A 115,343-nucleotide genomic window follows, 5' to 3' on the forward strand; every position below is an offset into this window, starting at 1 on the left:
AACGGCTGAGCCTTTCGCCCCGATTGGGGTGACCGCCGGCCGCCCGGGCAACCTCCGCCCGGGCGGCCGCGTCGTGCCGGATATGAGGGACGACCTGGTTTCCGCCCTGCGCCCGCTGCTCGTCGCGGAGGCCCGTGCCGAGGCACCCGCCTCCGGAGCGGAGCCGGGCGACCTGGAACAGGCGGTCTGGCTCCGCCTCCTGGAACGCCTCGACTCCGACGGCCCGCCCGCCGATCCGCACCGCTGGCTGCGCAGCGCCGTCCGCTTCGAGGCCCGCCGCAGCCGCCGTACGACGAGGCGCGAGCGGCCGTACGAGAACGAGCCCGCCGCCGACACCGATCGCCACGACCCCGAGCACCTCGCCCTGGCCGCCGCCCGGCACCGGGCGCTGCGCGACGCGGTCCGCCGGCTGCCCGGCCGTTGCCCCCGTCTCATGGAGGCGCTGCTCTCGCCGAACGACCTGACATACCGGGAAATCGCGGGGGAGTTGGGTATCTCACAGGGCAGTCTCGGCCCGGAACGTTCCAGATGCCTGGGATGTCTGCGCCGATTGCTCACGCCGGAGGTTGCGGCCCGCAGTGCGCGGGGATAGGAGTGGGGGACAACAGGCGATCAGGTGAGCGGGAGGCGTGCGCACATGGGCATGAGCGTGACCATCTCTGCGGCGACCGAGCAGGACGCGGAGCAGATCTTCAGGTTGCAGTACCTGTGCTTCCAGAGCGAAGCGGCGCTGTATGGCAACTACCGCATCGACCCGCTCGTCCAAACCCTGGACTCGGTCCGGGCCGAGGTGACCGGGGACTGCGTCTTCGTGGCACGGCTCGGTGAAGAGGTGGTCGGCTCGGTGCGCGGCAGTGTCACCGCGGACGGCGCCGCCGCCATCGGCAAGCTCTGCGTCCACCCCCGCCTCCAGGGCCACGGCATCGGCGCGAGGCTGCTGCGCGCGGCGGAGGCGGCCCTGACCGAGCAGCGCGGCGCCAAGAGGTTCCGCCTCGAGGCCGGCCACCGCAGCGAGGGCAACCTCCGCCTGTACCGCAAGGTCGGCTACGAGGCGGTGGGCACGTCCAAGGGCGCCGACGGGGTCCCGATGGTCGTCCTGGAGAAGCCGGCCGGCGCCTTCGTCGCTACGGCTTAGGGGTTCGCGCCCTGCGCAGCCAGTAGATGGCCGACAGCGGCAGCAGCACGGGGATGAACAGGTACCCCATGCCGTAGTCGGACCACACCGTCGCGTCGGGGAACGCCGAGGGCTCCACCAGGGTCCAGGTACCGACGATCAGCACGCCCGCGAGCTCGGCGGCGCAGCACACCAGCGCCGCCCTGCGGGCCTTTTCGCCACCCCTGACGAGCGTGTACGTGATGAACCCGTACACGATGCCCGCCAGCGCGGAGAGCGAGTAGGCGAGCGGCGCCCGGTCGAATTCCGTCGCGATCTGGTACGCCGACCGCGACACGGCCCCGACGACCATCACGCCGTACAGCCAGACCAGCAGCACCCCGGGCCCGCTGATCAGCCGCGTCGGCTTCTCCTCGGTCACGGCCACCTCAGCCTCCCCAGATGTCAAAGAGCCGTACTTCCAGCACGGCCAGCACCACACCGCCGGCGGCCACCGTCACCGAACCCCACTTGGACCGCTCGGCCAGCGACATGAAGCCGGCGGCCGGCACGCACGCGAACGACCCCAGCAGATACGCCACGAAGATCGTCGTGCCCTGCTCCGGCTTCTCGCCCCGCGCCAGCTGCACGATCCCGACCACCAGCTGCACCAGGGCCAGCAGCGTCACCACGGCCATCCCGATGAAGTGCCAGTCCTTGGTGGGCTGGTCACGGTAGGCCGCCCAGCCGCACCAGGCGGCGAGCAACAGCGCGGCGACCCCGGTCACCAGCGTCAGGGCATCAAACATGCGGCGAGCCTATTACGGCCCAAAAGACCTGATGCGGCCGCCCCCGGACGGCACCGTAGGGTCGGGGGCATGAAGATCCGTGCACATGCCCTCCTTTTCGACAACGACGGCACTCTCGTCTCCTCCCTCGCCTCCGTGGACCGCTGCTGGGCGCGGTGGGCCGAGGAGTACGGGATCACGGAGGAGTTCGGCAGGGTCGAGCTGCACGGACGTCCGGCCGTCGAGATAGTCGCCGAACTGCTGCCCGCCGACGTCGTACCGGAGGCTCTCGCACGCATCGAGGCGATGGAGGTCGAGGACGTGCCGAACGACGGGGTGCAACTGCTGCCCGGGACCAAGGCGTTCCTCGACTCGCTGCCCGCCGACCGCTGGGCCGTCGTCACCTCCGCCACCCGCCGCCTCGCCGAGGCCCGGCTCGACGCCGTCGGCATCCTCCCCAAGACGATGATCACCGCCGACGACATCACCCGCGGCAAGCCCGACCCCGAGCCCTACCTCCTCGCCGCCCGTGAACTGGGCGTCGATCCGGCCGACTGCGTCGTGTTCGAGGACGCCCCCGCCGGTCTCGCGGCCGGTCGCGCCGCCGGCATGACCACCGTGGCGTTGACCACAACCCACCAGGCCCACGAGGTCGACGCCGACCTCGTCGTGAAGGACCTGTCGGCCCTGTCCGCGCTGGTCAGCGACGGGCGAGTGGAGATCTCCGTCCGCGACTGAGGACTGTCCACCGCTGTCCGCAATGCGGACAGCGGTTCTTGGTCAACGCAATACGTCTGATTTACTGATCGCATGACCACGACGAGCTGCCGCACCACTGCGACCGAGGCGACCATGACGCCCGGTGCTCGTTGTATGTGTCGAATGCGCGCCTTCTAGAGGGCCCCCGCACCACTCCTGAGCCTCGCGCCCCGAAGCGAGCCGCCGTGGCACGTCCGTACGCCTGACGCCGTACGAGACCGAGTTGCCCGCGCATGACTTCCCTCCCGTACCAGGGCACACCCACGCCCGCGTACTCGACAGTGACGGAACCCCCTGTGATCACGACATCAGGCCTGACCAAGGTCTATCGCTCACGCGGCCGCGAGGTCACCGCCCTCGACGGCGTCGATCTGCACGTCCGCGAAGGCGAGGTGTACGGCGTCATCGGCCAGTCCGGCGCCGGCAAGTCCTCGCTCATCCGCTGCGTCAACCTGCTGGAGCGCCCCACCTCCGGCACGGTGACCGTCGCCGGACAGGACCTCACCGCCCTCGCCGGACGCGGCCCCCGGGCCGGCAAGGAGCTGCGGCAGGCGCGCAGCCGTATCGGCATGGTCTTCCAGCACTTCAACCTGCTGTCCTCGCGGACGGTCCAGGACAACGTCGAGCTGCCGCTCGAGATCCTCGGCAAGTCGGGCAAGGAGCGCTCCCGCAAGGCGCTCGAACTCCTCGACCTCGTGGGCCTCGCGGACAAGGCCGGGGCCTACCCCGCCCAGCTCTCCGGCGGTCAGAAGCAGCGCGTCGGCATCGCCCGCGCCCTCGCCGGCGATCCCAAGGTGCTGCTCTCCGACGAGGCCACCAGCGCCCTCGACCCGGAGACCACCCGCTCCATCCTCCAGCTGCTGCGCGACCTGAACCGGCAGCTGGGCCTGACCGTCCTGCTCATCACCCACGAGATGGACGTCGTGAAGTCGATCTGCGACTCGGCCGCGCTGATGGAGAACGGCCGCGTCCTCGAGTCCGGCACCGTCAGCGAGCTGCTCGCGACGCCCGGCTCCGAACTGGCCTCGGCGCTCTTCCCGGTCGCCGGCGAGGCCTCCGCGGACGACCGCACCGTCGTCGACGTCACCTTCCACGGCGAGGCCGCCACCCAGCCGGTCATCTCCCAGCTCGCGCGGACCTACAACATCGACATCTCCATCCTCGGCGCCGCCATCGACACCGTCGGCGGCCTCCAGGTCGGCCGGATGCGCATCGAACTGCCCGGCCGCTACGAGGACAACGTCGTGCCGATCGGCTTCCTGCGCGAACAGGGCCTCCAGATCGACGTACTGGGCCAGGAGCCCGTTCTGCTCAAGGAAGGTGCCCAGCTGTGACCTGGTCCGAAATGCAGCCCCTGCTGGAGCAGGCGTGTTGGGACACCCTCTACATGGTCGGCTGGTCCACCCTCATCGCCGTCGTCGGCGGCCTGCCGCTCGGCATCCTGCTGGTCCTCACCGACCGGGGCGGTCTGCTTCAGAACGTCCTCGCCAACAAGGTCATCGGGCAGATCGTGAACGTCGCCCGGTCGATGCCGTTCATCATCCTGATGGTCGCGCTGATGAGCTTCACGCGCTGGGTCACCGGGACGACCATCGGCCGTGAGGCCGCCATCGTGCCGCTCGCCATCGGCGCCATCCCGTTCTTCGCGCGCCTGGTCGAGACGGCCGTCCGCGAGGTGGACGGCGGGCTCGTCGAGGCCGTGCAGTCGATGGGCGGCAACACCTGGACCGTGGTGCGCAAGGTCCTCGTGCCCGAGTCACTGCCGTCCGTCATCGCCAGCACCACGACCACGATCGTCGCCCTCATCGGCTACTCCGCCATGGCGGGCACGGTCGGCGCGGGCGGCCTCGGCGACATCGCCATCCGCTACGGCTTCCAGCGCTTCGAGACCGAGCTGATGTGGATCACCGTCGCGATCCTCGCCGTCGTCATCTCCCTCATCCAGTCCGCCGGCGACTACGCGGCCCGCTCCCTGCACCGCCGCGGCGGCCAGTCGGGCCCGGCGCCGAAGCTGCGGCTGCTGAAGGCCTCCACGGCCACCAGCAAGACCGTCTGAACGCCCCCAGATCTCCCCGTACCACCACCACGGGGTCGCACCACCCATAAGGAAAGGCACTTTTCGTGCGTAACACCGCCAAGATCACCACTGCCGTCCTCGCCGCCGGAGCCCTCACCCTCGGGCTCAGCGCCTGCGGCTCGGACAAGGACTCCGGCTCCGACGCGAGCGCCCCGCTGAAGGTCGCCGCCACGCCCACCCCGCAGGGCGAGATCCTCACCTACATCAAGGACAACCTCGCGAAGAAGGCCGGCCTCGAACTCGAGGTCAAGGAGTTCACCGACTACGTGACGCCGAACACGGCCGTCCAGCAGGGTGAGGTCGACGCCAACTACTTCCAGCACCAGCCGTACCTGGACGACTTCAACAAGAAGAACGGCACCGACATCGTCGCCGTGCCGAACGCCACGGTGCACCTGGAGCCGCTCGGCGTGTACTCCCAGGGCGTCAAGAAGCTGACGGACCTGAAGAAGGGCGCCACCGTCGCCCTGCCGAACGACACCACCAACGAGGCCCGCGCGCTGAAGCTGCTCGAGGCCAACGGCCTGATCGAGCTCAAGGCCGGCGTCGGCTACGAGGCGACCCCGAAGGACATCGCCTCCAACCCGAAGAACCTTCAGTTCAAGGAACTGGAGGCGGCCCAGCTGCCGCGCTCCCTGAGCGACGTCGACGCCGCCGTCATCAACGGCAACTACGCGCTGGAGGCCGACCTCAGCCCGGCCGAGAACGCCCTCGTCGCCGAGTCGCCCAAGGACAACCCGTACGGCAACTTCCTCGCCGTGAAGAAGGGCAACGAGGACGACCCGCGCGTCGAGAAGCTCGCCAAGCTGCTGACCTCGCCCGAGGTGAAGAAGTTCATCGAGGACAAGTACGACGGTGCGGTCGTCGCGGCGTTCTAAGAGGTCAAGCGTTATCTGGCGGTGCGTTTACCGCGTATCGCCACGCACGGGGTCCACTCCTTCACTTGGTGTGGACCCCGTGGTGCAGTTCAGTGCTTTCATGCTGCATGCTGGGCAGTTCAGCAGGCCTTGAACGTTCGTCGAAGGTTACGGAGCGTCGCATGACTAGCACCTTCCCCAACATCTCCATCAGCACGGAGCGGTTGGTGCTGCGCCCCCTTGACGAGGACGACGTGCCCGCGCTGGCCGAGATGATGAACGACGAACAGGTCGGCGCCTGGACCGACGTCCCGCAGCCCTTCTCCGAGGAGGGCGCCCGCACCTGGATCGCCGATTACGCCCCGACGGAACGCGAGTCCGGCCGCGGACTCGACCTCGCCGTCACCGAGTTCCTCACCCAGCGCCTGGTCGGCGTCGTCCAGCTGACCAAGACGAACTGGCATGTGCGTGCCACCGAGTTGTCGTACATCGTCGCCCCCTGGGCCCGCGGCGAGGGGTACGCCTCCGAGGCCGCGCTCGCCACCGCCCAATGGCTGTTCACCGACCAGAAGTTCGAGCGCATCGAGCTGCGCACGGCCGCCGACAACACCGCCTCCCAGCAGGTCGCCCAGAAGATCGGCTGCATCAGCGAGGGAGTCCTGCGCAACGCGTGCATAGCGCACGTCCGCACGGACGACGGCACCTGGGCCGACGTACGCACCGACTTCATCGTGTGGAGCCTCCTGCCGGAGGACCTCGACGGCGCCGGTGAGCAACTTGCCGACAGCGGCGGCTTCACGTCGTTCGGCGAGTGGAACTGACGGAAAACGAACCCGTCGGCGGGGTCGGTGCCGAGCCGGTGACCAGGTACCCTCACGGAGCCTGCCCCTCGGGCTGCCCCGCAACGACCTGCGCAAACCCTGGAGACTGACGACGATGGCCGACCGCGTCACGGTGATCGGCTGGGACGGCTCGCCGCTGACCGCCGCGGCCCGCTCAGCCCTCGGCGCCGCCACGCTCGTGGCCGGTGCCGCCCACCACCTGGCGCTCCCCGAGGTGCCGCCCAACGCTGAGCGCATCCGCCTCGGCAGCGTCTCCCTCGCCGCCCGCCGCATCGCGGGCCACCGCGGCACCGCGGTCGTGCTGGCCGATGGCGACCCCGCCTTCTTCGGCGTCGTACGGACCTTGCGCGCGCCCGAGTTCGGCCTGGAGGTCGAGGTCGTCCCCGCCGTCTCCTCGGTCGCCGCCGCCTTCGCCCGCGCCGGCATGCCCTGGGACGACGCACAAGTGGTCGTCGCACACCGGCGCACCCTGCGACGCGCGGTGAATGTGTGCCGAGCCCACACCAAGGTCGCCGTCCTCACGTCACCCGGCGCCGGCCCCGCCGAACTCGGCCTGCTGCTGGAGGGCGTCCACCGCACCTTCGTGATCTGCGAGGAACTGGGCACCGAGCGGGAACAGGTCACCGTCGTCACCTCCGACAAGGCCGCCGACCACACCTGGCGCGATCCGAACGTCGTCATCGTCATCGGCGGCCACGCCGGCACCACGGAGGCCGGGGAGTGGATCGCCGGCCGGGACCCGAGCGCCGGTCCGCGCGGCTGGACACTGCCCGCCGAGTCCTACGGCGGACTCATGAGCGAGAGCGAACTCGAACCGCTGCGTGCCGCCCAACTCGCCCGCCTCGGCCCGCGCGTCGGCGACCTCGTGTGGGACATCGGCTGTGCCAGCGGCGCCTTCGCCACCGAGGCCGCCCGGGCCGGCGCCGCCGTCATCGCCGTCGACCGCGACCCGCAGGCGTGCACCCGCACCGAGGCCAACGCACGCGCGTTCGGGGTCCAGCTCCAGATCGTCCACGGCACCGCCCCGCACGTCCTGGAGAACCTCCCCGAGCCGGACGTCGTCCGTGTCGGGGGCGGGGGAGCGGCCGTCGTGTCGGCCGTCGCCGACCGGCGCCCGCAGCGCATCGTCACGCACGCCGCGACCCGCGACGACGCCGAACTCATCGGCCGCGGCCTCTCCGAACACGGCTACGACGTCGAGTGCTCCCTCCTCCAGTCCGTCGAACTCGACACCCGGGCCTGGACGGAGCGCGAGCGCAGCGTCGCCTTCCTGCTCACCGGGCAGTTGGGACCGCGCCCGACGTCTCGCTGAGCAACGCCGGTCGGGCGACGGGCGGGCACCGCCCGATCGCACGGTGTGACCGTCCACCCTCCCCGTGATCCTGTTGTCGTACCGCGCGCGGTAGGCTGGCCGATCGTTGTACCGCACTCGGTCGCCCGGCTATTCGTCGGTCAATGTCCGGAAAAACATGCCCCGTTTGGGGTGGGTGTGGTACGGCGAAACCGGAGGACGCGCAACGTGGCGCAGTCCACATCGGCCTGTCGCGGATCAAGCTGTCGCGACGGACGAATGACCACGACAATGCCACTGAATGGCTTTGTCGCCTTTTTGGGACGGGTCGTTCGTGCCGCTGGGCAAGCACGCTCGTTCTTCACTGCGGGGGCGGTCGGTGCGCCGTTCCCGGTGAGCTGGTCGTATAAGCACTAACCGATGGGCGAGGGGTACGCATGACCGACACCGGCCAGGTCCCGGGCGAGGGACTGCCGGAGAGCGCAGGCACGGTGGAGCAGCCGGGCGCCCCCGCGGCGCACGGTACGTACACCTACCTCTCCGAGACCACCGCCGAGGACGAGGACCTCCTGATGCCCGGCACCCAGGGTGCCTGGGGCAATGAGGTCGCCCCACCCATGCCGGAGCCGGTCGTCGAGGCACTGCACGAGCCGGGCGCGCACGAGATGTCCGGCCGCGATAGCGGCTCGGTCGACCTCAGCGCCGTCCGCCTCCCGGGCCCCACGGCTCCCACGTCGCCGATCCCGCCGATCACCCCGCGGCGCCCCCTGCACCTCGGCCCGCCCATCCCGGACGCCTCCGCGAGCCCGGTCCGCTCCCTCGCCGACCGCGGCGCCGTCGGCGCACCGGTCCGCCAGGCCGGCCCGGTCCCGGTGAGCCCCGAGTACCCGGACGCCACGGTCCCGCAGCCGGCGGCACCCTGGGGCGCCGCCGCCCAGATTCCGGCCCCCGGGCCGTCGAGCACGGAGGCGTTGGCTGCCGAAACGGTTATTCCCACGCAGCAGCCTGTCGGTGTGGCACAGGCGGCGGTGGCTCGGGCGGCCGGGTCCGCTCCGCAGGAGGGTGTGTACGCGGGGCAGGAGCCGGTTGCTGTTGCTGCTGCCGGTGTCGCGCCGGTTGCCGAGGCGATGCCCGGTCATGACGTTGCGCAGGGGCCGGTGGCCTCGGGCGCCGGGGAGGGCGACGGGGCTGTTTCCGGTGCCGAGGAGGGCGCGGGAGCCGTGCCCGTCGGCGCCGGTGACTCGGTCACTGGTGGGGGCGAGGCCGCTGACGCCGTGCCGACTGCTGGGCCCGTGCCCGGCGGGGACGGTGGCCAGGAGGTTCCGGGCGTCGGTGCGGCGTCGGAGGGTGACGCCGGGATCGGGCAGCGCCCGGTGGGTGCTGAGGGCACCGAGGTCGCTGGGGCTGTCGAGGCTCCGACGGTTGCCGAGCCGCTCGTGGCCGGAGAAGCGCCCGCCGGTGAGGCCGTTCCGGCCGCCGAGGTCGCGCAGGCTGCTGAGGGCTCGGTCCCTGAGGCTGCCCAGCCTTCCGAGGCACCCGCCGCCCAGGCCGACGACGTGATCGCCGACGCAGGCCAGGTGGCCGAAGGCGTCGCCGGGGATGTGGTTGCCGAAGCTGCCGCGCCTGACGCCGCCCAAGTTGCCGAGGCCAAAGCCGCTGAGGCCGGTCACATGGCCGACGCCCCCGCCTCGCAGGGCCAGCCGCTTCCCGAGGCCGCGGCCCCCGACGCCGCACAGCTCCCGGGTGCTCCCGCTCCCGGCGCCGCACAGGTTCCCGGTGCCCCCGAGGCCGCCCAGGCCCCCGACGCCGTAGTCCCCGCCTCCGCCGAGGCCCCCGCACAGATCGTCGAGCCCCACGCCCCGCAGGCCGTGCCCGCTCCCGAGGCGGTTCTGCCGCCCGAGGGAGCCCTGCCGCCCGAGGCCGCGCAGTTCCCGGAAGCCGCGCAGTTCCCCGAAGCCGCGCAGGCTCCCGAAGCGGCACAGCACCCCGAGGCCGCCCAGGCCCTCCCGGAAGCCTCTCAGGCCCCCCAGCTCGTGGACGTCGAGCACGCCGCTGCGGCCCCGCAGCCGGCCGACGCCGTCGCCGCGCCCACCGACGGCGCCCCCGCGGCCGTAGCCCCCGAAGCGACCCCGCAGCCCCAGGACGCGGATCAGCCCGTCCAGCAGGACGCCCCCGCCGTTCCGGCCGAGCTGCCCGCCCACGAGCCGCAGCAGGCACCGGCCCCCGAGGCCGTCCCGGACGCCGATCTCGTATCGGCCCCGGAGGCCGTCCCGGACGCCGGCCTCGCGCCGGCACCCGAGGTCCTCCCGGACGCCACCCCTGCACAGGGTCCCGGAGCCGTCCTCGCGCAGGCCCAGCAGAACCCCACGCAGGACGGAGTTCCGGTGAACGCCGACCCCGCCGCCCAGGCCACGGACGCGAGCGCGCCCGCCGCCGACGCGGAAGCCCCCGTAGCGGATCCCGCAGCCGAGGCCGACCCGACGGCCTTCGCGGCCCCGGCACCCGACGCCGCTCCGTCGGCCCCGCTTCCGGACGCCCCGCAGACACCGGACGGCGAACCGACCGGAGCCTCCCAGCCGGCCGCCGCGATGCCGCAGCCCCTCGCCGCCGCAACCGCCGGCCCGGGCATGACCGAGCACCCCGCGACCCCGGCCGAGACCTACGAGTCGTTCGTCGCCGAGCCCGCGGGCCCGCAGCTCCGGTCCCAGCCCCACCCCGCGCAACTCGCCGAGGACCCGGCCCGACCGGGCGTCGAGTCCGCGGCGTCCGGCGAGGCCGAGCCCGTCGCCGTGCTGCCGAGCGGCATCCCGCAGGAGTCCGCGCCCGGACAGCCGCTGGGCCAGTTCGTGCCGGTGGAGGGCTCGGTGCCGACCACCCCGCACCTCGCCCCGACCCCGCCGCAGCCGATCGTGCTGCCGGTGACGGAGGGGACCGGCCCCGCCGCCACGGTGCCCGCGCCCCGGGACGGCGACCCCGAACTCGTACAGCACGCCGACGACCTGGACACCCGGGCCGCCGATCAGGAAGACCAGGAAGAGCAGGCGGAAGAGAGCACGGCCGTGGTCGAGGAAACACGACAGTCCACCGGTCCGGCGGCGCCCGCCTACGACGACGCCGAACGCGCGGCCGTCCTCAAGGTCATGCGCGAGCGCCGCGACATCCGCAACGGCTTCCGCAGCGACCCGATCCCGCACGAGGTCCTGCTCCGGGTCCTGGAGGCCGCCCACACCGCGCCCTCCGTCGGCCACTCCCAGCCCTGGGACTTCGTCGTCATCCGCTCCGCTGACACCCGGCGCACCATGCACGAGCTGGCGTCGCGTCAGCGCGAGGCTTACGCCAAGTCCCTCCCCAAGGGCCGCGCGAAGCAGTTCAAGGAACTGAAGATCGAGGCCATCCTCGACACCCCGGTGAACATCGTCGTCACCGCCGACCCGACCCGCGGCGGCCGCCACACCCTCGGCCGGCACACCCAGCCGCAGATGGCCCCGTACTCCGCGGCTCTCGCCGTCGAGAACCTGTGGCTCGCCGCGCGCGCCGAGGGCCTCGGCGTCGGCTGGGTCAGCTTCTTCGACGAGCGCGAGATGGTCCGCGCGCTGGGGCTGCCCGAGCACCTGGAGGTCATCGCCTACCTGTGCGTCGGGTACGTCGACGAGTTCCCGGACGAGCCCGAGCTGATGCAGGCCGGCTGGTCCAAGCGCCGCCCGCTCTCCTGGGTCGTCCACGAGGAGACGTACGGCCGTCGTGCCCTGCCCGGCGAGGAGCCGCACGACCTGCTCGCCGAGACCGTCGCCCAGATCCGCCCGCTGGACGCCAAGGCGCTCGGCGAGGCCTGGGAGCGGCAGAAGCGGATGACGAAGCCGGCCGGCGCGCTCGGCATGCTGGAGATCATCTCCGCTCAGCTGTCCGGGCTCTCGCGCCAGTGCCCGCCGCCCATCCCGGAGCCCGCGGCCGTCGCGATCTTCGCCGGTGACCACGGCGTGCACGCCCAGGGCGTCACGCCGTGGCCCCAGGAGGTGACGGCCCAGATGGTCGCCAACTTCCTCGGCGGCGGCGCGGTCTGCAACGCCTTCGCAGGGCAGGTGGGCGCCGAGGTGTGCGTCGTCGACGTCGGCGTCGCGGCCGACCTCCCGGCCACCCCCGGCCTCCTGCCCCGCAAGGTCCGCGCGGGCACCTCGGACATGACGACCGGCCCCGCGATGACCCGCGAGGAGGCCAAGCAGGCCATCGAGGTCGGCATCGAGACCGCCCGCGACCTGGTGGCGGCCGGCAACAAGGCGCTGCTGACCGGCGAGATGGGCATCGCCAACACGACCGCGTCGGCCGCCCTGATCTCCGTCTTCACGGGCGCTGACGCCGCCGAGGTCACCGGCCGCGGCACCGGCATCAACGACGAGACGCTGGCCCGCAAGACCGAGGTCGTGCGCCGCGCGATCGAGGTCCACCAGCCCGACCCGGCCGACCCCATCGGCGTCCTCGCCGCGATCGGCGGTTTCGAGCACGCCGCGCTCGTCGGGCTCCTGCTGGGCGGCGCGTCGCTGCGTACGCCGGTGATCCTCGACGGCGTCAGCGCCGGTGCCGCCGCCCTGGTGGCGCGCGCGATCGCCCCCGAGGTGCTCGCCGCCTGCATCGCGGGCCACCGCAGCGCCGAGCCGGGCCATGTGGCCGCCCTCAACAAGCTGGGCCTGCGCCCGCTGGTCGACCTCGACCTCCGCCTCGGCGAGGGCACGGGCGCCCTCCTCGCCCTCCCGCTGGTGCAGAGCACGGCGCGGGCGATGCACGAGGTGGCGACGTTCGACTCGGCCGGGGTCACCGAGAAGTAGCCGGGCGACTGGGGACCCGGGGACGTGCACCCCGGGTCCTCAGTCACGTCACTGCGACTCGGGGAAGCGCGATCCCGGGTCCCCAGTCATATCGCTGCGGTCGCCCAGCCACCGGACACTTGAACCGCCGAAACCGCCCGCAGCATAAAATCCGCACGTCAGGGCATCGCACCGCCGCCGCAAAAGGGAGCCGCACCCTCATGGCCGAAAATCCCGCCTACCCCGTAGGCCTCCGCCTCACCGGCCGCCGGGTCGTCGTCCTCGGCGGCGGCCAGGTGGCCCAGCGCCGCCTCCCGGCCCTCGTCGCGGCGGGCGCCGACGTCCTCCTGGTGTCCCCCGAGGCGACCCCGTCGGTCGAGGCGATGGTGGACGCGGGCGAGGTCACCTGGCACCGGCGCCGTTACGAGGACGGCGACCTCGCCGACGCCTGGTACGCCCTGATCGCCACCAGCGACCACGAGGCCAACACCGCCGCCTCCGCCGAGGCCGAGCGCCACCGCGTGTGGTGCGTCCGCTCCGACGACGCCGACGCGGCCACCGCCTGGACCCCGGCCACCGGCCACAGCGAGGGCGTCACGGTCGCCGTCCTCACCACCGACGCACGCGGCCGCGACCCCCGCCACACCGCCGCCATCCGCGACGCGGTCGTCGAGGGCCTGCGCGACGGCACTCTCGTCGCCCCGCACCACCGCACCCGCACGCCCGGCGTCGCCCTCGTCGGCGGCGGCCCCGGCGACCCGGACCTGATCACCGTGCGCGGCCGCCGTCTGCTCGCCGAGGCCGACGTGGTCATCACCGACCACCTGGGCCCGCGCGACCTGCTCGCCGAACTGCCGCCGAGCGTCGAGGTGATCGACGCGGCGAAGCTGCCGTACGGCCGTTTCATGGCCCAGGAGGCCATCAACAACGCGCTGATCGAGCACGCCAAGCAGGGCAAGTCGGTGGTCCGCCTCAAGGGCGGCGACCCCTTCGTCTACGGCCGTGGCATGGAGGAGGTCAACGCGCTCGCCGAGGCCGGCGTCCCGTGCACGGTCGTGCCCGGCATCTCCAGCTCCATCTCGGTCCCGGGTGCCGCCGGCATCCCGGTCACCCACCGGGGCGTCGCCCATGAGTTCACCGTGGTCAGCGGCCACATCGCCCCCGATGACGAGCGCTCCCTCGTCGACTGGCCGTCGCTCGCCAAGCTCACCGGCACCCTGGTCGTCCTCATGGGCGTCGGCACCATCGGGAAGGTCGCCGAGACCCTCGTCGCGCACGGCAAGTCCCCCGACACCCCCGTCGCCCTGGTCCAGGAGGGCACGACGGCGGCCCAGCGCCGGGTCGACGCGACCCTCGCCACGGCGAGCCAGGCGGTGCTCGACCACGAAGTGAAGCCGCCGGCGGTCATCGTCATCGGCGAGGTCGTGAAGGTCGGACCGACCCCTTCCGCGTAACCGCGGGTAACCCAACCCGTCCCGAACCGTTGGCACCGCACCCAGGACAAGGCAGTATCACTCTGTGGCCGATCTCATCACCGTCGATGACCCCACCGACCCGCGCCTGCGCGACTACACGGGCCTGACCGACGTCGAACTGCGCCGCAAGCGCGAACCGGCCGAGGGCCTGTTCATCGCCGAGGGCGAGAAGGTCATCAGACGGGCCAAGGAAGCCGGCTACGAGATGCGGTCGATGCTGCTGTCGGCCAAGTGGGTCGACGTCATGCGCGACGTCATCGACGAACTCCCGGCCCCGGTGTACGCGGTCAGCCCGGAGCTCGCCGAGCAGGTCACCGGCTATCACGTGCACCGCGGAGCGCTCGCCTCCATGCAGCGCAAGCCGCTGCCGACGGCGACCGAGCTGCTCCAGACGGCCCGCCGCGTGGTGGTCATGGAGTCGGTCAACGACCACACCAACATCGGTGCCATCTTCCGCTCCGCCGCCGCCCTCGGCATGGACGCGGTCCTGCTCTCACCGGACTGCGCCGACCCGCTGTACCGCCGCAGCGTCAAGGTCTCCATGGGCGCGGTCTTCTCCGTGCCGTACGCCCGTCTCGACACCTGGCCCAAGGGCCTCGAATCCGTCCGCGAGGCCGGCTTCACCCTCCTCGCCCTCACCCCCGACGAGAAGGCCAAGACCCTCGACGAGGCCGCCCCGCACCGCATGGACCGGGTCGCGCTGATGCTCGGCGCCGAGGGCGACGGCCTCTCCACCCAGGCTCTTGTCGCCGCCGACGAATGGGTCCGCATCCCGATGGCCCACGGAGTCGACTCCCTCAACGTCGGCGCGGCCGCCGCGGTCGCCTTCTACGCGGTGGCCACCGGCCGCCCCCGGCTTTAGGGCCTGCGCACATGAGCCGGGGTGAGGCGATCGTCGCGGTCCTGCTGCGCGCCGACCGCGTCCTGGCGATCCGCCGCGGCCCGTCCGTCGCACGCCCCGGCTACTGGCAGCCCGTCAGCGGCAGGATCGAGCCCGGGGAGTCCCAGCGCGACGCCGTCGCCCGGGAGGTCCACGAGGAGGTCGGCCTCACCGTCGTACCCCTGGCCAAGGTCTGGGAGTCGGAGACCGACGACGGCAGCTTCCGCCTGCACTGGTGGACGGCGCGGGCAGAGTCGGGCGACGTGGTGCCCGACCCGGACGAGGTCGCCGAGGCCCGCTGGGTCACACCGGGGGAGTTCCTGTCCCTGACCCCGGTCTTCGAGGGCGACCGGGAGTTCTTCGAACGGATCCTGCCCCCGCTCCTCTGACCCCGCGCACCCCCGGGAAAGACCCCCGGCGGGCTCCTACTCCGGAATCTCGAACGTCGACTCGTACCGCTCGGACATCGTTTCCTGGTCCAGCGGCTCGAAGTCCGAGTCCACCTGCTCCTGCTTCGGACGTACGACATCCCCGTCGCCGTCCCCGCCGAGCCCGCGGTCCGGCCCCTGGCAGCCCTGGGCCGCCGCGATGCCGAGCGCCACGAGCAGCGTCACCACGACGAACACGAACAGCCGCTGCCGTAGCAGCTGAGGGTTGGCAGGCCGCAGCCCCGTCCCGGTGTTCCGGGGAGCCGGCCGTCCGTTGCCACCGCGCGGGGCGGGCCGGTTGCCGTTGGGGGAGCGGGGCGAGGTACGCGGACCGGGCATCGGACGGCCCCCGGGGCGGCCCGACGCCGTACCGCTCTGCGGACCGCCGGCACCGCGCTGCGGCGGAGCCGTGTCACGGGCGGGACCGGGGACACGCGGGCCGCCGTTGCCCCGCGGCATACCGGTGCCGCGCGTCGGGGGAGTGCCCTGCGCGCGCCGCTGGGCACGCTGCTGATCGGCGTAGGTGTCGGCGAGCCGCCCCGTCGGCCGGTCCGACTCGGGGGAACGCTGGGCAGGCGGGCGCACGTCCGCGAACCCCTGCGCCTCCCGGGCCGCGATCTCCTTCAGCCGCAGCGACAGCTGAAGGGTGCTCGGCCGGTCCTCCGGATCCTTCGCCAGACAGGCCCGCACCAGCGGGGCCAGCGCGTCCGGCACGCCGTGCAGCTGCGCCTCCTCGTGGACGACGCGGTACAGCATCACCTCGGAACTGCCGTGCCCGAAGGGCGAGTCCCCCATCGACGCGTACGCGAGCGTGGCGCCCAGCGAGAACACGTCCGTGGCCGGGGTGACGGCGGCGCCGCGCACCTGCTCGGGGGCGAGGAAGCCCGGCGAGCCGACCGCCGTGCCGACGTGGGTGAGGGTCGAGGCCCCCGTGGCCCAGGCGATGCCGAAGTCGATGATCCTCGGCCCCTTGGGGGACAGCAGGATGTTGGACGGCTTCAGATCCCGGTGCACGACACCGGCCTCGTGGACGGCGACCAGCCCCTCGCTCAGGGCGGCCCCGACAGCGGCGACCTCCGCGGCGCCCAGAGCGCCCTCGTCGGCGACCTTGTCGTGCAGGGAGGGACCGGGCACGTACTGGGTGGCGAACCAGGGGCGCTCGGCCTCGAGATCGGCGGCCACCAGCCGGGCCGTGCAGCCACCGCGGATCCGCCGTGCCGCCGAGACCTCACGCGCGAAGCGGGAGCGGAACTCCTGATCCTCCGCCAGATCGGGCCGGATGACCTTGAGCGCGACCCGCTGCCCCTTCTTGTCGGAGCCCAGGTAGACGACGCCCATGCCGCCCGCGCCGAGCCGTCTGTGAAGCCTGAACGAGCCGACGACGCGCGGGTCCTCGCGCCTCAGGCGCATCATCGCCATGTTCATCCCCGCTGCCCGGTCCGTCTGACGAGCCACAGCTTACGTTTCCGCGGGCCGCCGTGCGCAGAGGCCGCGCCCTCTCGGCCCGACGGATTGTCAGTGGTGGGTGGGAGACTTGAAAGGTGGTCAGAGGGTGGGCGAACAGGGCGACTTAGCAGCGAAGGCGCCCCCAACCACCCGTGACGAAAGGGGGATTGGGCCCGTGAAGGGTGATCGCGTGGAGATAGTCGTGGACGCCGGGGACACGACGCGCACGTACGAGGTGGTGGCGAGCAGGGCGGGCCGCAGGGTGGAGACGGCGGTGCGTCGAGGTGTCGTGGAAGTGAGCGAAGTCACCCGAAGCGGGTCCGTGGTGCGTACGGCGCGCTTCATGGCGAACCGGGTCCTCGCGCTGGTCGAGCAGCCGATCCCGCGGGAGGACAGCTCGGAGCGGAGCCATGAGAAAGCGGGGCACACCGGGCGTCCCCTCGGGGATGACCCCGAGACCTAGGACCTCGTCTCCACCCAGGGGAGTACTCCGCAGGTCATGGCTCATCCTCCGGGAGGCCCGCCAATCGGTACGAGGGCATGACGTGCCGGAGCTGCCACCGGCCTAGATTTGAGGTCAAGCGGCGGGTGCAGCACTCGTCCCCCGAGGTCAGACACCCGCCGCTGCCAAACGACAACTGACACAGGTCAGGAGAGGGACCATGGCCCAGACGGCACCGCGGACAGTGATCCGCATGCAGGAGCGCACATGGCTGCGCCCCCGTCGCCAGGGCCGCCGCCACCCCCTGGTGGCGACGCTCATGGCCCTTCCCCTGGCGGCCCTGCTCCTCCTCGTCTTCGACGGCTGGGAGACAGTGGCCACACAGGCGTCGTCCGTGGGCGTGATGCTGGGGCGCTGAGCGGCGACCCCAGGCCCGGAAGAGCGGTCCGGGCGGGGACATCCACCCATGAAACCCCGTGGGGACGGGGGTGCGGCGGACGGCAAAAATGCCGGCGCAGCTGGGGAGCTGCGCCGGCATTGCTTTTCCCTGAAACCGACGGGGGCGTTTGAGCACGGCCCGCATCATCCAGCCCGCCTGGTTCCCAGGCTCCGGGCCCCTTCCAGACGCCGGCCGTATCATCCAGCCCGTCCGGCGTTTGAGGACGAGGCCCCTTCAGGGCCGAAGCGGGGGTCTGGGGGCGGCAGCCCCCAGTCAAGGCCCCATCGACGCCGAGCACAAAGATCGCCCCGGCGCCCAGCGACCCGGCTCAGCCAACCCGCGCACAAGGGACCCCGTGACCTCCACCCCGCTCCTGCCCGACCTCACCGCGCAAGCGATAGCCGCGGCTCACTCACGCACGTCCGCCTGTCCCTGCGGAGCAACCGTCACCCTCGCCGAGCGCCCCGACGCCACCGTCGTCCGGCACGCCGACACCGTCGCCAAGGCCCACGCCCCGGACATGGACGCCACCGACCTGGCGTCCCGCATGGCGGCAGCCACCCGCCTCCCCGGGATACTCCTGCCCCCGCTCACCCCCATACCCGTCGACCTCCACGACCGGCCCGTGAGCTTCTGGCCGTACGGCACCCCGGTCGACCCGGAAGACCCGGACGCGGCCCCCTGGGAAGCCGCCGCAACCCTGCTCGCCCGTCTCCACCGCACCCCCGCGCCCGTCCCGCTCCCGCCCATGCGCGGACCGGCCAAGGCGGCCCTCGCCCTGTTCCGCCTCCGCGCGACCACCGACGGCACCCTCGCCACCCCGGTCCTCCGCGCCTGGGACACCCTCCCCGCCTGGGCCCGCGGCGAGGCTCCCCAGCCGGACGCCACCACCCTCTGCCACGGCGACCTCCACCTCGGCCAGCTCGTCCGGCACCCGGTCCCGGACGGCCCCTGGCGACTCATAGACGTCGACGACCTCGGCGTAGGAGTACCGGCCTGGGACCTGGCCCGCCCGGCCGCCTGGTTCGCGTGCGGCCTGCTCCCGCCCGACGAATGGCACCGGTTCCTCACCGCCTACCGCGCCGCCGGCGGCCCGGCCGTGCCCGCCGACGGCGACCCCTGGCCCGCGCTGGACGTCCCCGCCCGCGCCCTCACCGTGCAGACCGCCGCCCGCGCGATCACCAAGGCCACCGCCGAGGGGCGCCGCCCGGACGAGATCGAGCAGGCCCTGATCGACGCCTGTGACCGAATGGGGTCCGTCCCCCCGGAGTTGGTCCGAGAAGAGGCGAAGTAGGGTGCAACCGACCGCAGCCGGACAGAGTCTGTCCTGGCGATACACGAAGCAGGACCGACCGGCGAGGAGTTGACTCGAGCATGCAGTGTCCGAAGTGCCATGCGCCGATGCACACGTACAACCGCAACGGTGTCCAGATCGAGCAGTGCAGTGGCTGCCGCGGGATCTTTCTCGACTACGGCGAGCTGGAGGCGCTGACCCGCCTGGAGTCCCAGTACACCCAGCCCGCCCCGCCGCCCCCGGCCGCCCCGCAGGCCTACCCGGCCCCCGCCCCGCAGGCCCCCGCCTGGGGCGCCCCGCACGGTGGCCACCACGGCGGTCACTACGGTCACAAGCGCCACAAGAGCTTCGGCCACATGCTGTTCTCCAGCTGAGCCGCACGAGACCACGAAGAAGCCCCCGGTCGTCTGACCGGGGGCTTCGGGGTGTGGACGATACTGGGATTGAACCAGTGACCTCTTCCGTGTCAGGGAAGCGCTCTCCCGCTGAGCTAATCGTCCTCGGGGCCGTGATCGACGATCGATCCGAAGATCACGGATTGCTGCGTGCGCGATACTGGGATTGAACCAGTGACCTCTTCCGTGTCAGGGAAGCGCTCTCCCGCTGAGCTAATCGCGCGGGCCAGACCTTCGATGATCTGTCGAAGATCCAGTGGACGATACTGGGATTGAACCAGTGACCTCTTCCGTGTCAGGGAAGCGCTCTCCCGCTGAGCTAATCGTCCTTGGAGGTGGAGACGGGATTTGAACCCGTGTAGACGGCTTTGCAGGCCGTTGCCTCGCCTCTCGGCCACTCCACCAGGAGTGTAGGGGTTCGGGATGATCCCCTGTTCCTTCGAGCGGACGACGAGGCTCGAACTCGCGACCTCAACCTTGGCAAGGTTGCGCTCTACCAACTGAGCTACGTCCGCTTGTCGTTTCGTTCCGCTCCCGCGGCCCGGCGACGTGTTGAACTCTAGCGGATTCCGGGGCCAGCACAAAAACGCGTTTGTGCAGCGTGCTGCGCTTCACCTGCTCAGGGACCCGGCGGAGCTCCCCGAGGGGACATGGCCAGGTCACCCGCAGGACACCGGCCATAGACTCGACTGCGTGCTCGACCTCCCTCCCCTCGCCCGCTTCGGCGACCGCGTCGCCACCGGCCTCCTCGATGTCACCAGCGACCTCGCGGCCCTGGACTCCAGTGGTTTCTGGGCCGTCTGCGCCGACTTCGAGGGCGGTCTGACCTGCGCCCGCTTCCGGGACGTACGCGAGGAGCCAGTGCCCGCCCCGGTGCCGGGGGAGTGGCTGGGCCCCACCGCCGATGACTGGACGTCGTCCCTCGATCGCGCCGCGTACACGGCGGGAGTACGGCGGATCCGTGAGTACATCGCGGCCGGCGAGGTCTATCAGGCGAATCTGTGCCGGGTGCTGAGCGCGCCGATCGGGGCGGGCGCCGATGTGGACGCCCTGACCGCCCTGTTGGCCCTCGGCAACCCCGCACCGTATGCAGGAACGATCCGGCTGCCGGGGCACGGAGTCGAGATAGCCACCGCCTCTCCCGAACTCTTCCTGCGTCGCGACGGGCGTGTCGTCGAGTCCGGGCCGATCAAGGGCACCGGGCGCACCGAGGCGGACCTGCTGGAGAAGGACTTCGCCGAGAACGTGATGATCGTGGACCTCGTGCGCAACGACATCGGCCGCGTGTGCGCCACCGGGACTGTGACCGTCCCCGATCTGTGCGCCGTGGAGAAGCACCCGGGCCTCGTGCACCTGGTGTCCACCGTGCGCGGTGAGCTGCGGTCCGGCGCCGGCTGGCCGGAGCTGCTCGGCGCCGCGTTCCCGCCCGGCTCGGTCACCGGCGCGCCCAAGTCGAGCGCGCTGCGGATCATCGACGAGCTGGAGACGGCGCCCCGCGGGCCGTACTGCGGCGGCATCGGGTGGGTCGACGCCGACCGGGGCGTCGGCGAGCTGGCCGTCGGGATCCGTACGTTCTGGATCGACCGGGGCGACGGAATGCTGCGTTTCGGAACCGGCGCGGGGATCACCTGGGGATCGGATCCCGAGGGCGAGTGGCGGGAGACCGAGCTGAAGGCGTCCCGGCTGCTCGCGGTAGCGTCGGGGGCGTACGAGGTGAGTGGAGAGGGACTGCAATCGTGAGGATCTGGCTCGACGGCGGGCTCCAGGACAGCGAGTCCGCCCGTGTCTCCGTCTTCGACCACGGGCTGACCGTGGGCGACGGCATCTTCGAGACCGTGAAGGCGGTGGACGGCCGTCCGTTCGCACTGACCCGGCACCTCGACCGGCTGACCCGCTCGGCACTCGGTCTGGGCCTGCCCGAGCCCGACCACGACGAGGTCCGCCACGCCTGCGCCGCCGTCCTGGAGGCCAACCCGATGCCGCTCGGCAGGATGCGCATCACCTACACCGGCGGCCACGGTCCCCTCGGCTCGGACCGCGGTGACCAGGGCCCGACCCTCGTCGTCGCCCTCGGTGAGACCAGCCGCCGGCCCGACTCCACGGCCGTGATCACGGTGCCCTGGACCCGTAACGAACGCGGCGCCCTCACCGGCCTGAAGACCACCTCGTACGCCGAGAACGTGATCGCTCTCGCCCGCGCCCATGAACGCGGTGCGAGTGAGGCGCTGTTCGCGAACACCGTCGGCCAACTCTGCGAGGGCACCGGCTCGAACGTCTTCGTCGTCCTGGACGGCGAGATCCACACCCCGCCGGTCGCATCGGGCTGCCTCGCGGGCATCACCCGTGCGCTCACCGTCGACTGGACCGGCGCCAGGGAGACCGACCTGCCGCTGGACGCGCTGGAGCGGGCCGAAGAGGTCTTCCTCACCTCCACCCTGCGGGACGTCCAGGCCGTGCACCGCGTCGACGACCGCGAACTGCCGGGCGCACCGGGCCCGGTGACCGCCAAGGCCATGCGGATCTTCGAGGAGCGGTCCGGCGACGACCTGGATCCCTGAGGACCGGAAAATGGGCTGCAGTGGCTCGGCAGGGTGGGTAGAACACCCCTGATGACCACGACCCTGCGGCCGACCGAGCCGCTTCAGCACAACGCGGACGGGACGCGTTCGCGCCGCTACCAGGTGTGCGTGAACAGCCGTCCCGTCGGCGGGATACGACTGGCCACGCACGCCCAGTACGGCCCGACCGTGGCCTGCGTCTCCGAGCTGCGCATCGAGGAACCGGACCGCGGGCGCGGCCGTGCCACGGTGGCCGCGCTGGCCGCCGAGGAGGTCCTGCGCGGCTGGGGCTGCAGGCGCGTCGAGGCGTCCGTGCCGGGCGGCGCCGACGTCGCGCTCCGGCTCGCCCGGGCCCTCGGGTACGTCGTGCGCAGCCGCAACATGACCAAGCGGCTGAACGGCACCCCGCCCGTACTCCCCGCAGGCAGCGTCCCCCGGCCCATGACCGAGGCCGAGTTCGGCCCCTGGCTGGCCTATGAGCGCGAGGAGTTCGCGCGCAGTCTGATCGCGAGCGGGGTGCCCGCCGCCGACGCGTACAAGAAGGCGGACGACGGGCACAACAGGTTCCTGCCGGACGGGCTCGCCACCGAGAACACGCTGATCAGCGTGCTGGAGCACGAGGGCGAAGCGGTCGGCAAGCTGTGGCTGGGCCTGTGGCCCGAGACCGCGTACGTCCTCGATGTCGAGGCCGACTCACGCTTCCGCGGACGTGGCCACGGCCGGGCCCTGATGCTGCTGGCCGAGGCGCAGGCCGCCGCCGGCGGCAAGGACCGCGTCGGCCTGCACGTCTTCGCCGGCAACGCCCCGGCGGAGCGGCTGTACGAGTCGCTGGGCTACGAGACGACCGCGTACAACCTGGGCAAGGACCTGCTGTAGCACCGAGCCGGGGCTCGGCGCCGGGGCCTAGGCCCCGGTCCCGTCCGCCAGCAGTCGGTCCGCGATCTCCTCGATGCGGGCGCGCAGGCCCTCCTGGCTCTTGCCGCCGTCGAGGCGCTCGCCGTCGATCACATAGGTCGGGGTGCCGGTCACGCCGATCGCCTTGCCCTCGGCCTGGTCGGCGTCGACGATCAGGATGTGCCGCCCGTCGATCAGGGCGATGTCGAACTCCTCGGCGTCCAGACCGAGTTCCCGGGCCACCTCGATGAGGAAGGGCTCTCCCTCGCGGTCCAGCTCCTCGACCCGGCCGAGCACGGCCTCGACGTACTCCCAGCCCTTGCCCTGCTCCAGCGCCTCCTCGGCGGCCTGCGCGGCGGCGAAGGCGTGCTTGTGCTTCTCCAGCGGGAAGTGCCGCAGCCGCAGCTCCAGCCGGTCGCCGTAGCGGGCGCGCAGGGCACGGAGATCGTCCAGGGCGCTGCGGCAGTCGGGGCACTGGAGCTCGCACCACACGTCGAGGACGGGGGCGGCGGGACGGTCGGGGGAGGAGTCGCTCATTGCCCCAGTCTCCCAGCCCCGGCCCGCACGACCCAATCCGACCTGGGGCTTCCGCGCGGGCCGGTCCGGGTACCGCGAGCCGACCGGCACCTGCGGAGGAGGCGACCCGGAGATGTCCCTGATGTCGGGCCCAGGCATGGCCGGGCGGGCCCGGAACGGTGCAGGATGGAAGGGACGAAGTGCCCTGTCCCGACCCGGCATGCCTGGAGGCCCGGATGATTGCCGAGACCGTTTGTTCAGCCGTCGCCGCGGCCGGCCTGGGCATCGCGGCGGTCACGGCGTACCGCAAGCGTTTCCTCGCGGCCACGCGCATCGCCGCCTACTCCCTCGTGCCCCTCGGCCTGGTGATGACCGGAGTCGTCGAGTGGCTCGCGGACACCGCGTTCAGCCCGACGGCCTGGGCGGGCTTCGGAGTCCTCGGAGTCGCATGGGTGCTGTTCATGACCACCCGGGCGGTGGAGCGCCGCCGCGGCGGTACGCGCAGGGAGCGCAAGGAGGCCCGTGCCGCCGCGCAGCGCGACGCGGTGGCCCCGGCGGCCTCGGCGCCGTCGCTCGGCGCGGGCTCCCGGCAGTCGACCCGGCCCGCGACCGCGCCCAAGGCGCAGGGCGGGGACGACTTCAGCGACATCGAGGCCATCCTCAAGAAGCACGGCATATGACCCCTGCGCAGGGGATGAAACGACACAGTGGGTCGTGCCGCGGCCGTAAGTGATCAAGACTCGAAGCGGACATCACGGAATCCAGCGAACTCCCGCTCATTCCGGGCGTGTTGATCGCGCGGTGACGTGGATCTACGTCATCATCGCCGCGAGATGCTGGACACGACACAGAGCGAGGCCACTCCGTCTCAGGACGAGCCTCGTGGGTGCCTCTTCGCCCTTTCCCAGCCACCGCTGATGATCTTCCTTGCGGTGATCGGGTGTCTGCTCCTCATGGCTGCGCTGCACGACCTGCTGCTGCTCTGAGCCGTACCCGCGGCCCCCGGCGCCACCCGCCGGGGTCCGCGTCGACACACATCTCGTGCCGGGCGGGCAGCCGCTCAGCCGGCCGCTTCCTTGCGGCGCGCACGGTAGGCGGCCACATGCAGACGGTTCCCACAGGTACGGCTGTCGCAGTAGCGCCGGGACCGGTTGCGGGAGAGGTCCACGAAGGCGTGCCGGCAGTCGGGCGCCTCGCAGCGGCGCAGCCGCTCCTCCTCACCGGCGACCACGAAGAACGCCAGCGCCATGCCGCAGTCCGCCGCGAGATGGTCGGCGACGGAGGCGCCGGGGGCGAAGTAGTGCACATGCCAGTCGTAGCCGTCGTGGTCGGTGAGCCGCGGGGTGGTGCCCGCGGCGGCGACCAGCTCGTTGATCAGGCTCGCGGCGCTCCGGGGATCCGGCGCCGCGAAGATCGCGGCGAACCGTGCGCGCACCTTGCGCACCGCCGACAGATCGAACTCCGAGAGGACCCCGACATCGCTGATTTCGTGCTTTCCTACGAAATCCTCCAGGGCGGCGACATCCGGCAGCCCGTCCGACGTCCCGTCCTCCGGCACGGTGTTCACCAGATCCACCACGGCATCGAGTGCACACCGGGTGTCATGGGTGATCAGCACGTTTCGCTCCCTGGCCTGGTGGTCGGGCGGGGTGCCCGCCGATGCTGGCCGATGGTAGTGGCTCGCGGAGCCCCCACACGGGCCGCGCCCGTGCGCGGCTTCCGATTACAACGCCACAGCGGCGCCGACGGTTCCCGCTGGAGCGGACCTCGTCCGCCTCAGGCGCCTCTCCCGCCCCGTGGGCGCCTCTGCCCCACACGCACACCAGCGCCGCCCCCGCGGAGCGGAGACGGCGCTGCTGTGTGCCGTATGCGGTTGTCTTGGCCCGAGCCGTCTCCCCGAGTCGACGGCGCCGGGCGGCTTGTGGGGACCTCGCCCTAACTTTCCGCCAGGATGTGTGACAGCTCCTGATCGAGGTCGAAATGCCGATGCTCCGTACCGGGAGGCACGGCGGCATCCGTCCGCTTCAGGAACGACTCCAGGGCACGCGCAGGCGCTTCGAGCAGCGCCTCGCCCTCAGGAGAGCTCAGGGCGATGCAGACGACGCCCTGACCATGACTGCGCGACGGCCAGACACGGACGTCGCCGGTGCCGGTGGGCCGATGCAGCCCCTCCGCAAGGAGGTCACGGGCGAACACCCACTCGACGGTCTCTTCGGCTCCGGTGTGGAAGGTGGCGTGCACGGCGTAGGGGTCGGCCGTGTCGTACCGCAGGCCTGCGGGGACAGGCAGGGATGACTCGCTCGACACAACGAGGCGCAGGTGCAGCTCGCAGCTGACCGTGGTGTTCATAAGCGCCAGGGCCTTTCGCTCAGTGTGCGCTCGGGGATTCGCACGTCGGCGAAATCGACATGCCACCTACGGTGCCGTTGTAAACCCCTCTGAGTGTTTTGCGTGTCTTTACGTAACTCTTCCGGCCGAGAACCTGTTCGCGAGGTACGCCCATTCCGGTGACTGGTTTCGGTCCGGTAGGGTTTGGCCGTATGAATACGGGGAGTAACGAGCCGGGCGATGTTGCCATGGCTGCAGACGAGACCGAAGTGGACGGAGTGAAGGACGACAGCGAGCAGGGCCTGGGCTCGAAAGCGCCGGAGTTCATCAAGGCGCGCCGTGTGCTGCACCTGAGCTGGCAGGTGGGCGTCTTCATCATCGGTCTCGCGATAGTGGGCGCCGGCATCGTCATGCTGCCGCTGCCGGGCCCCGGCTGGGTCGTGATCTTCGGAGGCATGGCGGTCTGGGCGACCGAGTTCGTCTGGGCCCAGCTGGTGCTGCGCTGGACCAAGCGCAAGGTCACCGAGGCGGCCCAGAAGGCGCTCGACCCGAAGGTGCGCCGCCGCAACATCATCCTGACTTCGATCGGCCTCGTGATCATCGGCGTGCTCGTCGGGATCTACCTCTGGAAGTTCGGCATCGTCATGCCCTGGAAGATCAAGGACCAGTGATCCACGAGGGGGGTGCGGACGTCGGCCGGTGCGCGTTCGCGCTGGTCACGCGCACCCCCTGACATGGGGTAATGTTCTTCCTGCGTCCGGGCGATTAGCTCAGTGGGAGAGCGCTTCGTTCACACCGAAGAGGTCACTGGTTCGAACCCAGTATCGCCCACCCGGATCCGACGGCCCGTCTGCGACTGAGCAGGCGGGCCGCCGGCGTTCGTGCGGCAAGAGGCATTCCTGGCGCGCCGGTGTCCGGCGCCTCCGAAGCCGTCGAGGGCGTCGGCGCCTTCGGTCGAGAGGCAGTCGCCCGCCGCACCCCGCCCGCCGTTCGGCCCGTCGGCCGTGCGCCCCTCACCTGCGGCGTCGCACCGCCTGCCCGGCCCGCCGGACCTCACGCGCCGTCAACTCGGCCGCCGGGTCCGCAAGAAATTCCTGTCCGAGTCATTGACGCACCCCGAGGCCCTCCGTAGCTTGTGCCAGCAAGCGCTTACTTGAAACGATTCATGCAGGCGGCGACGACGCTGCGGAGGGGGCCCGACTGTGGGAACCAACAGGAATGTCGACAGGCGCACGATCCTGAAGGCGGCCGGTGCCACGGCTGCCACGATCGGGCTCGCCTCGACCACGGCGTGCGGGGGCGACGGGGGTGCCTCCGCCGACGGGACGGTGACGATCCGTTACGCATGGTGGGGCGCCGAGGACCGCGCCGAACGGATCAACAAGACCATCGCGCTCTTCGAGAAGAAGTACCCGAAGATCAAGGTCAAGACGGACTTTCAGCCGTACACCGACTTCTGGAAGAAGTTCAACACCCAGGCCTCCGGGGGGAATCCGCCGGACGTGTTCCAGAATGCGATTGGATTCCTGCGCAAATACGACGCGAAGAATGTGCTGCTCGATCTGAGCGAGCAGGTCGAGGCCGGCAACCTCTCCATGGACGGCTTCCGCGCGGGCCTGGACAAGTTCGGTGAGATCGACGGCAAGCTCCTCGGTGTCCCGGTCGGCTCCAACTCCATGGCGCTGGTCATCGACAAGCCCGTCTACACCAAGGCCGGCGTCAAGCCGGAACAGGGCTGGACCTGGGACGACTTCGACGCGGCGATGAAGCGGATCCGCGACAGGGCCGGCCGCGCGGGCGACAGCGGCATGTACGGGGTCATGTACCTCTACGACCTCTACCTCCGCCAGAACGGCAAGGCGTTCTTCACCGAGGACGGACTCGGCTTCACCGAGACGGATCTGACGGACTGGTGGACCAAGGCCGAGAAGGGCGTCGAGGAGGGCGTCTACGCGGACGCCAAGAAGGTCGCCCAGATCAAGCCCAAGTCGGCGGTCTCCGCCGAGCTCGCCGGTGGCGAGTTCACCTGGGACAACTTCACCGTTCGCTACACCTCCGAGGGCAAGAGCGAGTACGGCCTCGCACCGATCCCGACGACGGACGGCAAGAAGACCGGCCAGTACCTCGGCTCCCTGATGCTCAGCGCCTCCAAGCGCACCCAGCACCCGAAGGAGGTCGCCCAGTTCATCGACTTCATGGTCCACGAGCCCGAGGTCGCCAAGATCATGGGCTACGACCGGGGCGTGCCCGCCACCCAGGCCCAGTTCGACGCCTTCCAGCCGACGGACGAGGTCAACAAGGGGATCGCCGCCTACGAGACCTCCCTCGTCGAGGCGGGCGTCCTGGAGCCGATCACCCCGCACCCGAACGGCGCGGACATCTGTGAGGCCGCGTTCCTGCGCATCGCCGAGGAGCTCGCGCTCGGCAAGCGCTCGGTCGACGAGGCCGTCAAGCAGTTCTTCACCGAGTCGAAGACGGCTCTCGTCGTCTGATGGGGATGACCGTGACACACGCCCCTGCCACGGAGGACCTGACCAAGGTCTCCGAGCCGCGGCACGGACCGGTGAAGCCCGAGCGACCCGCCGCCCTCAAGCGGCGGGTCCGCCGGGAGAACCTGGCCGGCTACCTCTTCATGTCCCCCTGGATCGCCGGGTTCCTGCTGCTCACAGCGGGCCCGATGATCGCCTCGCTCTACTTCGCCTTCACCGACTACAACCTCTTCGACGCACCCAAGTGGATCGGCCTCGACAACTTCTCCGAGATGTTCGGCGATCCCCGCTGGCGCCACTCGGTGCAGGTCACGCTCCGGTACGTCGTCGTCGGCACGCCCCTGAAGCTGCTCGCGGCGCTCGGCGTGGCCCTGCTCCTCGCGCAGAAGCGGCGCGGCCAGGCCTTCTACCGGGCCGCCTTCTACGCCCCGTCGCTGATCGGCGCGAGCGTCTCCGTGGCCATCGTCTGGAAGGCGATCTTCTCGGACGACGCGATCGTGGACCGTACGCAGAAGATCTTCGGGATCGACGTCGGCGGCTGGACCGGCGACCCGGACCTGATCATCTACAGCCTGGTGGCGCTCACCGTCTGGCAGTTCGGCGCCCCGATGGTCATCTTCCTCGCCGGCCTCAAGCAGGTCCCGCGCGAGCTGTACGAGGCCGCCGAGGTCGACGGGGCCGGCAGGCTCCGCCGGTTCTGGAACATCACGCTGCCGATGATCTCCCCCGTCCTCTTCTTCAACGTCCTGCTGGAGACCATCCACTCCTTCCAGATCTTCAGCTCGGCCTACATCGTCGGCGGCGGCGCCGGAGGCAACGCCTGCGGTCCGGCCGACGGCTCGATGGTCTACACCTGCTACCTCTACGTCCAGGGCTTCGAGAACAGCCGTATGGGCCTGGCCTCCGCCATGGCCTGGATGCTGCTCGTCGCGGTCGCCCTGGTCACGGCGGTGCTGTTCTGGTCCCAGCGGCGCTGGGTGCACTACGAGGAGAGCGCCTGATGAGCACCACCGGTATCCCGACCTCGCGCGCCGGGGCCCTGCGCCGCAGGCTGCCCGGGTCCGTCGCCTGGCACATCGGCTCCCTGCTGGTCCTGGCCGTGATCCTCTACCCGGTCATCTGGGTCGTCGGCGGCTCCTTCAAGAAGAGTGAGGACATCGTCGGCAGCCTGGACCTGTTCCCGGGCGAGCCGGTCCTGTCCAACTACACGAGCCTCGCCGACGGCATCGCCGACATCTCCATCTCCACCTTCTTCTTCAACTCGCTCTTCCTCGCGGTCGGCTCGGTGATCGGGATCGTGGTGTCCTGCTCGCTGACGGCCTACGCCTTCGCGAGGATCAGGTTCGCCGGGCGGAATCTGCTCTTCACGCTGATGATCGGCACGCTCCTGCTGCCGTACCACGTACTGCTGATCCCGCAGTACGTGCTGTTCCGCAACATGGAGATGATCAACACCTACACCCCGCTGCTGCTGGGGAAGTACCTCGCCACGGAGGCGTTCTTCGTCTTCCTGATGGTGCAGTTCATGCGGAACCTGCCGAAGGAACTCGACGAGGCGGCCCGCCTGGACGGCTGCGGGCACCTCAGGATCTACTGGTCGATCATGCTGCCGCTGTGCCGGCCGGCGCTCATCACCAGCGCGATCTTCACCTTCATCAACGCCTGGAACGACTTCATGGGCCCGCTGATCTACCTCAACGAGCCCGACAAGTACACCGTCTCCCTCGGTCTGAAGATGTTCGTCGACCAGGAGGGCCTGGCGAACTACGGCGGCATGATCGCCATGTCCCTCGTCGCCCTGCTGCCGGTGCTCGCCTTCTTCCTCGCCTTCCAGCGGTATCTGATCGACGGAATGGCCACCTCCGGACTGAAGGGCTGAGGCGGTCACGATGGCCCGAGCGCGCACGAAGGCACGTACGGCAGCCGGCGGGGAGTCGGTCCTCGCCGAGCGGTTCGGCCTGTTCGCCGAGTGTCTGCTCACCGGGGTGTGGATCGCCGTGGCCTCCCTCGGCGTGCTGACCTACCCGGCCGCCTTCGCCGCCGGGGCCCGGCATCTGCACCGCCGGATCGCCCATGAGAGCGGGGGTCTGCGGGAGTTCGCCGCCGACTTCCGGGTGGCCGTGCGCGGCGGTTGGGTCGTCGGGCTCGCCGGGTGGGCCGTGGTCGCCGCGGTCTGGGTCGATGTCCAGGCCGCGCGTGCCGGGATTCCCGGTGGGCCGCTGGTCGGCGCGATCGGGGTGCTCGCGCTGATCGGGGCCGTCGTGGCGCTGCTGCGGGCGGCGGCCGCCTGGACTCCGGACGCCGGCTGGCGGGCGCTGCTCGCGGGCGCCGGACGACGGACCGTGCTCGACCCCGCCGGGTCCTTCCTGATCGTCGGCGGACTCGCCGTCGTGGCCGCGTCCGCCTGGTTCTCCGCGCCGTTGGCGGTGCCCGTGCTGGGGGCCGTCACGGCGGCGGCCGTCGCCGTGGAGGAGCGGCACCGGCACCGCTGAGCGGCGGTGTCCCGCCGTACGAAGGCCGGTGCTCTTCAACAAGGCCGGCGCTCCCGGGCGCCGCACCTCTCTCTGTCATGCCCCTGACCATCCCTTGCACGCGCACGGAAAGGAAAGGCCATGTCCCCCATCCCCCGCAGGTCCCTTCTCAAGGCGGCCGCGGTCGCCGGAGCCGCCGCACAGTTCAGCTGGGCGCCAGGGGCGAAGGACGCGCAGGCCGCGCCCCGAGCCGAGGCCGCCGATGCGGAGCCCGTGACCCTGGACTGGCTGGAGGACGGCGGCCTGGGCGCCGCACCCGGCTCCACCGTCGGTGTGCCCTGGCCGAAGGGCACGTACCAGGAGGACCAGACGTTCGCGCTGACGGACGCCGACGGCAAGGCCGTCCCCGTGCAGTCGTGGCCGATCGCCTACTGGCCCGACGGCTCCCTCAAGTGGACGGCGCACGCGGTCGGTTCGGGCGACGGCAAGCTCACCCTCACCGCGGGGGAGCCCGCCGCCCCCGCCAGGAAGGTCACCGTCGACAGGAGCGGCGGGACCATCGACGTCTCGACCGGCGTCATCACCGCGAGGATCGGCAAGTCGGGCGCGACCCTCGTCAAGTCGGTCACCCGCGGCTCCACGGAGATCGCCAGGAACGGCCGGCTCGTGCTGATCCGCCAGCCCGAGATCGAGGACGAGGACCAGGGCGCGGTCAGGACGGAGCGTTTCGAGGGCGCGATCTCCGAGGTCACGGTCGAGCAGGAGGGACCGGTCCGCGCGGTCGTCCGGATCGACGGAAAGCACCGCAAGGGCAGCCGCAGCTGGCTCCCCTTCTCCATCCGGCTCTACTTCTACGCGGGCGCCGACTCCTTCCGCATGGTGCACACGATCACCTTCGACGGCACGCAGGAGCCGGGCAGGGCGAGCGGCGACTTCATCCGCGGCATCGGCGTGCGCTTCACGGTGCCGATGCGGGACCAGTCCTACGACCGTCACATCCGCATCGGCGGCGAGGGCACCGGCATGCTCCGCGAGGCCGTCAAGGGCATCACCGGACTGCGCCGCGACCCCGGGGCGGCCGTACAGGCGGCGCAGTTCGCAGGGGAGAAGCTGCCCGACCCGGCCACCTGGGACCAGCGCGTCACCACCCGCCTCCAGTACATCCCCGAGTGGGGCGACTACACCCTCTCCCAGCTCTCCGCCGACGGCTTCACCCTGCGCAAGCGGACCAAGAAGGGGTACGGCTGGATCGGCGCCGGCGGTGGGCGGCGGGCCTCCGGGTTCGCCTACGTCGGCGGTGCCGGCGGCGGACTCTCGCTCGGGCTGCGGGACTTCTGGGAGAAGTACCCCGCCCAGCTCGACATCCGCGACGCCCACACCGACGCGGCCGAGGTCACCATGTGGCTCTGGTCGCCCGAGGCCCAGCCCATGGACCTGCGCTTCTACCACGACGGCATGGGCCAGGACACCTACCCCGAGCAGCTCGAGGGCCTCAACATCACCTACGAGGACTACGAGCCGGAGTTCGGCACGCCCTACGGCATCGCCCGTACCTCGGAACTGCTCTTCTGGGCCAACGAGTCGACGCCCGCGCCGGCCGCCCTGGCCCGGCAGGTCGAGGCCGTACGGGTGCTGCCGCAGCTCGCCGCGCCGCCCGGGCAGCTCATCCGGGCCAAGGTCTTCGGGCCGGGGCTCTACTCCGAGCCGGACCGCTCCACACCCGCGAAGGCGAAGATCGAGGACCACCTCGACTTCCTCTTCACCTACTACAAGGACCAGGTGGAGCAGCGCCGTTGGTACGGCTTCTGGGACCACGGCGACATCATGCACACCTACGACACCGTCAGACACCAGTGGCGGTACGACATCGGCGGCTACGCCTGGGACAACTCCGAGCTCTCGCCCGACCTCTGGCTCTGGTTCGCGTATCTGCGCTCCGGCCGCGCGGACATCTTCCGCTTCGCCGAGGCGATGACCCGGCACACCGGCGAGGTCGACGTCTACCACCTCGGCGAATGGGCCGGCCTCGGCACCCGGCACGGCGTCCAGCACTACGCCGACAGCGCCAAGCAGCAGCGGATCGCCAACACGACGTACCGCCGCTACTACTACTTCCTCACCGCGGACGAGCGCGTCGGCGACCTCATGCACGCCAACGTCGACTCCGACGAGACCTTCCTCGTCCTGGACCCGATCCGCAAGATCCGCACCGAGCCGTACACCCCGGACCGGCACGCGCTGTCGATCGGCTTCGGCACGGACTGGAGCGGGCTCGTCTCGGCGTGGCTGACCGAGTGGGAGCGCAAGGGCCCCAAGTGGGAGAAGGCCAAGGCGCGGGTGCTGTCGACGATGGAGACCATCGCCGCGCAGCCGAACGGGTTCGTGCAGGGCAGCGGGCTGTACGACCTCGACACGGGCAGGTTCGCGATCGCGGCGGAGCCGGTGGTCGGGGTCTCGCACCTGTCCGCCGTCTTCGGGCTCAATGAACTGTGCGCCGAGCTCATCGACCTCGTCGACATGCCGGAGTTCGACGAGGCGTACTTCGACTACTGCCGGTACTTCAACGCCACGAAGGCGGAGCAGGCGGCGCGGTACGGGTCCAACTTCGGGTCGCTGCTGCTGTTCCAGGGACACTCGCGGCTGGACGCCTACGCGGCCGTGCGGACGGGGGACGCGAAGCTGGCCGCCCGCGCGTGGGAGAAGTTCTACAACTCCGACGGGTACAAGGAGTCGGCGCCCTGGAAGACGAAGGCGCTGAGTGGGCCGACTGGCTTGGTACCGGGTAGTGAGGCCGCCTGGGTGTCGACGAATGACACGGCGCTGTACGGGCTTGCCGCCATCGAGAACCTGGCGCTGCTCGGGGACAGGATGCCGTGACGGTTCGTGGGGAACTGCGGACCGTTGTGGCTGGTCGCGCAGTTCCCCGCACCCCTTTCAGGGGCGTTTCAGTGCATGTTGCCCAGGAAGTCCCGCATCTTTCGGGCGTCCCTGAGGCGTTGCTCGTACGTCGCTCCGATGGCCAGCAGGAGGAGGCCGGCCAGGGCCGGGGGTACCCAGCGGGGGAGTGCGTCGGTCACCTGGGCGATGTACGGGGCGAGTTCGTGCAGGGCGTCCAGGGCCAGTACCGCGCCGCCGAGCATGAGCGGTGCCTGGAGGTGGTGACGGGCGCCGAGCAGGGTGACCGCCAGGGCCGCGAGGCCGAGCAGCAGGGGGCGGGTCCACTGCGGGTCGCCCCAGGCCGCGAGGAGGCTCGGCACGAGGGTGGCGGCGAGTCCGGGGCCGTACGCCGTCCAGGACGAGGTCTGCGGATCGCGCCGCCTGCGCAGGGCGCCGACCAGCAGCGCCGGGACGCTGACCGGCAGGGTGTACGCCTCGGGGGTCCCGACGTCCCAGGCCGCCAGGCGCACCCAAGTGGCCAGCACGAACAGCGCGGCGGAGGCGTAGGCCACGGACCGGCGTTCCGGGCGGACGGCGACACCGGCGGTGATCACACCGCACAGCGCCAGCACCAGGGCCAGCATCGGCAGGTCGGCCGGGGCCGCGGCCAGTGCGACGGCGAGCAGCGCGGCGAGCGCGCCCGTCACCTCGACCGGCACCGTCGCCCGCGCGTCACCGAGCCGTGCCGCGAGCAGAGCCGCCGCCACCGGGACCACCAGGACCAGCAGGGCGACGTACTGCGACTGCCAGCCGGCCGCAGCCCCCGCCGCACAGGCCAGTCCGGCGGCGTACGCGAGCCCGGCCGGTGCCGTGACCGGGGCGAGGTGCGTCTCCCAGGAGGCCGCCGCGAAGAGCGCCGTCAGCACGGCGAGCACGGTGAGGGTCGCGGCCTCGGTGGTCAGCGAGAGGAAGGCGAGGGGGAGGGAGGTGAGGAGGGCGAGGACCGTGGCGGTCGTGCGCGGGGTGGGGAAACCGATGGGAGCGGCCGTAGCGGCTGAGGGCTGTTCCGCGGAGGTGGTCGTGGGTTCCTCCGTGGAGGCCGCCGCTGGCTCCTCCGTCGTGTCCGGCTGCTCGGACGGCCGTATCCACGCGGCCGCCGAGAGGGCGCCGGCCGTGGTGATCGCAAGTACCACCAGGCCCATGGCGTAGGGGAGTTCGAGCACGGCGGGCAGGACCAGCGCCGTCGCCCATGCCAGGACCAGCGATCCGGTCAGGGCCCGGGTCCGCCACGCGGCGTCGCGTGCCGCGAGGAGCAGTACGGCGGCGACGATCGCCAGGACGACCGGCACCGTCTCCGTGTCCGGCGGCCACGGAGCGTCGACCGCCATGGCCTGCCGCACATCGCCCGGCGCCCCGGACCACACCTGCTCCACCCAGGCGACCGGACCCACCAGCGCGAGCGCCACCGGCGGCAGCGTCCACAGCAGGGCCAGTCCCTGTACGGCGGCGGAGGCCCGGACGAGCCCGTCGCGCAACGCCTGCGGCAGCCGGTCCGCCCAGATCGCCGCCGGCAGGGCGATCCCGCACACCAGATACACCGGAACCGTCCACGCCTCCGGCAGCACGGGACGGGCGGTGCCGCCGAGCGCGGCGACCGTGAGGAGGCCGGCGGCGACGGAGAGGCCGAGGGCCTGCTTCGCGGCGGCCTGCTGCCACGCCGCCGTGACCGCGATGCCCGCGGCCAAGAGGAGGAGCGCCGCCGCACGGGCGGCGGCGCTCGGGCCGGTGGCCGTCCAGGACAGCCAGCCGGCGGCCCACACGCCCCAGGCGCCCATGCCGTACGCGCCGATCACCGCGGTGATCCGCACGGACCCGGCAGGCGCCCGGAGCGCCACACCCGCGTCGAACCCGGCCGTCACCAGCACGGCGGCCGTGATCCCGAACAGGCTCGCGTCGGCCGCCACCGCCCACAGCGTGAGCGGGAGTTGGGCGGCGAGCAGAGCGGCGGGCAGGGGCAGACGCAGCTCGCAGGTGCGCGGCAGCAGGCCGTACGCCGTCCACAGGGCCGCCAGCACCGCCGAAGCGGCCGCGAGATACCCCGTGGCGTCCACGTCGGCCAGTCCGACCTCGTGCAGCGCGTAGGCGTCGAGCACCGTCAGTACGAGCCCGAGGCCCGCCACCGACTCGGCCGTCGACCGCAGCCCGCGCTTCAGCAGCGGCACCGGCGCGGCGAGCACCGCCACCGTGACCGCGCCGAGCACCAGGGCCCGCCCGGCGATCCCCATGTGCCCCCAGCTGACCAGTGTGAACGCCATCGCGGCGATCGTCAGCAGGACACCGCCCAGCACGAGCAGGACGTTCTGGACCCGGGGCGCCGAGGCCTCGGGGCGAGGTGGGGCGAGAGGCGCCGGAGCGGACCGGGGCGCCGCCGCTTGCAGCGCGGTGACCAGCCAGGCTCGGCGGTGCAGCAACTGGGCCCGGCGGGCGTCCAGTTGGCGCAGCTCGAGGTCGAGGAGCCGCAACTCCTCGGCCGGGGGCGGAAAGTGCGTCATGCCAGGAGTGTGGTCCGCGTCACGCCGCAGGACATGAGTGCGCATACTCAGTCCGTACTCAGATACGGCACAAACGCCCTGGCGGGGGCAGACTCGGCCCATGGACTGGAGCCACTACCGCTTCCGCGCCCTGTGGGCCCTGCCCGCGCCGCCCGCCGCCGTCTACGACGCCCTCGAACGGGCCGAGGACTACCCCGGCTGGTGGCCGCAGGTCCGCGAGGTGACCAGGACCGACGACACCAGCGGCGTGATCACGATCCGCTCGGTCCTGCCGTACGCCATGACCTTCACCGCGCGCGAGGTGCTCCGGGACCGTGCGGCCGGAGTGCTGGAGGTCGCCATGAGCGGCGACATCGACGGCTGGGCGCGCTGGACCGTCACCCCGCGCGGCGGCGGGAGTCTGGCTCGCTACGAGCAGGTCGTCGACGTGAACAAGCCGTTGCTGCGGCGGCTCGCGGTGCCCGGGCGGCCCTTCTTCCGTGCCAACCACTGGCTGATGATGCGCTCCGGACGGCGCGGTCTCACGGCCCACCTGGCCGGAGGTCATCAAGCGGTTTGAAGGAAACGCGCGGGGACCTGTATTGTTCAGTGCGTTCCCGGGCGATTAGCTCAGTGGGAGAGCGCTTCGTTCACACCGAAGAGGTCACTGGTTCGAACCCAGTATCGCCCACCGGGAAGAGGCCGGTCCGCAGCAGCGGACCGGCTTTTTTCGTCGTGGTGGCGGACCCTCCTTCCTCATGCCGCCGCCGGCAGGTCCGGGCGCAGTGGCCACGCCGGGTCCACCGCCTCGTCGTTGCCGCTGCGGGCGAACCACGCCTGGAGGCCGCGCGCCTGCGCCGCGTGCCACACCGCCTGGAGCGTGTGCAGCTCCGCGGGGGACAGCCGCTCCAGCCGGGCCGCGAAACGCCGCCCCACGGCCCGTACCACCTCCAGTGACGCCAGTGCGTCGGCCGCCGCCTCGTGCGCGCCGTCCAGCGTGACGCCGTAGTGCTCGCACAGGTCCGTCAGGGTGCGACGGCCCTTGCGGTAGCGGTCCAGGTGTTTGTCGAGGACGCGCGGGTCCAGCACCAGCATCGGAGTCGTCTCGAACCAGTGGTCCAGCGACGACGCGCGATGGCGGCGCAACTCGCGGTCCAGCAACGTCAGATCGAACGGTGCGTTCATCACCACGATCGGCCGGTTCACCGCGGCCTGCGCCGCCAGTTCCTCGGCTATCTCATGCATCACCGGCGCCGGCCAGCGGCCGTTGCGCTGCAGATGCTCATCCGTCAGTCCGTGCACCGCCGTCGCCGCCTCCGGCACCGGTACGCCCGGGTTGACCAGCCACCGGATCACCCGGGGCCGGGCCCCCGGGGCGTCCTGGACGACGACGGCCGCCGAGACGATCCGGTCGGTCTCGACGTCCACGCCTGTTGTCTCCGTGTCGAATGCCGCCAGCGGGCCCTCATACCAGCACGCCATAACTACACAACCCCTCGTTCACCCACGGCAGCTGACGTACCGTCTTCTGCCCGTTTGGTGATACCCGGGCCGTTTGCGACGTACGCCGGAAGGACACAACAGGAGTGCGGGTCTTTGCAGTTCAGCGGCCCGGTACGGGGATTCACCTTGCGTGGAAGGCTGTTGGTCATGGCGATAGCGCAGCCCGAGCGGGGCGGGCTGCTGCCCGAACGCACGGGCCCCCATCGCGGTTCACTCGCCACCACCGCCTGCATGGAGACATTGCAGGTGGGCTATCTGCACGCCGTCGCCGCGGCGTCGGGATGCTCGCTGTCCCAGCCATTTCCGGACAACGGCATCGACTGGCACGTCAGCCACAGCGCGCCCGGCCACACGGTCGACGACGAGGTCACCATCAAGGTGCAGCTCAAGGCGACCTATCAGCTCGCGCCGAACCCGCCCGGCCGCTTCTTCTCCTTCACGCTCGACAACGACCATCTGGCGAAGCTCGCCCGGACCCCGGTCTCGGTGCACAAGATCCTGGTCGTGATGATCGTCCCGCGGTCGCAGGAACAGTGGCTGCGCGCCGGTCACGACCGCCTCGACCTGCGGCACTGCTGCTACTGGGTCAACCTGGCCGGGCACCCGATCACCGGGCGGCGCCGCACCACCGTGCGGATACCGACCTCACGCATCTTCGACGACCGGGCGCTCTGCGAGATCATGACGCGCGTCGGGACGGGAGGCAGACCATGACGCACCGCCCCCTGGAGGAGCCGATACGACCAGCGAGGCCGCACCCGGCCGACGCGTCCTGGGAGCGTCCCCCCGCGCCCGGCGAGGTCGACCCCGCCGTCCTCAGCGCCCTGCTGCACAGGCACGGCTGGCAGCGGCGCGGGGGAGCGGCCGGGCGCTACGGCCGCTGGACCCCGCCCGGCCCGGGCGGCAACGGCACCAGCCTGCTCGTCCCCGAGTCCCGCGCCTTCCCCGACAGCGACGACCTGCTCGGCGAGGCGCTCATCGCCCTGTCCCGCAGTGGCACGCCCTCCGCGCGCGAGGTGCTGGTCGGGCTCGCCGTGCCCAGCGACGAGGTGCGCTGGTGGCGGGACGCGCCGAGCGGGCCGGCCGGAGCCGCGCCCTGGACCGTCGAGGAGGAACTGCGCACCGCCGCCCGCCAGATGCTCCTCGCCGCGGCTCTCGCCACCCGCGCCCGGGCCGGCTACTACGGCGCCCGGCACCGCCGCTCGGCCGCCGCCATGCTGGAGAGCGTCCTCGTCGGCTCCGGCGGTCACCACCTCGCCGCCTTCGTGCCGGTCGGGGCGGCCCGACCGCTCGCCGTGCGCCTCCACCAGGCCCTGTACGCCGCCCGCGAGGCCATCGACTACCAGCGGGCCACCGGCGGCATGGACGCCTTCGACGGTGCCGTCGAGGCGGGTGTCAGCAGGGAGCTCACGGAAGCGCTGGTGATGCTGGTGCGCGGCACCGAGGGCGCGCGCATCGCCGTCGACTGGTCGCCCGCGGCCGGGGTGCCCGCGGACTGCGCGGCCGGGGTCGAGCCCGTCGAGTTCTCGCCGGGCGACCTGCCCGTGCTGCGCGAGGCCGGCGCCCGCTATCTGCGCGAGGAGCCGTCCGTGCCGGTCAGGATCACGGGCGCGGTCGTCCGAATGCGCAGGTCGGGGCCGCGCGGCGAGGGCACCGTACGGCTGCGCGTCATAGCGGGCGCCGAGGTGCCGCACGTCCGGCTGACCCTGGACGAGGAGGCGTACCGCATCGCGGGCCACGCCCATCTCGTCGGTCTCCCCGTCCGGGTGCACGGACGGCTGGAGAGCCGGGGCGGCTTCCGCAAGATCACCGACGCCTCCGGGGTCGTACCGGTCCAGGTGGACGAGGCCGAGCGGGACCGGCTGATGAAGTCGCTCCAGGAGGATCTGGACTTCTTCGAGGAGGCGTGCGGCGGGGAGGACGCCGGCGACTGAAGGCGGCCTGAACTGGTCGACGCGGGGTTCGGCAGCGCCGGAAAGGGGCGCGGGGAACTGCGCGACCAGCCACGACGGCGCCGCAGACGACGACCGACCCGTCACGGCCCTCCCAGCGGAGCGGAGCGCACCGTTTCGCGGTCGGCCGTCCGAGGTCGGTACGATCGCGTAATGCGCGCGCTCCTGGTATGGCGCCGCACCCCACCTTCAGTCAGGAGAGACCGGTGTCAGACGTCCGTGTGATCATCCAACGCGATTCCGAGCGGGAAGAGCGCGTGGTGACAACGGGGACTACGGCCGCCGACCTCTTCGCCGGCGAGCGCTCGATCATCGCCGCGCGCGTGGGCGGCGAGCTCAAGGACCTGTCGTACGTCCTCGCCGACGGCGAAGAGGTCGAGGGCGTCGAGATCTCCTCCGAGGACGGTCTGGGCATCCTGCGGCACTCCACCGCGCACGTGATGGCGCAGGCCGTGCAGGAGCTGTTCCCCGAGGCCAAGCTGGGCATCGGCCCGCCCGTCAAGGACGGCTTCTACTACGACTTCGACGTCGAGAAGCCGTTCACGCCCGAGGATCTCAAGGCCATCGAGAAGAAGATGCAGGAGATCCAGAAGCGCGGGCAGAAGTTCGCCCGCCGCGTCGTCACCGACGAGGCCGCCCGCGAGGAGCTCGCCGCCGAGCCCTACAAGCTGGAGCTGATCGGCCTCAAGGGCTCCGCGTCCTCCGACGACGGCGCGGACGTCGAGGTCGGCGCCGGTGAGCTGACGATCTACGACAACCTCGACGCGAAGACCGGCGACCTGTGCTGGAAGGACCTCTGCCGCGGTCCCCACCTGCCGTCGACCCGCGCGATCCCCGCGTTCAAGCTGATGCGCAACGCCGCCGCCTACTGGCGCGGCAGCGAGAAGAACCCGATGCTCCAGCGCATCTACGGCACCGCCTGGCCGTCCAAGGACGAGCTGAAGGGGTACCTCGACTTCCTCGCCGAGGCCGAGAAGCGCGACCACCGCAAGCTGGGCAACGAGCTCGACCTGTTCTCCATCCCGGAGCAGATCGGCTCCGGCCTCGCCGTCTTCCACCCCAAGGGCGGCATCATCCGCCGGGTCATGGAGGACTACTCGCGCCGCCGGCACGAGGAGGAGGGCTACGAGTTCGTCTACACCCCGCACGCCACGAAGGGGAAGCTCTTCGAGACGTCCGGGCACCTGGACTGGTACGCCGAGGGCATGTACCCGCCCATGCAGCTCGACGAGGGCGTGGACTACTACCTCAAGCCCATGAACTGCCCGATGCACAACCTGATCTTCGACGCGCGCGGCCGCTCCTACCGCGAACTGCCGCTGCGCCTCTTCGAGTTCGGCACCGTGTACCGGTACGAGAAGTCGGGCGTCGTGCACGGCCTGACCCGCGCGCGTGGCTTCACGCAGGACGACGCGCACATCTACTGCACCCGCGAGCAGATGTCGGAGGAGCTCGACAAGACGCTCACCTTCGTCCTCGGCCTGCTGCGCGACTACGGCCTGACCGACTTCTACCTGGAGCTGTCCACCAAGGACCCGGAGAAGTTCGTCGGCTCCGACGAGGTCTGGGAGGAGGCCACGGAGACGCTCCGCCAGGTCGCCGAGAAGCAGGGCCTGCCCCTGGTCCCGGACCCGGGCGGCGCCGCCTTCTACGGCCCGAAGATCTCCGTCCAGACCAAGGACGCCATCGGCCGCACCTGGCAGATGTCGACCATCCAGCTCGACTTCAACCTGCCGGAGCGCTTCGACCTGGAATACACCTCCGCGGACGGCTCCAAGCAGCGCCCGGTCATGATCCACCGCGCGCTGTTCGGTTCGATCGAGCGGTTCTTCGCGGTGCTCCTGGAGCACTACGCGGGTGCCTTCCCGGCCTGGCTGGCCCCGGTCCAGGCGATCGGCATCCCGATCGGCGACGGGCACGTGGACTACCTGGAGAAGTTCGCCGCGGCCGCCAAGAAGAAGGGCCTGCGCGTCGAGGTCGACTCCTCCTCGGACCGCATGCAGAAGAAGATCCGCAACGCCCAGAAGCAGAAGGTGCCCTTCATGGTCATCGCGGGCGACGAGGACATGGCCAACAACGCCGTCTCCTTCCGCTACCGCGACGGCTCGCAGGAGAACGGCATCCCGTTCGACGAGGCCATCGCGAAGATCGCGCAGGTCGTCGAGGAGCGGGCGCAGGTCTGATCCGGCCGAACACGGTCACGAAGCCCCCGGGAAGCTCAGCTCTCCGGGGGCTTCGTGTCGCTCTCGCGGGAGAAGATCTGCAGCAGCCAGGACGAGAACGAGCCCGTCACCGCGCCGAGCAGGGCCAGCCCGCCCACCATCATCCCGATCGCGATCGACCGGCCACGCGTGGTCACCGGGGTGATGTCGCCGTATCCGACCGTGGTGAGGGTCGCGGAGGCCCACCACAGCGCGTCCCCGAAGGTCTTCATGGTGGCGTCGGGCGCTCCGCGTTCGGCCTGGTAGACCGCCAGGGAGCCGGCGAAGCCGAGCAGCAGGGTGGCCAGGCTCGCGTAAGCGATCACGCGGGCGTGCAGCGAGATCCGGGGCTGCCCCTGCCGGCGCTGGATCACGTCGTAGAGCGGCACGATCCGCAGCGGCCGCAGGAGCGGCAGGATGACCACGACCGTGTGCAGGAAGTGGGTCCTGGCGAAGTGCAGGAAGCGCCCCCCGAAGAGCCGCCAGCGCACGATGTAGTCCACGGCGAACAGCAGCCAGAGCGCGATGTTCGTGTAGACGCACACGTCCCTCCAGAAGGACGGCATGCCCACGGCGAGAACACGGGCGGCATAGGCGCCCAGGAAGAGCAGCGAGGCCAGGAACAGCGGGATCTCGGTGCGCTGCTCCCAGCGGGAATAGGGGCTGTCGTCGTCCACCGGCTCAGCTTGGCCGGTGCCTGCCCTGCCGTCGCCCCGGCGACACGCCGCGAATGGACGAAGCAATATGCTTCACGCATGACGAGTGAGCCGGAGCAGCAGTGGGGAGTGGGGATCCAGGACGCGTTCCAGCGCCTGTGGACGCCCCATCGGATGGCCTACATCCAGGGTGAGAACAAGCCGACCGGTCCCGGTGCCGACGACGGCTGCCCCTTCTGCTCGATCCCGGCCAAGTCCGACGAGGACGGCCTGGTCGTCAAGCGCGGGGAGCAGGTGTACGCGGTCCTCAACCTGTACCCCTACAACGGCGGCCACCTGATGGTCGTCCCCTACCGTCACGTCGCCGACTACACCGACCTCACCGAGCCGGAGACCATCGAGCTCGCCGCGCTGACCAAGCAGGCGATGACCGCTCTGCGCACCGCCTCGGGCGCCCACGGCTTCAACATCGGCATGAATCAGGGCACGGTCGCCGGCGCCGGCATCGCGGCCCATCTGCACCAGCACATCGTCCCGCGCTGGGGCGGCGACACGAACTTCATGCCGGTCGTCGGCCACACGCGAGTCCTGCCGCAGCTCCTGGCGGACACGAGGAAGATGCTGGCGGAGGTCTGGCCGACGGCCTGACCATTGAGCCCGTCCGGCGTTTGAGGACGAGGCCGTTCAGGCCGAAGGGGGTCTGGGGGCGCAGCCCCCAGGGCACGGTCACCCAGACCCACCCGACGCGGCCGGACCGGCGGAGCCTTACGCGTCGTACAGGTCCGCCTTCCGCGGCGACGGATCCTGCACCGCGGTGCTCAGGAACGACGACCTCGCGCCGAACTTCTCGGTGTCCACGCCGTTCTCGGCCAGCACCTTGATCGCCGCGGCATGCACCACCCGCAGCACCGGAGTGGCCGCGCGCAGCGCGTCGTCCGCCATGAAGCGGTGCCGCCACGGCTGGTCCGCCCACGCGTGCCGCACTCCGAACGGCTCGGGCAGCCCGATCGTCCCGCCCAGCCAGTTCAGCAGTGGCGGATACCAGGAGATCGGGGCCCGCACCGCCAGCCGTACCACCTCGTCGGTGTTGACCAGCGGAAGCTTCACCTTGCGGGTCTCCCACGGCTTGAACGACTTGGTGACCTCCTTGGTCGGCGCCTCGGGCTTCTCCTGGAACAGCCCGTTCACCGGACCGAGGGCGTGCCCGGTCACCTCGATGCGCAGCGTCTCGTGCAGCACGGTCACCGTGATCAGCATCGTGATGATCAACTGGCCGTCCCACAGCGTCCACTGGACGCCCAGATAGTGCCGGTCGCCGCTGCCGAACTGCTGCTTGTTGCAGATGTCCTGGATGGCGTGCGACTTGACCTGGTACGCCTCGACGTCCGTGCCCTCCGGCCGGGACACGGCCTTGGCGCCCTCGGCGATCGGCGTGACGACCCAGTGCCGTATCGAAGCCTTCGGGAAACCGCCGGTGTTCAGCGGGCCGCGCTCCAGCATGCGCAGCTGGTCGTGGATCGCGCGGATCACGTCCCAGCTGCGGAAGGGGTGGATCTCGCGGGTGGAGTCGGCGGCCACCAGGTCCTCGGCGAGCTGCCAGCTGCCCCAGCGCGTGCCCATGCCCAGTATCCCCTTGGGCCCCGCGTAGAACACGGAGTTGGACTGCTGCTCGGCGCTCAGCTTGGCCAGGGACTGGCGCAGCTGCTCGGCCTGGGTCTCGGTCGGACTGGTCGGCACCGCCTCCGGCACCTTCGCGCCGACGCTGCTGCCGGCCAGCAGGCTGTCCCACCGCTCCCGCAGATCCCGCGCGGTGCGCTCGCAGACCTGCTTCGCCCAGAACCAGCCGACGACCGGCATGAGTACACAGGCTCGCGCGTACCAGGCCCAGAAGCCGGTGAACGGCATCTTCAGCAGGAAGAGCACGGCGAACGCCCCCGCCGCGACGAGCAGCACGGAGGCGAGCGCGCCGCCCCGCTTCGCGTCCCGCTTGACGATGGTGGTGCGCAGCGTGAAGACCAGCAGCCACAGCAGCAGCCCGGGCAGGAACAGCACGCCGCAGACGACCATGATGCCGCTCAGCATGCGGTCGCGGGTCTTGCGGATGTTGTTGGCGGCCAGTGCGTGCTCGACCACTACCTGCGGCTCGGTGCCGAAGGACTGGATCAGCGGCTTGCGGCCGCTGCCGAGCATGCGGTCGACGACCGCCCGCGAGTAGGCCTCACCCAGGTTGGGCCGGAAGATCTTGGCCCACTTCCGACCGGCCTTGACATCGGTCTTGTGCCATTCGTTGTCGGCCTTCTTGATGTCCTCGTACGGGTTGTCCCGATAGGCCGCCGAGGCCAGCGCGAACGTCGCCGTCTGCCCCTCGCCGGCCGTGCGAGGCACCTGCGGACCGAAGATGTCCGCGTAACCGCCCTCAACGGTCATTCCCGCCCCCAGTCGCCGCACTGTCGCTTCTGCGGCCTTCCCGACTTCCGTATCGCGCACACCTGTTGATCAATGATCAGAGTATCCCCAGCCACCGACAACCGTCGGCGGACGGCCGAAGCCGCCCGCCGACGCGGAGGGGAGTCGCCGGTGTGCGCCCGGCGCCAACTGCTAGGCGTCGCGCGCCTCTTCACGGATCCTTTCCGCTATCTGCTGCGGCATCGGCTCGTGCCGCGCGTACGACCGGTTGAAGCGCGCGGTGCCGTGCGAGAGCGACCGCAGGTCGACCGAGTACCGGCCGATCTCGATCTCGGGCACCTCGGCCTTGATGACGGTGCGGTTCCCGCTGGTCTGCTCGGTGCCGAGGACACGGCCGCGCCGCCCGGACAGGTCGCTCATCACGGCGCCGACGTAGTCGTCGCCGACGAGCACGGACACCTCGGCCACCGGCTCCAGCAGATGGATCTTCGCGTCCCCCGCCGCCTCCCGCAGCGCCAGCGCGCCCGCCGTCTGGAACGCGGCGTCGGAGGAGTCCACCGAGTGCGCCTTGCCGTCCAGCAGCGTGACCCGGACGTCGACGAGCGGATGGCCCGCCGCGACGCCTCTGGCCGCCTGGGCCCGGATGCCCTTCTCCACCGACGGGATGAACTGCCGGGGCACCGCGCCGCCGACCACCTTGTCCACGAACTCGATGCCCGAGCCGCCCGGCAGCGGCTCCACCTCGATCTCGCAGATCGCGTACTGCCCGTGGCCGCCGGACTGCTTCACATGCCGGCCGCGGCCCGCCGACCGGTCGGCGAAGGTCTCGCGCAGGGAGACCTTGTGCGGCACGAGGTCGACCTGCACGCCGTAGCGGCTGCGCAGCCGTTCCAGGGCGACGTCCGCGTGCGCCTCGCCCAGGCACCACAGCACCACCTGGTGGGTGGACTGGTTCTGCTCCAGACGCATGGTCGGGTCCTCGGCGACCAGCCTCGACAGACCCTGTGACAGCTTGTCCTCGTCGGCCTTGCTGTGCGCCTCGATGGCCAGCGGCAGCAGCGGATCCGGCATCTGCCAGGGCTCCATCAGCAGCGGGTCGTCCTTGGCCGACAGGGTGTCGCCGGTCTCCGCGCGGCTCAGCTTCGCCACACATGCCAGGTCCCCGGCGATGCAGTGGCTGAGCTGGCGCTGCTGCTTGCCGAACGGGGCCGACAGGGCGCCGATCCGCTCGTCGACGTCGTGGTCCTCGTGCCCGCGGTCCTCCAGGCCGTGCCCGGAGACGTGCACCGTCTCGTCGGGGCGCAGGGTGCCGGAGAAGACCCGGACCAGCGAGACCCGGCCGACGTACGGGTCGGACGCGGTCTTCACGACCTCCGCGACCAGCGGGCCGTCCGGATCGCACAGGTTCAGCTCGCGCGGCTTGCCGTCGACCGTGGTCACCCGGGGGGCCTCACGCTCCAGCGGGGTCGGGAAGCCCCGTGTGATCAGCTCCAGCACCTCGACGGTGCCGAGGCCCTGCCGGGCACCTTCGGCGGCGGGCGCGGCGGCCAGCACGGGGAAGAACGTGCCGCGCGCGACGGCCCGCTCCAGGTCCTCGATGAGCGTCCTGACGTCGACCTGCTCGCCGCCGAGATAGCGGTCCATGAGGGTCTCGTCCTCGCTCTCGGCGATGATCCCCTCGATCAGCCGGTTGCGGGCCTCGTCGATCTCGGGCAGCTGGTCCTCGCCCGGCTCGGACTCCTTGCGCTCCCCGGAGGAGTACTCGAACAGCTTCTGCGACAGCAGCCCTATCAGTCCGGTCACGGGCGCGTGCCCGTCGGGACCCTGGGGGCCGTGCAGCGGCAGATACAGCGGGAGCACCGCGTCGGGGTCGTCGCCGCCGAAGGCCTCCGCGCAGATCCGCGTCATCTCCTCGTAGTCGGCCCGCGCGGCCTCCAGGTGCGTGACGACGATCGCGCGCGGCATGCCGACGGCCGCGCACTCCTCCCACACCATGCGCGTCGAGCCGTCCACGCCGTCCGAGGCCGAGACGACGAAAAGGGCCGCGTCCGCCGCTCGCAGACCGGCCCTGAGTTCCCCGACGAAGTCGGCGTATCCGGGGGTGTCCAGAAGATTGATCTTGATGCCGTCCCAGTCGACCGGCACCAGGGAGAGCTGTACCGAGCGTTGCTGCCGGTGCTCGATCTCGTCGTAGTCCGAGACCGTGCCGCCGTCCTCCACGCGGCCCGCCCGGTTCACCGCCCCCGCCGTCAGCGCGAGGGCCTCCACCAATGTGGTCTTGCCCGATCCGGAGTGGCCGACCAGCACCACATTCCGTACGGACGCGGGTTGGTCGGCCGCCGTAGCCCTGCCGGCGGCCCCAGGGTGTGCGTTCGCCTTGTCGCCCATGATCCTGCCTCCCGTGCACGGTGAGGTCACTGTGGGCGCGGACATCAGCATCCGCGTGCGATGGCGGCTTCGATGACGCCCGCGGTCCTTCGAGCTTTCCACTCCCGTCACGGTGCGTCCATACGGCGGACGGGATCCTGCCATCCGGGACCGGTGGACCGGTGCCGCCGACGGCCTGTGCGAGTGCCCGGCGGTCGCACGCACGCGCGCGTGGCTACGATGGGCCAGCCGGTGGCCAGTGGGGCCGCGGCGTCACACCGACCCTCGGGAAGGCCATGCTGAACAAGTACGCGCGTGCATTCTTCACGCGTGTCCTCACACCGTTCGCCGCGTTTCTGATCCGGCGGGGCGTCAGCCCCGACACCGTGACGCTCATCGGCACGGCCGGTGTGGTCGCGGGCGCGCTGGTCTTCTACCCCATGGGCGAGTTCTTCTGGGGCACGGTCGTGATCACGCTCTTCGTGTTCTCCGACCTCGTCGACGGCAACATGGCCCGGCAGCTCGGCCGCTCCAGCCGCTGGGGCGCCTTCCTCGACTCCACGCTCGACCGGGTCGCCGACGCCGCGATCTTCGGCGGCTTCATCCTCTGGTACGCCGGTGACGGCGACGACCTCGTGCTGTGCGCCGTCTCGATCTTCTGCCTCGCCAGCGGCCAGGTGGTGTCGTACACCAAGGCGCGCGGCGAGTCGATCGGCCTGCCGGTCGCCGTCAACGGCCTGGTCGAGCGCGCCGAGCGGCTGGTGATCTCGCTGGTCGCGGCCGGTTTCGCGGGCCTGCACAAGTTCGGCGTGCCCGGCATCCAGTACCTGCTGCCCGTCGCCCTGTGGATCGTCGCCGTCGGCAGCCTGGTGACGCTGATCCAGCGCGTCGTCACGGTCCGCCGCGAGTCCGCCGAGGCGGAGGCCGCCGCGGCCGCGGCGGAGAAGCCGCAGAACGCCTCCCACGGGAGCGAGGCAGCCAAGTGAGTGCCCGGGACCGGCTCACGGACGCGCTGTACGGACTCGGCTGGGGCACCGTCAAGAAGCTCCCCGAGCCGGTCGCCGTACGGCTCGGCCGCACCATCGCCGACCTCGCCTGGAAGCAGCGCGGCAAGGGCGTCAAGCGGCTGGAGAGCAACTACGCGCGCGTGGTGCCCGACGCGAGCCCGGAACGCCTCGCGGAGCTCTCGCGCGCCGGCATGCGCTCCTACCTGCGCTACTGGATGGAGTCCTTCCGGCTGCCCGCCTGGAGCCCCGAGCGCATAAGGAACGGCTTCGACCCCAAGGACGTCCACCACCTCACCGACGGCCTGGCCTCCGACCGGGGCGTCATCCTCGCCCTGCCGCACCTGGGCAACTGGGACCTCGCGGGCGCCTGGGTCACCACCAAGCTGGAGACACCGTTCACGACGGTCGCCGAGCGCCTCAAGCCCGAGACGCTCTACGACCGCTTCGTCGCCTACCGCGAGGGCCTCGGCATGGAGGTCCTGCCGCACAGCGGCGGCACCGCCTTCGGCACGCTGGCCCGCAGACTGCGCGACGGCGGCCTGGTCTGCCTGGTCTCCGACCGCGACCTGTCCGCCTCCGGCGTCGAGGTGGACTTCTTCGGCGCCACGGCCCGGATGCCGGCCGGTCCCGCGCTGCTCGCCCAGCAGACCGGGGCGCTGCTGCTCCCCGTGACGCTCTGGTACGACGACTCGCCCGTCATGCAGGGCCGGGTGCATCCCCCGATCGAGGTACCCGAGTCAGGTACCCGGGCCGAGAAGACGTCTGTCATGACACAGGCGCTGGCCGATGCCTTCGCCTCGGGGATCGCGGAACATCCGGAGGACTGGCACATGCTCCAGCGCTTGTGGCTCGACGACCTTGAACCACGACCATCGGCCGCCGGCGCCCGGGACGGGGAACGTCCGTGAGGATCGGCATCGTCTGCCCCTACTCCTGGGACGTCCCCGGTGGCGTCCAGTTCCACATCCGCGACCTCGCCGAGTACTTCATCCGGCTCGGCCACGAGGTGTCGGTCCTCGCCCCCGCCGACGACGACACCCCGCTCCCGCCCTACGTCGTCTCGGCGGGCCGCGCCGTGCCGGTGCCGTACAACGGCTCGGTCGCGCGCCTGAACTTCGGGTTCCTCTCGGCCGCCCGGGTGCGCCGCTGGCTGCACGACGGCCGGTTCGACGTCATCCACATCCACGAGCCGACGTCACCCTCCCTCGGCCTGCTGGCGTGCTGGGCCGCGCAGGGACCGATCGTGGCGACCTTCCACACCTCCAACCCGCGCTCCCGGGCCATGATCGCCGCGTACGCCATCCTCCAGGCGGCCCTGGAGAAGATCAGCGCCCGGATCGCGGTCAGCGAGTACGCCCGCCGCACGCTGGTGGAGCACCTCGGCGGCGACGCGGTCGTCATCCCCAACGGCGTCGACGTCGACTTCTTCGCCGAGGCCGAGCCCAACCCCGAGTGGCAGGGCGACACGCTCGGCTTCATCGGCCGCATCGACGAGCCCCGCAAGGGCCTGCCCGTCCTGATGCGGGCCCTGCCGAAGATCCTCGCGGCCCGCCCGCAGACCAGGCTCCTGGTGGCCGGCCGGGGCGACGAGAAGGAGGCGGTGGAGTCCCTGCCCGCCGAGCTGCGCTCCCGCGTCGAGTTCCTCGGCATGGTCAGCGACGAGGACAAGGCCCGCTTCCTGCGCAGCGTCGACCTGTACGTCGCCCCCAACACCGGCGGCGAGAGCTTCGGGATCATCCTGGTCGAGGCATTGTCGGCCGGCGCCCCGGTCCTCGCCTCCGACCTCGACGCGTTCGCCCAGGTCCTGGACCAGGGCGCGGCCGGCGAACTCTTCGCCAACGAGGACGCAGACGCCCTCGCCGAGGCCGCCGTACGTCTCCTGGATGACCCGGTCCGCCGGGCCGAGCTGCAGAAGCGGGGCAGCGCACACGTCCGCCGCTTCGACTGGTCGACGGTCGGCGCGGACATCCTGTCCGTGTACGAGACGGTGACCGCGGGCGCGGCGGCGGTGGCGGCCGACGACCGCCCCTCGGGCGGCGGGAGCGGGCTACGGGCCCGGCTGGGGCTGGCGCGGGACTGACCACCGTAGTGCCGGGTGAGCCGGCCGTCCGGGGCACGGGCGGGCCGAGCGGTTCACCCGGCGGGGCACCCCCGTAGGCTTTCCGCCCGTGACGGCAACTCTCATCTGGATTCTCGTCGCCCTCGTGGCGATCGGCCTCTACCTGAGCTGGACCGCGGGGCGCCTCGACCGCCTGCACGCCAGGATCGACGCGGCGCGTGCCGCACTCGACGCGCAGCTGTTGCGCCGGGCTTCCGTGGCCCAGGAACTGGCCACCTCAGGCGTGCTCGACCCGGCCGCGTCCATCGTCCTCTACGAGGCCGCGCACGCCGCCCGGCAGGCCGAGGAGGAACAGCGGGAGGTCTCCGAGAGCGAGCTGACCCAGGCGCTGCGGGCCGTGTTCGCCGAACCCCAGCAGGTGGAGGCCGTACGGGAGGCGCCCGGGGGAGAGGAAGCGGCCCGTGAGCTGACCGAGGCGGTGCGCCGGGTACCGATGGCCCGGCGGTTCCACAACGACGCCGTACGGGCGGCCAGGGCGCTGCGCCGGCACCGCAAGGTCCGCTGGTTCCGGCTGGCCGGACACGCGCCGTTCCCGATGGCGTTCGAGATGGACGACGAGCCCCCCACGGCACTGGTCGCACGGGCCGCCTGACCGGCGCGAACACCGCGAGGGCCGGCAAAACGATCCACCGGCTTGTCATTGGCCCTTGCTGTGGCCTGGTCCGTTCCCGTTTCCTCAGTGCTTGCAGTAACCCTCTTTCACCGTGTGAGGTCACCCGTGTCCAACTCCGAAAACCAGACCCCCGAGATCGGCACCGCCCGTGTGAAGCGCGGCATGGCCGAGCAGCTCAAGGGTGGCGTGATCATGGACGTCGTCACGCCGGAGCAGGCGAAGATCGCCGAGGACGCGGGCGCCGTCGCCGTGATGGCCCTGGAGCGGGTCCCGGCCGACATCCGCAAGGACGGCGGCGTGGCCCGGATGTCCGACCCGGACATGATCGAAGGCATCATCGAGGCCGTCTCGATCCCGGTCATGGCCAAGTCCCGCATCGGCCACTTCGTCGAGGCCCAGGTCCTGCAGTCCCTCGGCGTCGACTACATCGACGAGTCCGAGGTCCTCACCCCGGCCGACGAGGTCAACCACTCCGACAAGTGGTCCTTCACGACCCCCTTCGTCTGCGGCGCCACCAACCTCGGTGAGGCCCTGCGCCGGATCGCCGAGGGCGCGGCCATGATCCGCTCAAAGGGCGAGGCCGGCACCGGCAACGTCGTCGAGGCCGTCCGCCACCTGCGCCAGATCAAGAACGAGATCGCCAAGCTGCGCGGCTTCGACAACCACGAGCTGTACGCCGCCGCCAAGGAGCTGCGCGCCCCGTACGAGCTCGTCAAGGAGGTCGCCGAGCTCGGCAAGCTGCCGGTCGTGCTGTTCTCCGCCGGCGGTGTCGCCACCCCGGCCGACGCCGCGCTGATGCGCCAGCTCGGCGCCGAGGGCGTCTTCGTCGGCTCCGGCATCTTCAAGTCCGGCGACCCGGCCAAGCGCGCCGCCGCCATCGTGAAGGCCACGACCTTCTACGACGACCCGAAGATCATCGCGGACGCGTCCCGCAACCTCGGCGAGGCCATGGTCGGCATCAACTGCGACACCCTCCCCGAGACCGAGCGCTACGCCAACCGCGGCTGGTAAGGCGCTGCGTCCCATGAGCAACACCCCCGTCATAGGCGTCCTGGCCCTCCAGGGCGACGTACGGGAGCACCTCATCGCCCTGGCCGCGGTCGACGCCGTGGCCAGGCCGGTGCGGCGCCCCGAGGAACTCGCCGAGATCGACGGTCTCGTCATCCCCGGCGGCGAGTCCACGACCATCTCCAAGTTGGCCGTCCTGTTCGGCGTGATGGACCCGCTGCGCGCACGCGTGCGTGACGGCCTCCCCGTCTACGGCACCTGCGCCGGCATGATCATGCTCGCCGACAAGATCCTCGACCCGCGCTCGGGTCAGGAGACCATCGGCGGCATCGACATGATCGTGCGCCGCAACGCCTTCGGCCGCCAGAACGAGTCCTTCGAAGCCGCACTCGACGTGAAGGGCATCGCGGGCGATCCTGTGGAGGGCGTCTTCATCCGCGCCCCCTGGGTCGAGTCCGTCGGCGCCGAGGCCGAGGTCCTCGCCGAGCACGAGGGCCACATCGTCGCGGTCCGTCAGGGCAACGCGCTGGCCACGTCGTTCCACCCGGAACTGACCGGCGACCACCGCGTGCACGGTCTGTTCGCCGACATGGTGCGCGCGAACCGGACAGCGGAGTCCTTGTAGGATCTCTGGGGTTCGTTCATAGATGGGTTACGCGAAGGAGACAGGCAGATGTCCGGCCACTCTAAATGGGCCACGACGAAGCACAAGAAGGCCGTGATCGACGCCAAGCGCGGCAAGCTCTTCGCGAAGCTGATCAAGAACATCGAGGTCGCGGCGCGTATGGGCGGCGTCGACATCGAGGGGAACCCGACGCTCTACGACGCCATCCAGAAGGCGAAGAAGCAGTCGGTCCCGAACAAGAACATCGACTCCGCGGTCAAGCGCGGAGGCGGTCTCGAGGCCGGTGGCGCCGACTACGAGACGATCATGTACGAGGGTTACGGCCCGAACGGTGTCGCGGTGCTCATCGAGTGCCTCACCGACAACCGCAATCGCGCCGCCTCCGACGTCCGCGTCGCCATGACCCGCAACGGCGGCAACATGGCCGACCCCGGCTCGGTGTCGTACATGTTCAGCCGCAAGGGCGTCATCATCGTCCCCAAGGGCGAGCTGAGCGAGGACGACGTCCTCACCGCGGTCCTCGAGGCGGGCGCCGAGGAGGTCAACGACCTCGGTGAGTCCTTCGAGGTGCTCAGCGAGGCCACCGACCTGGTCACGGTCCGCACCGCCCTCCAGGAGGCCGGCATCGACTACGACTCCGCGGACTCCAGCTTCGTGCCGTCCGTCCAGGTCGAGCTGGACGAGGAGGGCGCCAAGAAGATCTTCAAGCTGATCGACGCGCTCGAGGACAGCGACGACGTGCAGAACGTCTTCGCCAACTTCGACGTCAGCGACGAGATCATGGAGAAGGTCGACGCGTAACGCGGTCGCGAGCTGCACGGACTCAACGGGCCGACGGGGCATCCCCGTCGGCCCGTCGCTTTGTCGGGAGTTGCTGACCGGCGTTGTCGGTGGCACCGGATAGCCTGCACAAACAGGCGATCGAAGGAGGGGGCGCGGGGTGCGCGTACTGGGGGTGGACCCGGGGCTGACGCGATGCGGTGTCGGTGTGGTCGAAGGCGTCGCCGGACGCCCGCTCACCATGCTCGGCGTCGGTGTCGTACGGACGCCCGCGGACGCCGAGTTGGGCCACCGCCTCGTCGCCGTCGAGCAGGGCATCGAGATGTGGCTGGACGAGCACCGGCCCGAATTCGTCGCCGTGGAGCGGGTGTTCAGCCAGCACAACGTCCGCACCGTGATGGGCACCGCCCAGGCCAGCGCCGTCGCCATGCTCTGCGCCGCCCGCCGCGGCATCCCCGTCGCCCTGCACACCCCCAGCGAGGTCAAGGCGGCCGTCACCGGCTCGGGCCGCGCCGACAAGGCACAGGTCGGTGCCATGGTCACCCGCCTGCTGCGGCTCAGCGCCCCGCCCAAACCGGCCGACGCCGCCGACGCCCTCGCACTCGCCATCTGTCACATCTGGCGGGCCCCCGCACAGAACCGACTCCAGCAGGCCGTCGCCCTGCACTCCGCCAAGGCTCCCTCGAAAGGCCGTCTCGCATGATCGCGTCTCTCAGCGGCCCGGTCGCCGCGCTCGCCCCCGACTCCGCGGTGGTGGAGGTCGGCGGGATCGGCATCGCCGTCCAGTGCACGCCGAACACCCTCTCGGGCCTGCGGATGGGCCAGCAGACCAAGCTGGCCACCTCCCTCGTCGTCCGTGAGGACTCACTCACCCTGTACGGCTTCGCCGACGACGACGAGCGTCAGACCTTCGAGCTGCTCCAGACCGCGAGCGGCGTCGGCCCGCGCCTGGCCCAGGCGATGCTGGCCGTGCACTCGCCCGACGCCCTGCGAAGAGCGGTGGCCACCGCCGACGAGAAGTCGCTCACCGCCGTACCCGGCATCGGCAAGAAGGGCGCCCAGAAGCTGCTCCTGGAGCTGAAGGACCGCCTGGGCGAGCCCATCGGCGCGCCCGCCGTCGGCGCCCCGGTCAGCCAGGGCTGGCGCGACCAGCTGCACGCGGCCCTGATCGGCCTGGGATACGCGACCCGCGAGGCCGACGAGGCGGTGACCGCCGTGACACCGCAGGCCGAGGCCGCCGAGGGCACGCCCCAGGTGGGGCAGCTGCTGAAGGCCGCGCTTCAGACCCTGAACAGAGCGCGCTGACCCGGTGGCGTCCCGGGACGGCCCGAAAGTGCCGGTCCCGGGGACGTCCCGCCCCTCTCGCCCGACCCGTCCGACCGCGACCCCGAGGCACACCCGGGGGCCGGCCCCCGGACCCCGGCCGCCCCTACCGTCCGGCGCTTTCATCGCTAGGAGAACCGCAGTGAACTGGGACGACACCACCGACAGCCCCGCCGCCGAGCGGCTCGTCGGTTCGTCGGCCGACCGTGAGGACCAGGCCGTCGAGGCCGCGCTGCGCCCGAAGGACCTGGGCGAGTTCATCGGCCAGGAGAAGGTCCGCGAACAGCTTGACCTGGTCCTGCGCGCCGCACGCGCGCGTGGCGCCACCGCCGATCACGTGCTGCTCTCCGGCGCCCCCGGCCTGGGCAAGACCACCCTCTCGATGATCATCGCGGCCGAGATGGGCGCCCCCATCCGCATCACCAGCGGCCCCGCCATCCAGCACGCCGGCGACCTCGCCGCGATCCTCTCCTCCCTCCAGGAGGGCGAGGTCCTCTTCCTCGACGAGATCCACCGGATGTCCCGGCCCGCCGAGGAGATGCTGTACATGGCGATGGAGGACTTCCGCGTCGACGTGATCGTCGGCAAGGGCCCCGGCGCCACCGCCATCCCGCTGGAGCTGCCCCCGTTCACCCTGGTCGGGGCCACCACCCGGGCCGGTCTGCTGCCGCCGCCGCTGCGTGATCGCTTCGGCTTCACCGCGCACATGGAGTTCTACGAGCCCGCCGAGCTGGAGCGCGTCATCCACCGCTCGGCGAACCTCCTCGACGTCGAGATCGAGGCCGACGGCGCCGCCGAGATCGCCGGCCGCTCCCGCGGCACCCCCCGTATCGCCAACCGCCTGCTGCGCCGCGTACGCGACTATGCCCAGGTCAAGGCGGACGGGATCATCACCCGGGACATCGCCGGAGCCGCCCTCGCCGTGTACGAGGTCGACGCCCGCGGACTCGACCGGCTGGACCGCGGTGTCCTGGAGGCCCTGCTCAAGCTGTTCGGCGGCGGCCCGGTCGGCCTTTCCACGCTCGCTGTCGCTGTGGGGGAGGAGCGTGAGACCGTGGAGGAAGTCGCCGAACCCTTCCTCGTACGGGAGGGCCTGCTCGCCCGGACCCCGCGCGGACGCGTCGCGACGCCTGCCGCGTGGGCACATCTCGGACTGACCCCGCCGCGCTCGTCAGCTGCGGGAAACGGACAAGGGGACCTCTTCGGGGCGTGATGGGGCGGTGACGGCGAGCTTGGTGGCCGGAGTAGGAACCCCGGTGCCATGCTGAGCGTTGTTCCATGCGCGGAGACTCGCTTAGACTCCGCCGATGCCGCCTTTGTCGGCGGCATACAATCCCCCAACCATCAGGCCGCTCACCATCGCGGTCGTGTGAAGGAAGTTCCGACCCGTGAGTCTCGTGACCCTCCTCCCGTTCATCGTGCTCATCGGGGCCATGTTCCTGATGACCCGGTCTGCGAAGAAGAAGCAGCAGCAGGCCGCCGACATGCGGAACCAGATGCAGCCCGGATCCGGTGTCCGCACCATCGGTGGCATGTACGGCACCGTCAAGGAGGTCAGCGACGACACCGTCCTCGTTGACGCCGGCCCGGGCGTGGAGCTTCTCTTCGCCAAGAACGCGATCGGTGCCGTCCTCTCCGACGACGAGTACAACCGGATCGTGCACGGCATCGAGCACGACCTGAAGTCCGACGTCGTACCGGACGACGCCTCCTCCCTCACCGAGACCGACGAGCCCGACGCTGCCGCCGCCTCCGACGAGAAGGCCGTCGACCTCGGTAAGAAGGACGAGAACGACGAGGCCGAGGAGCCGTCCGACGCCTCCGTCGCCGCCGACGCGAAGTCGGACGACGAGCCGAAGAAGACCGACGGCGGCGACTCCGACGCGAAGTAGCCATGTTCCGGGGCGCGCGGGCCACGCCTGCGCGCCCCCGGGCATGCCGACTTCGCACGGGATCCCGACACCATGTCATGGCCGCCAGCCCGTCGATCCGGAGTGAGGCGGCCCGAGAGGGAGTACGAGAAGGTGGCAGCACCTAAGAAGGGCCGGAGCGCGAGCGCCCAGAGCAAGCCAGGGCGCTCGCTGGCCCTCATCCTGATCGCCATCGCGGCGCTCACCGGAGGGATGTTCGCCTCGGGGCACACCACTCCGCGACTCGGTATCGACCTGGCAGGCGGCACGAGCATCACGCTTCGCGCGGTCGCCGAGCCCGGCCAGGAATCCGCGATCAACAAGACCAACATGGACACCGCGGTCGACATCATGGAGCGCCGTGTCAATGGTCTGGGTGTCTCGGAGGCCGAGGTACAGACCCAGGGCGATCGCAACATCATCGTCAACATCCCCAAGGGCACCAACTCCAAGGAAGCCCGGGACCAGGTCGGCACCACCGCCAAGCTCTACTTCCGTCCGGTGATCGCCACCGAGGTCGCCGGCGCCGCCGCGACGCCGACCCCGTCGCCGAGCGCCTCCTCCAGCCCGTCGGGCAGCTCCGGCGACGAGGCGACGGACAAGTCGACCCCCTCCGGCACGCCGTCGGCGAGCTCCACCACCCAGGGCCGCGCGGTCACCGACGCCCTGAAGGCCGACTCCACGCCGTCCCCGAGCGCCACCCCCACCGGTGACGGCGCCGGGAGCAAGCTCGAAGCGCAGTACGCCGCGCTCGACTGCACCAAGAAGTCGGCCCGCGCCAAGGCGGGCGACGGAGCCAAGCCCACCGACTACACGGTCGCCTGCGGTCAGAACTCGTCCGGGCAGTGGCAGAAGTACATCCTCGGCCCCGCCGAGGTCGACGGCACCGACGTCGACAAGGCCCAGGCCGTCCTGAACACGCAGACCGGCGCCGGCTGGACCGTGACCATGGACTTCACGAACGGTGGCAGCAAGAAGTTCGCCGCCATCACCGGCAAGCTGGCCAAGAACCAGTCCCCGCAGAACCAGTTCGCGATCGTCCTGGACGGCGAGGTCGTCTCCGACCCCTTCGTGCGCCAGGCCCTGACGGGCGGCAACGCCGAGATCTCCGGCAACTTCAACCAGGAGTCGGCCCAGGCCCTCGCCAACATGCTGTCGTACGGCGCCCTGCCGCTGACCTTCCAGGAGGACAGCGTCACCACGGTGACCGCCGCGCTCGGCGGTGAGCAGCTGCACGCCGGTCTGATCGCCGGTGCGATCGGCCTCGGCCTGGTCGTGATCTACCTGCTGATCTACTACCGCGGCCTGTCGGTGATCGCCCTGCTGTCGCTGCTGGTCTCCGCGGCCCTGACCTACACGCTGATGGCGCTGCTCGGCCCGGCCATCGGCTTCGCGCTGAACCTGCCGGCCGTCTGTGGAGCGATCGTCGCCATCGGCATCACAGCGGACTCGTTCATCGTGTACTTCGAACGCGTCCGCGACGAGATCCGCGAGGGCCGCTCGCTGCGCCCCGCCGTCGAGCGTGCCTGGCCGCGTGCCCGGCGCACCATCCTGGTCTCCGACTTCGTGTCGTTCCTCGCCGCCGCGGTGCTCTTCATCGTCACCGTCGGCAAGGTCCAGGGCTTCGCGTTCACGCTCGGCCTGACCACCCTGCTCGACGTGGTCGTCGTGTTCCTGTTCACCAAGCCGCTGCTGACGATCCTGGCCCGCACCAAGTTCTTCGGGAACGGCCACCCGTGGTCCGGTCTCGATCCCAAGCGACTGGGCGCCAAGCCGCCGCTGCGCCGCACCCGCCGTCCCGCCAGCCCTGCCGCGGGCCCTGTCGACCCGAAGGAGGCGTGAGATGTCGAAGCTCGGCAACCTCGGCGCCCGACTGCACCGTGGCGAGGTCGGCTACGACTTCGTCGGCAACCGCAAGATCTGGTACGGCCTCTCCATCCTGATCACCATCACGGCCATCGTCGGCCTGGCGGTGCGCGGCCTGAACATGGGCATCGAGTTCCAGGGCGGAGCCGTCTTCAACACCCCGAAGACCAGCGTCTCGGTCGCACAGGCGCAGGAGTACGCGGAAGAGGCGTCCGGCCACGACGCGATCGTCCAGAAGCTCGGCAGCGGTGACGACGCCAAGCTGCGCATCCAGGTCTCGGGCATCGACACCAGCCAGGCCGACAAGGTCTCGGCCGAGCTGGCCGAGAAGCTGGGCGTCAACGAGAACGACGTCACCGGCGAGCTGGTCGGCCCCAGCTGGGGTGAGCAGATCGCCAACAAGGCCTGGCAGGGCCTGGGGATCTTCCTGGTCCTAGTGGTGATCTATCTGGCGATCGCGTTCGAGTGGCGCATGGCACTCGCCGCGTTCGTTGCGCTGATCCACGACATCACCATCACGGTCGGCATCTACGCCCTCGTCGGCTTCGAGGTCACGCCAGGCACCGTGATCGGTCTGCTGACGATCCTCGGTTATTCGCTCTACGACACTGTCGTCGTCTTCGACAGCCTCAAGGAGCAGACGAAGGACATCACCAAGCAGACCCGCTGGACGTACAGCGACGTCGCCAACCGTTCGATCAACAGCACCCTGGTCCGCTCGATCAACACCACGGTGGTCGCGCTGCTGCCGGTGGCGGGCCTGCTGTTCATCGGTGGCGGCTTCCTCGGCGCCGGCATGCTCAACGACATCTCCCTGTCGCTGTTCGTCGGTCTCGCCGCCGGTGCGTACTCCTCGATCTTCATCGCCACGCCGCTCGTCGCCGACCTCAAGGAGCGCGAGCCGCAGATGAAGGCCCTGAAGAAGCGTGTGCTCGCCAAGCGGGCCCAGGGCGCCGCGCAGGGCGAGGCCCCGGAGCCCCAGGTCGCCGACGAGTACTACGACGACGAGCCGGAGGACGCCGCCCCCGCGGTCGTCGGCCCCCGCAACCAGCCCTCGTCCCGTAACCGGGGCCGTGGCCGTCCTTCGGGGAAGCGCCGATGACCGGCATCCAGGAGCTCCTGCTCAGCCGCATCCGTGACGTGGCGGACTACCCGGAGCCGGGCGTGATGTTCAAGGACATCACCCCGCTCCTGGCGGACCCGGCGGCGTTCACGGCGCTCACCGACGCGCTGGCGGAGATCGTCGTGAGCACCGCCGCCACGAAGATCGTCGGCCTGGAGGCCCGCGGCTTCATCCTCGGGGCGCCGGTCGCCGTCCGCGCGGGCGTCGGCTTCATCCCCGTACGCAAGGCGGGCAAGCTCCCCGGGGCGACCCTCAGCCAGGCGTACGACCTGGAGTACGGCTCCGCGGAGATCGAGGTGCACGCCGAGGACCTGGCCGCGGGCGACCGCGTCCTCGTCGTCGACGACGTCCTGGCGACGGGCGGCACCGCCGAGGCCTCGATCCGGCTGATCCGCCGGGCCGGCGCCGACGTGGCGGGCCTCGCCGTCCTGATGGAGCTGGGCTTCCTCGGCGGCCGTGCCCGCCTGGAGCCGGCCCTGTCCGGAGCCCCGCTGGAGTCGCTGCTCACGGTCTGAGCGACCCCCGTTCCACCGCACGTATGCCGCGCGCCCCGAAGTCGAGGGCGCGCGGCATACGCGCATCCGGGGGCAGGACCCGCACGCGCCCCCAGGCGCTACGGCGTGCACGCCCGCCCGCTCGGCCACCCCCGCACCCCGTGGCTCAAAACAAACGCTGCGAGCCTCGAACGGGCCCTCCACGACGGCGTACGCAAACCTCACGTCAGCCCCGGGCAACGCACACGCCACCGCCAGGACACGGGCCGGAAGGCACGGAGGAATCCGGCGGCAGCCCCTTGTGTTTCTCCGGTAGACGGCCCTCACATCGGCCTGAAGGCGATCCTGCGGCCCAGGATCGCTACCATGGGGTCTCCGGAGCCTGACCGGGGGACCCGGATCGCGCACGAGGAGTCCTCTTGCCAGACGAGGCCCAGCACCTGACCGCCGCCAAGCCCGAGTCCGCCTCGGCATCGGCGGCCAAGCCCGCGCCGAACGCGCCGCACGCGAAGAACGACTCGCGCGGGACGGTCGAGCATGCCCAGTCCGCGCCCGTCGACAAGCCGGCGGAACCGCCTCGTCCCAAGCCCGCCTCGTCGACGCCGGCGGTGCGCCCGAACACCGGCCAGCCCGCCCGCAGCGGCTCCTCCAACCGCGTCCGGGCCCGTCTCGCCCGCCTCGGCGTCCAGCGCTCCAACCCGTACAACCCGGTGCTGGAGCCGCTGCTGCGCATAGTCCGCAGCAACGACCCGAAGATCGAGACCGCCACGCTCCGCCAGATCGAGAAGGCGTACCAGGTCGCCGAGCGCTGGCACCGCGGCCAGAAGCGCAAGAGCGGCGACCCCTACATCACGCACCCGCTGGCGGTCACCACCATCCTCGCCGAGCTGGGGATGGATCCGGCCACCCTGATGGCGGGCCTGCTGCACGACACCGTCGAGGACACCGAGTACGGCCTCGACCAGCTCCGCCGCGACTTCGGCGACTCCGTCGCCCTGCTCGTCGACGGCGTCACCAAGCTGGACAAGGTCAAGTTCGGCGAGGCCGCGCAGGCCGAGACCGTGCGCAAGATGGTCGTAGCCATGGCCAAGGACCCCCGTGTCCTGGTCATCAAGCTCGCCGACCGCCTGCACAACATGCGCACCATGCGTTACCTCAAGCGCGAGAAGCAGGAGAAGAAGGCGCGCGAGACTCTGGAGATCTACGCGCCCCTCGCCCACCGCCTCGGCATGAACACCATCAAGTGGGAGCTGGAGGACCTCGCCTTCGCGATCCTCTACCCCAAGATGTACGACGAGATCGTACGGCTGGTGGCCGAGCGGGCACCGAAGCGTGACGAGTATCTGGCCATAGTGACCGACGAGGTCCAGCAGGACCTGCGCGCGGCCCGCATCAAGGCGACCGTCACCGGCCGCCCGAAGCACTACTACAGCGTCTACCAGAAGATGATCGTCCGCGGCCGCGACTTCGCGGAGATCTACGACCTGGTGGGCATCCGCGTCCTCGTCGACACGGTCCGCGACTGCTACGCCGCCCTCGGCACCGTGCACGCGCGATGGAACCCGGTCCCCGGCCGGTTCAAGGACTACATCGCGATGCCCAAGTTCAACATGTACCAGTCGCTGCACACGACGGTCATCGGCCCCAACGGCAAGCCCGTCGAACTCCAGATCCGCACCTTCGACATGCACCGCCGCGCCGAGTACGGCATCGCCGCGCACTGGAAGTACAAGCAGGAGGCCGTCGCCGGCGCCTCAAAGGTGCGTTCGGACGCACCGAAGAGCACCGGCAAGGACGACCATCTCAACGACATGGCGTGGCTGCGCCAGCTCCTCGACTGGCAGAAGGAGACCGAGGACCCCGGCGAGTTCCTGGAGTCCCTGCGCTTCGACCTGTCGCGCAACGAGGTCTTCGTCTTCACCCCCAAGGGCGACGTCATAGCGCTGCCGGCCGGTGCCACACCCGTGGACTTCTCGTACGCGGTGCACACCGAGGTGGGCCACCGCACCATAGGAGCCCGTGTCAACGGACGCCTCGTGCCGCTGGAATCGACCCTGGACAACGGCGACCTCGTGGAGGTCTTCACCTCCAAGGCAGCCGGGGCCGGACCGTCCCGGGACTGGCTGAACTTCGTGAAGTCGCCGCGCGCCCGCAACAAGATCCGGGCCTGGTTCTCCAAGGAGCGCCGCGACGAGGCCATCGAGCAGGGCAAGGACGCCATCGTCCGGGCGATGCGCAAGCAGAACCTGCCGATCCAGCGCATCCTGACCGGCGACTCGCTCGTCACGCTCGCCCACGAGATGCGCTACGCCGACATCTCGGCGCTGTACGCGGCGATCGGCGAGGGCCATGTCTCCGCACAGAACATCGTGCAGAAGCTGGTCCAGGCCCTCGGCGGCGAGGAAGCGGCCACGGAGGAGATCGACGAGTCGGTCCCGCCGACCCGCAGCCGCAGCCGCAAGCGTCGCTCCAGCGCCGACCCGGGGGTCATCGTCAAGGGCGTCGAGGACGTGTGGGTCAAGCTGGCCCGCTGTTGTACGCCCGTACCCGGCGACCCGATCATCGGCTTCGTCACGCGTGGTAGTGGTGTATCGGTTCACCGCAGCGACTGCGTCAACGTGGAGTCACTGTCCCGCGAGCCCGAGCGCATCCTCGAGGTCGAGTGGGCGCCCACGCAGTCCTCGGTCTTCCTGGTCGCCATCCAGGTCGAGGCCCTGGACCGCTCCCGGCTCCTGTCGGACGTCACCCGTGTGCTCTCCGACCAGCACGTCAACATCCTCTCCGCGGCCGTCCAGACCTCCCGCGACCGCGTAGCCACCTCCCGCTTCACCTTCGAGATGGGCGACCCGAAACACCTCGGCCACGTCCTGAAGGCGGTCAGGGGAGTGGAGGGCGTGTACGACGTGTACCGCGTGACGTCGGCGCGCAGCCGGTCGTAGCGACGCTGTAGGACCAGACGCGAAAAGGGCCCCGTACGTGACGTACGGGGCCCTTCTCGTCGTACCGGTGTCGGCTGCGGTCAGCCGCCGAACTCCTGGAGGCCCTTCAGGGCCTGGTCCAGCAGGGCCTGGCGGCCCTCCAGCTCGCGCTCCAGCTTGTCGGCCTTCGCGTTGTTGCCCTGGGCGCGGGCCTGGTCGATCTGGCCCCTCAGCTTGTCCACGGCGGCCTGGAGCTGGCCGGTCAGCCCCTCGGCACGCGCGCGTGCCTCCGGGTTGGTCCGGCGCCACTCGGACTCCTCGGCATCCTGGAGGGCCCGCTCGACGGCGTGCATCCGGCCCTCGACCTTCGGCCGGGCGTCCCGCGGCACGTGGCCGATGGCCTCCCAGCGCTCGTTGATCGAGCGGAAGGCGGCACGCGCGCCCTTCAGGTCACCGATCGGCAGGAGCTTCTCGGCCTCGCCGGCCAGCTCCTCCTTCAGCTTCAGGTTCTCGGACTGCTCGGCGTCGCGCTCCGCGAAGACCGAGCTGCGGGCCGCGAAGAAGATGTCCTGGGCACCGCGGAAGCGGTTCCACAGGTCGTCCTCGTGTTCGCGCTGGGCGCGGCCCGCGGCCTTCCACTCCGACATCAGATCGCGGTAGCGCGCGGCCGTCGGGCCCCAGTCCGTCGAACCGGACAGCGCCTCGGCCTCGGAGACCAGCCGCTCCTTGGTCTTGCGGGCCTCCTCGCGCTGCGCGTCCAGCTGCGCGAAGTGCGCCTTGCGACGCTTGGAGAACGCCGAGCGGGCGTGCGAGAAGCGATGCCACAGCTCGTCGTCGGACTTGCGGTCCAGCCGCGGCAGTCCCTTCCAGGTGTCCACCAGGGCCCGCAGGCGCTCACCGGCGGCCCGCCACTGGTCGGATTGCGCCAGCTCCTCGGCCTCGACGACCAGCGCCTCCTTGGAGTGACGCGCCTCGTCGGACTGCTTGGCCCGCTGCTGCTTGCGCTCCTCGCGCCGCTTGTCGACCGTCTCGACCAGCTTGTCCAGGCGGGTCCGCAGGGCGGCCAGGTCACCGACCACGTGATGGGCGTCGACCTGCTCACGGATGTGGTCGATCGCGGTCTGGGCGTCCTTCGCCGACAGGTCGGTGGTCTTCACTCGCTTCTCGAGGAGGCCGATCTCGACAACCAGGCCCTCGTACTTGCGCTCGAAATAGGCCAGCGCCTCTTCAGGAGTGCCTGCCTGCCAAGAGCCGACAACCTGCTCGCCGTCGGCCGTACGCACGTACACGGTCCCCGTCTCGTCGACGCGGCCCCACGGGTCGCTGCTCACAGCGCCTCCTCCACATGATGCCTGCGAGGGGCTTCTGTTCCCCCGGGCATCGTCCACAGTTTCGTCACGGCCAACATAGGCGACCGGCGGGTTGCCTGTCCGCATCCCGCGCGACCGAAATTTCGCACTTGGCGGTCAGGATTTCGTGACCGTCGCCTTGTTGATCACGACCGTCGCGTTCGGTGCGCCGTCGCCCTGGCCGGTGCTCTCACCCGCGTCGGCAATCTTCTTGAGTACCTTCATGCCGGATTCGGAAACGGTGCCGAACGGTGTGTAGCTGGGCGGAAGCTGACTGTCCTGGAACACGAGGAAGAACTGGCTGCCGCCGGTGTGCTTCTGGCCGGTGTTCGCCATGGCCACCGTGCCCGCCGGATAGATGTTGTCCTTGAGGCTCTTGTCCTTCAGGTTCTCGTCCGGAATGGTGTAGCCGGGACCGCCCGTGCCGACGCCCGTCGGGTCGCCGCACTGGAGCACGTAGATGCCGTTGGTGGTGAGCCGGTGGCACTTGGAGTGGTCGAAGTAGCGCTTGCCGGCCAGGAACTCGAACGAGTTCACCGTGTGCGGCGCCGCCGACGCCTTCAGGTCGATGTCTATGTCACCGCAGGTCGTCGCGAGCTTCATCGTGTACTTCGCCGACTTGTCGACGGTCAGCTCCGGCTCCTTCTTCCAGGTCGCCGTCCTGACCTTGCCCTCGGCGGGCTTGTCGCACGGGTCCGGGGCCTTGCTGGTCGGGCTCGCGCTCGGCGTGACCTCGGCGCCCGCGTTCTCCTTGCTGTCGTCCCCCTTGAGGACGCCCGTCGTGTACAGCGCGAGGCTGCCGATGACGACCACTCCGAGCACCGACGCGATCACCGAGTTGCGCATGCGCGCCTTGCGTCGGGCGGACGTACGCCGCTGCTGCTGCCGCAAGAACTTCTCCCGGGCGAGCTGACGCCGCCGCTGTTCCTGGCTGACCACGGGGTTCTCTCCTCATGCGTCGTAAGTGTCGACCGGTACGCGTGTGTTCATTGAGCCGACCGCCTGCGTGTGCCCCGTACCGTATATGGGTTCGCTGAGGAATCGGCAGCGCCGGTAGGCTCTGACGTCAGGCGGAGTCCGCCGACAAACCACACGTGTCGACACAAACGAAGGACGATCGTGCTCATTGCCGGGTTCCCCGCCGGGGCCTGGGGGACGAACTGTTATCTCGTCGCCCCCGCCGCCGGTGAGGAGTGCGTGATCATCGACCCGGGCCACGAAGCGGCCCCCGGAGTCGAGGAAGCACTGAAGAAGCATCGGCTCAAGCCCGTCGCCGTCGTCCTCACCCACGGCCACCTCGACCACGTCGCCTCGGTCGTACCCGTGTGCGGCGCGCACGACGTGCCGGCCTGGATCCACCCCGACGACCGGTACATGATGAGCGACCCCGAGAAGGCGCTCGGCCGCTCCATCGGCATGCAGCTCATGGGCGAACTGACCATCGGGGAGCCGGACGACGTCAAGGAGCTGACCGACGGCGCGAAGCTGGAGCTGGCCGGCCTGGAGCTCACGGTCGCCCACGCGCCGGGCCATACCAAGGGGTCGGTGACCTTCGGCATGCCCGAGACGGCGGACATCCCGCCGATCCTGTTCTCGGGCGACCTGCTGTTCGCCGGCTCCATCGGACGCACCGACCTGCCCGGCGGTGACATGGCCGAGATCCTCGACTCGCTGGCACGCGTGTGCCTGCCGCTCGACGACTCGACCGTGGTGCTGTCCGGCCACGGCCCCCAGACGACCATCGGCCAGGAGCGCGCCACCAACCCGTATCTGCGGCAGGTGGCCGCCGGCCCGGGAGCCCAGGAAGCTCCCCGACGAGGAATGTGACGAGACCTTCCGTGAGCACCTTCAAGGCCCCCAAGGGCACGTACGACCTGATCCCGCCGGAGAGCGCCAAGTACCTGGCGGTTCGTGAGGCGATCGCCGCGCCCCTGCGCAACTCCGGCTACGGCTACATCGAGACGCCCGGCTTCGAGAGCGTCGAGCTGTTCGCCCGCGGCGTCGGCGAGTCCACCGACATCGTGACCAAGGAGATGTACGCCTTCGAGACCAAGGGCGGCGACAGGCTCGCCCTGCGCCCCGAGGGCACGGCGTCGGTCCTGCGCGCGGCGCTGGAGGCCAACCTGCACAAGGCCGGCAACCTCCCGGTCAAGCTCTGGTACTCCGGCTCCTACTACCGCTACGAGCGCCCTCAGAAGGGCCGCTACAGGCACTTCTCCCAGGTCGGCGCAGAGGCGATCGGCGCCGAGGACCCGGCGCTTGACGCCGAGCTGATCATCCTGGCCGACCAGGCCTACCGCTCGCTCGGCCTCAGCGACTTCCGGATCCTGCTGAACAGCCTGGGCGACAAGGAGTGCCGCCCGGTGTACCGCGCGGCCCTCCAGGACTTCCTGCGCGGCCTCGACCTGGACGAGGACACCCGGCGCCGCATCGACATCAACCCGCTGCGCGTCCTCGACGACAAGCGCGAGTCGGTGCAGCAGCAGCTCACCGGCGCCCCGCTCCTGCGTGACTACCTGTGCGACGCCTGCAAGGCGTACCACGAGGAGGTCCGCGAGCTGATCACCGCGGCGGGCGTCTCCTACGAGGACGACCCGAAGCTGGTGCGCGGCCTGGACTACTACACGCGCACGACCTTCGAGTTCGTCCACGACGGTCTGGGCTCCCAGTCCGCGGTGGGCGGCGGCGGCCGCTACGACGGGCTGTCCGAGATGATCGGCGGCCCCGCGCTGCCGTCCGTCGGCTGGGCCCTCGGCGTCGACCGCACGGTCCTGGCGCTGGAGGCGGAGGGCGTGGAGCTCGAACTCCCCTCTTCCACCAGCGTGTTCGCGGTGCCGCTCGGCGAGGAGGCCCGCCGGGTCCTGTTCGCCAAGGTCACCGAGCTGCGCAAGGTCGGCATCGCGGCCGACTTCTCCTACGGCGCCAAGGGCCTCAAGGGCGCTATGAAGAACGCCAACCGCAGCGGCGCCCGCTACACGATCGTGGCCGGCGAACGCGACCTCGCCGAAGGCGTCGTCCAGCTCAAGGACATGGAGTCCGGCGAGCAGTCGGCGATCGGCGTCAACGAGATCGTGGCCGAGCTGGAAGCCCGATTGGGCTGATTCCGCTCACGGGGCGGGGACCGGACGGTCCCCGCCCCGTGAGCTCCGTCCGTGTCTTGAACTGAGCGCCTTTACCGGATTGCGCGTATTTCCTTATACGCAGCGAACGGTGGGCACGCCTGCGTGTACGGCACAATGTGCCGTGTCCGGAGAAACTCCAAGTCTCAAGTGACGGAATCGGCGTGATGAGCAAGACGACAGTCAAAGACGTCTCCACCGAGCCCGAGTCGGAGCCTGCGGAGGCGGCACCGCGGTCGGTGGGCGGCAGCCGTGCCCTCGCCCTGATGCTGGTGATCACCGGCGCGGCGGGACTGCTTGCCGCGTGGGTCATCACGATCGACAAGTTCAAGCTGCTCGAGGCCAAGGTCGAGGGCAAGACCTTCACCCCCGGGTGCAGCCTGAACCCCGTCGTCTCCTGCGGCAGCGTCATGGAGAGCAAGCAGGCCGCCGCCTTCGGGTTCCCCAACCCGATGCTCGGCCTCGTCGCCTACGGCATCGTCATCTGCGTCGGCATGAGCCTGCTCGGCCGCGCCCGCTTCCCGCGCTGGTACTGGCTCACTTTCAACGCAGGCACCCTCTTCGGCGTCGTGTTCTGCGCCTGGCTCATGTACCAGTCGCTGTACAACATCAACGCGCTGTGCCTGTGGTGCTCGCTGGCCTGGGTCGCGACGATCATCATGTTCTGGTACGTGACCTCGTTCAACGTCCGCAACGGCTTCCTGCCCGCGCCGAACTGGCTCAAGAGCTTCTTCGGCGAGTTCACCTGGGTCATGCCCGTGCTGCACATCGGCATCATCGGCATGCTGATCCTGACCCGCTGGTGGGACTTCTGGACCAGCTGAGCCCGCTCCCCGGGGGCCGGGCGGGATTGTCAGTGCGGTGATTTAGGGTTTCCAACGTGGAGCCCGACCTGTTCACCGCCGCCGCCGAAGAACGCCAGGAGAAGGACCCAGCCGGCAGTCCCCTGGCCGTGCGCATGCGCCCGCGCACCCTGGACGAGGTGGTGGGCCAGCAGCACCTGCTGAAACCGGGCTCGCCGCTGCGCCGGCTCGTGGGCGAGTCCGGCGGCCCCGCCGGACCGTCCTCGGTGATCCTCTGGGGCCCGCCCGGCACCGGCAAGACCACCCTGGCCTACGTCGTCTCCAAAGCCACCAACAAGCGCTTCGTCGAGCTCTCCGCGATCACCGCAGGCGTCAAGGAGGTCCGCGCGGTCATCGAAGGCGCCCGCCGCGCCACCGGCGGCTACGGCAAGGAGACCGTCCTCTTCCTCGACGAGATCCACCGCTTCAGCAAGGCCCAGCAGGACTCCCTCCTCCCGGCCGTCGAGAACCGCTGGGTGACCCTGATCGCGGCGACCACCGAGAACCCGTACTTCTCGGTCATCTCCCCCCTGCTGTCCCGCTCCCTCCTGCTCACCCTCGAACCCCTCACCGACGACGACGTCAGGGGCCTGCTGCGCAGGGCACTGAGCGACGAGCGCGGCCTGAAGGACTCCGTCGGCCTCCCCGAGGCCACCGAGGAGCACCTGCTGCGGATCGCCGGCGGCGACGCCCGCCGCGCCCTGACGGCCCTGGAGGCCGCCGCGGGAGCGGCCCTGGACCAGGACGAGAGCGAGATCAGCCTCCAGACGCTGGAGCAGACCGTCGACCGCGCCGCCGTGAAGTACGACCGCGACGGCGACCAGCACTACGACGTGGCCAGCGCCCTCATCAAGTCCATCCGCGGCTCCGACGTCGACGCCGCCCTGCACTACCTGGCCCGGATGATCGAGGCCGGCGAGGACCCCCGCTTCATCGCCCGCCGCCTGATGATCTCCGCCAGCGAGGACATCGGCCTCGCCGACCCGAACGCCCTGCCGATCGCGGTCGCCGCGGCCCAGGCCGTCGCCATGATCGGCTTCCCCGAGGCCGCCCTCACCCTCAGCCACGCCACCATCGCCCTCGCCCTGGCCCCCAAGTCCAACTCCGCGACGACGGCGATCGGCGCCGCGATGGACGACGTACGCAAGGGAAAGGCGGGCCCGGTGCCCCCGCACCTGCGCGACGGGCACTACAAGGGCGCCGCCAAGCTGGGGCACGCCCAGGGGTACGTGTATCCGCACGACCTGCCCGAGGGCATCGCCGAGCAGCAGTACGCCCCGGACGCCCTCAAGGACAGCGAGTACTACACGCCGACCAGGCACGGCGCCGAGGCGCGTTACGCGGACGCGGTCGAGTGGACCAGGCAGCACCTCGGTCGCAAGCGGTCCTGAGCGCCCTGTAGAATCGCCCGAAGTGCTGTGTCCCGTGCAGTCAGAACGGGACGGTCAGCCGGAACCCCCAGTGGGTTCCAGGAGCGTCGCGCACCGTTCGAATGGTGTCGCGGGCAGCCCACCACCTTCACGGTAGGTGGGCCACTCGCGTGCTGCACGTATGTGCCCAGACCAGGGGAGCGGCTGCCCACCCCGTCCACCAGGACGAGGAGGGTTTCCCCGGCTGCGGATGCGACCTCCGTCAACACCCTGACAAGCCGAACACTGAGAAATGAGAGATTGTGGCGAACCAGTCCCGCCCCAAGGTCAAGAAGTCGCGTGCCCTCGGCATCGCGCTGACCCCGAAGGCCGTCAAGTACTTCGAGGCCCGTCCCTACCCGCCGGGTGAGCACGGCCGTGGCCGCAAGCAGAACTCGGACTACAAGGTCCGTCTGCTCGAGAAGCAGCGTCTGCGTGCGCAGTACGACGTGTCCGAGCGTCAGCTCGTCCGCGCCTACGAGCGTGCCTCCAAGGTTCAGGGCAAGACCGGTGAGGCCCTGATCATCGAGCTCGAGCGTCGTCTCGACGCCCTGGTCCTGCGTTCGGGCATCGCCCGCACCATCTACCAGGCCCGTCAGATGGTCGTTCACGGCCACATCGAGGTCAACGGCCAGAAGGTCGACAAGCCGTCGTTCCGCGTCCGTCCCGACGACGTCGTGATGGTCCGCGAGCGCAGCCGCGAGAAGACCCTCTTCTCGATCGCCCGTGAGGGCGGCTTCGCCCCCGAGGGCGAGACCCCGCGCTACCTCCAGGTGAACCTCAAGGCCCTGGCGTTCCGCCTGGACCGTGAGCCGAACCGCAAGGAGATCCCGGTGATCTGCGACGAGCAGCTCGTCGTCGAGTACTACGCCCGTTGATCCTTCAGCGGTCGTAGGACACCTGCGCCTCAGCCCGTCGTCTCCCCGCCCTTGCGGGTGGGGGAGGCGGCGGGCTTCCGCATGTCCGGGGCCGTTCTGGCCGGCCGGGCCGATCCCCGGGGCGCCGGCAGCGCCGCCTGTCGCCGTCCGAGCGCCCGGCGCACCGCCTCCTCACGGCCGAGCGCCGCGCCCTGCCGTACGCACTCCTCGTACCGCTCGTCCCCGAGACGTTCCCGCGCCGCCGTCTCGCACAGCTCGTGCGGCGCGTTGAAACTGGCCGAGCCGAACAGCGGCAGCCCGACCGACGGCCACATCCTGGCCGCCGCGCCCTGGAGCACCGCGGCCTCCGCCGAGTCGCCCTCCGCCCCCGTGACCAGGGCCAGCAGCTCCACGGCCAGCACCGAGCCGAGCAGGTCACGGAAGGAATGGGCGTTGCCGAGGCACTCGGTCAGCAGGCTGCGGGCGCCGGACAGATCGCCGTCGGCCCAGGCCGCGTACGCCAGGACGTACAGCGCGTAGGAGCGCGCCCAGCGCTCGCCGTGGTCCTCGCACACCTGCCGGACGTCCTCGCACAACCGCACCGCCTCCGGCAGATCGCCCCGGAACGCCCGCGCCATCGCCAGCTCGATCTGGCCCATCAGCACATTGCTGTTGAGCTCGCCGATCTCCTGATAGCGGGCCAGCGCCGAGCTCAGCAGCGTCTCCGCACGCTCCATGTCGTCCGACAGCAGCGCCAGACAGCCCGTGCGGTGCTCGGCGTACGCCACCGCCGTGGGGTCGGCGGCACGTTCCGCCTCCTCCCGGCACTCCAGCAGCGTCCCGAGGGCGGGCACCGAGTCGCCCTGGAGGATCGCCACATAGCCGAGCACCCACAGGGCCTTCAGCCGGGACCGCTCATGACCGCTGTCCAGCGCCACCGCCTGCTCCAGCCAGTGCCGCCCCTCCGAGAGCCGGCCGCAGCCGACCCAGTAGAACCACAGGGAGCCCGCGAGGTAGTGCCCCAGATGCGCCTCGTCCGGCTCGCTCAGGCAGTACTCCAGGGCACAGCGCAGATTCGGCAGCTCCGCCTCGACACGGGCGGCCACCTCGTCCTGCCGAGGCGAGAACCACTCCAGCTCGCACCAGGTCGTCAGGCCCAGGTACCAGTCGCGGTGCCGGCGCCGCAGCCGGGCCGCGTCCCCGGTGGCCTCCAGCCAGTCGGCGCCGTAGGCCCGGATCGTGTCCAGCATGCGGTAGCGCACACCGGACCCGCTCTCCTCGCGCGCGACCACGGACTGCGCGAGCAGCTGCGACAGCACGTCGAACACGTCGTCGGAGTGCAGACCCTGGCCGCCGCACACGTACTCGACCGCCTCCAGGTCGAACCGGCCCGCGAACACCGACAGCCGCGCCCACAGCAACCGCTCCTCGGGCGTGCACAGTTCATGGCTCCAGCCGACCGCCGTGCGCAGCGTCCGATGGCGGGACGGAGGCCCACCCGGGATCGGGCGGGAGTGCGCGGCAGCGTCCGGCCCGCCGTCGGCCAGCAGCCGGAACCGGTCGTCCAGCCGCTCGAGCAGCTGCCCCGGCGACAGCATCGGCAGCCGCCCCGCGGCCAGCTCGATCGCGAGCGGGATCCCGTCAAGACGACGGCACAGCTCCCGTACGTCTGCGTCGTCCCGTACGGCCAGCCCGTGCTGTGCCGCCCGCTCCACGAACAGCCGCACGGCCTCGTCCTCGCCCAGCGGCGCCAGCGGAAGCAGCTGCTCGCCCGCGACGCCCAGCGGCCTGCGACCCACCGCGAGCACCCGCAGACCCGGCACCCGGCGCAGCAGATCCGTCACCAGCTCGGCGCAGGCGTCCAGCAGGTGCTCAAATCCGTCCAGGACCAGCAGCAGTTCACGACCGCCCAGACGGTCCAGCAGCGTCTCGCGCGGCAGCCGGGTCGTGTGGTCCGTCAGGCCCAGGGCCTCCACGACCGCGTAGTCGAGGAACTCCGGATCCCGCACCGGCTCCAGCTCCACGTGCCGCACGCCGTCGCCGGGCGCGCAACCCGAGGCCGCGCGCGCCGCCAGCCGTGACTTGCCGACGCCGCAGGCACCGGTCACCGTCACCAGCCGAGCGGCGCCGAGGGCCTCGGCCAGCTCGGTCAGTTCGGCCGCACGGCCCACGAACGTGCTGAGTTCCAGAGGCAGATCGCCGGATTCGGGGGAGTGGGGGCGCTGTTGATCCCGCATGGAATACGGAGCGTACTGAAGCGTGTTCGGTCCGTACAATCGCTTCTCGCGACCCGGCCCCGCGCGGGCGGTAATCCGGTGCGGATCGGCGCCCCCGGCGCGATAGGCTCGGTGCACGACTTTTTCGATGTAGACCGATGTAGAGGCACGTTTCAGGGAGCGGGTGCACACAGTGTCCGGTGGAGAGGTTGCCGGGATCCTGGTGGCCGTCTTCTGGGCGATTCTGGTCTCCTTCCTCGCCGTCGCCCTGGCGAGGCTGGCCCAGACGCTCAAGGCGACCACCAAACTCGTCGCGGACGTGACCGACCAGGCAGTCCCGCTCCTGGCAGACGCCTCCTCGGCGGTGCGCTCGGCGCAGACCCAGATCGACCGGGTCGACGCGATCGCCTCGGACGTCCAGGAGGTCACGTCGAACGCCTCCGCCCTGTCGACCACCGTGGCCTCCACCTTCGGCGGCCCCCTGGTCAAGGTCGCGGCCTTCGGCTACGGCGTGCGCCGGGCCCTCGGCGGCCGCAAGCAGGAGGACGTGCCCGCCAAGTCGCCCCGGCGTACCGTGATCGTGGGCCGGACGGTCCCCACCGCACGCCGCAAGCGGAAGTAAGGACTGAGACCGAGCGATGTTCCGCCGTACGTTCTGGTTCAGCACGGGTGTCGCCGCCGGTGTCTGGGCCACCACCAAGGTCAACCGCAAGCTCAAGCAGCTGACCCCGGAGAGCCTCGCCGCGACCGCGGCGAACAAGGCCCTGGAGACCGGTCAGCGCCTGAAGGACCGCGCGGTGGGATTCGCGCTCGACGTCCGCGACAACATGGCCCAGCGGGAGGCCGAGCTGGAGGACGCGCTCGGGATCCAGGACAACCCCGAACTCCCCGCGCCCAGGCGGTACACCGCCATCGAGAACAACCGCAGCAACCCGAAGTACGTCGACAACCAGACGTACTCGTACAACCGGAATGAGGACCACTGATGGAGTCGGCCGAGATTCGCCGCCGCTGGCTGAGCTTCTTCGAGGAGCGCGGGCACACCGTCGTCCCTTCGGCGTCGCTCATCGCGGACGACCCGACTCTGCTCCTCGTCCCCGCCGGCATGGTGCCCTTCAAGCCCTACTTCCTGGGTGAGGTCAAGCCGCCGTTCGACCGTGCCACCAGCGTGCAGAAGTGCGTGCGCACGCCGGACATCGAAGAGGTCGGCAAGACCACCCGGCACGGCACCTTCTTCCAGATGTGCGGCAACTTCTCCTTCGGCGACTACTTCAAGGAAGGCGCCATCAAGTACGCCTGGGAGCTGCTCACCAGCCCCCAGGACAAGGGTGGTTACGGCCTGGAGCCGGAGAAGCTCTGGATCACCGTCTACAAGGACGACGACGAGGCCGAGCGCATCTGGCACGACGTCGTCGGCGTGCCGAAGGAGCGCATCCAGCGCCTCGGCATGAAGGACAACTACTGGTCCATGGGCGTCCCCGGACCCTGCGGCCCCTGTTCCGAGATCAACTACGACCGCGGCCCCGAGTTCGGCGTCGAGGGCGGCCCCGCCGTCAACGACGAGCGGTACGTGGAGATCTGGAACCTCGTCTTCATGCAGTACGAGCGCGGCGAGGGCATCGGCAAGGACAACTTCGAGATCCTCGGCGAGCTCCCCAGCAAGAACATCGACACGGGCCTCGGTCTCGAACGACTCGCCATGATTCTGCAGGGCGTGCAGAACATGTACGAGATCGACACCTCCATGGCCGTCATCGACAAGGCCACCGAGCTGACCGGTGTCGCCTACGGCGACGCCCACGGCTCGGACGTCTCCCTGCGCGTGGTCACCGACCACATGCGTACGTCCGTGATGCTCATCGGCGACGGCGTCACCCCCGGCAACGAGGGCCGCGGCTACGTCCTGCGCCGCATCATGCGCCGCGCCATCCGTAACATGCGCCTGCTCGGCGCCACCGGCCCGGTCGTCAAGGACCTCATCGACGTCGTCATCGGCATGATGGGCCAGCAGTACCCCGAGCTCATCACCGACCGCGAGCGCATCGAGAAGGTCGCCCTCGCCGAGGAGAACGCCTTCCTCAAGACGCTGAAGGCCGGCACCAACATCCTCGACACGGCCGTCTCCGACACCAAGGCCGCGGGCTCCACCGTGCTGGCCGGCGACAAGGCCTTCCTGCTCCACGACACCTGGGGCTTCCCGATCGACCTCACCCTGGAGATGGCCTCCGAGCAGGGCCTCTCCGTGGACGAGGACGGCTTCCGGCGCCTGATGAAGGAGCAGCGGGAGCGCGCCAAGGCCGACGCCCAGGCCAAGAAGACCGGCCACGCCGGCGCCGGCGCCTACCGGGAGATCGCCGACAAGGTCGGCGAGACCGACTTCATCGGCTACGGCGACACCGAGGGCGAGTCCACCGTCGTCGGCATCCTCGTCGACGGCGCCTCCTCGCCGGCCGCCACCGAGGGCGACGAGGTCGAGATCGTCCTCGACCGCACCCCGTTCTACGCCGAGGGCGGCGGCCAGATCGGCGACACCGGCCGCATCAAGGTCGACACCGGTGCCGTGATCGAGATCCGCGACTGCCAGAAGCCGGTCCCGGGCGTCTACGTCCACAAGGGCGTCGTCCAGGTCGGCGAGGTCACCGTCGGCGCCAAGGCCCACGCCTCGATCGACTCGCGTCGCCGTACGGCCATCGCCCGCGCCCACTCGGCCACCCACCTCACCCACCAGGCCCTGCGCGACGCCCTCGGCCCGACGGCCGCCCAGGCCGGTTCCGAGAACCAGCCCGGCCGCTTCCGCTTCGACTTCGGTTCGCCCTCCGCCGTCCCGACGGCCGTGATGACCGACGTCGAGCAGAAGATCAACGAGGTGCTCGCCCGCGACCTCGACGTGCACGCCGAGGTCATGGGCATCGACGAGGCCAAGAAGCAGGGCGCCATCGCCGAGTTCGGCGAGAAGTACGGCGAGCGCGTGCGCGTCGTGACCATCGGCGACTTCTCCAAGGAGCTCTGCGGCGGCACGCACGTGCACAACACCGCCCAGCTCGGCCTGGTCAAGCTGCTGGGCGAGTCGTCCATCGGCTCGGGTGTGCGCCGTATCGAGGCCCTGGTCGGCGTGGACGCCTACAACTTCCTCGCCCGTGAGCACACGGTCGTCGCCCAGCTCCAGGAGCTGATCAAGGGCCGCCCGGAGGAGCTCCCGGAGAAGGTCTCCGCCATGCTCGGCAAGCTGAAGGACGCCGAGAAGGAGATCGAGAAGTTCCGCGCCGAGAAGGTGCTCCAGGCCGCAGCCGGTCTCGCCGGGTCTGCCAAGGACGTACGCGGCATCGCCGTCGTCACCGGTCAGGTCCCGGACGGCACCACGCCGGACGACCTGCGCAAGCTGGTCCTCGACGTGCGCGGCCGTATCCAGGGCGGACGTGCCGCCGTGGTCGCCCTGTTCACCGTCAACAACGGCAAGCCGCTGACGGTCATCGCCACCAACGACGCCGCCCGTGACCGCGGCCTCAAGGCCGGTGACCTGGTCCGCACCGCCGCCAAGACCCTCGGCGGCGGCGGTGGCGGCAAGCCGGACGTCGCCCAGGGCGGCGGCCAGAACCCGGCCGCCATCGGTGACGCCGTCGACGCCGTCGAGCGGCTCGTGACGGAAACGGCCAAGTGAGCGAAGACACACACGCGAGCGGCGACGGCCGGGGCATGCGCCGCGGCCGTCGTCTCGCGATCGACGTGGGCGACGCCCGTATCGGCGTCGCCTCGTGCGACCCCGACGGGATCCTCGCCACCCCGGTGGAGACGGTCCCGGGCCGGGACGTTCCCGCAGCTCACCGCCGCCTGAAGCAGCTCGTCGAGGAGTACGAGCCGCTTGAGGTCGTCGTCGGCCTGCCCCGCTCCCTGAAGGGCGGCGAGGGCCCGGCCGCGGTAAAGGTCCGGGGCTTCGCGCAGGAATTGGCACGCATGATCGCGCCCGTACCGGTCAGGCTCGTGGACGAGCGGATGACGACCGTGACGGCCAGTCAGGGACTGCGCGCCTCGGGCGTGAAGTCGAAGAAGGGCCGGGCCGTGATCGACCAGGCAGCCGCTGTGATCATCTTGCAGCAGGCGCTCGAATCCGAACGGGTGTCAGGTAAAGCTCCGGGCGAGAGCGTCGAAGTGGTTATCTGATCGCGATACGGTAACGTTCCGCGCGATGCGCCGGTGTTCGAACAGCTGGCGCACAAAGAGAGGCGGGACGGAAGCCGGATCTGCAGCAGCCGGGCGACCGCCGCCTCGCGGCTCTAGGGGATCGATGACTGAGTATGGCCGGGGCCAAGGCTCCGAACCGTGGCATCCGGAGGACCCGTTGTACGGGGACGGCGGATGGGAAGGCCAGCAGGCCCACACGGGCCAGCAGGCTGCCTACGGCGGCCAGCAGCACTATCCGCAGCAGCCGCAGCAGCAGCACTACGACGAGTGGGGCCACGGCCAGCAGGACGCGTACGGTCAGCAGCAGTACCAGCAGCAGGGTCAGGCGCAGCAGTACCCGCACCAGTACGACCAGCAGCAGTACCCCGGGCATCAGCAGCAGCCGCAGCAGACGTACGACAACAACGGCTGGGCCACCGGCACCCATCAGCACGCCCAGTACCCCAACCACCCGGACCCCTACGGGCAGCAGGCCGCGGCGTACGGCGGTGAGCACGCCGACTACTACGGCACTCCCGACGCCTATCCGCCGCCCGAACCGCCGAGCCGGCGGCAGGCCGAGCCCGAGCCGCCGCAGACCGACTGGGATCCCGGCCCCGACCAGGGCGAACACGCCTTCTTCGCGGGCGGCGACGATGACGACGACTCCGACGACGACTCGGGGGACGGCCGCGGTGACCGTCGGTCCCGGGGCGGCAAACCCAAGAAACGGCGCAGTGGATGCGCCTGTCTGGTGGTGTCCCTCGTCTTCGCGGGCGGCGTGGGCGGAGTCGGATATTTCGGATACCAGTTTTACCAGGATCGTTTCGGCTCGGCGCCGGACTTCGCCGGGGACGGCACGGGCGAGACCGTCACCGTGGAGATCCCCAAGGGTGCCCTCGGCAACGAGATCGGCCAGCGGCTCAAGCAGGCCGGTGTCGTCAAGAGCGTCGACGCGTTCGTCGCAGCCCAGTCGCAGAACGCCGACGGGAAATCGATCCAGGCCGGCGCCTATCTCCTGCACAAGGAAATGTCCGCCGAGAGCGCCGTCGAGATGATGCTCGACCCGAAGAGCCAGAACAATGTCCTGGTAAAGCCGGGCGAGCGGAATGTGACCGTCTACAAGGCGATCGACGAACAGCTGGATCTGTCGGCCGGCACCACGAAGAAATTCGCCGAGAAGGATTTCAAGAGCCTCGGACTGCCGAGCTGGGCGAACGACAACAGCGAGATCAAGGATCCGCTGGAAGGATTCCTCTACCCGGGCACCTATCCCGCCGCCAAGGGCATGAAGCCGGAGACGGTCCTGAAGGACATGGTGTCCCGGGCCACGAGCAAGTACAAGTCGCTCGACCTCGAGGCCAAGGCCAAGGCGCTCAAGCTGGACAGCCCGTTGCAGGTCATCACGGTGGCCAGCCTCGTCCAGGCCGAGGGCAAGACCGACGACGACTACCGCAAGATGGCGGAAGTGGTCTACAACCGCCTCGACCGCGCGAACCCCGAGACCTATGGACTGCTGCAGTTCGACTCGACCTTCAATTACCTGAAGGGCGAGAGCAACATCAATATCAGCGAAGACGAGATCAACAGCAATCAGGACCCGTACAACACGTATACGCAGAAGGGTCTTCCGCCCGGACCGATCGGCAATCCCGGCGACGGTGCGCTCAAGGGGACGCTGAATCCGACCGATCAGGGCTGGTACTACTTCGTCGCGGTCGACGGCGTCAGCAAGACCGAATTCGCCAAGACGCACGCCGATTTCCAGAAGCTCAAGGACAAGTTCAATGAGAGCTCGGGCAACTGACGCCCGCCGGGCCGCCGTTCTCGGCAAGCCCATCGCCCACTCCCTCTCCCCGGTGCTGCACCGCGCCGCCTACGAGGAACTGGGGCTCACGGACTGGACGTACGACCGGTTCGAGATCGACGAGGCGGCGCTGCCCGCGTTCGTCGCGGAACTCGGGCCGGAGTGGGCGGGACTGTCCCTGACCATGCCCCTCAAGCGGGCGGTCATCCCGCTGCTCGACGAGATCAGCGAGACGGCGGCCTCGGTGGAGGCCGTCAACACCGTCGTGCGTACCGAGGACGGCCGCCTCGTCGGCGACAACACCGACATCCCCGGCATGGTCGCCGCGCTGCGCGAACACGGCGTCGAGCAGGTCGACTCGGCCGCGATCCTCGGCGCCGGCGCCACGGCCTCCTCCGCGCTGGCCGCACTCGCGCGCGTCTGCACCGGCGAGGTCGTGGCGTACGTACGCAGCGAGGCCCGCGCCGCCGAGATGCGGCAGTGGGGCGAGCGGCTCGACGTCGAGGTCCGCACCGCCAACTGGGCGGAGGCGGAGCGGGCGCTGCACGCGCCGCTGGTGATCGCGACCACCCCCGCCGGTACGACGGACGCCCTCGCCGCCGCCGTACCGGAGCGCCCCGCCACCCTGTTCGACGTGCTCTACGACCCCTGGCCCACCTCCCTCGCGGCGCGCTGGTCCATGTTCGGCGGAGCCGTCGTCAGCGGTCTCGACCTGCTCGTGCACCAGGCGGTGCTGCAGGTCGAGCAGATGACCGGCCGGGTCCCGGCGCCCCTGGAGGCCATGCGAAAAGCGGGCGAGCGGGCTCTCGCGAGCCGCTAGGATCCGCTGAGTTCCGCAGGGGGCGGAGAGGGTCTAGGGGGAGTACAAGCAGTGTCCACTGGTGTGCCGATGGCGTCCGGCAAGAGCGAAATATTCGAGATCGTCCTGCAATTCATGCCGGACTGGGTGCAGATTCCGGTGCTCGTCCTGGTGATCCTGCTCGTCGTCGGATCCTGGGTCTTCAAGATCAAGCGCAAGATCGACCGGCGCCGCGCCGCACGTCAGGCGCAGGCCGTGCCGACGGCCCAGCCGGGGCCCCAGCACCGGCAGAGCCGCGGCGCCGACTACCTGGGACCGTACGCCCCGCAGCAGCAGGCACAGCCGCAACCGGCGCAGCCCAGCGGCGCCGACTTCCTCGGTGCGTACGCCCCGCAGCAGCCGCAGGGCAACACCCCGGCCTGATCGCCGCCCGGTCCGGCACCCGTCCATTTTCCGTCCGCCTGATGGACCGGCGGCCGGGGACCGGTGCCGGACGTGGGAGGATCGAAGGTGGCGGGCCGGGGCCGCGCACCTGGTCGCGCCGTCGACGTACGCGAGGACACGCGTACGCAGGGCAGTACCAGGGCGCGAGCACTGAGGAGCACCGTTGAGCAGGTTGCGCTGGCTGACCGCGGGGGAGTCCCACGGTCCCGCACTCGTGGCGACGCTGGAGGGTCTTCCCGCCGGCGTGCCGATCACCACGGAGATGGTGGCGGACCACCTGGCCCGGCGCCGGCTCGGTTATGGACGCGGTGCGCGGATGAAGTTCGAGCGCGACGAGATCACCTTCATCGGCGGCGTCCGGCACGGCCTCACCCTCGGCTCCCCGGTGGCGATCATGGTGGGCAACACCGAGTGGCCCAAGTGGGACCAGGTCATGGCGGCCGACCCGGTCGACCCGGAGATCCTCGCCGGCCTCGCCCGCAACGCCCCGCTGACCCGCCCGCGCCCCGGCCACGCCGACCTCGCGGGCATGCAGAAGTACGGCTTCGACGAGGCCCGGCCGATCCTGGAGCGCGCCTCCGCGCGTGAGACCGCGGCCCGTGTCGCCCTCGGCGCCGTCGCCCGGTCGTACCTGAAGGAGACGGCCGGCATCGAGATCGTCAGCCACGTCGTCGAGCTGTGCTCCGTGAAGGCCCCGCAGGGTGTGTACCCCACGCCGGCCGACGTCGAGAAGCTGGACGCCGACCCGCTGCGCTGCCTCGACGCGGACACCTCGAAGGCGATGGTCGCGGAGGTCGACCAGGCCCACAAGGACGGCGACACCCTCGGCGGTGTGGTCGAGGTGCTCGCCTACGGCGTCCCCGTGGGCCTCGGCTCGCACGTGCACTGGGACCGCAAGCTCGACGCCCGTCTCGCCGGCGCCCTCATGGGCATCCAGGCGATCAAGGGCGTCGAACTCGGCGACGGCTTCGAGCTGGCCCGGGTGCCGGGTTCCAAGGCGCACGACGAGATCGTGAACACGCCGGAGGGCATCCGGCGCGTGTCCGGCCGCGCCGGCGGCACCGAGGGCGGCCTCAGCACCGGCGAGCTGCTGCGGGTGCGCGCCGCGATGAAGCCGATCGCGACCGTGCCGCGGGCCCTGCAGACGGTCGACGTCACGACCGGTGAGGCCACGCAGGCCCACCACCAGCGCTCCGACGTCTCCGCGGTCCCGGCCGCCGGCATCGTCGCCGAGGCCATGGTGGCGCTCGTCCTCGCGGACGCGGTCGCGGAGAAGTTCGGCGGCGACTCGGTGACCGAGACCCGCCGCAACGTCGTGTCGTACCTCGACAACCTCGCGATCCGATGAGCGCAGCGCCTGTGGTGGTGCTGATCGGGCCGATGGGCGTGGGCAAGTCCACGGTCGGACAGCTGCTCGCCGAGCGCCTCGGCGTGGGCTACCGGGACACCGACGACGACATCGTGGCCGAGCAGGGCCGGACCATCGCGGAGATCTTCGTCGACGAGGGCGAGCCGGTCTTCCGCGCGATCGAGAAGCAGGCCGTGCAGCGGGCGCTGACCGGGCACGACGGCGTTCTGGCGCTGGGCGGCGGCTCGATCCTGGACGAGGACACGCGCGCGCTGCTGCTCGGGCAGCGGGTCGTCTACCTCTCGATGGACGTCGAGGAGGCGGTCAAGCGCACCGGCCTGAACGCCGCCCGCCCCCTGCTCGCGGTCAATCCGCGCAAGCAGTGGCGCGAGCTGATGGAGGCCCGCCGCCATCTGTACGAGGGGGTGGCCACGGTGGTCGTGACCACCGACGGCCGTACGCCCGAAGAGGTGACTCAAGCCGCCCTGGACGCACTGGAGTTGAAGGACGCATGACTGAGGCAGTGACGCGGATCCAGGTCGGCGGTACCGCGGGCAGCGAGCCGTACGAGGTCCTGGTGGGCCGTCAGCTCCTGGGTGAGCTGGGCGGGCTGGTCGGGGCGCGGGCCAAGCGCGTGGCCGTGATCCACCCGGAGGCGCTGGCCGAGACCGGCGAGGCGCTGCGGGCCGATCTGGCCGAGCAGGGCTTCGAGGCGGTCGCCATCCAGGTGCCGAACGCCGAGGAGGCCAAGACCGCCGAGGTCGCGGCGTATTGCTGGAAGGCGCTCGGGCAGTCCGGGTTCACCCGCTCCGACGTGATCGTGGGCGTCGGCGGCGGCGCGACCACCGACCTCGCCGGGTTCGTGGCCGCGACCTGGCTGCGCGGGGTGCGCTGGATCGCGGTCCCGACCACCGTGCTGGCCATGGTGGACGCGGCAGTCGGCGGCAAGACCGGCATCAACACCGCCGAGGGCAAGAACCTCGTGGGCGCCTTCCACCCACCGGCCGGAGTGCTGTGCGACCTGGCCGCGCTGGACTCCCTGCCCGTCAACGACTACGTCTCCGGTCTCGCGGAGATCATCAAGGCCGGTTTCATCGCCGACCCGGCGATCCTGGAGCTGATCGAGGCCGACCCCGAGGCCGCGCGCACCCCGGCCGGCCCGCACACCGCGGAGCTGATCGAGCGCTCGATCCGGGTCAAGGCCGAGGTCGTCTCGTCGGACCTGAAGGAGTCGGGCCTGCGGGAGATCCTCAACTACGGCCACACGCTCGGCCACGCGATCGAGAAGAACGAGCGCTACAAGTGGCGGCACGGCGCCGCGGTGGCCGTCGGCATGCACTTCGCCGCCGAACTGGGCCGTCTCGCCGGGCGGTTGGACGACGCGACGGCGGACCGGCACCGCACGATCCTCGAATCGGTCGGCCTGCCGCTCACCTACCGCTACGACCAGTGGCCCAAGCTGCTCCAGACGATGAAGGTCGACAAGAAGTCCCGCGGCGACCTGCTGCGCTTCATCGTCCTGGACGGCCTGGCCAAGCCCACCGTCCTGGAGGGACCGGACCCGGCCGTGCTGCTCGCCGCGTACGGCGAAGTCGGCCAGTAAGTCCACCGAATCACCGTTCCGTCCGATTCGCCTGTGGCGATGGGCACTTCAGACCGCCACCGGCCGTTCACCAAACGGCGGCCGGGGGCGGTACCGTTCGGTAGCAGGCGGGCCGCGTGCCCGCTGCCAGCGCCAATGGCCATGGAAGACGAGACGGAGTGGCACCGGATGCAGCATGCAGTGGGTTCTCCGCTGCCGCCGCCCCATCAGTCGGGGCACGGGTGGACGCCGGCCGCACACGACCCGGGTGCGCATCACCCGGGCGGGCACCCGGGACCCGCCGCGCACCAGGGTCAGGTCCCGCATCAGGGGCCTGCCGCGCATCAGGGGCCTGCTCCCCACCAGGGTTCCGCCCCGCACCAGGGATCCGCGCCGGTGCCTCCGCCGCCCCCGGCGCCGGGTTTCGCACCTCCCGGACCGGTCCCGCACACGCCCCACCACGTCCAGGCCCCGCAGGCCCCCGAGACCACCGGCCATGTACCGCTGCCGCCCGGCGGCCCCGTCGGCATGCCGAGCGCCCCGCCCGCCGCCGCGGTGCCCGACGCGTCGACCACGACCATCGCGGTGCTGCTCATCGGCCCGGCAGGGGCCGGTAAGACGAGCGTCGCCAAGTACTGGGCGGACCACCGCCGGGTCCCCACGGCCCACATCAGCCTCGACGACGTGCGCGAATGGGTCCGCTCGGGCTTCGCCGACCCGCAGTCCGGGTGGAACGACAACTCCGAGGCCCAGTACCGCCTGGCCCGCCGCACCTGCGGCTTCGCCGCGCGGAACTTCCTGGCCAACGGCATCTCGTGCATCCTCGACGACGCGGTCTTCCCCGACCGCCCGGTGGTCGGCCTCGGCGGCTGGAAGCGCCACGTCGGTCCGGGGCTGCTGCCGGTCGTGCTGCTGCCCGGCCTGGAGATCGTCCTGGAGCGCAACGCGGAACGCGCGGGCAACCGCCGCCTCACCGACGAGGAGGTCGCCCGGATCCACGGCCGCATGGCGGGCTGGTACGGCTCGGGGCTGCCGATCATCGACAACTCCCAGCTCGACGTCCCGCAGACGGCCCGGGTCCTGGACGACGTACTGGCCCGCTCGATCGCGAGCCCGCCGAGCTGGTAGCCAACGCGATCGGGCCGACCTGAAGGGGCGCGGGGAACTGCGCGAGCAACCCCCACCCACGCGCACACGGCACCCGGCCTCAGGTGGCACCCCCTCGTCCGAACGGCTCCCTCCCAACCGGCACAAACCGGACGAGCCTCCTACGCTCGTGTCATGTCAGAGGTGTACGCCGCCCGCCGAACCCGCCTACGGGAACGCTGCCAAGCCAGCGGCAGCGCCTCCGCGCTGATCTCCCGTCCCGCGAACGTCCGCTACCTCGCGGGCGCCGCCCCGCAGGACTCCGTGCTGCTCATCGGCAAGAACGAGGACCTGCTCGTGTGCGTCGGCCCACCCGGCGACCGCCCCGCCGAGGGCCGCCCCGACGAGGCCCTGCGGACACACATCCTTCCCGGCGCCGGCGGTGACCCCGCGGTCGCCGCTGCCGACCTCGCCGCCGGACAGGGCGGCGACTCCCTCGCCGTGGAGGAACATCACCTCACCGTCGCCCGGCACCGGGCGATGCGCTCCGTCGTGCCCCGGCTGCGCCTGACCGACCTCGGCGGCGCGGTCGAACAGCTCCGCGTCGTGAAGGACGAGGAGGAGATCTCCTGCCTGCGCATCGGCGCCGAGATCGCCGACCAGGCCCTCGGTGAGCTCCTCGAATCCATCCTCGTCGGCCGCACCGAGCGCCATCTCGCCCTCGAACTCGAACGCCGCCTCGTCGATCACGGCGCCGACGGCCCCGCCTTCCCGACCGCCGTCGCCACCGGCCCGAACTCCGGCAGACGCGCGCACCGGCCCACCGACCGCCGGGTCGAGGAGGGCGATTTCCTCTCCGTCTGCCTGGGGGCGACGTACCGCGGCTACCGCTGCGAGATCGGCCGTACCTTCGTCATCGGTACGTCCCCTGCCGACTGGCAGATCGATCTGTACGACCTGGTCTTCGCAGCCCAGCGGGCCGGACGGGAGATGCTGGCACCCGGCGCCGCCTACCGTGACGTGGACCGTGCGGCGCGCCAGGTGCTGGACTCCGCGGGGTACGCGGAGGGCCTTCCGTCGCTGACGGGGCACGGTGTGGGACTCGAAATCGACGAGGACCCGCAGTTGGCTCCCGCGGCCATGGGTAAACTGGACGCTTGCGTGCCGGTCACCGTCGAACCGGGGGTCCACCTCCCGGGCCGGGGCGGCGTCCGGATCGATGACACGCTCGTCGTCCGCCCCGAGGCGGACGGCGGACCCGAGCTACTCACCATCACGACCAAGGAGCTGCTCGCGCTGTAGGAGTGCGTGCGCCGGGGTCGTCCACGTCAGTCCAGGAGATTCCGCAACCGTGGCTTCCACGAACGACCTCAAGAACGGCATGGTGCTCAAGCTCGACGGCGGCCAGCTGTGGTCCGTCGTCGAGTTCCAGCACGTCAAGCCCGGCAAGGGCCCGGCCTTCGTGCGCACCAAGCTCAAGAACGTGCTCTCCGGGAAGGTCGTCGACAAGACCTTCAACGCCGGCGTGAAGGTCGAGACGGCCACCGTCGACAAGCGCGACATGCAGTTCTCGTACATGGACGGCGAGTACTTCGTCTTCATGGACATGGAGACCTACGACCAGCTCATGGTCGACCGGAAGGCCGTCGGCGACGCCGCGAACTTCCTGATCGAGGGCTTCATGGCCACCGTCGCCCAGCACGAGGGCGAGGTGCTCTTCGTCGAGCTGCCGGCCGCCGTCGAGCTGGTCATCCAGGAGACCGAGCCGGGCGTCCAGGGCGACCGCTCCACCGGTGGCACCAAGCCCGCCACCCTGGAGACCGGCCACCAGATCAACGTCCCGCTCTTCATCACCACCGGTGAGAAGATCAAGGTCGACACCCGCACGAGCGACTACCTCGGCCGGGTGAACAGCTAAATTGGCTGCCCGCAACACGGCCCGCAAGCGCGCCTTCCAGATCCTCTTCGAGGGTGACCAGCGCGGAGCGGACGTCCTGACGGTCCTCGCGGACTGGATCCGGCTCTCCCGGACCGACACCCGGCAGCCGCCGGTCAGCGAGTACACGATGCAGCTCGTCGAGGGCTACGCGCAGCACGCGAGGCGCATCGACGAACTGATCGCGCAGTACGCCGTCGGCTGGACGCTGGACCGGATGCCGGTCGTGGACCGCAACATCCTCCGCCTCGGCGCGTACGAGCTGATCTGGGTCGACGAGACCCCGGACGCCGTCGTGCTGGACGAGATGGTGCAGCTGGCGAAGGAGTTCTCCACGGACGAGTCGCCCTCGTTCGTCAACGGCCTCCTCGGCCGTTTCAAGGACCTCAAGCCCTCGCTGCGCCGCGAAGAGGCGTAAGGGCTCGACGAAGACGCGGGAGGGCCCGCAGCGGATGCTGCGGGCCCTCCCGCGTCTTCTTGTGCCTTCCGAGGTCCTCAAGGCGGCAGAACGCCGCCGGGGTGGCCGCAACCCAATCGGTTTCGGCCACCCCGGCGGTACGTTTCTGCTCAGGCGTGGAGGGCTCAGCCCTCGTCGGCGTGGGAGACCGCGCGGCGCGCGTCCGCGTCCAGCACGCCCCAGCTGATCAGCTGCTCGGTGAGGACCGAGGGGGACTGGTCGTAGATGACGGCGAGTGTGCGCAGGTCGTCCTGGCGGATCGAGAGCACCTTGCCGTTGTAGTCACCGCGCTGCGACTGGATGGTCGCGGCATAGCGCTGCAGCGGACCCGCCTTCTCGGCCGGCACATGAGCCAGCCGCTCCAGGTCCAGGACCAGCTTCGGCGGCGGCTCGGCGGCCCCGCCCGGCGTGGTGCCCGGCAGCAGCTCCTGAACCGGAACGCCGTAGAAATCCGCCAACTCGGCGAGGCGCTGCACGGTCACGGCGCGGTCACCGCGCTCGTACGAACCGACCACGACGGCCTTCCAGCGTCCCTGGGACTTCTCCTCGACACCGTGGAGGGAAAGGCCCTGCTGGGTGCGGATGGCCCGGAGTTTGGCCCCGAGCTGTTTGGCGTATTCGCTGGACATATAGCTCCCCGGACACTGTGTCGACGCGGTCTGGCTTGGGTTCCATGCCGCGCGGTTGGTAACTCACTGTGAGGTTACGCAGCGTTACTCTGGCCCGTCAAGCCGAATGGTCCACACCGACGCTTCCGTGCTATCGGTGGCCGATTGGGCCAAGGGGGTGATGAGGCGCCCTCCGGCGGCCTGCTAACGTGTATGGCGCAAACCAGACGTCCTTTAAGGTCCGTCCCGTGAGGCGGAGAAGGAGGTCCTTTTCGTATGGACAGGCAGCAGGACACGCAAGCGTCCGACGCCAGGCCCGTTCTCGAAGGCCCTGACATCGCGCGGGTGTTGACCCGCATCGCCCACGAGATCGTCGAGCGCGCCAAGGGCGCCGACGACGTGGTGCTCCTCGGGATTCCCACCCGAGGCGTCTTCCTCGCCCAGCGGCTCGCCGCCAAGCTCGAGGAGATCACCGAGCGCAAGATGCCGGTCGGCTCGCTCGACATCACGATGTACCGCGACGACCTGCGCATGCACCCGCCGCGTGCGCTCGCCCGCACCGAGATCCCCGGTGACGGCATCGACGGCCGCCTCGTCATCCTCGTCGACGACGTCCTGTTCTCCGGCCGCACCATCCGCGCCGCGCTCGACGCCCTGAACGACATCGGCCGTCCGCGCGCGGTCCAGCTCGCGGTCCTCGTCGACCGGGGCCACCGCGAACTGCCCATCCGCGCCGACTACGTCGGCAAGAACATCCCCACGTCGCTGCGGGAGACGGTCAAGGTCCAGCTCGCCGAGGAGGACGGTCGCGACACCGTGCTGCTCGGTGCCAAGCAGACCTCCCAGTAGCGCCTGAGGCGTACGCCGCTGTCGTACGTCCGCTCAGTGCGCCCTCGCGCGCACCCGTCTGCCCTGATTCTCCCGATTGAACTGCCTTACGGAGCCTGACAGATGCAGCGTCATCTCATCTCGGCCGCCGACCTCACCCGCGACGACGCCGTCCTGATCCTCGACACCGCCGAGGAGATGGCCCGGGTCGCCGACCGGCCGATCAAGAAGTTGCCGACCCTGCGCGGCCGCACCGTCGTGAACCTCTTCTTCGAGGACTCCACGCGCACCCGCATCTCCTTCGAGGCGGCCGAGAAGCGGCTGTCCGCGGACGTCATCAACTTCACCGCCAAGGGATCGAGCGTGTCCAAGGGCGAGTCCCTGAAGGACACCGCCCAGACCCTGGAGGCCATGGGCGTCGACGCCGTGGTCATCCGGCACGGCGCCTCCGGAGCGCCGTACCGCCTCGCCAACTCCGGCTGGATCGACGCGGCCGTCATCAACGCCGGCGACGGCACCCACCAGCACCCCACGCAGGCCCTCCTGGACGCCTTCACGATGCGCCGCCGGCTCGTCGGCCGGGACGCCGGGCTCGGCCAGGACCTCGACGGCCGGCGCATCACGATCGTCGGCGACGTCCTGCACAGCCGCGTCGCCCGCTCCAACGTCGACCTGCTGCACACCCTCGGAGCCGAGGTCACCCTGGTCGCCCCGCCCACCCTGGTGCCGGTCGGCGTCGAGACCTGGCCCTGCGAGGTGTCGTACGACCTCGACAGCACCCTTCCGAAGTCCGACGCGGTGATGATGCTGCGCGTGCAGCGCGAGCGGATGAACGCCGCGTTCTTCCCGACCGAGCGCGAGTACTCGCGGCGCTACGGCCTCGACGGCGAGCGCATGGCGAAGATGCCCGAGCACGCCATCGTGATGCACCCCGGCCCGATGGTCCGCGGCATGGAGATCACCGCCGAGGTCGCCGACTCGGAGCGCTGCACCGCCATCGAGCAGGTCGCAAACGGAGTCTCCATCCGGATGGCCGTTCTCTACCTGCTGCTGGGCGGGAACGAACCGGCCGCCTCCCACACCCGTACCGAGGAGAAGTAAGACCATGAGCAAGATCCTGATCCGTGGTGCGAAGGTGCTCGGCGGCGAGCCGCAGGACGTGCTGATCGACGGCGAGACCATCGCCGAGGTGGGCACCGCCCTGAGCGACGAGGGCGCCCAGGTCGTCGAGGCGGCCGGCAAGGTCCTCCTGCCGGGCCTGGTCGACCTGCACACCCATCTGCGCGAGCCGGGCCGCGAGGATTCCGAGACCGTGCTGACCGGCACCCGCGCGGCGGCCTCCGGCGGCTTCACGGCCGTGTTCGCCATGGCCAACACCTTCCCGGTCGCCGACACCGCCGGCGTGGTCGAGCAGGTCTACAGGCTGGGCCAGGAGCACGGCTACTGCGACGTGCAGCCCATCGGGGCCGTCACCGTCGGCCTTGAGGGCCGCAAGCTCGCCGAGCTGGGCGCCATGCACGAGTCGGCCGCCGGCGTCACCGTCTTCTCCGACGACGGCAAGTGCGTCGACGACGCCGTGATCATGCGTCGCGCGCTGGAGTACGTGAAGGCCTTCGGCGGGGTCGTCGCCCAGCACGCGCAGGAGCCGCGGCTGACCGAGGGCGCCCAGATGAACGAGGGCGTCGTCTCCGCCGAGCTGGGTCTCGGCGGCTGGCCCGCGGTGGCCGAAGAATCGATCATCGCCCGGGATGTCCTGCTCGCCGAGCACGTCGGCTCCCGCGTCCACATCTGCCACCTCTCGACCGCCGGGTCCGTCGAGATCGTCCGCTGGGCCAAGTCCCGCGGCATCGACGTCACCGCCGAGGTCACCCCGCACCACCTGCTCCTCACCGACGAGATGGTGCGCACGTACAACCCGGTCTACAAGGTGAACCCGCCGCTGCGCACCGAGCGTGACGTGATGGCGCTGCGCGAGGCGCTCGCCGACGGCACCATCGACATCGTCGCCACCGACCACGCCCCGCACCCGCACGAGGACAAGGACTGCGAGTGGGCCGCGGCCGCCATGGGGATGGTCGGCCTGGAGACCGCGCTGTCGGTGGTGCAGGCGACCATGGTGGACACCGGGCTCCTGACCTGGGCCGGGGTCGCCGAGCGCATGTCCGTCAAGCCCGCGCAGATCGGCCAGGCCGGCGGGCACGGCCGTCCCGTCTCGGCTGGTGAGCCCGCCAACCTCACGCTCGTCGACACGGAATACCGTGGGTCCGTGGACCCCGCGGGCTTCGCCTCGCGCAGCCGCAACACCCCGTACGAGGGACGTGAGCTGCCGGGCCGTGTGACGCACACGTGGCTCCGGGGCAAGGCCACGCTCGTCGACGGGAAGCTCACGTGACACCTGCAACTCTGCTCGCCGCCGGACTCGCCGCCGAAAAGAAGTCGGCCGAGGTCACCGACTGGGCCGCCCGCCTGGGCTGGCTCGTCGGACTCGCCCTCTTCGTCGCGCTCGTCTACTGGCTGATGCGCGAGGGCTGGAAATGGCGCGGCACGCTCCAGGGCGACCTGCCCGAGCTGCCCAGCGCGCCGGACGACCCAGGCCCGGCGAGACTGAGCATGAGCGGCCGCTATCACGGCTCGACCACCGCAGGTCAGTGGCTCGACCGCATCGTGGCGCACGGCCTGGGCACCCGCAGCCGGGTCGAGCTCACCCTGACGGACGCGGGACTGGACGTCGTACGCCCCGGCGCGACCGACTTCTTCGTCCCCGCCGCGCAGCTGCGCGAGGCCCGGCTCGACAAGGGCATCGCCGGCAAGGTCCTGACCGAGGGCGGACTGCTCGTGGTGACCTGGGCGCACGGCGAGCGGCTGATCGACTCCGGATTCCGCTCGGACCACGCGGCCGAGCACAACGAGTGGGTCGACGCCATTAACTCCATGATCGACAACAACAGCACGGAAGGCGCCGAACGATGACGACCTCCACAAGGGGAGCCGGCAAGGTTCCCGCGGTACTCGTCCTGGAGGACGGCCGGATGTTCCGCGGCCGCGCCTACGGGGCCGTGGGGGTGACCTTCGGCGAGGCCGTGTTCTCCACCGGCATGACCGGCTACCAGGAGACCCTCACCGACCCGTCGTACCACCGCCAGGTCGTCGTGATGACCGCCCCGCACGTCGGCAACACCGGCGTCAACGACGAGGACCCGGAGAGCAAGCAGATCTGGGTCGCCGGCTATGTCGTGCGCGACCCTGCGCGCGTGCCCTCCAACTGGCGCGCCAAGCGCTCGCTGGACGAGGAGCTGCGCCACCAGGGCGTCGTCGGGATCTCCGGCATCGACACGCGCGCCCTCACCCGCCACCTGCGCGAGCTCGGCGCCATGCGCGTCGGCATCTTCTCCGGCAACGCCCTGCCCGACGAGGGCACCATGCTCGCCGAGGTCCGCCAGGCCCCCGAGATGAAGGGCGCCGACCTCTCCGCCGAGGTCGCCACCAAGGAGGCGTACGTCGTCCCGGCGATCGGCGAGAAGAAGTTCACCGTCGCCGCCGTCGACCTCGGCATCAAGGGCATGACCCCGCACCGCATGGCCGAGCGCGGCATCGAGGTGCATGTGCTGCCCGCCACGGCCACCGCCGACGACGTCTACGCCGTGAACCCCGACGGCGTGTTCTTCTCCAACGGCCCCGGCGACCCGGCCACCGCCGACCACCCGGTCTCCGTCATGCAGGCGGTCCTGGAGCGCGGCACCCCGCTCTTCGGCATCTGCTTCGGCAACCAGATCCTCGGCCGCGCGCTCGGCTTCGGCACCTACAAGCTGAAGTACGGCCACCGCGGCATCAACCAGCCGGTCCAGGACCGCACGACCGGCAAGGTCGAGGTCACCGCGCACAACCACGGCTTCGCCGTGGACGCGCCGACCGACAAGGTCTCCGAGACCCCCTACGGCCGCGCCGAGGTCTCCCACGTCTGCCTCAACGACAACGTGGTGGAGGGACTCCACCTCCTCGACAAGCCGGCCTTCAGCGTCCAGTACCACCCCGAAGCGGCAGCGGGCCCGCACGACGCCGCCTACCTGTTCGACCGCTTCGTATCCCTGATGGAGGGCCAGCGTGCCTAAGCGCACCGATATCCAGTCCGTCCTGGTCATCGGCTCCGGCCCGATCGTCATCGGCCAGGCCGCCGAGTTCGACTACTCCGGCACGCAGGCCTGCCGGGTCCTGAAGTCCGAGGGCCTGCGCGTCATCCTCGTGAACTCCAACCCGGCGACGATCATGACCGACCCGGAGATCGCCGACGCCACCTACGTCGAGCCGATCACCCCGGAGTTCGTCGAGAAGATCATCGCCAAGGAGCGGCCCGACACGCTGCTGCCCACCCTGGGCGGCCAGACGGCCCTCAACACCGCGATCTCGCTGCACGAGGCGGGCACGCTGGAGAAGTACGGCGTCGAGCTGATCGGCGCCAACGTCGAGGCCATCAACAAGGGCGAGGACCGCGACCTCTTCAAGGACGTCGTCGAGGCGGTCCGCGGCAAGATCGGGCACGGCGAGTCCGCCCGCTCGGTCATCTGCCACTCGATGGACGACGTCCTCCAGGGCGTCGAGACCCTCGGCGGCTACCCGGTCGTGGTGCGCCCGTCCTTCACCATGGGCGGCGCCGGCTCCGGCTTCGCGCACGACGAGGAGGAGCTGCGCCGCATCGCCGGCCAGGGCCTCACGCTCTCCCCGACCACCGAGGTGCTTCTGGAGGAGTCCATCCTCGGCTGGAAGGAGTACGAGCTGGAGCTGATGCGCGACAAGCACGACAACGTCGTGGTCGTCTGCTCCATCGAGAACTTCGACCCGATGGGCGTGCACACCGGCGACTCCATCACGGTCGCACCCGCGATGACCCTCACCGACCGCGAGTACCAGGTGCTGCGTGACGTCGGCATCGCGATCATCCGCGAGGTCGGCGTCGACACCGGCGGCTGCAACATCCAGTTCGCGGTGAACCCCGAGGACGGTCGTGTGATCGTCATCGAGATGAACCCGCGCGTGTCGCGCTCCTCGGCCCTCGCGTCCAAGGCGACCGGCTTCCCGATCGCCAAGATCGCGGCCAAGCTCGCCGTCGGGTACACCCTCGACGAGATCCCGAACGACATCACGCGGGAGACCCCGGCCTCCTTCGAGCCCACGCTCGACTACGTGGTCGTCAAGGCCCCGCGGTTCGCCTTCGAGAAGTTCCCGCAGGCCGACTCCACCCTCACCACCACCATGAAGTCGGTCGGCGAGGCCATGGCCATCGGCCGCAACTTCACCGAGGCCTTCCAGAAGGCGCTGCGCTCGCTGGAGAAGAAGGGCAGCCAGTTCACCTTCGTCGGCGAGCCCGGCGACAAGATCGCCCTTCTCGAAGAGGCCGTCCGCCCGACCGACGGCCGTATCAACGCCGTCATGCAGGCCATCCGCGCGGGCGCCACCCAGGAGGAGGTCTTCGAGTACACGAAGATCGACCCCTGGTTCGTCGACCAGCTCTTCCTCATCAAGGAGATCGCCGACGAGATCGCCGAGGCCGCGAAGCTCACCCCCGAGCTGCTCGCCGAGGCCAAGCGGCACGGCTTCTCCGACCAGCAGATCGGCGAGATCCGCGACCTGCGCGAGGACGTCGTGCGCGAGGTGCGGCACGCGCTGGGCATCCGCCCGGTCTACAAGACGGTCGACACCTGCGCCGCCGAGTTCGCCGCGAGGACGCCGTACTTCTACTCCTCCTACGACGAGGAGAGCGAGGTCGCGCCGCGCGAGAAGCCGGCCGTCATCATCCTCGGCTCCGGCCCCAACCGCATCGGCCAGGGCATCGAGTTCGACTACTCCTGCGTCCACGCCTCCTTCGCGCTGAGCGACGCCGGGTACGAGACCGTGATGGTCAACTGCAACCCCGAGACCGTCTCCACGGACTACGACACCTCCGACCGCCTGTACTTCGAGCCGCTGACGCTCGAGGACGTGCTGGAGATCGTCCACGCCGAGCAGCAGGCCGGGCCGGTGGCGGGCGTCGTCGTGCAGCTCGGCGGCCAGACCCCGCTGGGTCTGTCGCAGGCCCTGAAGGACAACGGCGTGCCGATCGTCGGCACCTCCCCGGAGGCCATCCACGCCGCCGAGGACCGGGGCGCCTTCGGCCGCGTCCTCGCCGAGGCGGGCCTGCCGGCCCCCAAGCACGGCACCGCGACCACCTTCGCGGGCGCCAAGGCCATCGCGGACGAGATCGGCTACCCGGTCCTGGTGCGGCCGTCGTACGTCCTCGGCGGGCGCGGCATGGAGATCGTCTACGACGAGACCCGGCTGGAGTCCTACATCGCCGAGTCGACCGAGATCAGCCCCTCGCGGCCGGTCCTCGTCGACCGGTTCCTGGACGACGCCATCGAGATCGACGTCGACGCGCTCTACGACGGCCATGAGCTGTACCTCGGCGGCGTCATGGAGCACATCGAGGAGGCCGGCATCCACTCCGGCGACTCGGCGTGCGCCCTGCCCCCGATCACCCTCGGCGGCTTCGACATCAAGCGCCTGCGGGCCTCCACGGAGGCCATCGCCAAGGGCGTCGGCGTCCGCGGCCTGATCAACATCCAGTTCGCGATGGCCGGCGACATCCTGTACGTCCTGGAGGCCAACCCGCGCGCGTCGCGCACCGTCCCCTTCACCTCGAAGGCGACCGCGGTGCCGCTGGCGAAGGCCGCCGCCCGGATCTCGCTGGGCGCGACCATCGCCGAACTGCGCACGGAGGGGCTCCTTCCGGCGGCCGGCGACGGCGGCGAACTCCCGCTCGACGCGCCGATCTCCGTCAAGGAGGCCGTCATGCCGTGGTCGCGCTTCCGCGACATCCACGGCCGCGGCGTCGACACCATCCTCGGCCCGGAGATGCGCTCCACCGGCGAGGTCATGGGCATCGACTCCGTCTTCGGCACGGCGTACGCCAAGTCGCAGGCGGGCGCCTACGGCCCGCTGCCCACCAAGGGCCGCGCCTTCATCTCGGTCGCCAACCGCGACAAGCGCTCGATGATCTTCCCGGCGCGTGAGCTGGTCGCCCACGGCTTCGAGCTGATGGCCACCTCCGGCACCGCCGAGGTCCTCAAGCGAAACGGCATCAACGCCACCGTCGTGCGCAAGCAGTCCGAGGGCGAGGGCCCGAACGGCGAGAAGACCATCGTCCAGCTCATCCACGACGGCGAGGTCGACCTCATCGTCAACACCCCGTACGGCACCGGCGGCCGCCTCGACGGCTACGACATCCGTACGGCGGCCGTGGCGCGGTCCGTGCCCTGCCTGACGACGGTCCAGGCGCTCGCCGCCGCCGTCCAGGGCATCGACGCCCTCAACCACGGAGATGTGGGCGTGCGTTCCCTCCAGGAACACGCCGAGCATCTGACCGCGGCCCGCGACTAGCAGCCCTGAGGGGGACACCGGAAACGGTGTCCCCCTCTTCATGAGGCTCACCGAGGCTTCGAAGAGGACAACACGATGTACAAGCTTTTCTTCCGTCTGGTTTTCAAACGGATGGACCCGGAGCAGGCCCATCACCTGGCGTTCCGCTGGATCCGGCTCGCCGCCCGCATCCCCGTGCTGCGCATCTTCGTCGCGGCCGCCCTCGCGCCCCGCCACAAGGAGCTGCGCACCGAGGCCTTCGGGCTGCGCATGCACGGCCCCTTCGGGCTCGCCGCCGGCTTCGACAAGAACGCCGTCGCGATCGACGGGATGTCGATGCTGGGCTTCGACCACATCGAGATCGGCACCGTGACCGGCGAGGCACAGCCGGGCAACCCCAGGAAGCGGCTGTTCCGGCTCGTGCAGGACCGCGCGCTCATCAACCGCATGGGCTTCAACAACGAGGGCTCGCTGGCCGTGGCGGCCCGCCTGGCCTCCCGTACGCCCGTCTTCAGGACCGTCGTCGGCGTCAACATCGGCAAGACCAAGGTCGTCCCGGAGGCCGAGGCCGCCGCCGACTACGTGAAGTCGACCGAGCGGCTCGCGCCGTACGCCGACTACCTGGTCGTGAACGTCTCCTCGCCCAACACGCCCGGCCTGCGCAACCTCCAGGCCACGGAGTCCCTGCGGCCGCTCCTGAGCGCCGTCCGCGAGGCCGCCGACCGCACGGTGCCCGGCCGCCGGGTGCCGCTGCTCGTGAAGATCGCGCCGGACCTCGCCGACGAGGACGTCGACGCCGTCGCCGACCTGGCCGTCGAGCTGGGCCTGGACGGGATCATCGCCACGAACACCACCATCGCGCGCGAGGGACTCGGCCTGAAGTCGGACCCCACCCTCGTCAAGGAGACCGGCGGCCTGTCCGGAGCGCCCCTCAAGGCGCGCTCCCTGGAGGTCCTGAGGCGCCTGTACGCGCGCGTGGGCGACCGGATCACCCTGGTGGGCGTCGGCGGCGTCGAGAACGCCGAGGACGCCTGGCAGCGCATCCTCGCCGGTGCCACGCTCGTGCAGGGGTACAGCGCGTTCATCTACGAGGGGCCCTTCTGGGGCCGTGCCATCCACAAGGGGCTCGCCGCGCGCCTGCGCAACAGCCCGCACGCCACCCTCGCCGACGCGGTCGGCGCCGACGTAAGGAAGCCGGCATGAGCTCTCTCGAACCCTTCGGCGCACGTCTGCGCCGCGCCATGGACGAGCGCGGCCCCCTGTGCGTCGGGATCGACCCGCACGCCTCCCTGCTGTCCGAGTGGGGTCTGAGCGACGACGTGGCGGGCCTGGAGCGGTTCAGCCGCACGGTCGTCGAGGCGATGGCCGACCGGGTCGCCGTGCTCAAGCCGCAGAGCGCGTTCTTCGAGCGCTTCGGGTCGCGCGGCGTCGCCGTCCTGGAGAAGTCGGTCGAGGAGGCGCGCGCGGCCGGGGCGCTGGTGGTGATGGACGCCAAGCGCGGCGACATCGGCTCGACCATGGCCGCGTACGCCGAGACCTTCCTGCGCAAGGACTCGCCGCTGTTCTCCGACGCGCTGACCGTTTCGCCGTACCTCGGCTACGGATCGCTCTCGCCGGCCATCGCACTGGCCCGGGAGAGCGGCGCCGGGCTGTTCGTGCTCGCGCTGACGTCGAACCCGGAGGGCGGCGAGGTCCAGCACGCGATCCGCACGGACGGCCGCACCGTCGGCGCGACGATGCTGGCGCACCTGGCGGCCGAGAACGAGGGCGAGCAGCCGATGGGGTCCTTCGGCGCGGTCGTCGGGGCCACGCTCGGCGACCTGTCGTCCTACGACCTCTCGATCAATGGTCCGATCCTCGCGCCCGGCATCGGGGCCCAGGGCGCCACGGCGGCGGATCTTCCGCACGTCTTCGGCGCCGCGGCGCGCAATGTCGTCCCGAACGTCAGCCGGGGCGTTCTGCGGCACGGACCGGACGTCGTCGCACTGCGTGAGTCCGCGTCACGCTTCGCCGATGAGATCGCGCACGCCGTTTCGGGCGTCTGACCGCCGTCAGAGGTGTTCGAGCCGGTCGCGGGGGTCCTCCGATGAGTGGCCCGCGGCCGACTTGAGTCTGAATACATCCTCAAATCCAGGGCATTATGTCCTAAATGTCCGACCTGACGGAGGCTGACCAGGACTTTTCCGCTGTTCTCGCTGACTCTGGCGGACTTGGCCGCTAGTCTCCGACGAGTGAGGGAGCCTCCCACGCCCTTCAGGCAGTGGGGGAGTGCGGGCAGCGTGTTGCTCGTGGCTCCCCAGGTGTGGGGCGACTAGGTTCCTCACCGGTCCGTATCCGACAGTTCGACATCCGAGGTGACGTAGGCGTGGCTCTTCCGCCCCTTACCCCTGAACAGCGCGCAGCCGCGCTCGAAAAGGCCGCCGCGGCTCGCCGGGAGCGGGCCGAGGTCAAGAATCGACTCAAGCACTCCGGCGCCTCCCTGCACGAGGTCATCAAGCAGGGCCAGGAGAACGACGTCATCGGCAAGATGAAGGTCTCCGCGCTGCTCGAGTCCCTGCCGGGCGTGGGCAAGGTCCGCGCCAAGCAGATCATGGAGCGACTCGGCATCTCCGAGAGCCGCCGCGTACGCGGTCTCGGCTCGAACCAGATCGCCTCCCTGGAGCGTGAGTTCGGCAGCACCGGCTCCTGAGCCGGCGCTCTTGAGACAGGGAGTCCCGGGCACTCCGGGATTGCTGGAATAATCGCTGCATGAGTGAACGTCCGCGGCTGACCGTGCTCTCCGGCCCCTCAGGGGTCGGCAAGAGCACGGTCGTCGCCCATATGCGCAAGGAACACCCCGAGGTCTGGCTCTCGGTGTCGGCGACGACCCGCAAGCCCCGCCCCGGCGAGAAGCACGGTGTCCACTACTTCTTCGTCACCGACGACGAGATGGACAAGCTGATCGCCAACGGGGAGCTGCTGGAGTGGGCGGAGTTCGCCGGCAACCGCTACGGCACGCCGCGTGCGGCCGTGCTGGAGCGGCTGGAGGCGGGTGAGCCCGTCCTGCTGGAGATCGACCTCCAGGGGGCGCGGCAGGTCCGTGAGTCCATGGCCGAGGCTCAGCTGGTGTTCCTGGCTCCTCCCTCCTGGGAGGAGCTCGTGCGCAGACTCACCGGGCGTGGCACCGAGCCGCCCGAGGTGATCGAACGCCGGCTGGACGCGGCGAAGGTCGAGCTGGCGGCCGAGCCGGAGTTCGACACCACCCTGGTCAACACCTCCGTCGAGGACGTGGCGCGCGAGCTGCTAGCCTTGGTGGACGTTGTGTGATCGTGACTGTGTGGTCATGACTGTTCGGTCCTGGCCGATTCAGCCAGACCGGTTCAGCCGGACCTGATCATGCGCACTGAATCTTTCCCATCCATCGGAAGGTAGAGCGTGTCCTCTTCCATCTCCGCGCCCGAGGGCATCATCAACCCGCCGATCGACGAGCTCCTCGAGGCCACCGACTCGAAGTACAGCCTCGTGATCTACGCGGCCAAGCGGGCCCGCCAGATCAACGCGTACTACTCGCAGCTCGGCGAGGGCCTCCTCGAGTACGTCGGTCCGCTCGTCGACACCCACGTCCACGAGAAGCCGCTCTCGATCGCCCTGCGCGAGATCAACGCGGGTCTGCTGACGTCCGAGGCCGTCGAAGGCCCCGCGCAGTAAAAGGCTCGGCGCAGTAAGTAGTATTTTCAGCTTTGAGCTGGCTTTTCCACAGGCCCGGCAGCAGCGACTGTCGGGCCTGTGGTCTGCTCTGGGTGCGGGGACCGCCCCGCCCGTGATGCAGCATGGAGTCATCGGTCAACGAGTGGGGAGGCCCGGTGGACAAGCCGAAGGTCGTTCTGGGGGTCAGCGGCGGCATCGCCGCGTACAAGGCCTGTGAGCTGCTGCGCAGGCTCACCGAGTCGGGGCACGACGTCCGCGTCGTCCCCACGGCCTCCGCCCTGCACTTCGTCGGCGCCGCCACCTGGTCCGCCCTCTCCGGCAACCCCGTCTCGACGGAGGTCTGGGACGACGTCCACGAGGTGCCGCACGTCCGCATCGGCCAGCACGCCGACCTGGTGATCGTCGCCCCGGCCACGGCCGACACCCTCGCCAGGGCCGCGCACGGCCTCGCCGACGACCTGCTGACCAACACCCTCCTCACCGCCCGCTGCCCGGTGGTCTTCGCGCCCGCCATGCACACCGAGATGTGGGAGCACGCGGCCACCCAGGAGAACGTGGCGACGCTGCGCCGGCGCGGCGCGGTCGTCATCGAGCCCGCCGTCGGCCGCCTCACCGGCGTGGACACCGGCAAGGGCCGGCTGCCCGACCCGGCCGAGATCTTCGAGGTCTGCCGCCGGGTGCTGGCCCGCGGCGTCACCGAGCCCGACCTCAGGGGACGGCACGTCGTCGTCAGCGCCGGCGGCACCCGCGAGCCGCTCGACCCGGTCCGCTTCCTCGGCAACCGCTCCTCCGGCAAGCAGGGCTACGCCCTCGCCCGCACCGCCGCCGCCCGGGGCGCCCGCGTCACGCTGGTGTCGGCGAACGCGGGGCTGCCCGAGCCGGCCGGCGTGGACGTCGTGCCGGTCGGCACGGCCGTGCAGCTGCGGGAGGCGGTTCTCAAGGCGGCCTCGGACGCCGACGCGGTCGTGATGGCGGCCGCGGTCGCCGACTTCCGCCCCGCGACCTACGCCGCCGGAAAGATCAAGAAGAAGGACGGGGAGGATCCGGAACCCATCGTTCTGGTGCGTAATCCGGACATCCTCGCGGAGATCTCCGCCGACCGGGCCCGCTCCGGCCAGGTGATCGTCGGCTTCGCCGCCGAGACGGACAATGTGCTGGCCAACGGCCGTAAGAAGCTGGAACGCAAGAGGTGCGACCTCCTCGTGGTGAACGAGGTGGGGGAGCGCAAGACGTTCGGCTCGGAGGAGAACGAGGCGGTCGTCCTGGGCGCCGACGGCAGCGAGACCCCGGTCCCGTACGGGCCCAAGGAGGCCCTGGCCGAAACGGTGTGGGACCTGGTGGCGCGACGGCTCGGGTGAATTGTTTGATGCGCCCGGGCTTCTCTCGTGCCTTCCTTGATTCCGGTGTGGCGTGCCTGGTCAAGGGGGTGTGACATTGGGCAGAATGCCCGTGCCGCAGGTCACAGCCCTCCCGAGAGGCGAGACAGGGGGTCCGTGACCGAGCACGACAGATAAACTGTCCTCGGACGACGCCGGGCGCAGCTCCCGACCGTCCGCCAATGATCAGCCAGCAGCCGCTGCAACCACAGGGAGCGTTGTGTCCCGTCGCCTGTTCACCTCGGAGTCCGTGACCGAGGGTCACCCCGACAAGATCGCTGACCAGATCAGCGACACCATTCTCGACGCGCTTCTGCGCGAGGACCCGTCCTCCCGGGTCGCTGTCGAGACCCTGATCACCACCGGGCTCGTGCATGTGGCCGGAGAGGTCACGACCAAGACGTACGCGGACATCGCGACGCTGGTCCGCAACAAGATCCTCGAGATCGGCTACGACTCCTCGAAGAAGGGCTTCGACGGCGCCTCCTGTGGAGTCTCCGTCTCGATCGGCTCGCAGTCGCCCGACATCGCGCAGGGCGTGGACACGGCGTACGAGTCCCGGGTCGAGGGCGACGAGGACGAGCTGGACCGTCAGGGTGCCGGTGACCAGGGCCTGATGTTCGGCTACGCGACGGACGAGACGCCGACGCTGATGCCGCTGCCGATCTTCCTGGCGCACCGCCTGTCCAAGCGCCTCTCCGAGGTCCGCAAGAACGGCACCATCCCCTACCTGCGCCCCGACGGCAAGACCCAGGTCACCATCGAGTACGACGGTGACAAGGCGGTCCGTCTGGACACCGTGGTCGTCTCCTCGCAGCACGCGAGTGACATCGACCTCGACTCGCTTCTCGCGCCCGACATCCGCGAGTTCGTGGTCGAGCCCGAGCTGAAGGCTCTCCTCGACGAGGGCATCAAGCTGGACACCGAGAACTACCGCCTCTTGGTCAACCCCACCGGTCGCTTCGAGATCGGCGGTCCGATGGGTGACGCGGGTCTGACCGGCCGGAAGATCATCATCGACACGTACGGCGGCATGGCCCGCCATGGTGGTGGCGCCTTCTCCGGCAAGGACCCGTCCAAGGTGGACCGTTCCGCGGCGTACGCGATGCGCTGGGTCGCCAAGAACGTCGTCGCCGCGGGTCTGGCGGCCCGCTGCGAGGTGCAGGTGGCGTACGCGATCGGCAAGGCCGAGCCGGTGGGCCTGTTCGTCGAGACCTTCGGCACCCACAAGATCGAGCCCGAGAAGATCGAGAAGGCCATCGACGAGGTCTTCGACCTGCGCCCGGCCGCGATCATCCGCGACCTCGACCTGCTCCGCCCGATCTACGCCCAGACGGCGGCCTACGGCCACTTCGGCCGCGAGGTGCCGGAGTTCACCTGGGAGCGGACGGACCGCGTCGAGGAGCTGAAGAAGGCTGCGGGGCTGTAAGCCCGGCTCCACGCTTCGTACGAGGCCCGGTCCCTTCGGGGGCCGGGCCTCGGCGCGTCCCAAAACGGTTGGCGGGCCGGCGTTGCGGATTCGTACGCTGGTGGTCTCCCGGTGCGAAGGTTGCGGCTGCTTCTGTGGAGCGGGCCCTTGGGCGCGCGGTGAAACTGAGAGTTTGTGTGCCGTGGCCGAGGTGATCTCGGGAGGTTCGATGCCGGGGCGTCCGGTGCGAAGGTGACGGGTACTTCGGGGCTGTGGCCCCCGCGGGTTCGAATCCCGCCGTCGGCCGGGGTGGGTCCGGTGGCGTGGCCGAGTGGTCCAAGGCAGAGTGCGGTCCGTCGCCGGTGGGGAACTCGGGCGGGCGTCGGATGTCAGTGGCGTTTGGTAAGAATGCAAGCGTGAGCAGCGAGAACGGGACTGAGGGCGGCGGCGCCGAGGGGGCGTCGCCCGAGCAGCTCGCGCTCATCCGGGAGAGCGTGCGGCAGGCCAGGACACCGCGGGCCAAGCCCAGGACCTGGCGGGGGGCCAAGCTCGCCGAGCGGTTGCCGGTGGCGCGGGTGCTGGTCGACAAGGGCGTACTGCATCTCGACCGGTACTTCGACTACGCCGTGCCGGAGGAACTGGACGCGGACGCGCAGCCCGGGGTGCGGGTGCGCGTGCGGTTCGGGGCCGGGCGGCATCGTGTGCGCGAGGGGCGGCGTGAGGGCGGCGGGCTCATCGACGGGTTCCTCGTCGAGCGGGTCGCCGAGTCCGACTACTCGGGTCCACTGGCGGCGCTCGCCCAGGTCGTCTCGCCCGAGCGGGTCCTGAGCGAGGAGCTGTTGGGGCTCGCGCGGGCCGTCGCCGACCGGTACGCCGGTGGGCTGGCCGATGTGCTTCAGCTGGCCGTGCCGCCGCGCAGCGCCCGGGCCGAGCAGCGGCCCTCACCGGAGCCGCTTCCGCCGCCCAACAAGCCCGAGGCGGGGTCCTGGGGGCGCTACGAGCGTGGCGCCGGCTTCCTGGACGCGCTCGCTTCCGGGGGTGCGCCGCGTGCCGTGTGGAACGCCCTGCCCGGACCCGAGTGGAGCGAGGAACTCGCCCGTGCCGTCGTCGCCACACTGGCCTCCGGGCGGGGAGCGCTCGTCGTGCTGCCCGACGGGCGGGCCGTGGCGCGGGTCGACGCCGCTCTGACCTCGCTGATGGGCGAGGGACGGCATGCGGTGCTCACCGCCGATGCCGGGCCCGAGAAGCGGTACCGGGAGTGGCTCGCGGTGCGGCGGGGGAGTGTGCGGGCGGTCGTGGGGACCCGTGCCGCCATGTTCGCGCCCGTGCAGGACCTGGGGCTTGTCGCCCTCTGGGACGACGGCGACGACAGCCACAGTGAGCAGCACGCCCCGCAGCCCCATGCGCGCGAAGTGCTGCTGCTCCGGGCGGCCCAGGACAAGTGCGGCTTTCTGCTGGGGAGTTGGAGCTGCACCGTCGAGGCCGCGCAACTCGTGGAGAGCGGCTGGGCCCGGCCGTTGGTCGCCGCGCGGGAGCAGGTGCGGGGCGCGGCTCCGCTCGTACGGACCGTCGGGGACGGTGATCTCGCGCGGGACGAGGCAGCCCGCGCCGCCCGGTTGCCCACGCTCGCCTGGCAGGCGGTGCGGGAAGGGCTGCGGACCGGGCCGGTGCTCGTGCAGGTGCCCCGGCGCGGCTACGTGCCCCGGATGGCGTGCGCCAACTGCCGTGCTCCCGCCCGGTGCCGGCACTGTTCCGGGCCGCTGGAGGCGCAGGGGTCCGGGGCCGATCTGAAGTGCGGGTGGTGCGGGCGCGACGAGGGTGCCTGGCACTGCCCGGAGTGCGGCGGCTTCCGGCTGCGCGCCCAGGTGGTGGGGGCGCGCCGGACCGCCGAGGAACTGGGGCGGGCCTTTCCCGCCGTTCCGGTACGGACGTCCGGGCGTGAGCACGTCCTGGACACCGTGCCGGGCACGCCCGCGCTGGTCGTGAGCACACCGGGCGCCGAGCCCGTCGCCGAGGGCGGCTATGCCGCGGCGCTGCTGCTGGACGGCTGGGCCATGCTCGGACGGCCCGATCTGCGGGCGGGGGAGGACGCGTTGCGCCGCTGGATCGCGGCGGCCTCGCTGGTACGGCCGCAGGGCGCCGGTGGGACGGTGGTCGTCGTCGCCGAGCCCACACTGCGGCCCGTACAGGCGCTGGTGCGGTGGGACCCCGTCGGACACGCCGTGCGCGAGCTCGGCGAGCGGGCCGAGCTGGGGTTTCCGCCGGTGTCCCGGATGGCCGCGGTGTCCGGACCGGGGGAGGCGGTCGCCGAGTTCCTCCGTACGGCCGAGCTGCCGCGGGACGCCGAGGTGTTGGGGCCGGTACCGGTTGCCGTCACGGCGGTGGGGCGGCCTCGTCGGGTGGGCGGGCCGCCGCCGGGGGAGCACTGGGACCGGGCGTTGATCCGGGTGCCGCCGGGGAGCGGGGCCGCGTTGGCCGCGGCGCTGAAGGCCGCGCAGGCGGCTCGGATGGCGCGGGGCGCGAACGAGGTCGCGGTGCGGGTTCGGATTGATCCGCCAGATATCGGGTGAGGGCGGAGGCGGCGCTTCCTGTACCGGGTGAGGGTGGAGGCGTCGCCTCCTGTACCAAGTGAGGGTGGGCGCGGCGCCTCCCGTATCGGGTGACGGTGGAGGCATCGCCTCTTGCGCCTGGCGCCGACCGGCATGCGCCTCGATGCCGAGCAGCGACGGCCCCCGTGCCCGCGCCCGGACAAAACTCTGCCCTCCCGGGTGCGCTCCAGGAGGGCAGAGTGCTGGGGGGTCAGCCGTTGCGCGGGCCCGGGAACGCGGTGGGCCTGGCCTCGTCGCGGAGGCCGGGGCTGCCTGCCGTCGGCTGTGTCGGCATCGAGCGGGCCGCGGGGACCGTCGGCACCGGCGGGAGGGCGGTGGAGACGTTGACCGTCCGGGTGCCCGACGGTTCGGACGTGCGCTCGGCCTCGGCCGCCGCCTGGGTGGCGGCGCGGCGCGCGCCGTAGCGACGGTGGACCGCCTGCTTGGTGACACCGAGCGCGGAACCCACCGCGTCCCAGGAGAAGCCGAGCGAGCGGTCGAAGTCCACGGCTGCCGTGACCAGGGTTTCGACGCTGTCCCGCAGCTCCTGGGCGAGACGGACCGTCGGGGCGGGTGCGCGTCCGTAGACGACGAAGCCCGTGGAGGGACCGGAGCGGCGCGGGCGGTAGACATTGCCCAGTTGCGCGGTGAGCGTGCGCAGTGCGTCCACCTGCCGGCGGACCCGCTCGATGTCCCGCACCAGCAAGTGCAGGCTGGCCCGAGCCTGGGCGTCGTGGGTTGCGTGGTCGGCCATGAACAAGCCTCTCGAACCGGCGATGAAAGGAGAGGGCCGCGGGTACGGCGGTTGCGGCCCGTTGTGGTCAACTCTTTCTTGACCAACGCGGGAGTGCTCCGCGGGTCACGCAATAGGGGCGTGTGGGCATATGCCCACGCCCCTGGGTGGTGTCTACGCCCAGACCCTCGGCCTCGGACGACTCCCATAGACTTGTGCGTTGCCCAACCGATCCCCACCGCCCCCTACCGATCTCCTCCGATCCCGACCGAGAGGCCCGTGCCCACCCATGAAGCTTGTCTTCGCCGGTACCCCCGAGGTCGCCGTTCCCGCTCTGGACGCCCTGATCGCCTCCGGGCGGCACGACGTGGCCGCCGTCGTCACCCGGCCCGACGCGCCCGCCGGCCGTGGGCGCAGGCTGGTGGCGAGCCCGGTGGCCGAGCGGGCCGAGGAGGCCGGGATCGAGGTGCTGAAGCCGGCCAAGCCGCGCGATCCCGAGTTCCTGGAGCGGCTGCGGGAGATCGCGCCGGACTGCTGCCCCGTCGTCGCCTACGGCGCCCTGCTGCCCCGCGTCGCCCTCGACGTGCCGGCCCACGGCTGGGTCAACCTGCACTTCTCGCTGCTGCCCGCCTGGCGCGGGGCGGCGCCCGTGCAGCACTCCATCATGGCCGGCGACGAGATCACCGGGGCCTCCACCTTCCTCATCGAGGAGGGGCTCGACTCCGGGCCCGTCTACGGCACCGTCACCGAGGCGATCCGGTCCACCGACACCAGCGGCGACCTGCTCACCCGGCTCGCCTTCGCGGGCGCCGGGCTGCTGTCCGCGACCATGGACGGGATCGAGGACGGCACGGTGAAGGCCGTACCGCAGCCGGCCGACGGGATCACCCTCGCTCCCAAGGTCAACGTCGAGGACGCGCACATCGACTGGAGCGCCCCCTCGTTGCGCGTCGACCGGCTGGTGCGCGGCTGCACCCCCGCGCCGGGCGCCTGGACCACCTTCCGCGGTGAGCGGCTCAAGCTCATCCAGGTGCAGCCGGTTCCGGGGCGGGACGACCTCGCCCCCGGTGCGCTCTCCGTGGGCAAGAACAACGTGTACGTGGGGACCGGGTCGTACGCCGTCGAGCTGCTGTGGGTGCAGGCGCAGGGCAAGAAGCCGATGCGCGCCGCCGACTGGGCGCGGGGCGTGCGGATCGGCGACGGGGAGAGCGTGGGGGCGTAACCGGCCGTCCGCCGGGCCGACCCTGCGACGTAGGCTGGTCGTACATCTCATCCAGTAATCCGGAGCACCTTTTCGTGAGCGACACCTCCCGTCGGCCCCGCAGAACCGGCAAGCCCTACCGACGGCCCCAGAAGGACCCCGTCCGCGTCCTCGCCTTCGAGGCGCTGCGCGCGGTGGACGAGCGGGACGCGTACGCCAACCTCGTTCTGCCGCCGCTGCTGCGGAAGGCGCGCGAGAAGGGCGACTTCGACGGGCGGGACGCCGCGCTCGCCACGGAGCTGGTGTACGGGACGCTGCGGCGGCAGGGGACGTACGACGCGATCATCGCCAAGTGTGTCGACCGGCCGTTGCGCGAGGTCGACCCGCCGGTGCTGGATGTGCTGAGCCTGGGTGCGCATCAGCTGCTGGGGACGCGGATTCCCACGCATGCCGCGGTGTCGGCGTCCGTCGAGCTCGCCCGGGTCGTGCTCGGCGACGGGCGCGCGAAGTTCGTCAACGCCGTGCTGCGGAAGGTCGCGCAGGACGATCTGGACGGGTGGATCCAGCGGGTCGCGCCGCCGTACGACGACGATCCCGAGGAGCATCTCGCCGTCGTGCACTCGCATCCGCGGTGGGTCGTCTCCGCGTTGTGGGACTCGCTCGGCGGCGGGCGCGCCGGGATCGAGCGACTGCTGGAGGCCGACAACGAGCGGCCCGAGGTGACGCTGGTCGCGCGGCCCGGGCGGGCCACGACCGAGGAACTGCTCGGCGAGGAGGCCGCGGTGGCGGGGCGCTGGTCGCCGTACGCCGTGCGGTTGGCCGAGGGCGGGGAGCCGGGGGCCATCGAGGCCGTGCGCGAGGGGCGTGCGGGGGTGCAGGACGAGGGCAGTCAGCTCGTCGCGCTCGCGCTCGCCAACGCGCCGCTCGACGGGCCCGACGAGAAGTGGCTGGACGGGTGTGCCGGGCCCGGCGGGAAGGCCGCGCTCCTCGCGGCGCTCGCAGCCGGGCGCGGGGCGACGCTGCTGGCGTCCGAGAAGCAGCCGCACCGGGCCGGGCTGGTGGCCAAGGCCCTGCACGGCAATCCGGGGCCCTACCAGGTCATCGCCGCCGACGGGACGCGGCCGCCGTGGCGGGCCGGGATTTTCGACCGGGCGCTGGTGGACGTACCGTGCACCGGGCTCGGGGCGCTGCGGCGCCGGCCGGAAGCGCGGTGGCGGCGGAGGCCGGAGGACCTGGACGGGTTCGCCCCGCTCCAGCGGGAGCTGCTGCGCAGCGCGATCGACTCCGTGCGGGTGGGCGGTGTCGTCGGGTACGCGACCTGCTCGCCGCATCTTGCCGAGACGCGGGCGGTGGTCGACGACGTGCTGAAGCAGCGGGCCGACGTCGAGCTGATCGACGCGCGGGAGCTGCTGCCGGGTGTGCCGGAGCTGGGGGAGGGGCCCGATGTGCAGCTGTGGCCTCATGTGCACGGGACGGATGCGATGTACCTGGCGTTGATGCGAAAGGTCGGCTGAGGGCACGGGCGTAGTCGCAGCCCGCTGCATGCTCCGTCAGCCGCCCCGCTGACCGACCCTCGTCTCCGCCCCCGTGACCGCCGCCGGATCTCCGTCCCCCCGGGACAATCTGTGTGGCCACCACACCTTCTTGCCCACGTCCAGGAACAGGGACGTCACCAGTACCGAGCGCACGATGAAGGTGTCCAGGAGCACGCCCAGCGCGACGGTGAAGCCGATCTCGGCGAAGGCGACCATCGGGAGGGTGCCCAGGGCGGCGAAGGTGCCGGCGAGCACCAGGCCGGCTGAGGTGATGACCGCGCCGGTGGCGGCCAGGCCCGTGATGACGCCCTTGCGGGTGCCCTGGTGGGCGGCCTCCTCGCGGATGCGGGTGGTCAGGAAGATGTTGTAGTCGATGCCCAGCGCCACCAGGAAGACGAAGACGAACAGCGGGAAGTCGGTCGACTCGCCGGCGTAGTCGAAGATGTGGCGGAAGGCCAGCGCGCTGATGCCGAGCGCCGCGGTGAACGACAGGATCACCGTACCGATCAGCAGCAGCGGGGCGATCAGGGCCCGCAGCAGGGCGGCCAGGATCAGCATCACCACGACCAGGACCAGCGGGATGATCAAAATGTTGTCGTGGGTCGTCGCCTTGTCCGCGTCCAGGAGGGCAGCCGTGCCGCCGCCCACCTGGGCGTCGGCGTCCGGCACCGCGTGCACGGCGTCCCGTACCCGTTCGACCGTCTGCTTCGCGGCCTCGCTGTCGGACGGGGCGGTCATCGTCGCCTCGAAGAGGACCTTGCCCTCGAAGAACGGTTTCGTGCCCGGGGGCAGGCCTAGGGACTCGGGGACGACGCCCGGGGTGTCGGCGACGGCGCGGCCCACCTCGCGGGCCTGGGCCTGGTTGCTGACGATGACCAGGGGGTCGCCGCTGCCGGCCGGGAAGAACTCCTCGGAGATCTCCTGCCCGGTGATCGACTCCGGTTTGTCGGTGAAGGCGTCGGCGTTGCTCAGCCCCTCCGCGCGAAGCTGGATCAGGCCCAGGGAGCAGACCGCGAGGACCGCTGCCGTGATGGCCCAGGTCATACGGGGGCGGCGGGCGATGTTGCGGCCCATGCGGGCCCAGACGCCGCGCTCGTGCGGGTTCTCCGCCCCGACGTGGGGGATCACCGGCCAGAAGATCCAGCGGCCGAAGATGACGAGCAGCGCGGGGAAGAGGGTCATCATCGCGAGCAGGCCCACCGCCACACCGATCGCGGCGACCGGGCCGAGGCCGCTCGTCGAGTTCATCTCCGCCGCGAGCAGCACCAGCATGCTCAGGACGACGGTCGCGCCGGAGGCCAGCACCGCCGGGCCCGCGCGGTGCAGGGCCAGGGCCATCGCCTCGTGACGGTCCTCGTGATGGCGGAGTTCTTCCCGATATCGGGCGACGAGCAGCAGCGCGTAGTCGGTGCCCGCGCCGAAGACGAGGACCGTCAGGATGCCCGCGCTCTGGCCGTTGACCGTCAGACCGCCGTGCTGCGCCAGGAGATAGATCAGGGCCTGCGCGGTGAACAGGGCGACGATCACGGCGACCAGGGGGACCAGGAGCAGGGTCGGGCTGCGGTAGGTGATCAGCAGCATGACGATGACGACCGCCATCGCCGAGAGCAGCAGCGTGGAGTCGATGCCCTCGAACGCCTCGGCGAAGTCCGCCGAGGTGCCGCCCGGCCCCGTGACGTACACGGCGAGGCCGCCCGTGCTCGTCCCGACGATGTCCTTGATGGAGTCGACGGCGGGTGCGATACGGTCCCAGCCCTGCTCGTCCATCGTGATCGGGACCTGGACCTGCGCGGCGCGCGGATCGATGTCCCGGTCGAAGACGGGCCCACGCGTCTCGTCGCCCCGGATGCCGTGGGCGGTCAGCTGCTTGAGCCGGGCCACGTCCTCGGTGATCGCGGCCCGGTCCTGTGCCGTCAGGCCGCCGTCGCGGGCGTAGATGACGACCGCGGGGATCTGCTCAGGCCTGAAGTCCTCCGAGATCTGGAGGACTTGGGTGGATTCCGCGGACCCGGGCAGCCAGGACGCCGCGTCGTTGTCCTGCGCGTCGCTCAGCTTCTGGGCGAGCGGCGCCGTCACGAACAGCACCACCAGCCACAGGGCCAGCACCACCCACTTGGCGCGTCGTCCGCAGACCAGATGGGCTATGCCCTGCTGTCCCGAACCCGACCGCCGGTCCTTCTCCTGGGTCTCCGTCATGGTCACCCCCGCAGCCGTACAGCGATCCGGCCGGCGGCCCAGCATGGCACGCACGGCCCGGCCACAACATCCGATGAACGTCTTAGGTCTGGACCGGGGCGAACATTCGTGCCCGGACATGGCAGGCTTGGGTCATGGCCGCGCAGATCAACCCCAGCATCCTGTCCGCCGACTTCGCCCGCCTCGCGGACGAGGCGAAGGCGGTCGAGGGAGCCGACTACCTCCACGTCGACGTCATGGACAACCATTTCGTCCCGAACCTCACGCTCGGCGTGCCGGTCGTAGAGTCCCTGGCCCGTGCGACGGACACCCCGCTGGACTGCCATCTGATGATCGAGGCCCCCGATCGGTGGGCGCCCCAGTACGTGGAAGCGGGGGCCTCCTCCGTCACCTTCCATGTCGAGGCCGCCGCGGCCCCCGTGCGACTGGCCCGGGAGATCAGGGCCAAGGGCGCCCGCGCCTCCATGGCGCTGAAGCCGGCGACGCCCATCGAGCCGTACGAGGATCTGCTGCCCGAACTCGACATGCTGCTGATCATGACGGTCGAGCCGGGTTTCGGTGGTCAGGCGTTTCTCGACATCATGCTTCCGAAGATTCGCCGCACCCGCGAGTTGATCAGCAAGCACGGCCTCGACCTGTGGCTCCAGGTCGACGGCGGTGTCTCGGCCACCACCATCGAGCGGTGCGCGGAGGCGGGCGCGGACGTCTTCGTCGCCGGTTCGGCGGTGTACGGGGCGGACGACCCCGCCGCGGCGGTCCGCGCGTTGCGCGCTCAGGCGGAGGACGTCACGAAGTCCGCCGCCTGGGCATGCGACCACTGAGCCAAGGGAACGTGAACGGCGCCCATCAGGGCGGATCAAGAGCGCCGGATCTGCAAGGATGAACGGCGAATCCAGAGTGTGAACAGCAGTGAGGAGATCGCCGTGTCGGGTATGTCGGCGGGCCGGTCAGCCATGCGGATGGGACCCGCTGAGCTGGTGCAGGCGGCGGCCATGGCCCGCCGCTTCTACCTCGAGGGCAAATCCAAGATCCAGATCGCCGAGGAGTTCGGCGTCAGCCGCTTCAAGGTGGCCCGGGTCCTGGAGACCGCTCTCGAACGGGATCTGGTGCGCATCGAGATCCGGGTGCCGGCCGAGCTGGACGCCGAGCGCTCCGACGCGCTGCGCGCCCGCTACGGCCTGCGGCACGCGGTCGTGGTCGAGTCCCCGGCCGACGCCGAGGAGACGCCCGACCCGGAGAACCTGGGAGAAGTGGCCGCCGACCTGCTCGGCGAGCTCGTGAACGAGGGTGACGTGCTTGGCCTGGCCTGGGGCCGGTCCACCATCCACATGGCCGCGGCCCTCGACCGGCTGCCGCCGTGCACGGTGGTGCAGCTGACGGGTGTCTACGACGCCGGGACCGCCGAGCGCGGTTCGGTCGAGGCGGTCCGCCGCGCGGCCCAGGTGTCGGGCGGCGACGCCCACCCCATCTACGCGCCGATGCTGCTGCCGGACGCGGCCACCGCGGCTGCGCTGCGCCACCAGACGGGCATCGCGCGGGCCTTCGAGTACTTCGACAAGGTCACCGTCGCCTGCGTCTCCATCGGCTCCTGGGAGCCGGGCATCTCGACGGTGCACGACATGCTCAGCGACGAGGAGCGCGCGCACTACGCCTCGCTCGGTGTCGCCGCGGAGATGTCCGCGCACCTCTTCGACACCGAGGGCCGGCGTGTGGGGCGGGACCTGGGCGAGCGGTGCATCACGGTCAAGGCCGACCAGCTCCGCCGTATCCCGGAGGTCGTCGCGATCGCGGGCGGCGCGCGCAAGGCGGCCGCGATCGACGCCGTGCTGCGGTCCGGGCTCGTCACCAGCCTGGTGACGGACACTTCGGCGGCGGACGTGCTGATGGCGGCCGGTCCGACCCCGAGGCCGGCGCTCAACAGGGCGGATCCGGACGGGAACTGACGGAACATCAGGAGGGGGTGGCCACGGCCGCCCCCTCCTTCGTGTACGACCACCACGAATCGACGACCACTACGACGGGGCGGTGCCGGTATGACGGAGCTCGTGGTCACGCTCGACCTGGACGGGGTCACGGACAAGGCGGGCCTGATGGACCGCTGCGCCCGCGATCTGCGGCTGCCCGACTGGTTCGGGCGCAACTGGGACGCGCTGGCCGACTCCCTCTCCGACCGAACGGTGTGGCCGGAAAGCGCCGCCGAGCAGGGAATGCGGATCGTCGTGAGGAACTGGCGGCCGTACGCGAAGGCGCGGCCCGACGAGTGGGAGACCGCTCAGGAGGTGTTCGCCGAGGCGGTGGACCGCACGTCGGCGCTCTCCGTGCTGCTCGCCCTTGGAGGATCCTCCTAGGAGTCCTCTGACCTGCTCGTATGAAGCAACCGTGCATCGCAATCCGGTCAGCATGGGACAATGAAGTACGTGCTCTTCCCCCTGGCTGACCTGTCCGGGGGCCACCTCTGATCGACTGGGATGTGCAGCACGTGCGTTTCCTCAATGACATCCAGCCCCCGTACGACCTGACGTACGACGACGTCTTCATGGTCCCGAGCCGTAGCGCGGTCGGTTCGCGGCAGGGGGTGGACCTCAGCGCCCCGGACGGCACGGGCACCACGATCCCGCTGGTCGTCGCCAACATGACCGCCATCGCCGGCCGCCGTATGGCCGAGACGATGGCCCGGCGCGGCGGCCTGGTCGTCATCCCGCAGGACATCCCGATCGAGGTCGTCACCGAGGTCGTCGGCTGGGTGAAGAGTCGGCACCACGTCCTCGACACGCCGATCGTGCTGGCGCCGCACCAGACCGTCGCCGACGCGCTGGCCCTGCTGCCCAAGCGGGCCCACAACGCCGGTGTGGTCGTCGACGAGAACCAGCGGCCGGTCGGCGTGGTCACCGACGAGGACCTCTCCGGTGTGGACCGCTTCACGCAGCTCGAAGTGGTCATGTCCCGAGACCTGCTGCTCCTGGACGCCGGAATCGACCCCCGTGAGGCCTTCAACAAGCTCGACGGCCACAACCGGCGCTACGCCCCGGCCGTGGACTCCGAGGGCCGTCTCGCGGGCATCCTGACCCGTAAGGGCGCCCTGCGCGCCACGCTGTACACGCCCGCGCTGGACGCCGACGGCAAGCTGCGCATAGCGGCCGCCGTCGGGATCAACGGCGACGTGGCGGGCAAGGCCAAGCAGCTGCTCGACGCGGGCGTCGACACCCTCGTCATCGACACGGCGCACGGCCACCAGGAGTCGATGATCGCCGCCATCCGGACCGTGCGGTCGCTCGACCCGCAGGTGCCGATCGTCGCGGGCAACATCGTCGCCGCCGAAGGTGTGCGGGACCTGATCGAGGCCGGCGCCGACATCATCAAGGTCGGTGTCGGACCGGGCGCGATGTGCACCACCCGCATGATGACCGGCGTCGGCCGGCCGCAGTTCTCCGCGGTGCTGGAGTGCGCGGCCGAGGCGAAGAAGTACGGCAAGCACGTGTGGGCCGACGGCGGTGTCCGGCACCCGCGTGACGTCGCCATGGCGCTCGCCGCCGGCGCGTCCAACGTGATGATCGGGTCCTGGTTCGCGGGGACGTACGAGTCGCCGGGCGACCTCCAGCAGGACGCCGGCGGGCGGCTGTACAAGGAGTCCTTCGGCATGGCCTCCGCGCGTGCCGTGCGCAACCGTACGTCCGAGGAGTCGTCCTACGACCGTGCCCGCAAGGCGCTGTTCGAGGAGGGCATCTCCACCTCCCGCATGTTCCTCGACCCGGCCCGGCCCGGCGTGGAGGACCTGATCGACTCGATCATCGCGGGCGTGCGGTCGTCCTGCACCTACGCGGGCGCCGGCTCCCTGGAGGAGTTCGCCGAGAAGGCCGTCGTCGGCATCCAGAGCGCCGCCGGCTACGCCGAGGGCAAGCCGCTGCACGCCAGCTGGAGCTGACGCCTCGTCAATATTGTTTTGTACGGCCCCTGTTGTCCCGCACGCCGGGATGGCGGGGGCCGTTTCGCGTGCCGGTTCCCGCCGGACGGCTCGGCTCCTGCCGTGTTCGGGCGGCTGCGGGTGCGTGGGGGTTGTTAGCGCAGTTCCCCGCGCCCCTTCAGGTGCGTGCGGAGAACGCGCCTTCAGGGGCGCGGGGAACTGCGCGACGGGCCCCCGATCGCCCGCACCTTGCAACGGTCGAAAGCCCCCCTGCAACGAAACCCCACCCAGCCGCCAGACACGCAATGATCATGCGGGCACACGCAAGGTTGCTGCATTTCACCAGCAACGTCACTCCTCGTAGGCTGTCGCCTCGTACGTGGCGTGGCAGGGACCCCGCTCGGTGGGTCCCTGTCGCCAGGGGTGCCGCTGGTCCCTGTCGCCCTGAACGGCAGCGATAAGGAGCCAGCGCGTGCTCGACCAAGGCGCACCCCCGCAGTCCCCAGGCCAGAAAGCCGCCCCCGCGTCCCCGGGCGTCGGCGCGCGCCTGATGCGTCGCAAGCCCGTGGAACACCTGGTCGCAGAGGGTGGCCAGGGCGACGGAGGGTCCCTGCGACGCTCCCTCGGCCTGTGGCAGCTCACCATGATCAGCATCGGTGCCACCCTCGGCACCGGCATCTTCGTCGTCCTCGGCGACGCCGTCCCGGAGGCCGGTCCCGCGGTCACGCTGGCCTTCGTGATCGCCGGTCTCACGGCGCTGTTCTCGGCCCTGTCCTACGCCGAACTGGCCGGCAGCATCCCGGTCGCGGGCTCCTCCTACTCGTATGCGTACGCAACGATGGGTGAGCTGGTCGCCTGGGTCTGCGGCTGGTGTCTGGTGCTGGAGTACGGCGTCTCGGTGGCCGCCGTCGCCGTCGGCTGGGGCGAGTACCTCAACGAACTGCTCGACGGGACGATAGGCGTCACCATCCCGTCCGTGCTGTCCTCCGCGCCCGGCGAGGGCGGGATCATCAACCTGCCCGCGCTGATCGTCGTGATGCTGGCGATGGTGTTCCTGCTCGGCGGCGTCCGCGAGTCCGCCCGGGCCAACACGATCATGGTCGCCGTCAAGATCGTCGCGCTGGTGCTGTTCTGCGCGGTCGGCTTCATGGGCTTCAAGTCCGGCAACTACGAGGACTTCATGCCGCTCGGCATGGCCGGCGTGAGTGCCGCGGGCGCCACCCTGTTCTTCTCCTACATCGGCTTCGACGCCGCCTCCACCGCCGGTGAGGAGGCCAAGGACCCCAAGCGGGACCTGCCGAAGGCGATCATGCTCTCGCTGATCATCGTGACCGCGCTGTACGTCCTCGTCGCGGGTGTCGCCGTCGGCGCCTGGAACTGGACCAAGTTCGAGGGTTCCGAGGCCTCCCTCGCCGCGATCATGAACGACGTCAGCGGCCAGTCCTACTGGGGCACTCTCCTCGCCCTCGGCGCCGTCATCTCCATCGCGAGCGTCGTCCTGACCGTGCTCTACGGCCAGACCCGCATCCTCTTCGCCATGTCCCGTGACGGCCTGGTGCCCAAGGCGCTCGGCAAGGTCCACGCGAAGACCGGCGCGCCGCGCCTCAACACCGTCATCGTGTCCGTGTTCTGCGGCGCCCTCGC

Annotated in this window: 104 protein-coding genes, 7 tRNA genes and 1 pseudogene (2 of these 112 running past the window's edge); 90 read left to right on the top strand and 22 right to left on the bottom strand. The window is 70.7% G+C overall.

Going from position 1 to position 115,343, the window contains the following annotated elements; translation table 11 throughout:
• The 3 genes from CP983_RS35365 to CP983_RS35375 all read left to right on the top strand — a co-directional run.
• Positions 1-9, top strand: partial view of a glycerophosphodiester phosphodiesterase gene (locus CP983_RS35365; RefSeq protein ID WP_150504130.1) — the final stretch only. The gene continues 1,161 nt to the left of window position 1, outside the view; only the last 9 of its 1,170 coding nucleotides appear in the window; its start codon lies off the left edge, out of view; its stop codon occupies positions 7-9.
• A gap of 73 nt (positions 10-82) precedes the next feature.
• The gene (locus CP983_RS35370) at positions 83-592 is read left to right on the top strand and encodes a sigma-70 family RNA polymerase sigma factor (protein WP_107909471.1); all 510 of its coding nucleotides are present in this window, start codon (positions 83-85) and stop codon (positions 590-592) included.
• A 45-nt stretch (positions 593-637) separates the two neighbouring features.
• Positions 638-1,135, top strand: a complete 498-nt coding sequence (locus CP983_RS35375; RefSeq protein ID WP_107909319.1) for a GNAT family N-acetyltransferase — start codon at positions 638-640, stop codon at positions 1,133-1,135.
• Here the strand turns inward: CP983_RS35375 and CP983_RS35380 are convergent.
• Both CP983_RS35380 and CP983_RS35385 read right to left on the bottom strand, forming a co-directional pair.
• On the bottom strand, positions 1,125-1,541 hold the full coding sequence (locus CP983_RS35380; RefSeq protein WP_150504132.1) for a hypothetical protein: 417 nt from the start codon (positions 1,539-1,541) through the stop codon (positions 1,125-1,127). The two genes, CP983_RS35375 and CP983_RS35380, sit on opposite strands and share 11 nt — an antisense overlap.
• 1 nt (position 1,542) lies before the next feature.
• Complete coding sequence (locus tag CP983_RS35385; RefSeq protein WP_150504134.1) at positions 1,543-1,902, bottom strand: hypothetical protein; 360 nt, start codon at positions 1,900-1,902, stop codon at positions 1,543-1,545.
• A 69-nt stretch (positions 1,903-1,971) separates the two neighbouring features.
• Between CP983_RS35385 and CP983_RS35390 the strand changes: the two genes are divergently transcribed.
• The 10 genes from CP983_RS35390 to CP983_RS35435 all read left to right on the top strand — a co-directional run bounded on the left by CP983_RS35390 (position 1,972) and on the right by CP983_RS35435 (position 15,250).
• Positions 1,972-2,619, top strand: a complete 648-nt coding sequence (locus tag CP983_RS35390; protein ID WP_107909321.1) for an HAD family hydrolase — start codon at positions 1,972-1,974, stop codon at positions 2,617-2,619.
• Between the two features lie 317 nt (positions 2,620-2,936).
• Positions 2,937-3,974 (top strand): methionine ABC transporter ATP-binding protein, encoded by a 1,038-nt coding sequence (locus tag CP983_RS35395; RefSeq protein WP_167537806.1) that lies wholly within the window; start codon positions 2,937-2,939, stop codon positions 3,972-3,974.
• Positions 3,971-4,696, top strand: coding sequence for a methionine ABC transporter permease (locus CP983_RS35400; RefSeq protein ID WP_107909323.1), 726 nt, complete (start codon positions 3,971-3,973; stop codon positions 4,694-4,696). Before CP983_RS35395 ends, CP983_RS35400 begins: the two co-directional genes overlap by 4 nt.
• Before the next feature lie 65 nt (positions 4,697-4,761).
• Positions 4,762-5,595: a MetQ/NlpA family ABC transporter substrate-binding protein gene (locus CP983_RS35405; RefSeq protein WP_107909324.1), complete on the top strand. Its 834-nt coding sequence runs from the start codon at positions 4,762-4,764 to the stop codon at positions 5,593-5,595.
• A 161-nt stretch (positions 5,596-5,756) separates the two neighbouring features.
• On the top strand, positions 5,757-6,395 hold the full coding sequence (locus CP983_RS35410) for a GNAT family N-acetyltransferase (protein WP_107909325.1): 639 nt from the start codon (positions 5,757-5,759) through the stop codon (positions 6,393-6,395).
• 115 nt (positions 6,396-6,510) lie between these two features.
• On the top strand, positions 6,511-7,728 hold the full coding sequence (gene cbiE / locus CP983_RS35415) for a precorrin-6y C5,15-methyltransferase (decarboxylating) subunit CbiE (protein ID WP_150504138.1): 1,218 nt from the start codon (positions 6,511-6,513) through the stop codon (positions 7,726-7,728).
• 416 nt (positions 7,729-8,144) lie between these two features.
• Complete coding sequence (gene cobT / locus CP983_RS35420) at positions 8,145-12,527, top strand: nicotinate-nucleotide--dimethylbenzimidazole phosphoribosyltransferase (protein WP_150504140.1); 4,383 nt, start codon at positions 8,145-8,147, stop codon at positions 12,525-12,527.
• Positions 12,528-12,727: 200 nt separating this feature from the next.
• Positions 12,728-13,960 (top strand): uroporphyrinogen-III C-methyltransferase, encoded by a 1,233-nt coding sequence (gene cobA, locus CP983_RS35425; RefSeq protein ID WP_150504142.1) that lies wholly within the window; start codon positions 12,728-12,730, stop codon positions 13,958-13,960.
• 64 nt (positions 13,961-14,024) lie between these two features.
• Positions 14,025-14,843, top strand: a complete 819-nt coding sequence (locus CP983_RS35430; protein WP_030959948.1) for a TrmH family RNA methyltransferase — start codon at positions 14,025-14,027, stop codon at positions 14,841-14,843.
• A gap of 11 nt (positions 14,844-14,854) precedes the next feature.
• Positions 14,855-15,250, top strand: coding sequence for an NUDIX domain-containing protein (locus CP983_RS35435; protein WP_150504144.1), 396 nt, complete (start codon positions 14,855-14,857; stop codon positions 15,248-15,250).
• Between the two features lie 36 nt (positions 15,251-15,286).
• On the opposite strand, the gene CP983_RS35440 is transcribed toward CP983_RS35435, so the two are convergent.
• Positions 15,287-16,714, bottom strand: coding sequence for a serine/threonine-protein kinase (locus tag CP983_RS35440; RefSeq protein ID WP_167537908.1), 1,428 nt, complete (start codon positions 16,712-16,714; stop codon positions 15,287-15,289).
• Positions 16,715-16,910: 196 nt separating this feature from the next.
• Between CP983_RS35440 and CP983_RS35445 the strand changes: the two genes are divergently transcribed.
• From CP983_RS35445 to CP983_RS35460, 4 genes are all read left to right on the top strand, one after another.
• On the top strand, positions 16,911-17,198 hold the full coding sequence (locus CP983_RS35445; RefSeq protein ID WP_030967873.1) for a hypothetical protein: 288 nt from the start codon (positions 16,911-16,913) through the stop codon (positions 17,196-17,198).
• A gap of 199 nt (positions 17,199-17,397) precedes the next feature.
• The gene (locus CP983_RS35450) at positions 17,398-17,595 is read left to right on the top strand and encodes a hypothetical protein (protein ID WP_030967874.1); all 198 of its coding nucleotides are present in this window, start codon (positions 17,398-17,400) and stop codon (positions 17,593-17,595) included.
• A gap of 376 nt (positions 17,596-17,971) precedes the next feature.
• Positions 17,972-18,910, top strand: coding sequence for a phosphotransferase family protein (locus CP983_RS35455; protein ID WP_150504148.1), 939 nt, complete (start codon positions 17,972-17,974; stop codon positions 18,908-18,910).
• 80 nt (positions 18,911-18,990) lie between these two features.
• Complete coding sequence (locus CP983_RS35460; RefSeq protein ID WP_107909330.1) at positions 18,991-19,284, top strand: TFIIB-type zinc ribbon-containing protein; 294 nt, start codon at positions 18,991-18,993, stop codon at positions 19,282-19,284.
• A 54-nt stretch (positions 19,285-19,338) separates the two neighbouring features.
• Here CP983_RS35460 and CP983_RS35465 read toward each other — a convergent pair.
• The 5 genes from CP983_RS35465 to CP983_RS35485 form a co-directional block, all read right to left on the bottom strand.
• Positions 19,339-19,410: transfer RNA gene (locus CP983_RS35465), tRNA-Val, on the bottom strand.
• A 46-nt stretch (positions 19,411-19,456) separates the two neighbouring features.
• Positions 19,457-19,528, bottom strand: a tRNA-Val gene (locus tag CP983_RS35470).
• Positions 19,529-19,562: 34 nt separating this feature from the next.
• A tRNA-Val gene (locus CP983_RS35475) sits at positions 19,563-19,634 on the bottom strand.
• A gap of 1 nt (position 19,635) precedes the next feature.
• Positions 19,636-19,709, bottom strand: a tRNA-Cys gene (locus tag CP983_RS35480).
• A gap of 38 nt (positions 19,710-19,747) precedes the next feature.
• Positions 19,748-19,820: transfer RNA gene (locus CP983_RS35485), tRNA-Gly, on the bottom strand.
• A 178-nt stretch (positions 19,821-19,998) separates the two neighbouring features.
• On the opposite strand from CP983_RS35485, the gene CP983_RS35490 reads away from it, so the two are divergent.
• From CP983_RS35490 to CP983_RS35500, 3 genes are read left to right on the top strand one after another with little or no spacing between them, the layout of a single operon-like run.
• A complete protein-coding gene (locus CP983_RS35490) occupies positions 19,999-21,045 on the top strand; it encodes a chorismate-binding protein (protein WP_150504150.1) in 1,047 nt (348 codons plus the stop codon).
• Positions 21,042-21,863, top strand: a complete 822-nt coding sequence (locus tag CP983_RS35495; RefSeq protein ID WP_150504152.1) for an aminotransferase class IV — start codon at positions 21,042-21,044, stop codon at positions 21,861-21,863. The genes CP983_RS35490 and CP983_RS35495 overlap by 4 nt, the downstream gene beginning before the upstream one ends.
• A 51-nt stretch (positions 21,864-21,914) precedes the next feature.
• Complete coding sequence (locus CP983_RS35500; protein ID WP_150504154.1) at positions 21,915-22,739, top strand: GNAT family N-acetyltransferase; 825 nt, start codon at positions 21,915-21,917, stop codon at positions 22,737-22,739.
• Positions 22,740-22,766: 27 nt separating this feature from the next.
• On the opposite strand, the gene CP983_RS35505 is transcribed toward CP983_RS35500, so the two are convergent.
• Positions 22,767-23,294, bottom strand: a complete 528-nt coding sequence (locus CP983_RS35505) for a DsbA family protein (protein WP_167537807.1) — start codon at positions 23,292-23,294, stop codon at positions 22,767-22,769.
• Positions 23,295-23,509: 215 nt separating this feature from the next.
• Here CP983_RS35505 and CP983_RS35510 point away from each other — a divergent pair, with 215 nt between their 5' ends.
• Together CP983_RS35510 and CP983_RS44160 are read left to right on the top strand one after the other, a co-directional pair.
• Positions 23,510-23,953: a hypothetical protein gene (locus tag CP983_RS35510; RefSeq protein WP_150504156.1), complete on the top strand. Its 444-nt coding sequence runs from the start codon at positions 23,510-23,512 to the stop codon at positions 23,951-23,953.
• A 153-nt stretch (positions 23,954-24,106) separates the two neighbouring features.
• Positions 24,107-24,259, top strand: a complete 153-nt coding sequence (locus CP983_RS44160; RefSeq protein ID WP_163017197.1) for a hypothetical protein — start codon at positions 24,107-24,109, stop codon at positions 24,257-24,259.
• A 74-nt stretch (positions 24,260-24,333) separates the two neighbouring features.
• On the opposite strand, the gene CP983_RS35515 is transcribed toward CP983_RS44160, so the two are convergent.
• Complete coding sequence (locus CP983_RS35515; RefSeq protein ID WP_107909335.1) at positions 24,334-24,891, bottom strand: CGNR zinc finger domain-containing protein; 558 nt, start codon at positions 24,889-24,891, stop codon at positions 24,334-24,336.
• 317 nt (positions 24,892-25,208) lie between these two features.
• Positions 25,209-25,622, bottom strand: coding sequence for an SsgA family sporulation/cell division regulator (locus tag CP983_RS35520; RefSeq protein ID WP_004002642.1), 414 nt, complete (start codon positions 25,620-25,622; stop codon positions 25,209-25,211).
• Between the two features lie 191 nt (positions 25,623-25,813).
• Between CP983_RS35520 and CP983_RS35525 the strand changes: the two genes are divergently transcribed.
• From CP983_RS35525 to CP983_RS35555, 7 genes are all read left to right on the top strand, one after another.
• Entirely contained in the window at positions 25,814-26,272 is a 459-nt protein-coding gene (locus CP983_RS35525) for a TIGR02611 family protein (RefSeq protein ID WP_125528200.1), read from the top strand.
• Positions 26,273-26,360: 88 nt separating this feature from the next.
• Positions 26,361-26,432: transfer RNA gene (locus tag CP983_RS35530), tRNA-Val, on the top strand.
• A 371-nt stretch (positions 26,433-26,803) separates the two neighbouring features.
• On the top strand, positions 26,804-28,093 hold the full coding sequence (locus CP983_RS35535; protein ID WP_150504157.1) for an ABC transporter substrate-binding protein: 1,290 nt from the start codon (positions 26,804-26,806) through the stop codon (positions 28,091-28,093).
• Positions 28,093-29,091, top strand: coding sequence for a carbohydrate ABC transporter permease (locus CP983_RS35540; protein ID WP_150504159.1), 999 nt, complete (start codon positions 28,093-28,095; stop codon positions 29,089-29,091). Before CP983_RS35535 ends, CP983_RS35540 begins: the two co-directional genes overlap by 1 nt.
• Positions 29,091-29,969, top strand: a complete 879-nt coding sequence (locus CP983_RS35545) for a carbohydrate ABC transporter permease (RefSeq protein ID WP_125528193.1) — start codon at positions 29,091-29,093, stop codon at positions 29,967-29,969. The genes CP983_RS35540 and CP983_RS35545 overlap by 1 nt, the downstream gene beginning before the upstream one ends.
• A gap of 10 nt (positions 29,970-29,979) precedes the next feature.
• Complete coding sequence (locus tag CP983_RS35550; protein WP_150504161.1) at positions 29,980-30,582, top strand: hypothetical protein; 603 nt, start codon at positions 29,980-29,982, stop codon at positions 30,580-30,582.
• A 120-nt stretch (positions 30,583-30,702) separates the two neighbouring features.
• On the top strand, positions 30,703-33,438 hold the full coding sequence (locus tag CP983_RS35555) for an exo-rhamnogalacturonan lyase family protein (protein WP_150504163.1): 2,736 nt from the start codon (positions 30,703-30,705) through the stop codon (positions 33,436-33,438).
• Between the two features lie 68 nt (positions 33,439-33,506).
• Here CP983_RS35555 and CP983_RS35560 read toward each other — a convergent pair whose 3' ends face one another.
• The gene (locus tag CP983_RS35560) at positions 33,507-35,990 is read right to left on the bottom strand and encodes an SCO7613 C-terminal domain-containing membrane protein (protein WP_189748995.1); all 2,484 of its coding nucleotides are present in this window, start codon (positions 35,988-35,990) and stop codon (positions 33,507-33,509) included.
• A 100-nt stretch (positions 35,991-36,090) separates the two neighbouring features.
• Here CP983_RS35560 and CP983_RS35565 point away from each other — a divergent pair, with 100 nt between their 5' ends.
• Positions 36,091-36,549 (top strand): SRPBCC family protein, encoded by a 459-nt coding sequence (locus CP983_RS35565; RefSeq protein WP_107909341.1) that lies wholly within the window; start codon positions 36,091-36,093, stop codon positions 36,547-36,549.
• A 39-nt stretch (positions 36,550-36,588) separates the two neighbouring features.
• Positions 36,589-36,660 (top strand) — tRNA-Val (locus CP983_RS35570).
• 65 nt (positions 36,661-36,725) lie between these two features.
• Here CP983_RS35570 and CP983_RS35575 read toward each other — a convergent pair.
• The gene (locus CP983_RS35575; protein ID WP_107909342.1) at positions 36,726-37,451 is read right to left on the bottom strand and encodes a 3'-5' exonuclease; all 726 of its coding nucleotides are present in this window, start codon (positions 37,449-37,451) and stop codon (positions 36,726-36,728) included.
• A 168-nt stretch (positions 37,452-37,619) separates the two neighbouring features.
• Here CP983_RS35575 and CP983_RS35580 point away from each other — a divergent pair, with 168 nt between their 5' ends.
• From CP983_RS35580 to thrS, 3 genes are all read left to right on the top strand, one after another.
• On the top strand, positions 37,620-38,186 hold the full coding sequence (locus CP983_RS35580) for a DUF4365 domain-containing protein (protein ID WP_030959689.1): 567 nt from the start codon (positions 37,620-37,622) through the stop codon (positions 38,184-38,186).
• The gene (locus tag CP983_RS35585; RefSeq protein ID WP_107909343.1) at positions 38,183-39,406 is read left to right on the top strand and encodes a hypothetical protein; all 1,224 of its coding nucleotides are present in this window, start codon (positions 38,183-38,185) and stop codon (positions 39,404-39,406) included. Before CP983_RS35580 ends, CP983_RS35585 begins: the two co-directional genes overlap by 4 nt.
• A 224-nt stretch (positions 39,407-39,630) precedes the next feature.
• Complete coding sequence (thrS, locus tag CP983_RS35590; protein WP_107909344.1) at positions 39,631-41,607, top strand: threonine--tRNA ligase; 1,977 nt, start codon at positions 39,631-39,633, stop codon at positions 41,605-41,607.
• 35 nt (positions 41,608-41,642) lie between these two features.
• Here thrS and CP983_RS35595 read toward each other — a convergent pair whose 3' ends face one another.
• Entirely contained in the window at positions 41,643-42,302 is a 660-nt protein-coding gene (locus CP983_RS35595; protein ID WP_150504167.1) for a potassium channel family protein, read from the bottom strand.
• Positions 42,303-42,380: 78 nt separating this feature from the next.
• Here CP983_RS35595 and CP983_RS35600 point away from each other — a divergent pair, with 78 nt between their 5' ends.
• A complete protein-coding gene (locus tag CP983_RS35600) occupies positions 42,381-42,929 on the top strand; it encodes an HIT family protein (RefSeq protein ID WP_030967547.1) in 549 nt (182 codons plus the stop codon).
• A gap of 117 nt (positions 42,930-43,046) precedes the next feature.
• On the opposite strand, the gene CP983_RS35605 is transcribed toward CP983_RS35600, so the two are convergent.
• Both CP983_RS35605 and CP983_RS35610 read right to left on the bottom strand, forming a co-directional pair.
• A complete protein-coding gene (locus tag CP983_RS35605; RefSeq protein ID WP_107909346.1) occupies positions 43,047-44,708 on the bottom strand; it encodes a hypothetical protein in 1,662 nt (553 codons plus the stop codon).
• 171 nt (positions 44,709-44,879) lie between these two features.
• Positions 44,880-47,075 carry an elongation factor G-like protein EF-G2 gene (locus CP983_RS35610; protein ID WP_125527518.1) on the bottom strand — a complete coding sequence of 732 codons (2,196 nt, stop codon included), beginning with the start codon at positions 47,073-47,075 and terminating at the stop codon, positions 44,880-44,882.
• Between the two features lie 275 nt (positions 47,076-47,350).
• On the opposite strand from CP983_RS35610, the gene pgsA reads away from it, so the two are divergent.
• From pgsA to CP983_RS35690, 15 genes are all read left to right on the top strand, one after another.
• Positions 47,351-48,040 carry a phosphatidylinositol phosphate synthase gene (pgsA, locus tag CP983_RS35615; RefSeq protein ID WP_150504169.1) on the top strand — a complete coding sequence of 230 codons (690 nt, stop codon included), beginning with the start codon at positions 47,351-47,353 and terminating at the stop codon, positions 48,038-48,040.
• Positions 48,037-48,969, top strand: a complete 933-nt coding sequence (locus CP983_RS35620; protein ID WP_150504171.1) for a phosphatidylinositol mannoside acyltransferase — start codon at positions 48,037-48,039, stop codon at positions 48,967-48,969. The genes pgsA and CP983_RS35620 overlap by 4 nt, the downstream gene beginning before the upstream one ends.
• Complete coding sequence (locus tag CP983_RS35625; RefSeq protein ID WP_107909350.1) at positions 48,966-50,141, top strand: glycosyltransferase family 4 protein; 1,176 nt, start codon at positions 48,966-48,968, stop codon at positions 50,139-50,141. The genes CP983_RS35620 and CP983_RS35625 overlap by 4 nt, the downstream gene beginning before the upstream one ends.
• A gap of 88 nt (positions 50,142-50,229) precedes the next feature.
• Complete coding sequence (locus CP983_RS35630) at positions 50,230-50,772, top strand: LemA family protein (RefSeq protein ID WP_107909351.1); 543 nt, start codon at positions 50,230-50,232, stop codon at positions 50,770-50,772.
• Positions 50,773-50,898: 126 nt separating this feature from the next.
• The gene (gene pdxS, locus CP983_RS35635) at positions 50,899-51,804 is read left to right on the top strand and encodes a pyridoxal 5'-phosphate synthase lyase subunit PdxS (RefSeq protein WP_030945245.1); all 906 of its coding nucleotides are present in this window, start codon (positions 50,899-50,901) and stop codon (positions 51,802-51,804) included.
• 13 nt (positions 51,805-51,817) lie between these two features.
• A complete protein-coding gene (pdxT, locus tag CP983_RS35640) occupies positions 51,818-52,426 on the top strand; it encodes a pyridoxal 5'-phosphate synthase glutaminase subunit PdxT (protein WP_030945247.1) in 609 nt (202 codons plus the stop codon).
• A 48-nt stretch (positions 52,427-52,474) separates the two neighbouring features.
• On the top strand, positions 52,475-53,227 hold the full coding sequence (locus CP983_RS35645) for a YebC/PmpR family DNA-binding transcriptional regulator (RefSeq protein ID WP_150504173.1): 753 nt from the start codon (positions 52,475-52,477) through the stop codon (positions 53,225-53,227).
• 139 nt (positions 53,228-53,366) lie between these two features.
• Positions 53,367-53,909 (top strand): crossover junction endodeoxyribonuclease RuvC, encoded by a 543-nt coding sequence (ruvC, locus tag CP983_RS35650; RefSeq protein WP_150504175.1) that lies wholly within the window; start codon positions 53,367-53,369, stop codon positions 53,907-53,909.
• Positions 53,906-54,511, top strand: a complete 606-nt coding sequence (ruvA, locus tag CP983_RS35655; RefSeq protein ID WP_030945258.1) for a Holliday junction branch migration protein RuvA — start codon at positions 53,906-53,908, stop codon at positions 54,509-54,511. Before ruvC ends, ruvA begins: the two co-directional genes overlap by 4 nt.
• A gap of 160 nt (positions 54,512-54,671) precedes the next feature.
• Positions 54,672-55,742: a Holliday junction branch migration DNA helicase RuvB gene (gene ruvB, locus CP983_RS35660; protein ID WP_107909355.1), complete on the top strand. Its 1,071-nt coding sequence runs from the start codon at positions 54,672-54,674 to the stop codon at positions 55,740-55,742.
• Positions 55,743-55,917: 175 nt separating this feature from the next.
• Positions 55,918-56,421 carry a preprotein translocase subunit YajC gene (gene yajC / locus CP983_RS35665; RefSeq protein ID WP_107909356.1) on the top strand — a complete coding sequence of 168 codons (504 nt, stop codon included), beginning with the start codon at positions 55,918-55,920 and terminating at the stop codon, positions 56,419-56,421.
• 132 nt (positions 56,422-56,553) lie between these two features.
• Positions 56,554-58,281 (top strand): protein translocase subunit SecD, encoded by a 1,728-nt coding sequence (secD, locus tag CP983_RS35670; protein WP_107909473.1) that lies wholly within the window; start codon positions 56,554-56,556, stop codon positions 58,279-58,281.
• A 1-nt stretch (position 58,282) separates the two neighbouring features.
• The gene (gene secF, locus CP983_RS35675) at positions 58,283-59,407 is read left to right on the top strand and encodes a protein translocase subunit SecF (protein WP_107909357.1); all 1,125 of its coding nucleotides are present in this window, start codon (positions 58,283-58,285) and stop codon (positions 59,405-59,407) included.
• Positions 59,404-59,943, top strand: a complete 540-nt coding sequence (locus CP983_RS35680) for an adenine phosphoribosyltransferase (RefSeq protein WP_107909358.1) — start codon at positions 59,404-59,406, stop codon at positions 59,941-59,943. The genes secF and CP983_RS35680 overlap by 4 nt, the downstream gene beginning before the upstream one ends.
• Positions 59,944-60,341: 398 nt before the next feature.
• A complete protein-coding gene (locus CP983_RS35690) occupies positions 60,342-62,861 on the top strand; it encodes a RelA/SpoT family protein (RefSeq protein ID WP_107909359.1) in 2,520 nt (839 codons plus the stop codon).
• Between the two features lie 80 nt (positions 62,862-62,941).
• Here CP983_RS35690 and CP983_RS35695 read toward each other — a convergent pair whose 3' ends face one another.
• Together CP983_RS35695 and CP983_RS35700 are read right to left on the bottom strand one after the other, a co-directional pair.
• Positions 62,942-64,171 (bottom strand): DUF349 domain-containing protein, encoded by a 1,230-nt coding sequence (locus tag CP983_RS35695; protein ID WP_150504177.1) that lies wholly within the window; start codon positions 64,169-64,171, stop codon positions 62,942-62,944.
• A 135-nt stretch (positions 64,172-64,306) separates the two neighbouring features.
• Positions 64,307-65,128, bottom strand: a complete 822-nt coding sequence (locus CP983_RS35700; protein ID WP_107909361.1) for a peptidylprolyl isomerase — start codon at positions 65,126-65,128, stop codon at positions 64,307-64,309.
• Between the two features lie 180 nt (positions 65,129-65,308).
• Between CP983_RS35700 and CP983_RS35705 the strand changes: the two genes are divergently transcribed.
• From CP983_RS35705 to rpsD, 5 genes are all read left to right on the top strand, one after another.
• Positions 65,309-66,016 (top strand): MBL fold metallo-hydrolase, encoded by a 708-nt coding sequence (locus CP983_RS35705; RefSeq protein WP_125526152.1) that lies wholly within the window; start codon positions 65,309-65,311, stop codon positions 66,014-66,016.
• 11 nt (positions 66,017-66,027) lie between these two features.
• The gene (hisS, locus tag CP983_RS35710; RefSeq protein WP_107909363.1) at positions 66,028-67,290 is read left to right on the top strand and encodes a histidine--tRNA ligase; all 1,263 of its coding nucleotides are present in this window, start codon (positions 66,028-66,030) and stop codon (positions 67,288-67,290) included.
• 185 nt (positions 67,291-67,475) lie between these two features.
• A complete protein-coding gene (locus CP983_RS35715) occupies positions 67,476-68,132 on the top strand; it encodes a vitamin K epoxide reductase family protein (RefSeq protein WP_107909364.1) in 657 nt (218 codons plus the stop codon).
• A 56-nt stretch (positions 68,133-68,188) separates the two neighbouring features.
• Entirely contained in the window at positions 68,189-69,541 is a 1,353-nt protein-coding gene (locus tag CP983_RS35720) for a replication-associated recombination protein A (RefSeq protein ID WP_150504179.1), read from the top strand.
• Positions 69,542-69,822: 281 nt separating this feature from the next.
• Complete coding sequence (gene rpsD / locus CP983_RS35725) at positions 69,823-70,437, top strand: 30S ribosomal protein S4 (protein ID WP_015661793.1); 615 nt, start codon at positions 69,823-69,825, stop codon at positions 70,435-70,437.
• A 29-nt stretch (positions 70,438-70,466) separates the two neighbouring features.
• Here rpsD and CP983_RS35730 read toward each other — a convergent pair whose 3' ends face one another.
• Positions 70,467-72,653: an ATP-binding protein gene (locus CP983_RS35730; RefSeq protein ID WP_167537808.1), complete on the bottom strand. Its 2,187-nt coding sequence runs from the start codon at positions 72,651-72,653 to the stop codon at positions 70,467-70,469.
• Positions 72,654-72,816: 163 nt separating this feature from the next.
• Between CP983_RS35730 and CP983_RS35735 the strand changes: the two genes are divergently transcribed.
• From CP983_RS35735 to nusB, 14 genes are all read left to right on the top strand, one after another.
• Positions 72,817-73,254, top strand: coding sequence for a DUF948 domain-containing protein (locus CP983_RS35735; protein WP_093745335.1), 438 nt, complete (start codon positions 72,817-72,819; stop codon positions 73,252-73,254).
• A gap of 16 nt (positions 73,255-73,270) precedes the next feature.
• On the top strand, positions 73,271-73,618 hold the full coding sequence (locus CP983_RS35740; RefSeq protein WP_030952626.1) for a hypothetical protein: 348 nt from the start codon (positions 73,271-73,273) through the stop codon (positions 73,616-73,618).
• Positions 73,618-76,290 (top strand): alanine--tRNA ligase, encoded by a 2,673-nt coding sequence (gene alaS, locus CP983_RS35745; protein ID WP_125526149.1) that lies wholly within the window; start codon positions 73,618-73,620, stop codon positions 76,288-76,290. Before CP983_RS35740 ends, alaS begins: the two co-directional genes overlap by 1 nt.
• 35 nt (positions 76,291-76,325) lie before the next feature.
• The gene (ruvX, locus tag CP983_RS35750) at positions 76,326-76,790 is read left to right on the top strand and encodes a Holliday junction resolvase RuvX (RefSeq protein ID WP_030952630.1); all 465 of its coding nucleotides are present in this window, start codon (positions 76,326-76,328) and stop codon (positions 76,788-76,790) included.
• A 124-nt stretch (positions 76,791-76,914) separates the two neighbouring features.
• Positions 76,915-78,597 carry an endolytic transglycosylase MltG gene (gene mltG, locus CP983_RS35755; RefSeq protein ID WP_150504181.1) on the top strand — a complete coding sequence of 561 codons (1,683 nt, stop codon included), beginning with the start codon at positions 76,915-76,917 and terminating at the stop codon, positions 78,595-78,597.
• On the top strand, positions 78,578-79,417 hold the full coding sequence (locus tag CP983_RS35760) for a shikimate dehydrogenase (RefSeq protein WP_150504183.1): 840 nt from the start codon (positions 78,578-78,580) through the stop codon (positions 79,415-79,417). The genes mltG and CP983_RS35760 overlap by 20 nt, the downstream gene beginning before the upstream one ends.
• Positions 79,418-79,468: 51 nt before the next feature.
• A complete protein-coding gene (locus tag CP983_RS35765) occupies positions 79,469-79,819 on the top strand; it encodes a hypothetical protein (RefSeq protein WP_150504185.1) in 351 nt (116 codons plus the stop codon).
• 184 nt (positions 79,820-80,003) lie between these two features.
• A complete protein-coding gene (gene aroC, locus CP983_RS35770) occupies positions 80,004-81,188 on the top strand; it encodes a chorismate synthase (RefSeq protein ID WP_107909370.1) in 1,185 nt (394 codons plus the stop codon).
• A complete protein-coding gene (locus CP983_RS35775; protein ID WP_107909371.1) occupies positions 81,185-81,703 on the top strand; it encodes a shikimate kinase in 519 nt (172 codons plus the stop codon). Before aroC ends, CP983_RS35775 begins: the two co-directional genes overlap by 4 nt.
• Positions 81,700-82,791, top strand: a complete 1,092-nt coding sequence (aroB, locus tag CP983_RS35780) for a 3-dehydroquinate synthase (RefSeq protein ID WP_150504187.1) — start codon at positions 81,700-81,702, stop codon at positions 82,789-82,791. The genes CP983_RS35775 and aroB overlap by 4 nt, the downstream gene beginning before the upstream one ends.
• A 168-nt stretch (positions 82,792-82,959) precedes the next feature.
• Complete coding sequence (locus CP983_RS35785; protein WP_150504189.1) at positions 82,960-83,898, top strand: Pro-rich N-terminal domain-containing protein; 939 nt, start codon at positions 82,960-82,962, stop codon at positions 83,896-83,898.
• A 153-nt stretch (positions 83,899-84,051) separates the two neighbouring features.
• Positions 84,052-85,158 (top strand): aminopeptidase P family protein, encoded by a 1,107-nt coding sequence (locus CP983_RS35790; protein ID WP_126898348.1) that lies wholly within the window; start codon positions 84,052-84,054, stop codon positions 85,156-85,158.
• A 49-nt stretch (positions 85,159-85,207) separates the two neighbouring features.
• Positions 85,208-85,774 (top strand): elongation factor P, encoded by a 567-nt coding sequence (gene efp, locus CP983_RS35795; RefSeq protein ID WP_125527468.1) that lies wholly within the window; start codon positions 85,208-85,210, stop codon positions 85,772-85,774.
• 1 nt (position 85,775) lies between these two features.
• Positions 85,776-86,210: a transcription antitermination factor NusB gene (gene nusB / locus CP983_RS35800; RefSeq protein ID WP_125527467.1), complete on the top strand. Its 435-nt coding sequence runs from the start codon at positions 85,776-85,778 to the stop codon at positions 86,208-86,210.
• 164 nt (positions 86,211-86,374) lie between these two features.
• Here nusB and bldD read toward each other — a convergent pair whose 3' ends face one another.
• The gene (gene bldD / locus CP983_RS35805; RefSeq protein WP_007491469.1) at positions 86,375-86,878 is read right to left on the bottom strand and encodes a transcriptional regulator BldD; all 504 of its coding nucleotides are present in this window, start codon (positions 86,876-86,878) and stop codon (positions 86,375-86,377) included.
• A 255-nt stretch (positions 86,879-87,133) separates the two neighbouring features.
• On the opposite strand from bldD, the gene pyrR reads away from it, so the two are divergent.
• The 14 genes and pseudogenes from pyrR to CP983_RS35875 all read left to right on the top strand — a co-directional run bounded on the left by pyrR (position 87,134) and on the right by CP983_RS35875 (position 104,115).
• The gene (gene pyrR, locus CP983_RS35810) at positions 87,134-87,706 is read left to right on the top strand and encodes a bifunctional pyr operon transcriptional regulator/uracil phosphoribosyltransferase PyrR (protein ID WP_125527466.1); all 573 of its coding nucleotides are present in this window, start codon (positions 87,134-87,136) and stop codon (positions 87,704-87,706) included.
• A gap of 102 nt (positions 87,707-87,808) precedes the next feature.
• Positions 87,809-88,786, top strand: coding sequence for an aspartate carbamoyltransferase catalytic subunit (locus tag CP983_RS35815; protein WP_107909376.1), 978 nt, complete (start codon positions 87,809-87,811; stop codon positions 88,784-88,786).
• Between the two features lie 4 nt (positions 88,787-88,790).
• The gene (locus tag CP983_RS35820) at positions 88,791-90,077 is read left to right on the top strand and encodes a dihydroorotase (protein ID WP_107909377.1); all 1,287 of its coding nucleotides are present in this window, start codon (positions 88,791-88,793) and stop codon (positions 90,075-90,077) included.
• A complete protein-coding gene (locus tag CP983_RS35825) occupies positions 90,074-90,655 on the top strand; it encodes a PH-like domain-containing protein (protein WP_150504191.1) in 582 nt (193 codons plus the stop codon). The genes CP983_RS35820 and CP983_RS35825 overlap by 4 nt, the downstream gene beginning before the upstream one ends.
• The gene (gene carA / locus CP983_RS35830) at positions 90,652-91,794 is read left to right on the top strand and encodes a glutamine-hydrolyzing carbamoyl-phosphate synthase small subunit (RefSeq protein ID WP_150504193.1); all 1,143 of its coding nucleotides are present in this window, start codon (positions 90,652-90,654) and stop codon (positions 91,792-91,794) included. Before CP983_RS35825 ends, carA begins: the two co-directional genes overlap by 4 nt.
• Positions 91,787-95,095, top strand: a complete 3,309-nt coding sequence (gene carB, locus CP983_RS35835; RefSeq protein ID WP_150504195.1) for a carbamoyl-phosphate synthase large subunit — start codon at positions 91,787-91,789, stop codon at positions 95,093-95,095. Before carA ends, carB begins: the two co-directional genes overlap by 8 nt.
• Positions 95,096-95,170: 75 nt before the next feature.
• Entirely contained in the window at positions 95,171-96,277 is a 1,107-nt protein-coding gene (locus CP983_RS35840; protein ID WP_150504197.1) for a quinone-dependent dihydroorotate dehydrogenase, read from the top strand.
• Positions 96,274-97,119 carry an orotidine-5'-phosphate decarboxylase gene (pyrF, locus tag CP983_RS35845; protein WP_150504199.1) on the top strand — a complete coding sequence of 282 codons (846 nt, stop codon included), beginning with the start codon at positions 96,274-96,276 and terminating at the stop codon, positions 97,117-97,119. The genes CP983_RS35840 and pyrF overlap by 4 nt, the downstream gene beginning before the upstream one ends.
• A gap of 320 nt (positions 97,120-97,439) precedes the next feature.
• The gene (locus CP983_RS35850; protein ID WP_003977346.1) at positions 97,440-97,763 is read left to right on the top strand and encodes an integration host factor; all 324 of its coding nucleotides are present in this window, start codon (positions 97,440-97,442) and stop codon (positions 97,761-97,763) included.
• Between the two features lie 26 nt (positions 97,764-97,789).
• Positions 97,790-98,380: pseudogene (gene gmk, locus CP983_RS35855) on the top strand (guanylate kinase); the annotation flags it as partial.
• Positions 98,381-98,488: 108 nt separating this feature from the next.
• Entirely contained in the window at positions 98,489-98,761 is a 273-nt protein-coding gene (rpoZ, locus tag CP983_RS35860) for a DNA-directed RNA polymerase subunit omega (RefSeq protein ID WP_003988945.1), read from the top strand.
• Between the two features lie 155 nt (positions 98,762-98,916).
• Positions 98,917-100,119 (top strand): bifunctional phosphopantothenoylcysteine decarboxylase/phosphopantothenate--cysteine ligase CoaBC, encoded by a 1,203-nt coding sequence (gene coaBC, locus CP983_RS35865; protein ID WP_150504201.1) that lies wholly within the window; start codon positions 98,917-98,919, stop codon positions 100,117-100,119.
• Positions 100,120-100,357: 238 nt separating this feature from the next.
• Positions 100,358-101,566 carry a methionine adenosyltransferase gene (metK, locus tag CP983_RS35870; RefSeq protein WP_125527460.1) on the top strand — a complete coding sequence of 403 codons (1,209 nt, stop codon included), beginning with the start codon at positions 100,358-100,360 and terminating at the stop codon, positions 101,564-101,566.
• A 395-nt stretch (positions 101,567-101,961) separates the two neighbouring features.
• Positions 101,962-104,115 (top strand): primosomal protein N', encoded by a 2,154-nt coding sequence (locus tag CP983_RS35875; protein WP_107909386.1) that lies wholly within the window; start codon positions 101,962-101,964, stop codon positions 104,113-104,115.
• Positions 104,116-104,344: 229 nt separating this feature from the next.
• Here the strand turns inward: CP983_RS35875 and CP983_RS35880 are convergent, their stop codons facing one another.
• Positions 104,345-104,887: a hypothetical protein gene (locus CP983_RS35880; RefSeq protein ID WP_125525721.1), complete on the bottom strand. Its 543-nt coding sequence runs from the start codon at positions 104,885-104,887 to the stop codon at positions 104,345-104,347.
• Positions 104,888-105,155: 268 nt separating this feature from the next.
• Between CP983_RS35880 and fmt the strand changes: the two genes are divergently transcribed.
• Positions 105,156-106,088 (top strand): methionyl-tRNA formyltransferase, encoded by a 933-nt coding sequence (gene fmt / locus CP983_RS35885; protein ID WP_107909388.1) that lies wholly within the window; start codon positions 105,156-105,158, stop codon positions 106,086-106,088.
• 74 nt (positions 106,089-106,162) lie between these two features.
• Complete coding sequence (locus CP983_RS35890; RefSeq protein ID WP_150504203.1) at positions 106,163-107,581, top strand: RsmB/NOP family class I SAM-dependent RNA methyltransferase; 1,419 nt, start codon at positions 106,163-106,165, stop codon at positions 107,579-107,581.
• 36 nt (positions 107,582-107,617) lie between these two features.
• Here the strand turns inward: CP983_RS35890 and CP983_RS35895 are convergent, their stop codons facing one another.
• Positions 107,618-109,798, bottom strand: coding sequence for an MMPL family transporter (locus CP983_RS35895; protein ID WP_150504205.1), 2,181 nt, complete (start codon positions 109,796-109,798; stop codon positions 107,618-107,620).
• Positions 109,799-109,932: 134 nt separating this feature from the next.
• Here CP983_RS35895 and rpe point away from each other — a divergent pair, with 134 nt between their 5' ends.
• From rpe to CP983_RS35920, 5 genes are all read left to right on the top strand, one after another.
• Positions 109,933-110,619: a ribulose-phosphate 3-epimerase gene (gene rpe / locus CP983_RS35900; RefSeq protein ID WP_125525715.1), complete on the top strand. Its 687-nt coding sequence runs from the start codon at positions 109,933-109,935 to the stop codon at positions 110,617-110,619.
• Positions 110,620-110,697: 78 nt separating this feature from the next.
• Positions 110,698-111,741, top strand: coding sequence for a sugar-binding transcriptional regulator (locus CP983_RS35905; protein WP_030947975.1), 1,044 nt, complete (start codon positions 110,698-110,700; stop codon positions 111,739-111,741).
• Between the two features lie 90 nt (positions 111,742-111,831).
• The gene (locus tag CP983_RS35910; RefSeq protein WP_126898361.1) at positions 111,832-112,146 is read left to right on the top strand and encodes a barstar family protein; all 315 of its coding nucleotides are present in this window, start codon (positions 111,832-111,834) and stop codon (positions 112,144-112,146) included.
• A gap of 131 nt (positions 112,147-112,277) precedes the next feature.
• Complete coding sequence (locus CP983_RS35915) at positions 112,278-113,720, top strand: GuaB1 family IMP dehydrogenase-related protein (protein WP_167537909.1); 1,443 nt, start codon at positions 112,278-112,280, stop codon at positions 113,718-113,720.
• 451 nt (positions 113,721-114,171) lie between these two features.
• Positions 114,172-115,343, top strand: partial view of an amino acid permease gene (locus CP983_RS35920; RefSeq protein WP_107909394.1) — the 5' portion only. It continues 301 nt past the right edge of the window; 1,172 of the gene's 1,473 nt are visible here — the first part of the coding sequence; the start codon lies at positions 114,172-114,174; the stop codon falls past the right edge of the window.

Source organism: Streptomyces chartreusis (genome assembly GCF_008704715.1).
Taxonomy (GTDB): domain Bacteria; phylum Actinomycetota; class Actinomycetes; order Streptomycetales; family Streptomycetaceae; genus Streptomyces; species Streptomyces chartreusis.

Bases quoted from the DNA above. Each gene is read 5' to 3' on its own strand.
- CP983_RS35370 (WP_107909471.1), top strand. From the start codon at position 83: ATGAGGGACGACCTGGTTTCCGCCCTGCGCCCGCTGCTCGTCGCGGAG.
- CP983_RS35375 (WP_107909319.1), top strand. From the start codon at position 638: ATGGGCATGAGCGTGACCATCTCTGCGGCGACCGAGCAGGACGCGGAG.
- CP983_RS35385 (WP_150504134.1), bottom strand. From the start codon at position 1,902: ATGTTTGATGCCCTGACGCTGGTGACCGGGGTCGCCGCGCTGTTGCTC.
- CP983_RS35390 (WP_107909321.1), top strand. From the start codon at position 1,972: ATGAAGATCCGTGCACATGCCCTCCTTTTCGACAACGACGGCACTCTC.
- CP983_RS35410 (WP_107909325.1), top strand. From the start codon at position 5,757: ATGACTAGCACCTTCCCCAACATCTCCATCAGCACGGAGCGGTTGGTG.
- cbiE (WP_150504138.1), top strand. From the start codon at position 6,511: ATGGCCGACCGCGTCACGGTGATCGGCTGGGACGGCTCGCCGCTGACC.
- cobT (WP_150504140.1), top strand. From the start codon at position 8,145: ATGACCGACACCGGCCAGGTCCCGGGCGAGGGACTGCCGGAGAGCGCA.
- cobA (WP_150504142.1), top strand. From the start codon at position 12,728: ATGGCCGAAAATCCCGCCTACCCCGTAGGCCTCCGCCTCACCGGCCGC.
- CP983_RS35435 (WP_150504144.1), top strand. From the start codon at position 14,855: ATGAGCCGGGGTGAGGCGATCGTCGCGGTCCTGCTGCGCGCCGACCGC.
- CP983_RS35440 (WP_167537908.1), bottom strand. From the start codon at position 16,714: ATGAACATGGCGATGATGCGCCTGAGGCGCGAGGACCCGCGCGTCGTC.
- CP983_RS35450 (WP_030967874.1), top strand. From the start codon at position 17,398: ATGGCCCAGACGGCACCGCGGACAGTGATCCGCATGCAGGAGCGCACA.
- CP983_RS35460 (WP_107909330.1), top strand. From the start codon at position 18,991: ATGCAGTGTCCGAAGTGCCATGCGCCGATGCACACGTACAACCGCAAC.
- CP983_RS35500 (WP_150504154.1), top strand. From the start codon at position 21,915: ATGACCACGACCCTGCGGCCGACCGAGCCGCTTCAGCACAACGCGGAC.
- CP983_RS35505 (WP_167537807.1), bottom strand. From the start codon at position 23,294: ATGAGCGACTCCTCCCCCGACCGTCCCGCCGCCCCCGTCCTCGACGTG.
- CP983_RS35510 (WP_150504156.1), top strand. From the start codon at position 23,510: ATGATTGCCGAGACCGTTTGTTCAGCCGTCGCCGCGGCCGGCCTGGGC.
- CP983_RS44160 (WP_163017197.1), top strand. From the start codon at position 24,107: ATGCTGGACACGACACAGAGCGAGGCCACTCCGTCTCAGGACGAGCCT.
- CP983_RS35520 (WP_004002642.1), bottom strand. From the start codon at position 25,622: ATGAACACCACGGTCAGCTGCGAGCTGCACCTGCGCCTCGTTGTGTCG.
- CP983_RS35525 (WP_125528200.1), top strand. From the start codon at position 25,814: ATGAATACGGGGAGTAACGAGCCGGGCGATGTTGCCATGGCTGCAGAC.
- CP983_RS35540 (WP_150504159.1), top strand. From the start codon at position 28,093: ATGGGGATGACCGTGACACACGCCCCTGCCACGGAGGACCTGACCAAG.
- CP983_RS35545 (WP_125528193.1), top strand. From the start codon at position 29,091: ATGAGCACCACCGGTATCCCGACCTCGCGCGCCGGGGCCCTGCGCCGC.
- CP983_RS35550 (WP_150504161.1), top strand. From the start codon at position 29,980: ATGGCCCGAGCGCGCACGAAGGCACGTACGGCAGCCGGCGGGGAGTCG.
- CP983_RS35555 (WP_150504163.1), top strand. From the start codon at position 30,703: ATGTCCCCCATCCCCCGCAGGTCCCTTCTCAAGGCGGCCGCGGTCGCC.
- CP983_RS35560 (WP_189748995.1), bottom strand. From the start codon at position 35,990: ATGACGCACTTTCCGCCCCCGGCCGAGGAGTTGCGGCTCCTCGACCTC.
- CP983_RS35565 (WP_107909341.1), top strand. From the start codon at position 36,091: ATGGACTGGAGCCACTACCGCTTCCGCGCCCTGTGGGCCCTGCCCGCG.
- CP983_RS35575 (WP_107909342.1), bottom strand. From the start codon at position 37,451: ATGGCGTGCTGGTATGAGGGCCCGCTGGCGGCATTCGACACGGAGACA.
- CP983_RS35580 (WP_030959689.1), top strand. From the start codon at position 37,620: ATGGCGATAGCGCAGCCCGAGCGGGGCGGGCTGCTGCCCGAACGCACG.
- CP983_RS35585 (WP_107909343.1), top strand. From the start codon at position 38,183: ATGACGCACCGCCCCCTGGAGGAGCCGATACGACCAGCGAGGCCGCAC.
- CP983_RS35600 (WP_030967547.1), top strand. From the start codon at position 42,381: ATGACGAGTGAGCCGGAGCAGCAGTGGGGAGTGGGGATCCAGGACGCG.
- CP983_RS35605 (WP_107909346.1), bottom strand. From the start codon at position 44,708: ATGACCGTTGAGGGCGGTTACGCGGACATCTTCGGTCCGCAGGTGCCT.
- CP983_RS35610 (WP_125527518.1), bottom strand. From the start codon at position 47,075: ATGGGCGACAAGGCGAACGCACACCCTGGGGCCGCCGGCAGGGCTACG.
- pgsA (WP_150504169.1), top strand. From the start codon at position 47,351: ATGCTGAACAAGTACGCGCGTGCATTCTTCACGCGTGTCCTCACACCG.
- pdxT (WP_030945247.1), top strand. From the start codon at position 51,818: ATGAGCAACACCCCCGTCATAGGCGTCCTGGCCCTCCAGGGCGACGTA.
- CP983_RS35645 (WP_150504173.1), top strand. From the start codon at position 52,475: ATGTCCGGCCACTCTAAATGGGCCACGACGAAGCACAAGAAGGCCGTG.
- ruvA (WP_030945258.1), top strand. From the start codon at position 53,906: ATGATCGCGTCTCTCAGCGGCCCGGTCGCCGCGCTCGCCCCCGACTCC.
- secF (WP_107909357.1), top strand. From the start codon at position 58,283: ATGTCGAAGCTCGGCAACCTCGGCGCCCGACTGCACCGTGGCGAGGTC.
- CP983_RS35680 (WP_107909358.1), top strand. From the start codon at position 59,404: ATGACCGGCATCCAGGAGCTCCTGCTCAGCCGCATCCGTGACGTGGCG.
- CP983_RS35715 (WP_107909364.1), top strand. From the start codon at position 67,476: ATGAGCAAGACGACAGTCAAAGACGTCTCCACCGAGCCCGAGTCGGAG.
- CP983_RS35730 (WP_167537808.1), bottom strand. From the start codon at position 72,653: ATGCGGGATCAACAGCGCCCCCACTCCCCCGAATCCGGCGATCTGCCT.
- CP983_RS35740 (WP_030952626.1), top strand. From the start codon at position 73,271: ATGTTCCGCCGTACGTTCTGGTTCAGCACGGGTGTCGCCGCCGGTGTC.
- alaS (WP_125526149.1), top strand. From the start codon at position 73,618: ATGGAGTCGGCCGAGATTCGCCGCCGCTGGCTGAGCTTCTTCGAGGAG.
- ruvX (WP_030952630.1), top strand. From the start codon at position 76,326: ATGCGCCGCGGCCGTCGTCTCGCGATCGACGTGGGCGACGCCCGTATC.
- mltG (WP_150504181.1), top strand. From the start codon at position 76,915: ATGACTGAGTATGGCCGGGGCCAAGGCTCCGAACCGTGGCATCCGGAG.
- CP983_RS35760 (WP_150504183.1), top strand. From the start codon at position 78,578: ATGAGAGCTCGGGCAACTGACGCCCGCCGGGCCGCCGTTCTCGGCAAG.
- CP983_RS35775 (WP_107909371.1), top strand. From the start codon at position 81,185: ATGAGCGCAGCGCCTGTGGTGGTGCTGATCGGGCCGATGGGCGTGGGC.
- aroB (WP_150504187.1), top strand. From the start codon at position 81,700: ATGACTGAGGCAGTGACGCGGATCCAGGTCGGCGGTACCGCGGGCAGC.
- CP983_RS35785 (WP_150504189.1), top strand. From the start codon at position 82,960: ATGCAGCATGCAGTGGGTTCTCCGCTGCCGCCGCCCCATCAGTCGGGG.
- CP983_RS35790 (WP_126898348.1), top strand. From the start codon at position 84,052: ATGTCAGAGGTGTACGCCGCCCGCCGAACCCGCCTACGGGAACGCTGC.
- bldD (WP_007491469.1), bottom strand. From the start codon at position 86,878: ATGTCCAGCGAATACGCCAAACAGCTCGGGGCCAAACTCCGGGCCATC.
- pyrR (WP_125527466.1), top strand. From the start codon at position 87,134: ATGGACAGGCAGCAGGACACGCAAGCGTCCGACGCCAGGCCCGTTCTC.
- CP983_RS35815 (WP_107909376.1), top strand. From the start codon at position 87,809: ATGCAGCGTCATCTCATCTCGGCCGCCGACCTCACCCGCGACGACGCC.
- CP983_RS35820 (WP_107909377.1), top strand. From the start codon at position 88,791: ATGAGCAAGATCCTGATCCGTGGTGCGAAGGTGCTCGGCGGCGAGCCG.
- carA (WP_150504193.1), top strand. From the start codon at position 90,652: ATGACGACCTCCACAAGGGGAGCCGGCAAGGTTCCCGCGGTACTCGTC.
- CP983_RS35840 (WP_150504197.1), top strand. From the start codon at position 95,171: ATGTACAAGCTTTTCTTCCGTCTGGTTTTCAAACGGATGGACCCGGAG.
- pyrF (WP_150504199.1), top strand. From the start codon at position 96,274: ATGAGCTCTCTCGAACCCTTCGGCGCACGTCTGCGCCGCGCCATGGAC.
- CP983_RS35880 (WP_125525721.1), bottom strand. From the start codon at position 104,887: ATGGCCGACCACGCAACCCACGACGCCCAGGCTCGGGCCAGCCTGCAC.
- fmt (WP_107909388.1), top strand. From the start codon at position 105,156: ATGAAGCTTGTCTTCGCCGGTACCCCCGAGGTCGCCGTTCCCGCTCTG.
- CP983_RS35895 (WP_150504205.1), bottom strand. From the start codon at position 109,798: ATGACGGAGACCCAGGAGAAGGACCGGCGGTCGGGTTCGGGACAGCAG.
- rpe (WP_125525715.1), top strand. From the start codon at position 109,933: ATGGCCGCGCAGATCAACCCCAGCATCCTGTCCGCCGACTTCGCCCGC.
- CP983_RS35910 (WP_126898361.1), top strand. From the start codon at position 111,832: ATGACGGAGCTCGTGGTCACGCTCGACCTGGACGGGGTCACGGACAAG.